The sequence below is a fragment of the Alteribacter salitolerans genome, from assembly GCF_016901055.1.
Taxonomy (GTDB): Bacteria; Bacillota; Bacilli; order Bacillales; family Salisediminibacteriaceae; genus Alteribacter; species Alteribacter keqinensis.
The window spans coordinates 1-115,343 of sequence record NZ_JAFEUX010000001.1 but is presented as its reverse complement, the minus strand read 5'-3'; the positions used below and the strand labels follow the sequence as shown (position 1 = coordinate 115,343).

Annotated in this window: 116 protein-coding genes and 1 riboswitch (1 of these 117 running past the window's edge); of the genes, 2 read left to right on the top strand and 114 right to left on the bottom strand. The window is 45.5% G+C overall.

Annotated features, from left to right (window positions below):
• The 93 genes from JSY36_RS00580 to smc form a co-directional block, all read right to left on the bottom strand.
• A protein-coding gene (locus JSY36_RS00580; protein ID WP_205164818.1) for a YlzJ-like family protein crosses the window boundary here: on the bottom strand, window positions 1-106 show its 5' portion. The gene continues 140 nt to the left of window position 1, outside the view; 106 of the gene's 246 nt are visible here — the first part of the coding sequence; the start codon lies at window positions 104-106; its stop codon lies beyond the left edge, outside the window.
• On the bottom strand, window positions 103-855 hold the full coding sequence (locus JSY36_RS00575; protein ID WP_122897052.1) for a ClpP family protease: 753 nt from the start codon (window positions 853-855) through the stop codon (window positions 103-105). Before JSY36_RS00575 ends, JSY36_RS00580 begins: the two co-directional genes overlap by 4 nt.
• Window positions 856-1,554: 699 nt before the next feature.
• Window positions 1,555-3,219, bottom strand: a complete 1,665-nt coding sequence (locus JSY36_RS00570) for a ribonuclease J (RefSeq protein WP_122897053.1) — start codon at window positions 3,217-3,219, stop codon at window positions 1,555-1,557.
• A gap of 200 nt (window positions 3,220-3,419) precedes the next feature.
• Complete coding sequence (gene dapA, locus JSY36_RS00565; protein ID WP_205164817.1) at window positions 3,420-4,289, bottom strand: 4-hydroxy-tetrahydrodipicolinate synthase; 870 nt, start codon at window positions 4,287-4,289, stop codon at window positions 3,420-3,422.
• A 25-nt stretch (window positions 4,290-4,314) separates the two neighbouring features.
• Window positions 4,315-5,532: an aspartate kinase gene (gene dapG, locus JSY36_RS00560; protein WP_205164816.1), complete on the bottom strand. Its 1,218-nt coding sequence runs from the start codon at window positions 5,530-5,532 to the stop codon at window positions 4,315-4,317.
• Between the two features lie 15 nt (window positions 5,533-5,547).
• A complete protein-coding gene (gene asd, locus JSY36_RS00555; protein ID WP_205164815.1) occupies window positions 5,548-6,597 on the bottom strand; it encodes an aspartate-semialdehyde dehydrogenase in 1,050 nt (349 codons plus the stop codon).
• A 225-nt stretch (window positions 6,598-6,822) separates the two neighbouring features.
• On the bottom strand, window positions 6,823-7,416 hold the full coding sequence (dpaB, locus tag JSY36_RS00550; RefSeq protein ID WP_205164814.1) for a dipicolinate synthase subunit B: 594 nt from the start codon (window positions 7,414-7,416) through the stop codon (window positions 6,823-6,825).
• Complete coding sequence (gene dpaA / locus JSY36_RS00545) at window positions 7,416-8,318, bottom strand: dipicolinic acid synthetase subunit A (RefSeq protein WP_122897058.1); 903 nt, start codon at window positions 8,316-8,318, stop codon at window positions 7,416-7,418. The genes dpaB and dpaA overlap by 1 nt, the downstream gene beginning before the upstream one ends.
• Window positions 8,319-8,886: 568 nt before the next feature.
• A complete protein-coding gene (locus tag JSY36_RS00540) occupies window positions 8,887-9,123 on the bottom strand; it encodes a YlmC/YmxH family sporulation protein (RefSeq protein ID WP_110517759.1) in 237 nt (78 codons plus the stop codon).
• A gap of 64 nt (window positions 9,124-9,187) precedes the next feature.
• On the bottom strand, window positions 9,188-10,426 hold the full coding sequence (locus tag JSY36_RS00535; protein ID WP_122897060.1) for a M16 family metallopeptidase: 1,239 nt from the start codon (window positions 10,424-10,426) through the stop codon (window positions 9,188-9,190).
• Between the two features lie 11 nt (window positions 10,427-10,437).
• Window positions 10,438-11,424: a polysaccharide deacetylase family protein gene (locus JSY36_RS00530; RefSeq protein ID WP_205164813.1), complete on the bottom strand. Its 987-nt coding sequence runs from the start codon at window positions 11,422-11,424 to the stop codon at window positions 10,438-10,440.
• 356 nt (window positions 11,425-11,780) lie between these two features.
• Window positions 11,781-13,877: a polyribonucleotide nucleotidyltransferase gene (gene pnp, locus JSY36_RS00525; protein ID WP_122897062.1), complete on the bottom strand. Its 2,097-nt coding sequence runs from the start codon at window positions 13,875-13,877 to the stop codon at window positions 11,781-11,783.
• 225 nt (window positions 13,878-14,102) lie between these two features.
• A complete protein-coding gene (gene rpsO / locus JSY36_RS00520) occupies window positions 14,103-14,372 on the bottom strand; it encodes a 30S ribosomal protein S15 (RefSeq protein ID WP_026689855.1) in 270 nt (89 codons plus the stop codon).
• A 121-nt stretch (window positions 14,373-14,493) separates the two neighbouring features.
• Entirely contained in the window at window positions 14,494-15,444 is a 951-nt protein-coding gene (ribF, locus tag JSY36_RS00515) for a bifunctional riboflavin kinase/FAD synthetase (protein ID WP_122897063.1), read from the bottom strand.
• Between the two features lie 43 nt (window positions 15,445-15,487).
• Window positions 15,488-16,399: a tRNA pseudouridine(55) synthase TruB gene (gene truB, locus JSY36_RS00510; RefSeq protein WP_205164812.1), complete on the bottom strand. Its 912-nt coding sequence runs from the start codon at window positions 16,397-16,399 to the stop codon at window positions 15,488-15,490.
• 677 nt (window positions 16,400-17,076) lie between these two features.
• On the bottom strand, window positions 17,077-17,421 hold the full coding sequence (gene rbfA, locus JSY36_RS00505) for a 30S ribosome-binding factor RbfA (RefSeq protein ID WP_122897065.1): 345 nt from the start codon (window positions 17,419-17,421) through the stop codon (window positions 17,077-17,079).
• A gap of 139 nt (window positions 17,422-17,560) precedes the next feature.
• Complete coding sequence (locus JSY36_RS00500) at window positions 17,561-17,839, bottom strand: DUF503 domain-containing protein (protein ID WP_122897066.1); 279 nt, start codon at window positions 17,837-17,839, stop codon at window positions 17,561-17,563.
• Window positions 17,839-19,968 carry a translation initiation factor IF-2 gene (gene infB, locus JSY36_RS00495; RefSeq protein WP_205164811.1) on the bottom strand — a complete coding sequence of 710 codons (2,130 nt, stop codon included), beginning with the start codon at window positions 19,966-19,968 and terminating at the stop codon, window positions 17,839-17,841. Before infB ends, JSY36_RS00500 begins: the two co-directional genes overlap by 1 nt.
• Window positions 19,969-20,034: 66 nt before the next feature.
• Complete coding sequence (locus tag JSY36_RS00490; RefSeq protein WP_205164810.1) at window positions 20,035-20,334, bottom strand: YlxQ family RNA-binding protein; 300 nt, start codon at window positions 20,332-20,334, stop codon at window positions 20,035-20,037.
• Window positions 20,331-20,606: an RNase P modulator RnpM gene (gene rnpM, locus JSY36_RS00485; RefSeq protein WP_205164809.1), complete on the bottom strand. Its 276-nt coding sequence runs from the start codon at window positions 20,604-20,606 to the stop codon at window positions 20,331-20,333. Before rnpM ends, JSY36_RS00490 begins: the two co-directional genes overlap by 4 nt.
• A gap of 12 nt (window positions 20,607-20,618) precedes the next feature.
• Complete coding sequence (nusA, locus tag JSY36_RS00480; RefSeq protein WP_122897070.1) at window positions 20,619-21,782, bottom strand: transcription termination factor NusA; 1,164 nt, start codon at window positions 21,780-21,782, stop codon at window positions 20,619-20,621.
• Window positions 21,783-21,870: 88 nt separating this feature from the next.
• A complete protein-coding gene (rimP, locus tag JSY36_RS00475; RefSeq protein WP_205164808.1) occupies window positions 21,871-22,341 on the bottom strand; it encodes a ribosome maturation factor RimP in 471 nt (156 codons plus the stop codon).
• Between the two features lie 288 nt (window positions 22,342-22,629).
• A complete protein-coding gene (locus JSY36_RS00470) occupies window positions 22,630-26,931 on the bottom strand; it encodes a PolC-type DNA polymerase III (RefSeq protein WP_205164807.1) in 4,302 nt (1,433 codons plus the stop codon).
• Between the two features lie 145 nt (window positions 26,932-27,076).
• Window positions 27,077-28,777 (bottom strand): proline--tRNA ligase, encoded by a 1,701-nt coding sequence (locus JSY36_RS00465; protein WP_205164806.1) that lies wholly within the window; start codon window positions 28,775-28,777, stop codon window positions 27,077-27,079.
• A 334-nt stretch (window positions 28,778-29,111) separates the two neighbouring features.
• Window positions 29,112-30,371, bottom strand: coding sequence for an RIP metalloprotease RseP (gene rseP, locus JSY36_RS00460; protein WP_205164805.1), 1,260 nt, complete (start codon window positions 30,369-30,371; stop codon window positions 29,112-29,114).
• A 14-nt stretch (window positions 30,372-30,385) separates the two neighbouring features.
• Entirely contained in the window at window positions 30,386-31,534 is a 1,149-nt protein-coding gene (locus JSY36_RS00455) for a 1-deoxy-D-xylulose-5-phosphate reductoisomerase (protein ID WP_205164804.1), read from the bottom strand.
• A 45-nt stretch (window positions 31,535-31,579) separates the two neighbouring features.
• Entirely contained in the window at window positions 31,580-32,374 is a 795-nt protein-coding gene (locus JSY36_RS00450; RefSeq protein WP_122897076.1) for a phosphatidate cytidylyltransferase, read from the bottom strand.
• 14 nt (window positions 32,375-32,388) lie between these two features.
• Window positions 32,389-33,156: an isoprenyl transferase gene (locus JSY36_RS00445; protein WP_205164803.1), complete on the bottom strand. Its 768-nt coding sequence runs from the start codon at window positions 33,154-33,156 to the stop codon at window positions 32,389-32,391.
• A gap of 150 nt (window positions 33,157-33,306) precedes the next feature.
• Window positions 33,307-33,864 (bottom strand): ribosome recycling factor, encoded by a 558-nt coding sequence (gene frr / locus JSY36_RS00440; protein ID WP_122897078.1) that lies wholly within the window; start codon window positions 33,862-33,864, stop codon window positions 33,307-33,309.
• 2 nt (window positions 33,865-33,866) lie between these two features.
• Window positions 33,867-34,592: a UMP kinase gene (gene pyrH / locus JSY36_RS00435; protein WP_122897079.1), complete on the bottom strand. Its 726-nt coding sequence runs from the start codon at window positions 34,590-34,592 to the stop codon at window positions 33,867-33,869.
• Between the two features lie 111 nt (window positions 34,593-34,703).
• Complete coding sequence (gene tsf, locus JSY36_RS00430) at window positions 34,704-35,582, bottom strand: translation elongation factor Ts (protein WP_205164802.1); 879 nt, start codon at window positions 35,580-35,582, stop codon at window positions 34,704-34,706.
• 141 nt (window positions 35,583-35,723) lie between these two features.
• A complete protein-coding gene (gene rpsB, locus JSY36_RS00425) occupies window positions 35,724-36,446 on the bottom strand; it encodes a 30S ribosomal protein S2 (RefSeq protein WP_122897081.1) in 723 nt (240 codons plus the stop codon).
• A gap of 374 nt (window positions 36,447-36,820) precedes the next feature.
• The gene (locus tag JSY36_RS00420; RefSeq protein WP_205164801.1) at window positions 36,821-37,288 is read right to left on the bottom strand and encodes a DUF6115 domain-containing protein; all 468 of its coding nucleotides are present in this window, start codon (window positions 37,286-37,288) and stop codon (window positions 36,821-36,823) included.
• 8 nt (window positions 37,289-37,296) lie between these two features.
• Window positions 37,297-37,578 carry a hypothetical protein gene (locus tag JSY36_RS00415; RefSeq protein WP_122897084.1) on the bottom strand — a complete coding sequence of 94 codons (282 nt, stop codon included), beginning with the start codon at window positions 37,576-37,578 and terminating at the stop codon, window positions 37,297-37,299.
• 266 nt (window positions 37,579-37,844) lie between these two features.
• Window positions 37,845-39,218: a DUF342 domain-containing protein gene (locus JSY36_RS00410; protein ID WP_205164800.1), complete on the bottom strand. Its 1,374-nt coding sequence runs from the start codon at window positions 39,216-39,218 to the stop codon at window positions 37,845-37,847.
• Between the two features lie 44 nt (window positions 39,219-39,262).
• Entirely contained in the window at window positions 39,263-40,030 is a 768-nt protein-coding gene (locus tag JSY36_RS00405; protein ID WP_205164799.1) for a FliA/WhiG family RNA polymerase sigma factor, read from the bottom strand.
• Entirely contained in the window at window positions 40,030-40,293 is a 264-nt protein-coding gene (locus tag JSY36_RS00400) for a hypothetical protein (RefSeq protein WP_205164798.1), read from the bottom strand. Before JSY36_RS00400 ends, JSY36_RS00405 begins: the two co-directional genes overlap by 1 nt.
• Window positions 40,290-40,778 carry a chemotaxis protein CheD gene (locus tag JSY36_RS00395; protein ID WP_122897088.1) on the bottom strand — a complete coding sequence of 163 codons (489 nt, stop codon included), beginning with the start codon at window positions 40,776-40,778 and terminating at the stop codon, window positions 40,290-40,292. Before JSY36_RS00395 ends, JSY36_RS00400 begins: the two co-directional genes overlap by 4 nt.
• Window positions 40,771-41,409, bottom strand: coding sequence for a chemotaxis protein CheC (locus tag JSY36_RS00390; protein WP_122897089.1), 639 nt, complete (start codon window positions 41,407-41,409; stop codon window positions 40,771-40,773). The genes JSY36_RS00395 and JSY36_RS00390 overlap by 8 nt, the downstream gene beginning before the upstream one ends.
• Window positions 41,409-41,882, bottom strand: coding sequence for a chemotaxis protein CheW (locus JSY36_RS00385; RefSeq protein ID WP_205164797.1), 474 nt, complete (start codon window positions 41,880-41,882; stop codon window positions 41,409-41,411). Before JSY36_RS00385 ends, JSY36_RS00390 begins: the two co-directional genes overlap by 1 nt.
• Window positions 41,883-41,907: 25 nt before the next feature.
• The gene (locus JSY36_RS00380) at window positions 41,908-43,896 is read right to left on the bottom strand and encodes a chemotaxis protein CheA (RefSeq protein WP_205164796.1); all 1,989 of its coding nucleotides are present in this window, start codon (window positions 43,894-43,896) and stop codon (window positions 41,908-41,910) included.
• 20 nt (window positions 43,897-43,916) lie between these two features.
• The gene (locus JSY36_RS00375) at window positions 43,917-44,972 is read right to left on the bottom strand and encodes a protein-glutamate methylesterase/protein-glutamine glutaminase (RefSeq protein WP_205164795.1); all 1,056 of its coding nucleotides are present in this window, start codon (window positions 44,970-44,972) and stop codon (window positions 43,917-43,919) included.
• Window positions 44,969-45,853, bottom strand: a complete 885-nt coding sequence (locus tag JSY36_RS00370) for a MinD/ParA family protein (protein WP_205164794.1) — start codon at window positions 45,851-45,853, stop codon at window positions 44,969-44,971. The genes JSY36_RS00375 and JSY36_RS00370 overlap by 4 nt, the downstream gene beginning before the upstream one ends.
• The gene (gene flhF / locus JSY36_RS00365; protein ID WP_205164793.1) at window positions 45,843-46,934 is read right to left on the bottom strand and encodes a flagellar biosynthesis GTPase FlhF; all 1,092 of its coding nucleotides are present in this window, start codon (window positions 46,932-46,934) and stop codon (window positions 45,843-45,845) included. The genes JSY36_RS00370 and flhF overlap by 11 nt, the downstream gene beginning before the upstream one ends.
• Complete coding sequence (gene flhA, locus JSY36_RS00360; protein ID WP_205164792.1) at window positions 46,931-48,973, bottom strand: flagellar biosynthesis protein FlhA; 2,043 nt, start codon at window positions 48,971-48,973, stop codon at window positions 46,931-46,933. Before flhA ends, flhF begins: the two co-directional genes overlap by 4 nt.
• A 23-nt stretch (window positions 48,974-48,996) precedes the next feature.
• A complete protein-coding gene (flhB, locus tag JSY36_RS00355; protein ID WP_205164791.1) occupies window positions 48,997-50,082 on the bottom strand; it encodes a flagellar biosynthesis protein FlhB in 1,086 nt (361 codons plus the stop codon).
• The gene (gene fliR, locus JSY36_RS00350) at window positions 50,083-50,862 is read right to left on the bottom strand and encodes a flagellar biosynthetic protein FliR (protein WP_122897097.1); all 780 of its coding nucleotides are present in this window, start codon (window positions 50,860-50,862) and stop codon (window positions 50,083-50,085) included.
• A gap of 5 nt (window positions 50,863-50,867) precedes the next feature.
• The gene (gene fliQ, locus JSY36_RS00345) at window positions 50,868-51,137 is read right to left on the bottom strand and encodes a flagellar biosynthesis protein FliQ (protein WP_122897098.1); all 270 of its coding nucleotides are present in this window, start codon (window positions 51,135-51,137) and stop codon (window positions 50,868-50,870) included.
• Between the two features lie 12 nt (window positions 51,138-51,149).
• A complete protein-coding gene (fliP, locus tag JSY36_RS00340) occupies window positions 51,150-51,818 on the bottom strand; it encodes a flagellar type III secretion system pore protein FliP (RefSeq protein ID WP_122897099.1) in 669 nt (222 codons plus the stop codon).
• Window positions 51,818-52,501, bottom strand: coding sequence for a flagellar biosynthetic protein FliO (gene fliO / locus JSY36_RS00335; protein WP_205164790.1), 684 nt, complete (start codon window positions 52,499-52,501; stop codon window positions 51,818-51,820). Before fliO ends, fliP begins: the two co-directional genes overlap by 1 nt.
• The gene (locus JSY36_RS00330) at window positions 52,501-52,863 is read right to left on the bottom strand and encodes a response regulator (RefSeq protein ID WP_122897101.1); all 363 of its coding nucleotides are present in this window, start codon (window positions 52,861-52,863) and stop codon (window positions 52,501-52,503) included. The genes fliO and JSY36_RS00330 overlap by 1 nt, the downstream gene beginning before the upstream one ends.
• 22 nt (window positions 52,864-52,885) lie before the next feature.
• Window positions 52,886-54,088 carry a flagellar motor switch phosphatase FliY gene (gene fliY, locus JSY36_RS00325; protein ID WP_236784342.1) on the bottom strand — a complete coding sequence of 401 codons (1,203 nt, stop codon included), beginning with the start codon at window positions 54,086-54,088 and terminating at the stop codon, window positions 52,886-52,888.
• A complete protein-coding gene (gene fliM / locus JSY36_RS00320; protein ID WP_205164789.1) occupies window positions 54,081-55,073 on the bottom strand; it encodes a flagellar motor switch protein FliM in 993 nt (330 codons plus the stop codon). Before fliM ends, fliY begins: the two co-directional genes overlap by 8 nt.
• A 34-nt stretch (window positions 55,074-55,107) precedes the next feature.
• Window positions 55,108-55,539, bottom strand: a complete 432-nt coding sequence (gene fliL, locus JSY36_RS00315) for a flagellar basal body-associated protein FliL (RefSeq protein ID WP_205164788.1) — start codon at window positions 55,537-55,539, stop codon at window positions 55,108-55,110.
• Between the two features lie 5 nt (window positions 55,540-55,544).
• On the bottom strand, window positions 55,545-55,772 hold the full coding sequence (locus JSY36_RS00310; protein WP_205164787.1) for a flagellar FlbD family protein: 228 nt from the start codon (window positions 55,770-55,772) through the stop codon (window positions 55,545-55,547).
• A gap of 68 nt (window positions 55,773-55,840) precedes the next feature.
• Complete coding sequence (locus JSY36_RS00305) at window positions 55,841-57,028, bottom strand: flagellar hook protein FlgE (protein WP_205164786.1); 1,188 nt, start codon at window positions 57,026-57,028, stop codon at window positions 55,841-55,843.
• A gap of 74 nt (window positions 57,029-57,102) precedes the next feature.
• Window positions 57,103-57,471 carry a TIGR02530 family flagellar biosynthesis protein gene (locus JSY36_RS00300; RefSeq protein ID WP_205164785.1) on the bottom strand — a complete coding sequence of 123 codons (369 nt, stop codon included), beginning with the start codon at window positions 57,469-57,471 and terminating at the stop codon, window positions 57,103-57,105.
• A 26-nt stretch (window positions 57,472-57,497) separates the two neighbouring features.
• Window positions 57,498-57,947, bottom strand: a complete 450-nt coding sequence (flgD, locus tag JSY36_RS00295) for a flagellar hook assembly protein FlgD (protein ID WP_205164784.1) — start codon at window positions 57,945-57,947, stop codon at window positions 57,498-57,500.
• Window positions 57,948-57,956: 9 nt separating this feature from the next.
• A complete protein-coding gene (locus JSY36_RS00290; protein WP_205164783.1) occupies window positions 57,957-59,156 on the bottom strand; it encodes a flagellar hook-length control protein FliK in 1,200 nt (399 codons plus the stop codon).
• Window positions 59,157-59,184: 28 nt separating this feature from the next.
• A complete protein-coding gene (locus JSY36_RS00285; RefSeq protein ID WP_205164782.1) occupies window positions 59,185-59,742 on the bottom strand; it encodes a MotE family protein in 558 nt (185 codons plus the stop codon).
• Between the two features lie 15 nt (window positions 59,743-59,757).
• Window positions 59,758-60,195 (bottom strand): flagellar export protein FliJ, encoded by a 438-nt coding sequence (fliJ, locus tag JSY36_RS00280; RefSeq protein WP_122897110.1) that lies wholly within the window; start codon window positions 60,193-60,195, stop codon window positions 59,758-59,760.
• Window positions 60,196-60,199: 4 nt separating this feature from the next.
• The gene (gene fliI, locus JSY36_RS00275) at window positions 60,200-61,513 is read right to left on the bottom strand and encodes a flagellar protein export ATPase FliI (protein WP_205164781.1); all 1,314 of its coding nucleotides are present in this window, start codon (window positions 61,511-61,513) and stop codon (window positions 60,200-60,202) included.
• Window positions 61,491-62,282, bottom strand: a complete 792-nt coding sequence (gene fliH / locus JSY36_RS00270; RefSeq protein ID WP_205164780.1) for a flagellar assembly protein FliH — start codon at window positions 62,280-62,282, stop codon at window positions 61,491-61,493. The genes fliI and fliH overlap by 23 nt, the downstream gene beginning before the upstream one ends.
• A complete protein-coding gene (gene fliG, locus JSY36_RS00265; protein WP_122897113.1) occupies window positions 62,275-63,285 on the bottom strand; it encodes a flagellar motor switch protein FliG in 1,011 nt (336 codons plus the stop codon). The genes fliH and fliG overlap by 8 nt, the downstream gene beginning before the upstream one ends.
• Window positions 63,286-63,296: 11 nt before the next feature.
• Window positions 63,297-64,886 (bottom strand): flagellar basal-body MS-ring/collar protein FliF, encoded by a 1,590-nt coding sequence (fliF, locus tag JSY36_RS00260; RefSeq protein ID WP_205164779.1) that lies wholly within the window; start codon window positions 64,884-64,886, stop codon window positions 63,297-63,299.
• Between the two features lie 150 nt (window positions 64,887-65,036).
• The gene (fliE, locus tag JSY36_RS00255; protein WP_205164778.1) at window positions 65,037-65,339 is read right to left on the bottom strand and encodes a flagellar hook-basal body complex protein FliE; all 303 of its coding nucleotides are present in this window, start codon (window positions 65,337-65,339) and stop codon (window positions 65,037-65,039) included.
• A 23-nt stretch (window positions 65,340-65,362) separates the two neighbouring features.
• Window positions 65,363-65,800: a flagellar basal body rod protein FlgC gene (gene flgC / locus JSY36_RS00250; RefSeq protein WP_205164777.1), complete on the bottom strand. Its 438-nt coding sequence runs from the start codon at window positions 65,798-65,800 to the stop codon at window positions 65,363-65,365.
• Window positions 65,801-65,805: 5 nt separating this feature from the next.
• A complete protein-coding gene (gene flgB, locus JSY36_RS00245) occupies window positions 65,806-66,210 on the bottom strand; it encodes a flagellar basal body rod protein FlgB (protein WP_336511413.1) in 405 nt (134 codons plus the stop codon).
• Window positions 66,211-66,791: 581 nt separating this feature from the next.
• Window positions 66,792-67,571, bottom strand: a complete 780-nt coding sequence (gene codY, locus JSY36_RS00240; protein WP_122897118.1) for a GTP-sensing pleiotropic transcriptional regulator CodY — start codon at window positions 67,569-67,571, stop codon at window positions 66,792-66,794.
• Window positions 67,572-67,589: 18 nt separating this feature from the next.
• Complete coding sequence (gene hslU / locus JSY36_RS00235; RefSeq protein WP_205164776.1) at window positions 67,590-68,990, bottom strand: ATP-dependent protease ATPase subunit HslU; 1,401 nt, start codon at window positions 68,988-68,990, stop codon at window positions 67,590-67,592.
• Between the two features lie 24 nt (window positions 68,991-69,014).
• Window positions 69,015-69,563: an ATP-dependent protease subunit HslV gene (gene hslV, locus JSY36_RS00230; protein WP_122897120.1), complete on the bottom strand. Its 549-nt coding sequence runs from the start codon at window positions 69,561-69,563 to the stop codon at window positions 69,015-69,017.
• A gap of 30 nt (window positions 69,564-69,593) precedes the next feature.
• A complete protein-coding gene (gene xerC / locus JSY36_RS00225) occupies window positions 69,594-70,487 on the bottom strand; it encodes a tyrosine recombinase XerC (RefSeq protein WP_205164775.1) in 894 nt (297 codons plus the stop codon).
• 201 nt (window positions 70,488-70,688) lie between these two features.
• Complete coding sequence (gene trmFO, locus JSY36_RS00220) at window positions 70,689-71,999, bottom strand: FADH(2)-oxidizing methylenetetrahydrofolate--tRNA-(uracil(54)-C(5))-methyltransferase TrmFO (RefSeq protein ID WP_183163836.1); 1,311 nt, start codon at window positions 71,997-71,999, stop codon at window positions 70,689-70,691.
• A gap of 487 nt (window positions 72,000-72,486) precedes the next feature.
• Complete coding sequence (topA, locus tag JSY36_RS00215; RefSeq protein ID WP_205164774.1) at window positions 72,487-74,559, bottom strand: type I DNA topoisomerase; 2,073 nt, start codon at window positions 74,557-74,559, stop codon at window positions 72,487-72,489.
• A gap of 231 nt (window positions 74,560-74,790) precedes the next feature.
• Complete coding sequence (gene dprA / locus JSY36_RS00210) at window positions 74,791-75,660, bottom strand: DNA-processing protein DprA (protein WP_205164773.1); 870 nt, start codon at window positions 75,658-75,660, stop codon at window positions 74,791-74,793.
• Window positions 75,661-75,767: 107 nt separating this feature from the next.
• Window positions 75,768-76,673, bottom strand: coding sequence for a succinate--CoA ligase subunit alpha (sucD, locus tag JSY36_RS00205; RefSeq protein WP_122897125.1), 906 nt, complete (start codon window positions 76,671-76,673; stop codon window positions 75,768-75,770).
• A 17-nt stretch (window positions 76,674-76,690) separates the two neighbouring features.
• Window positions 76,691-77,854 (bottom strand): ADP-forming succinate--CoA ligase subunit beta, encoded by a 1,164-nt coding sequence (gene sucC, locus JSY36_RS00200; RefSeq protein ID WP_122897126.1) that lies wholly within the window; start codon window positions 77,852-77,854, stop codon window positions 76,691-76,693.
• 1,092 nt (window positions 77,855-78,946) lie between these two features.
• Entirely contained in the window at window positions 78,947-79,129 is a 183-nt protein-coding gene (locus tag JSY36_RS00195; protein WP_205164772.1) for a hypothetical protein, read from the bottom strand.
• Window positions 79,104-79,487, bottom strand: coding sequence for an EscU/YscU/HrcU family type III secretion system export apparatus switch protein (locus JSY36_RS00190; RefSeq protein ID WP_205164771.1), 384 nt, complete (start codon window positions 79,485-79,487; stop codon window positions 79,104-79,106). Before JSY36_RS00190 ends, JSY36_RS00195 begins: the two co-directional genes overlap by 26 nt.
• Window positions 79,484-80,746, bottom strand: a complete 1,263-nt coding sequence (locus JSY36_RS00185) for a hypothetical protein (protein WP_205164770.1) — start codon at window positions 80,744-80,746, stop codon at window positions 79,484-79,486. Before JSY36_RS00185 ends, JSY36_RS00190 begins: the two co-directional genes overlap by 4 nt.
• 22 nt (window positions 80,747-80,768) lie before the next feature.
• Window positions 80,769-81,539, bottom strand: a complete 771-nt coding sequence (locus tag JSY36_RS00180) for a ribonuclease HII (protein WP_236784340.1) — start codon at window positions 81,537-81,539, stop codon at window positions 80,769-80,771.
• Window positions 81,540-82,239: 700 nt separating this feature from the next.
• On the bottom strand, window positions 82,240-83,082 hold the full coding sequence (gene ylqF, locus JSY36_RS00175; RefSeq protein ID WP_205164769.1) for a ribosome biogenesis GTPase YlqF: 843 nt from the start codon (window positions 83,080-83,082) through the stop codon (window positions 82,240-82,242).
• 12 nt (window positions 83,083-83,094) lie between these two features.
• Window positions 83,095-83,640 carry a signal peptidase I gene (gene lepB, locus JSY36_RS00170; RefSeq protein ID WP_205164768.1) on the bottom strand — a complete coding sequence of 182 codons (546 nt, stop codon included), beginning with the start codon at window positions 83,638-83,640 and terminating at the stop codon, window positions 83,095-83,097.
• Between the two features lie 209 nt (window positions 83,641-83,849).
• A complete protein-coding gene (rplS, locus tag JSY36_RS00165) occupies window positions 83,850-84,191 on the bottom strand; it encodes a 50S ribosomal protein L19 (protein ID WP_122897133.1) in 342 nt (113 codons plus the stop codon).
• A gap of 125 nt (window positions 84,192-84,316) precedes the next feature.
• Entirely contained in the window at window positions 84,317-85,051 is a 735-nt protein-coding gene (trmD, locus tag JSY36_RS00160; protein ID WP_122897134.1) for a tRNA (guanosine(37)-N1)-methyltransferase TrmD, read from the bottom strand.
• Window positions 85,048-85,572 carry a ribosome maturation factor RimM gene (rimM, locus tag JSY36_RS00155; RefSeq protein ID WP_205164767.1) on the bottom strand — a complete coding sequence of 175 codons (525 nt, stop codon included), beginning with the start codon at window positions 85,570-85,572 and terminating at the stop codon, window positions 85,048-85,050. Before rimM ends, trmD begins: the two co-directional genes overlap by 4 nt.
• Complete coding sequence (locus JSY36_RS00150) at window positions 85,562-85,981, bottom strand: YlqD family protein (protein WP_122897136.1); 420 nt, start codon at window positions 85,979-85,981, stop codon at window positions 85,562-85,564. The genes rimM and JSY36_RS00150 overlap by 11 nt, the downstream gene beginning before the upstream one ends.
• Before the next feature lie 69 nt (window positions 85,982-86,050).
• Window positions 86,051-86,278 (bottom strand): KH domain-containing protein, encoded by a 228-nt coding sequence (locus tag JSY36_RS00145; protein WP_122897137.1) that lies wholly within the window; start codon window positions 86,276-86,278, stop codon window positions 86,051-86,053.
• 82 nt (window positions 86,279-86,360) lie between these two features.
• Entirely contained in the window at window positions 86,361-86,633 is a 273-nt protein-coding gene (gene rpsP, locus JSY36_RS00140) for a 30S ribosomal protein S16 (protein WP_026689927.1), read from the bottom strand.
• Between the two features lie 135 nt (window positions 86,634-86,768).
• Window positions 86,769-88,127 carry a signal recognition particle protein gene (gene ffh, locus JSY36_RS00135; protein WP_205164766.1) on the bottom strand — a complete coding sequence of 453 codons (1,359 nt, stop codon included), beginning with the start codon at window positions 88,125-88,127 and terminating at the stop codon, window positions 86,769-86,771.
• 11 nt (window positions 88,128-88,138) lie between these two features.
• Window positions 88,139-88,468, bottom strand: coding sequence for a putative DNA-binding protein (locus JSY36_RS00130; RefSeq protein ID WP_122897139.1), 330 nt, complete (start codon window positions 88,466-88,468; stop codon window positions 88,139-88,141).
• Window positions 88,469-88,559: 91 nt separating this feature from the next.
• Window positions 88,560-89,558, bottom strand: coding sequence for a signal recognition particle-docking protein FtsY (gene ftsY, locus JSY36_RS00125; RefSeq protein ID WP_205164765.1), 999 nt, complete (start codon window positions 89,556-89,558; stop codon window positions 88,560-88,562).
• A gap of 15 nt (window positions 89,559-89,573) precedes the next feature.
• Entirely contained in the window at window positions 89,574-93,143 is a 3,570-nt protein-coding gene (smc, locus tag JSY36_RS00120; RefSeq protein ID WP_205164764.1) for a chromosome segregation protein SMC, read from the bottom strand.
• A gap of 150 nt (window positions 93,144-93,293) precedes the next feature.
• Between smc and JSY36_RS00115 the strand changes: the two genes are divergently transcribed.
• Complete coding sequence (locus JSY36_RS00115) at window positions 93,294-93,539, top strand: DUF1128 domain-containing protein (protein WP_336511412.1); 246 nt, start codon at window positions 93,294-93,296, stop codon at window positions 93,537-93,539.
• A 593-nt stretch (window positions 93,540-94,132) separates the two neighbouring features.
• Here the strand turns inward: JSY36_RS00115 and rnc are convergent.
• The 12 genes from rnc to JSY36_RS00055 all read right to left on the bottom strand — a co-directional run bounded on the left by rnc (window position 94,133) and on the right by JSY36_RS00055 (window position 105,385).
• Window positions 94,133-94,903, bottom strand: a complete 771-nt coding sequence (gene rnc / locus JSY36_RS00110; protein WP_122897142.1) for a ribonuclease III — start codon at window positions 94,901-94,903, stop codon at window positions 94,133-94,135.
• Window positions 94,904-94,996: 93 nt separating this feature from the next.
• The gene (acpP, locus tag JSY36_RS00105) at window positions 94,997-95,230 is read right to left on the bottom strand and encodes an acyl carrier protein (RefSeq protein ID WP_122897143.1); all 234 of its coding nucleotides are present in this window, start codon (window positions 95,228-95,230) and stop codon (window positions 94,997-94,999) included.
• Window positions 95,231-95,289: 59 nt separating this feature from the next.
• Window positions 95,290-96,033, bottom strand: a complete 744-nt coding sequence (gene fabG / locus JSY36_RS00100; protein WP_122897144.1) for a 3-oxoacyl-[acyl-carrier-protein] reductase — start codon at window positions 96,031-96,033, stop codon at window positions 95,290-95,292.
• Window positions 96,034-96,978, bottom strand: a complete 945-nt coding sequence (fabD, locus tag JSY36_RS00095) for an ACP S-malonyltransferase (RefSeq protein ID WP_205164763.1) — start codon at window positions 96,976-96,978, stop codon at window positions 96,034-96,036.
• Between the two features lie 11 nt (window positions 96,979-96,989).
• Entirely contained in the window at window positions 96,990-97,979 is a 990-nt protein-coding gene (gene plsX / locus JSY36_RS00090; RefSeq protein ID WP_205164762.1) for a phosphate acyltransferase PlsX, read from the bottom strand.
• A 4-nt stretch (window positions 97,980-97,983) separates the two neighbouring features.
• Entirely contained in the window at window positions 97,984-98,556 is a 573-nt protein-coding gene (fapR, locus tag JSY36_RS00085) for a transcription factor FapR (protein WP_122897147.1), read from the bottom strand.
• A gap of 81 nt (window positions 98,557-98,637) precedes the next feature.
• Complete coding sequence (gene recG, locus JSY36_RS00080) at window positions 98,638-100,677, bottom strand: ATP-dependent DNA helicase RecG (protein ID WP_236784416.1); 2,040 nt, start codon at window positions 100,675-100,677, stop codon at window positions 98,638-98,640.
• Between the two features lie 4 nt (window positions 100,678-100,681).
• Window positions 100,682-101,563 (bottom strand): L-serine ammonia-lyase, iron-sulfur-dependent, subunit alpha, encoded by an 882-nt coding sequence (gene sdaAA, locus JSY36_RS00075; protein ID WP_236784338.1) that lies wholly within the window; start codon window positions 101,561-101,563, stop codon window positions 100,682-100,684.
• Between the two features lie 15 nt (window positions 101,564-101,578).
• Window positions 101,579-102,241, bottom strand: coding sequence for an L-serine ammonia-lyase, iron-sulfur-dependent subunit beta (gene sdaAB, locus JSY36_RS00070; RefSeq protein WP_205164760.1), 663 nt, complete (start codon window positions 102,239-102,241; stop codon window positions 101,579-101,581).
• Window positions 102,242-102,421: 180 nt separating this feature from the next.
• Entirely contained in the window at window positions 102,422-103,279 is an 858-nt protein-coding gene (locus JSY36_RS00065; protein WP_205164759.1) for a DegV family protein, read from the bottom strand.
• Between the two features lie 26 nt (window positions 103,280-103,305).
• Window positions 103,306-104,997: a DAK2 domain-containing protein gene (locus tag JSY36_RS00060; RefSeq protein ID WP_205164758.1), complete on the bottom strand. Its 1,692-nt coding sequence runs from the start codon at window positions 104,995-104,997 to the stop codon at window positions 103,306-103,308.
• 25 nt (window positions 104,998-105,022) lie between these two features.
• Complete coding sequence (locus JSY36_RS00055; RefSeq protein ID WP_122897152.1) at window positions 105,023-105,385, bottom strand: Asp23/Gls24 family envelope stress response protein; 363 nt, start codon at window positions 105,383-105,385, stop codon at window positions 105,023-105,025.
• A 508-nt stretch (window positions 105,386-105,893) separates the two neighbouring features.
• On the opposite strand from JSY36_RS00055, the gene rpmB reads away from it, so the two are divergent.
• Window positions 105,894-106,082, top strand: coding sequence for a 50S ribosomal protein L28 (rpmB, locus tag JSY36_RS00050; protein WP_122897154.1), 189 nt, complete (start codon window positions 105,894-105,896; stop codon window positions 106,080-106,082).
• 166 nt (window positions 106,083-106,248) lie between these two features.
• Here rpmB and spoVM read toward each other — a convergent pair whose 3' ends face one another.
• The 9 genes from spoVM to fmt all read right to left on the bottom strand — a co-directional run bounded on the left by spoVM (window position 106,249) and on the right by fmt (window position 114,699).
• Complete coding sequence (gene spoVM, locus JSY36_RS00045; protein ID WP_110517588.1) at window positions 106,249-106,329, bottom strand: stage V sporulation protein SpoVM; 81 nt, start codon at window positions 106,327-106,329, stop codon at window positions 106,249-106,251.
• Between the two features lie 111 nt (window positions 106,330-106,440).
• Entirely contained in the window at window positions 106,441-107,091 is a 651-nt protein-coding gene (locus JSY36_RS00040; protein WP_205164757.1) for a thiamine diphosphokinase, read from the bottom strand.
• A gap of 15 nt (window positions 107,092-107,106) precedes the next feature.
• On the bottom strand, window positions 107,107-107,661 hold the full coding sequence (thiT, locus tag JSY36_RS00035; protein ID WP_122897156.1) for an energy-coupled thiamine transporter ThiT: 555 nt from the start codon (window positions 107,659-107,661) through the stop codon (window positions 107,107-107,109).
• A gap of 72 nt (window positions 107,662-107,733) precedes the next feature.
• Window positions 107,734-107,838, bottom strand: a riboswitch (TPP riboswitch).
• Between the two features lie 30 nt (window positions 107,839-107,868).
• On the bottom strand, window positions 107,869-108,516 hold the full coding sequence (gene rpe / locus JSY36_RS00030; protein WP_205164756.1) for a ribulose-phosphate 3-epimerase: 648 nt from the start codon (window positions 108,514-108,516) through the stop codon (window positions 107,869-107,871).
• A gap of 5 nt (window positions 108,517-108,521) precedes the next feature.
• Complete coding sequence (gene rsgA / locus JSY36_RS00025) at window positions 108,522-109,403, bottom strand: ribosome small subunit-dependent GTPase A (RefSeq protein ID WP_205164755.1); 882 nt, start codon at window positions 109,401-109,403, stop codon at window positions 108,522-108,524.
• Window positions 109,404-109,427: 24 nt separating this feature from the next.
• A complete protein-coding gene (gene pknB, locus JSY36_RS00020; protein ID WP_205164754.1) occupies window positions 109,428-111,479 on the bottom strand; it encodes a Stk1 family PASTA domain-containing Ser/Thr kinase in 2,052 nt (683 codons plus the stop codon).
• Window positions 111,476-112,234 (bottom strand): Stp1/IreP family PP2C-type Ser/Thr phosphatase, encoded by a 759-nt coding sequence (locus JSY36_RS00015; RefSeq protein WP_205165171.1) that lies wholly within the window; start codon window positions 112,232-112,234, stop codon window positions 111,476-111,478. The genes pknB and JSY36_RS00015 overlap by 4 nt, the downstream gene beginning before the upstream one ends.
• Window positions 112,235-112,406: 172 nt before the next feature.
• Window positions 112,407-113,753 carry a 16S rRNA (cytosine(967)-C(5))-methyltransferase RsmB gene (gene rsmB / locus JSY36_RS00010; protein WP_205164753.1) on the bottom strand — a complete coding sequence of 449 codons (1,347 nt, stop codon included), beginning with the start codon at window positions 113,751-113,753 and terminating at the stop codon, window positions 112,407-112,409.
• A complete protein-coding gene (gene fmt, locus JSY36_RS00005; RefSeq protein WP_205165170.1) occupies window positions 113,746-114,699 on the bottom strand; it encodes a methionyl-tRNA formyltransferase in 954 nt (317 codons plus the stop codon). Before fmt ends, rsmB begins: the two co-directional genes overlap by 8 nt.
• Window positions 114,700-115,343: the final 644 nt, after the last annotated feature.

Below are 115,343 nucleotides of genomic sequence, written 5' to 3'. Positions count from 1 at the left end.
CTACGACTAGAGAGCCGCCTGCTACAGGAATCGTCTGTTGCTTGGTGAACTCATCTTCACTTGCCGGGAAGATGAGGTTCTGTGCCTGGTACGTATACAGAATCATTGTACGACATCCCCTTCTGTCTGGGGTTTTGCATCATCAATGAGCTCATTAAGTTTTTTGATCGCCATCCCGATCCCGCCCACTTCATTAATCATTCCATATCGGACGGCATCTTCACCGATAACGTTTGTTCCGATATCACGGGTGAGGTTGCCTTTTGAAAGCATAAGGTCTTTGAATTTTTCTTCAGAAATCTCCGAGTTCCGGGTTACAAAGCTGATGACTCTGTCCTGCATTTTATCAAGGTATTCAAACGTTTGAGGCACACCGATCACCAGCCCTGTGAGCCTAACGGGGTGAATGGTCATGGTGGCGGTTTCTGCAATAAAGCTGTAGTCAGCTGCTACTGCAATCGGGACGCCGATGGAATGCCCTCCCCCGAGTACAAGGGTAACGGTTGGCTTGGAAAGAGAAGAGATCATTTCAGCAAGGGCAAGCCCCGCTTCTACATCTCCCCCGACCGTATTCAGGATAACGAGCAGTCCTTCAATCTTTTTATTTTGTTCTGCGGCCACAAGTTGTGGAATAACGTGTTCATACTTCGTTGTTTTATTCTGGGGCGGCAGCTGCATATGCCCTTCAATCTGACCCACAATGGTGAGGACGTGAATATTGGATTCTTCCATTTTAGGGACGTTCGTCGTTCCAAGCTGCTGTATTTTATCCAGAATCCCGTCCTTCCCTTTACCGCCCTCCTGAGGCTGGTTTGGGGCAGGGTTTGGCTGATCGTTCTGATAATAGTGGTTCATCGGCAGTTTCCTCCTCAATAAGACTCTACACGTAGTATGGAGAGATCCTTCCTGTTTCATTCCGGGATATAAAAAGAAAAAGAGGCTGTGACAGACGTGTTTTGGTCAACGAGAATTCGTACGAATAAAATGCGGTGCAAATAAATTGCTTCTGAAATATACTTCGCTTTCCGCGGGATACTGGTGAACTCGTGCTACGCAAAACCACTGAAAAAGTCCATTTTCTTTTAAAACAGGCTCTGTTAAAGGTAGATGTTGATTTTCGCTCCTTTGCCTCCCTTTCCGCAGCGGCGCCGGTGAGACTTCAGGAGGTTTATGCCTTGCTTCTTCCTCTACCGGTAACGCTACGCAGATATATGCGTCGAAGCAACCCGCAGCTTATTCGTGGTGTAACTGCTCGTTGCTCTTGCAGGAGCCAAATCGCTGCAATCAACGACTTTTTAAATCAACAATGACACATCATAATAAACTTAGCCTCCTACCCACTGTGGGGTCTTACCTTTGCTTTTCATCCCACAGGAGTCTGCGTATATTTCATCCGCTTTGTTATGGCATTGTTCGGATGCTCAGCTAAATGTTCCAATCACTTTCTTAAGCAACGACGAGGAAAGCCGCTGGCCTGCACGAGTGGGTTTCTCGTGCAGGGCCAGCGGCGGGATCCATTGCCAAACCACTTATAAACTTTTGAGACAACTTCTTTTACTTTGAATCCATGATGATCGGCATCACCATCGGACGTCTCTTCGTTTTATCAAAAAGGAACTTCCCTAAAGCATCACGTATACTGCTCTTAATCTGAGACCATTCCATAATCCGCTGCTCGCTGCAATGGGCAATGGTTTTCGTCACAAGGGACTCGGCTTCCTTGATCAAGTCTTCAGACTCCCGTACATAGACAAATCCCCGGGAGATAATATTAGGTCCTGCAATACACTCGTTGGATTTATTCAACGTTATCACGACTACGAGAATACCGTCTTTGGAGAGGAGGCGCCGGTCTCTCAGAACGATGTTTCCAACATCACCGACTCCTAGTCCGTCAATCAGTACATTACCGGCAGGGATTTTTCCGGACTTCTTTCCCTGGCGTTTTTCAAATTCGACACACTCCCCTTTTTCAAGAAGAAAGATGTTTTCCTGTTCAACCTTACAGCTTTTCGCGAGCATCCCGTGGGCATACTGCATCCTGAACTCACCGTGAACCGGGATAAAATGACGGGGTTTTATCAGGTTAAGCATAAGCTTGAGTTCTTCTTGATACCCATGTCCGCTTGCATGGACAGAATCTTTTCCATACACCACATCAGCCCCTGAACGGTGTAGAAGATCAATTGTCCTGGAGATGGATTTTTCATTTCCGGGAGAAGGTGCTGCGGAAATAATGACACGGTCTGAATCCTTTATTTTTATCTGCTTGTGCGTTTTTTGTGCCATCTGGGACAAAGCACTTAAAGGCTCGCTTTTACTTCCTGTTGTAAGGATAACAAGTTTATCGTCCGCATAGTTTCCAGCATCATCAGGATCAATAATCAAATCCGGCGGAAAAGTCAGGTAGTCCTCTTTTGAAGCAACATCAATAACCTGTTTCATTGTGCTTCCCACCGGCACGACTTTCCGGCCGGTACGGTCTGCTGCATCAAGTGCCTGCTGAATTCGGTCTATGTTTGTGGAAAATGCAGCTATAATCATTCTTCCCGGCGCTTCGTAAAAGGCGTCGTTTAAGCGCTGGCTCACTTTTGTTTCACTCAAGCTCACACCAGGTTTTTCAGCATTCATACTGTCTGACATCAGACAGAGAACCCCTTTTTCCCCGAGGGCTGCCAGTTTGCCAATCTCTGTTTCACGTCCATCGACCGGTGTCGGATCGAGTTTGAAATCACCAGTGTAGACAATCGGCCCCTGTGACGTATGAATACAGATGCCCAGGGCACCCGGGATACTGTGTGTGACGTGGAAAAAAGTGAGCGGCGTATTGCCCACTCTGATTTTCGATTCAGCATGAATTTCTTTGGTGTCTGGTTCGGGACAGCCTTTTAAATCTTTGCAGAGCTGTTTTACAAATGCGAGAGTCAGTCTCGTTCCATATACGGGCACATTCAATTCTTTTACGAGATAAGGAATGGCCCCGATGTGATCTTCATGGCCATGGGATAGAACAATTCCTTTCACACGGTCTTTGTTTTCAGTCAGAAATGAAAAATCAGGAATCACAAGATCGACTCCGAGCATATCATCTTCAGGAAACATCAGTCCTCCGTCAATAACGATTATTTCCTCATCGAGTTCCACTACATACATATTTTTTCCGATTTCTCCAATGCCACCGAGGGCAGCTATACGAATCTTTTCTGTTTGTTTCGACAATGTCGGTATCCTCCTATATTTATTTGGCACGTCCCGGTTACTGTCTGTAGTATAACGCACTTCGTTTTTCCATGACAAGAAGGGCAGGGAAAAAGAGGGAAATTATACATGTCAAACGAAAACCCCCGGGCCGATGTTCACGGAGTCCCGGGGGTTTTCGTACTGTTTTTCAGCTTTCTTCGATCATCAGCCTTATTTCATTAAATCGTATTAAGCACGTCGCTTAATTTGTGACGCTCATCGGATGTTAATGGAATCAGGGGCAGTCGTACGCCTCCTGTATCCAGTCCTTTTAGCTGAAGAGCTGTTTTTACCGGTACGGGATTTGGTGCTGCAAACAATCCGTTCATTACCGGCAGAAGCTTTTGATGAAGCTTGCTTGCCTCTTTGTGCTTACCGTTCAGGTGAGCGTTAATCATCTCCTGCATTTCATTTCCAAGTACATGAGAAGCAACACTTACTACCCCGTCGCCTCCAATGCTCATGATTGGGAGAGTCAGTCCGTCATCACCGGAGTATACAGTAAAATCTTCCGGCGTTTTGTAAATGATGTCCGTAATCTGATCCAGATCTCCGCTTGCTTCTTTTACACTGACGATGTTGTCTATTTTTGAGAGCTCAACGACCGTATCTGTATGCATACTCGTCCCGGTTCGTCCAGGTACGTTGTACAGCATAACCGGAAGTTTGGTTTTCTCGGCAATTGTTTTAAAGTGCTCAAACATTCCCTGTTGTGAAGGCTTATTGTAGTAAGGAGTGACGAGCATCACTGCGTCCACACCAGTCTGTTCCGCTCTTTTTGTAAATTCAACTGTCTGAAACGTATTGTTCGATCCGGTTCCGGCAATGATTTTCACACGGCCGCCGGCTACTTTAACGGCGTGCTCAAACAAGGCAAGCTTCTCTTCCTGGGACAACGTAGGAGATTCTCCTGTAGTGCCTGCGACAACAAGTCCATCAGACCCGTTGGCAATCAGGTGCTCAATAACCTTGGTTGTTTTATTAAAATCAATGTTCCCCTTTGAGTCAAACGGGGTGACCATTGCTGTCACAATGTGTCCGAAATTCATGTTGGCTCAACTCCTATTGATGATCTTAAACGTGTCCTAAAAATATTTCGTGCAGTGCGTTGACTGCAGCTGTCATGTCTTCTTCTTTTACCAGCACCCATATTGTAGTATGAGAGTCAGCTGATTGCAAAATCTGAATGTTCTTCATGGATAACGCTTCTACAATTTTGGATGTTACACCAGGCACTCCTGTCATACCGGCTCCGACAGCACTTACTTTCGCACAGTTTCTTTGTGCTTCCGGTTTGAAGCCGAGTTCTGTCAGGACGTGAATGGCCCGGTCGGCCACTTCATCCTTTACTGTATAAGCGACACCCATCGGCTGAATGCTGATAAAATCCACGCTGATATTTTCATTTGCCATTGCTTTAAATACTTTTGCCTGAAGGTCGTATTCCCCTTCCCGGGCCGCTACTTTTATCTGTGTTACGTTGTTTACATGGGCGATGCCTGTAATCGTCCGCTCTTCCACGTCCTGGCCGAGAGCTTTTGCAGTAGAAGTGGTAATCAGTGTTCCTTCTCCGTCCGAAAAGGTAGACCGGATACGAATCGGTACTTTCGCCTGCATGGCAATTTCCACTGCACGGGGGTGAATCACCTTCGCACCCTGATAGGCCATATTGCAGATTTCGTTATACGTTACAACACCGAGAGGCTTGGCTTTATCCACTACCCGCGGATCCGCTGTCATGACCCCTTCTACATCTGTAAAGATATCAACCACTTCTGCTTTCAGGGCTGCACCAAGAGCCGTAGCAGACGTATCTGAACCTCCACGGCCGAGGGTGGCTGTTGTCCCTTTCGGCGTGAGCCCTTGGAAACCGGTAACCACAACGACGTCAGCCTCATCGAGTGCAGCTGTCAGCTCTTCCGTTTTCATCTCTGTGATTTTGCCGTTCGTATAGTCTTCTGTTACGCGAAAGCCTGCCTGGGCACCTGTAAGGGCCAGTGCCTTAACCCCTTTTTCATTTAGGAACTGAGAGAAGACAACGGCTGATATTACCTCGCCGCAGGAGGCCAGAAGATCAAGCTCTCTTTTAGAAACGTTGGCATTTACACTTCCCCCGACGAGATTTAACAGTGTATCTGTCGCATAGGGATCGCCTGAGCGTCCCATAGCGGAAACAACGACTACAATCTTGCCTCCAGGCTTGAGTGCTTTTATAACATGATTTGCAGCCATTTCTCTCATTTCAGCTGTCTTAAGAGAAGAACCGCCGAATTTCTGTACAATAATGTTCATTGCCCACCTCGATCTTTACTTGAGTAATCCTTTTTTAACAAGCGCCTGGGCTATTTGAACACTGTTCAGTGCAGCCCCTTTGAGAAGGTTGTCAGAAACAATCCAGCAATGGAAACCTTTATCGTTATCAAGGTCTTTACGGATCCGGCCGACAAACACATCATCTTTTCCTGCAGCATCGACTGCCATCGGATACAGCTGCTCTTTCGGGTCGTCCATAAGTGTGACACCTTCAGCTTTATCCAAAACAGAAAAGATATCTTCTGTTGAAATACCTTCTTTACTTATTTCAAAGAACACACTTTCGCTGTGTCCTGTTTCGATTGGAAGACGTACACATGTGGCAGCCACATGAAGGCTGTTATCTCCTGTGATTTTCTTCGTTTCATTGATCATCTTCATTTCTTCAAACGTATATCCGTTGTCCTGGAATAAGTCAATTTGCGGAATGGCATTATAAGCGATCTGATAATGCTTTTTATCACCTGAAACCGGCAGAAGGCTGGCTTCTGTCTGTTTACCTTCAATCACATCTTTTGACTGGGAATACATTTCATCAATCGCATCTGCACCTGCACCGCTTACAGCCTGGTAGGTGCTTACGATGATCTTTTCAAGCCCGAATGCTTCTCTGATCGGCTCCAGGGCCGCTACCATTTGGATGGTCGAACAGTTCGGGTTGCTGATAATGCCGTTATGATCATCAAGGTGGTGAGGGTTTACTTCAGGTACGACGAGAGGGACCTCAGGATCCATACGGAACGCACTTGTATTATCTACTACGATAGCTCCCCGCTTCACTGCTTCCGGTGCGAGGCTCCTGGAAACCGAACCGCCTGCGCTGAAAAGAGCCAGATCAATGCCCTCAAAGGATTCGGGGGTCGCTTCCTTCACTTCAACTTCCTCACCTCGAAAGACCACTTTCGTTCCGGCAGAGCGTTTAGAGGACAGGGGAAGGATTGATTTCACCGGAAAATTAAGACGCTCAAGCGTCTTTAACATTTCTTTTCCTACAGCTCCTGTTGCACCGACTACTGCTACATTAAAATTATTTTTGTTTACCATTTTCATTTCTCCTCTCTCTATATCAATCAAATTTACTTGCCTGTTTACTCAAGGTTTATGGCTATGTATTATTACATACCCTCACCTTCGTTTTCAACACAGAGTAATTACAGATAAAAATAACATAACGTAGTTAAGGGCAGGCCCTAACTACGTTTATATTGTACTTAGCAGGAGCATGACCCTGCACTTATTCTATTTTAGCAATTGTTGAGGAATTTTTCATCATTGATTATATCTTTGTACTAAAACCGGCTGAATCTGCTCCCCGGAAATGGCTGCTTCGACAGTATCTGCCAGTCTTGTCATATCCGCTACAAGAGAGTTTGGCTTTTTGTAAGGATGATCCTGCCCAAACGGGATGAAGTAAATGTTCTTTGTTGCCATAAGACGCATGATGTTAACCCCGTTCAGCCCGAGCGCATCATTTGTTGAAATACCTAAAACCACCGGCTTTCCGTTTCGAAGCGTGGCCTTTGCCCCCATCAGTACCGGCGAATCGGTCAGGGCGTTGGCAAATTTACTCGTCGAATTCCCCGTAATCGGTGCAATGACCATACAATCAAGAGGTGTTGCTGGCCCGAATGGTTCCGCAAGAGGAATGGTGTTTACAATCGGTTCATCTGTAATGCTTTTAATCCGCTCAATCCAGTCCTCACTTTTACCGAACTTAGTATCAGTGCTTTGTACCGTATGTGTCACAAACGGTGTTACCTTTGCCCCCAGACTAACCAGCTTTTCCATTTCCGGCATGACTTCTTCATACGTACAATGCGACCCGGTTAATCCAAAGCCGATATGCTTCCCTTTTAAGGACATTAAGAAGTGCCTCCCCTCATTTTTTCCCACTGTTCCGCCAGTAGCAGCGACAAAACATTGGCTAAAATTCTTCCTGCAGTCTTCGGTGCTACAATACCGGGCAGCCCCGGAGCCAGTAACGCCTTTATGCCCCTCTTTTCCGCATAGCGAAAGTCGGTGCCTCCCGGCTTGCTTGCCAGGTCCACAATTAAAGCGTGTGCCGGCATTTTAGAAATTACATCTGCTTTTAACACTTCTGCAGGAATGGTATTAATAATGACATCCGCACTCTCCACATGAGCCCGCAGATCTGAAAGTGCAATGGGTTCAAGACCCTGTTCAAACGCTCTTGCAAGAAGCTCTGTTTCCTGTGCTGCCACTTTTACCTTTGCCCCCAGCTGCCTGAATGTTCTTGCAACCGTCATACCGACACGGCCGAAACCGAGTACGACCATTTCTGATGAATGAATGGTCGTGTCTGTATGCTGAATGACCATCATCACAGTCCCTTCAGCAGTCGGAACGGAGTTATAAATCGCCACATCATCACGGTTAAATACCTCGACAAACGGACGCTTGCAGATGTTAAGCAGAGCTTTTATTGATTCCGTTGAAATCCCTGAGTAGATCGTCGTCGTCTTCTTCGTACCACTTAACCATTTTGCATCTATCATAATCGGCTCTCCGGAGAAGATCGTCTCCACTTCACCTTTTGCATTCATTCCGCTTACCGGCAGGATGATCGCATCCACCCCTGCCGGGTCGAGTGTACTTATAAATTGTTTGTTTGCACCGGCGAAACCGTCATCCAACTGATCAAATCCGACTAACGACAACTTAGCATCCATCTGTGATAGTTTACGAATAATTTCCAGCTGCCTAGCATCTCCGCCGATGATTGCTATATGCATATCTGTTAACACTCGTTTTTTCTCCCCTTTCTCCCATATGTCTTTTTAAAGGGGACCCTCATTTGCGATGTTCTTCATCCACATACTATGTATTCCTGTAAATGAACGTGCGGGAGTAAGCGCAGTGTTCTCAGAAAAAATGCAGGCTTCCGCAAAAATAAAATTATTGGATACCCCCCCTCAACGAAGCATCTATGTACGGAAGGAGCTCCCTATTACAGGCCTGTTGCCGAGCATTCCACTGCTTTACCAACTGCATTGAAAAAGTCATCATTTTAAAAAGTTGGCTCTGTTAAAATCAATGCTCTTTATCAAGCCAAAAAGGTATATGCTGATTTCGCTTATTGCATTTTATCCCGGCAGTTGAAGAACCTCCTCAGCATTTCTTATTGCCAAAACACCCCGGCTCCTTGGAGTGATAAATAGGACCGTCATTTTAAAAGGTCTCTGTGGTCGGCTTGATCTGAAGACAGCAAAAAGAGGGCGACTCATAAGGTAGCAATTATACCTTGTGAGTCGCCCTCCAGAGCAATAATAAGAGCCATTGCCAACCTACAATTGGACTTTTGAAACAGCCTCTTTAAGGCTGAACTTCGATTATGATCATGTCTGTTCCTATTTTCTTAATCTGGTGCCAGTAGACAGTCACTTCTTTATCCCGTTTTCCGAGACCGAACCATTTTAATGTTGGAATAACAAATGCCTGGATCTGTCCCGTTCGTTCATCGATAACCAGGTCTGTCTGACCGAGAACACCAAGTCGTTCCCCTTTGTGAAAGTCAATGATTTCTTTATTGCTTATTTCACTCAGGCGCATGGAACCCCTCCTTTATAACCCTCTATATCCGAGTTTATGAATAAAAGGAGGCAGTCATGACATGTTAAGCTAGGGAACTTGGGAGTTTGCCGTCGGGACTTACAAGTGTCATGGCAAAATCCTTTGAAAATACATCGTGACTTATTGTTTTGACGTCTGATAACGATACTTTTTCTATTTCTGCAACAATTTCATCGAGCGTCCGGTGTCTTCCGAGAAGCAGCTCGTTCTTCCCGTTTCTGCTCATTCTGCTGTTTGTACTTTCAAGGCCCAGCATGAGACTGCCTTTAAGCTGTTCTTTTGCATTCTTCAACTCACGCTCTGTTATTCCATTTTCTTTAACTCCGCTCACAACTGAAGACAGGCATTCATACATGTTGTCCAGGTGTTTAACGGCTGTACCTGCATACAGTGTGACCATCCCTGTATCGTGAAAAGAGGAATGATAGGAAAAAACAGAGTATGCCAGACCCCGGTTTTCACGGATTTCCTGAAACAGTCTGCTGCTCATAGACCCGCCCAGAACGTTATTTAAAAGAATCAGGCTGTATATATCTTTATGGCCGATCGGAAGTCCTTCATACCCAAGGCAGAGGTGGGCCTGTTCGGTTTCTTTCTTCCGTGCCATTTTATTATGTTTAAATGTCGGACTCTGAAGGGATTTATCCGATTCAAACTGCCGCATTCCGTTAAATGTATCCTGAATAAATTCAACGAAAGATTCATCCACATTTCCGCATACGGAAATGACAACATTATCTGCATTGTAAAACTGATCCATATAGGATACGAGGGAATCCGTTGAGAACGTCTGCAGTGTCTCCTCTGTCCCGAGTATCGGATAGCCGAGGGGATGGTCTCCAAAGCCAGCCTGGCTTAACAGGTCATGGACAATATCGTCAGGAGTGTCTTCGTACATTTTTATTTCCTCAAGGACAACTCCTTTCTCCTTGACCATTTCCTTCTGATCGAAAGTAGAGTTAAAATACATGTCTGCCAGTACTTCCAACGCATGTCTTGCATGTTCATCGAGCACTTTTGCATAATAGCACGTATATTCCTTGGAGGTAAAAGCATTAACCTGTCCCCCGATGGAATCAAAGGACTCGGCGATCTGCTGGGCATTCCGTGATTTTGTACCTTTAAAAAACATGTGTTCAAGAAAATGGGACACCCCGTTCTGCATTTTTGTTTCAAACCTGGACCCTGTTCCAATCCATACTCCGATGGAAACTGACCTTACTGTATTGTTCGGTTCAAATACAATTCTCAACCCATTATCACACGTTACTCTTTTAATCAAATTACATCCCCCTAGTACCACGTCTGTTGTTGTTTTCCAGTGATGCGCTCTTCACTCAATGTCTCCGACACGGTGCCGAGATGCAACCCTTTTTCCTTCAGTCCGACTATCATCTGCTCCAGCCCCTCTTCTGCCGAGGCGGTCGGATGCATCAGAACGAGTGAACCTGCTTCTGATTTTTCGATGATTTTTAAAGCCATCTGGTCCGCCGGCGGGTTTCGCCAGTCAATCGTATCGACGGTCCACATGACAGTATGCATGGCTAACTCACTGGCAATGTCTACTGCATCCTGTCGGAAGCTTCCGCTCGGCGGTGCAAACCAGTGTGGTTTAATTCCGAGGGTCGCATCTATAATATCATTCGTTTTTACAAGCTCTTCACGTATCCGATCATTGGAGAGTTGTTTCATGTCAGGGTGAGAATAGGCGTGGTTTCCTATCTCATGACCTTCTTCTACAATCATTTTAGCAAGTTTTGGGTTTTTTTTCACCCATGAACCGTCTAAAAAAAACGTTGACTTCACATCATGTTCCTTTAATGTCTTCAACATCCCGGGTAGAAATTCATTTCCCCATGCCACATTGATCATGAGGGATACCATTGGCTTTTCCGGATTTCCCTTGAATATCGGGCTTGGAGGAAGATCATCAAGACTCACTTTTGGCCTGGTCTGAACGTATACAAGTTTTTTCGGATCAAAAACCCCGCCCGGCTTCATTTTCTCATACGAGGCTGTTTCATCAACTTCGAGTCCGTTAAGTCCCGGAATGGCCTTCCATACTTTATCAACTACCGCATCTGCAGCTGCTACTTCAAACTCAGTTTTCCTGTCTGAAATCTCCTGGTATAAAGGGTTTTTGCTTGAAAGCGCTTCTACGGAAGCCTCACTTTTCAATTCATATATATAACTCGAAGTTATTGGATTCTGGGTACTGATTAACGTCAGAAGAAGTATGAATAAAAATGTCGACCACTGCAGCAGAAATCGCTTAACCATAGGCTGTCCCTCCTTATTATCACACTATGCACAGGAAGGACAAGGTAGAACGGGGTTTCATCATTGCAGAGCTTTTAATAAAAGGCTGTGTTATCCTCGGGTGTTAATTTACGCTCATAGCACTTTCCCCAGGCGGTTCGTTAGCCTCATACACTCGCTGCTTCTTCCTCTGCCAGCTATGCTTTGAAGTTGGTCGGCGTCTAAGCAACTCGCAGCTTACTCATGAAGCAGCGCTCGTGTCTGCGGGGTCTCCCCGGAACTCACTTTTCCCAAGGGAGCCTCACTTGAAAACAGCGCCTGAGAGATGTAGCAAAACCCACAAAAAAAAAGCCGGTCTCCCGGCCTTTTTTATGAGCTTATTTCTTTGTTTCTTCCGTTAGAAGAATTTTACGGGAAAGGTTTACGCGTCCCTGGTTGTCAATCTCGGTTACTTTAACCATGATTTCGTCGCCGAGGGAAACTACGTCTTCCACTTTGCCTACACGCTCTTTTGCAAGCTGGGAAATGTGTACAAGCCCGTCTTTTCCTTTGAACAACTCTACAAATGCCCCGAATTTTTCAATCCGTTTAACTTTGCCGAGGTATGTCTCGCCAACCTCAACTTCACGGACGATGTCTTCGATGATGCCTTTTGCTTTGTTGTTCATCTCGGATTCGGTTGAAGAAATATATACTTTACCGTCCTGCTCAATGTCAATCTTAACACCTGTATCTTCAATGATCTGGTTAATCACTTTTCCGCTCGGGCCGATAACGTCGCGGATCTTATCAGGGTTAATGTTCATTGTAAGGATCTTAGGTGCATAGTCGGAAAGCTCTGTTCTTGGCTCTGCAATGGCGCTCAGCATGTTATCAAGAATCTTCATGCGGCCTGTCTGTGCCTGGGAAAGAGCCTGTTCAAGGATTTCACGGTTAATCCCATCAATTTTAATGTCCATTTGAAGAGCAGTGATGCCTTTTTTCGTTCCTGCTACTTTAAAGTCCATGTCTCCGAGGAAGTCTTCCATTCCCTGAATGTCAGTAAGAACAGAGACGTCATCTTCATCTTTAACCAGACCCATTGCAATTCCGGCTACAGGTGCTTTAAGGGGAACACCGGCTGCCATCATGGCAAGTGTAGATGCACAGATACTCGCCTGGGATGTCGATCCGTTTGACTCGAGTACTTCAGATACGAGACGAATGGTGTATGGGAAGTCTGCTTCTGAAGGAATAACTTGTTCAAGTGCACGTTCACCAAGAGCACCGTGTCCGATTTCACGTCGTCCCGGGCCACGGATCGGGCCTGTCTCCCCGACACTGAAGCTTGGGAAGTTGTAGTGGTGCATGAAACGTTTTGTTTCCTCGATTCCAAGTCCGTCAAGAATTTGAACATCACCTAATGCTCCCAGTGTACAGATGCTCAAAGCCTGAGTCTGTCCGCGTGTGAACAGCCCGGATCCGTGTACACGGGCCAGAATATCAACCTGGGAGTCAAGAGGGCGGATTTCATCAATCTGACGGCCATCCGGACGTACTTTGTCTTTTGTAATCAGACGGCGGACGATCCCTTTAAGAATTTTGTCAAGGATGGACTTCGCTTCTCCGCTTCGGTCTTCTTCCTCTGTTGCATATTCGGCTGAAATGCGGTCAATCACTTCTTTGATTGCCGTTTCGCGGGCATGCTTTTCAAAAACAGTCGCTGCTTCTTTAAGGTCAGCTTCTGATTTTTCACGAAGCTCAGCTTCGAGTTCAGGATCACCTGTCGCAAGCTTCACTTCCATCTTTTCTTTGCCGATTTTAGAGACGATGTCCTCCTGGAACGTAACGATCCGCTTAATCTCTTCATGACCGAACATAATCGCTTCGAGCATCACGTCTTCTGGAACTTCTTCTGCCCCAGCTTCAACCATGTTGATCGCATCTTTCGTACCTGCTACTACAAGGTGGATGTCACTTTTCTCCAACTGTTCTGTTGTCGGGTTGATGACAAATTCATTGTTAACACGTCCGACGATCACACCTGCAATAGGTCCGTCGAAAGGAATATCTGAGATAGACAGGGCAAGAGAAGACCCGACCATCGCTGCCATTTCAGGTGAACAGTTCTGGTCGTTGCTCATAACGATACTGATTACCTGGAGGTCGTTTCGGAAACCATCCGGGAACAGCGGACGGATCGGGCGGTCAATCAGACGGCTGGTTAATACCGCATTTTCACTCGGACGTCCTTCTCGTTTAATAAACCCACCAGGGATCTTCCCTGCTGCGTATAGTCGTTCTTCGTAATTACATGTCAGAGGGAAGAAAGGTAAATCCTTCGGCTCTTTTGAAGCAGTTGCTGTACAAAGTACTGCAGTATCGCCATATCGTACCATAACCGCACCGTTTGCCTGATTGGCAAACTTTCCGGTTTCAAATGTCATTGTACGACCGGCAAAATCCAATGAAAATAATTGTTTTTCTTGTTCCATAAGTACAAGTACTCCTCTCATTCACATTTCCTGTGAATCATACTACTCATTATTTTTGACTTAAATTTATGTAGTAAACATGTCTGACAAAAATCTTTAGCCTTTTTTATCATATCAGATGGCCAGTCGCCGGGCAACGTTCATTTGGCAGCTGTCACAAATGTAAAAATTTCCCTTTAACTATAACAAAAAAGCGGGATGAATCCCGCTTTTCCAAAAGTGTTCTTATCGACGAAGACCAAGTTTGTCAACAAGTTGACGATAACGAGCAACATCTTTGTTACGAAGGTAAGTCAACAAGTTACGGCGCTGACCAACCATCTTTAGAAGTCCACGACGAGAGTGGTGATCCTTCTTGTGCGTGCGCAAGTGATCGTTTAAAGTCGTGATTTGCTTCGTTAGGATAGCAACCTGCACTTCAGGAGAACCAGTATCGTTCTCGTGAGTTTTGAATTCGTTAATGATTTCATTTTTGTGCTCTTGTGATAAAGCCATCCAATCCACCTCCTTAATATATATCCCCAGTCGCCTAGCGGACGTCGGTGACTCGTTCCGCCAAGTGATGGTTAACATTGATCATGATACTAGTTTTGCCCGGAAAACACAAGGGCAGACGCTATATTTCTTTTATTTTCGCAAAAAAATCACGAACACAGCCCTCATCTGCCTTTAGCTGGGCGATGAGCTCGTCCACGCCGGAAAAGGCTTTTTCTGAACGAATCCGCTCATGCCAGCGGATCAGTACTTTCTTTCCGTACAGATCGCCGGTAAAGTCAAACAAATGAATTTCAACTGCCGGTTTATCCGGTGCTTTTTCGTTAAATGTCGGTTTAAAACCGATGTTGCACATTCCTTTGAGCCATTGGCCGTCTGAGCCCAGTTCAACGGCGTATACCCCCGGTTTCGGAATGAGATAAGCTTGGTCTTTATCTACATTGGCAGTTGGAAAACCGATTGTCCGTCCCCGTTTTTCACCGTGTACCACGGTTCCTGAAGTCTCGTAATTCCTTCCGAGGAGTTTTTTTGTTTCATAGAGTTCTCCTGACCGGATCGTTTCACGAATGCGTGTGGAACTGATCTTTTCATCGGCCTCGTCCACTTTCCCTACAACCGTATGGCTGAAGGCGCCACGGGAGTGGAATTCGATCGTTTCCATCGTACCTTTACCAAGCCGGCCGTAGGAGTAATCAAAACCAGCTACAACATGCTTTACGTTTAATCCAATTAAATAGTCATCACAAAAGTTCTGTGGTGTAAGCTCTGCAAATTCAGGTGTAAAATGGACCACAAAAAGGAAGTCCGGTCCGATTTTACCGATTTCCGACTCTTTTTTTGACAAAGGAGTAAGATAGTCAATGGCTGCTCCCTTTCGCAGCACTTCCTTGGGATGAGGATCAAAAGTCATGACTCCACTCTTTTCCCCACGCCTGTCTGCTTCTTCCATAGCTGTCTGAATGACTTTTTTATGCCCGCGGTGGACACCGTCAAAAAAACCGAGTGCAAGAACGAGAGGAGGAAAATCAGATTTAACAAAAGAATGAGGATGATTTATATGAATTGTCTGCACAGTTCCACCTCGAATACCGGCATGTCCTGAAAAGAGAAAGTTTCTACAGAATCTTAAGCATTTTCTCCGGTTTCATCATACCTTCTTTGTTTGGGTGCTTTTTATAAATGGCTAAGCATTCCCCCTGTTGATTATACAAAGTGAAACGGGATTCGTCCATTGTTTTTGGTAATGGAATGACAGCTCCGTTCATTACTTTTGCTTCTGTTTCTTTATCTACAGTGAGTTTCGGCCAGTCTTTGAGGGCATGTTCAAAAGGATAAAGTGACTCCTCCAGCCGGTTCAGTTGCTTCAATTCAGCAAGCTGTTCTTCTGTCAGGCACTGGTCGGAAGTAAAAGCTCCTGAAGCTGTCCTCACGAGATCGGACATGTGGGCAGGGTATCCGAGAAGTTCTCCCATGGTCACAGCCAGGGTTCTTACATAGGTACCCTTGCTGCATTTTACACGGAAACGAAAGGTTACAAGGCCGTCTCTTTGGACCACGGGTGATGTTCGTTCCAGTTTGTAGATTGTTACTTCACGGGACGGACGCTCTACTTCAATCCCCTGTCTGGCGTACTCATAGAGCCTTTTTCCTTTTACCTTTACTGCAGAGTACATTGGAGGTGTCTGTTCGATTCTCCCATTCAGCCTTTCCAGGACTTCATCCACATCGGTTTCAATTAAAGTTTCGGATACGTCTTTTTGTTCCACTTTTTCACCTGAACTGTCTTCAGTTGTTGTAGAGAAGCCTATTGTTGCTTCTCCTTCATATTCCTTGGATTCCGCAGTCATGTACTCCACAAGCTTTGTCGCCCGTCCGATACAGATAGGAAGAACACCTTCCACGTCGGGGTCCAGGGTGCCTGTATGTCCGACTTTTTTGGTGCCGTAAAGTCTTTGCATATCCCTGACACAGTCAAAGGATGTTTTTCCCCTTTTTTTCCATAATGGTACGATTCCCTCTGGATTCATTTTCTGCACCTCATTTATGCGCGTTCGTTTATGTAATTCATTTGTTTAGATTGTGGATATTATTTATTACTTCCCGACAGGGTAGATAGAGATGAAGCCTGCTTGGTTTTCACCTTCCGCGGCGGTGCAGGCAAGCCTCTGAAGACTCCATTTTCTGTTAAGGTTAGATGTTGATTTGCGCTCCCTTTCCGCGGGCGGTTCGGGAGCCTCCTCGACACACTGCTTCTTTCTCTTACAGCCAGGCTTCGAAGCCAATGCGTCGAAGCAACTCGAAGATTATTCATGAAGAACGCTTTTCCCGCAGAAGTGTCGCGCATTCGCTCCAATCAACTGTTTTTAAAGGAAGAAGTCTCATCGATTTCTTTTGCGACAACAGACACCTTTTCTCATCTATCCACACCATTGCGTATGGAAATAGGCATGCGGTCTATTTTCATGTAAATTTACTCAACACACTGTGCGTAGTTGAATGGGAATATGCGAGTCTGCGGATAGGGAGCGTATTCCGTTCAACGAAGCTGAATGTCAATGAAGGGTATTAAAACCCTTCCTAACTCTCTTTTTAAGGACAGCTTTTCAAAAAGAGCAGAATGCTTTCTGTACTAGAGAGCCTTATACATAAGAAAAAGGATGGCCCGGAGGACGTATGCCGACCTTCTGAGCCACCCTTAACAGTATTAGCGGTCGTTGAGTTTTCGTAAAAGCTCCTCAATACGGTTACCACGCTCGATACTTTCATCAAATTTGAAATACAGTTCAGGTGTTTTGCGGATTTGAATTCGTTTGCCGATTTCGGAACGGATGAATCCGGTGGCTTTTGAAAGACCATTTAACGTTTGTTCTTTCTGCTCATCTTCACCATAAACCGTGATGTATGCTGTGGCTTGCTGGAGGTCCCCTGTTACATCAACAGCAGTGACTGTTACAAAGCCCACTCTTGGATCTTTAATTTCACGCTGAATAATATCAGTCAGTTCTTTTTTGATCTGTTCTCCGATGCGATTTGCACGAACATTACTCATAGTGCGCACCTCCAAATTAGTTGCTGGAGCGGTTCTGCAAAAAAGAGATTCGCTCCCTTTTTTTACGATGTTAATCGTGACTCTATGTGCTTCGCTTTCCACACGGTGCAGGGAGAGCCGCCGCAGGATCTGCGAAACATTAGAACCATTCCCACTGTACCGAAGCCGTTTCAATCTCAGGAACGCTGTCAATGAAATGGAGTGCCCTGTTTAATTCCTGTTCCACCCGTGTACGGTCGGAACTGACAGAGGCTATGGTGATCTCTGTTCGCTGCCAGACATTCTGATGACCAGTCTCCGATACTGAAATATTAAGGCGGTCACGAAGGCGGGTAATGACGCTCTTTAGTACCCCGCGCTTCTCTTTTAAAGACTGAGCGTCATAGATAATCGCTTCAATCGTAAGGACGCCGATCATTAGCGCTTGATTTCTTCCATTACATAAGCTTCAATGACGTCGCCTTCCTTAACATCGTTGTAGTTTTCAAGTGTAATACCGCACTCATAGTTTTTCGCGACTTCTTTAGCATCATCCTTAAAACGCTTCAAGTCACGGATGGTGCCTTCGTGAAGAACAACTCCGTCACGGATAAGGCGGACACTGGAATCTCTTGTAATTTTACCTTCTGTAACATAGGATCCTGCGATCATGCCGATTTTTGAAACTTTAAATGTCTGACGGACTTCAGCCTGACCGATTACTTTTTCTTCATACTCAGGATCAAGCATTCCTTTCATTGCCTGCTCCACTTCTTCAATAGCGTTATAAATAACGCGGTGAAGACGGATATCTACGCCTTCCTGATCTGCTGTACGCTTGGCGTTAACATCCGGACGTACGTTAAATCCGATAATTATGGCGTTTGAAGCACTTGCCAGGATAACATCAGACTCTGCAATCGCACCTGCACCGGTATGAATGATGTTGACTTTAACACCTTCAACCTCGATCTTCTCAAGAGAGCCTTTCATAGCCTCTACAGAACCCTGTACATCGGCTTTGATAATAATGTTGATATCTTTAATATCCCCTTGCTGGATCTGGTTAAACAAATCATCCAGACTTACTCGGGAAGATTCACGGCGCTGTTCAACTTTTTGTTTCACGGCACGGGCTTCACCGATCTGACGGGCTTTTTTCTCGTCTTCAAAGACCATAAACTGATCTCCTGCCTGAGGCACGTTGTTAAGACCCGTAATTTCAACAGGTGTGGAAGGTCCGGCTTCTTTAACACGGCGGCCAAGATCGTTAACCATAGCACGTACACGGCCGAATGTGTTTCCGACTACAATCGGATCACCGACACGAAGTGTACCTGATTGAACGAGCAGTGTAGCAACAGCTCCGCGCCCGCGGTCAAGTTCCGCTTCGACGACTGATCCCCGTGCACGTTTATCCGGATTTGCTTTGAATTCTTCAACTTCAGAAACAAGAAGGATCATTTCAAGGATTTCATCAATTCCTTCGCCCTTGATCGCACTCACGTTGACGAAAATCGTATCTCCTCCCCATGCTTCTGATACAAGACCGTGCTCAGTAAGTTCCTGCATGACACGATCCGGGTTTGCTCCTTCTTTATCCATTTTATTCACGGCTACGATGATTGGTACTTCCGCTGCTTTCGCGTGGTTAATCGCTTCTACCGTCTGCGGCATAACGCCGTCATCCGCTGCAACAACGAGAATTGTAATATCCGTTACCTTTGCTCCCCGCGCGCGCATTGTTGTAAAGGCTGCGTGACCCGGAGTATCAAGGAAGGTAATTTTTCTGCCTTTTTCTTCTACTTGGTAGGCACCAATATGCTGGGTAATTCCCCCTGCTTCACCGGCCGTTACTTTTGTGTGTCGGATGCTGTCAAGGAGCGTTGTTTTACCGTGGTCAACGTGACCCATGATTGTCACAACTGCCGGACGCTCTCTCAAATCTTCCGGTGCATCCTCTTCTTCAATCGTTTCAAATTCAGCTTCATTAATGACGATTTCCTCTTCCACTTTCACTCCGAAATCTTCACCAAGAAGTTCAATTGTATCATTGTCAAGTTCCTGGTTAATGGTAGCCATTACACCAAGACCCATTAGTTTTTTGATGATTTCAGATGGTTCTTTGTTCAGCTTGTCGGCAAATTCCCCGACTGTTATCGGAAGGGTGTACGTAATTTCCGTCGGCATTGGCTTAGGAGCCGGACGGCTTGGCTGACGGTCATTTCTCTGATTGTTGTTTCGCTGGTTACGGTTTTTGTTATTATTTCTGTTATTGTTCTTTTTGCCCTGCTGATTGTTCGGCTTATTTGAACGGTTTGTTTGTTTTTTATCATTCATAGGTGACTGATCACGTCCTTCATTACTTTGACGCTTTTTCGCGTCATTTTTTTTCGGTTCATTCTTCCCCTTTGTCTCACTACCTGATTCGAGCTTCTTTTTTGCCTCATCAGTTAATACACTCATATGGTTTGAAACTTCCACATTAAGTGTTTTGAGACGTTCAATCACTGCTTTACTTGTCGTATTCTTTTCTTTGGCATATTCGTAGATTCGCATCTTTTTCATCTGTTTACCTCCTGAGATCATGGCACTCCTGCCCTGTGTTTTACAAGAGGTTTGAGCCATGAATCTTTATTCCAGTAACGACTGAAGCTTTTTTGCAAAGCCGCTTTCTTCTACTCCCAATACTACTCTTTCATTTTTTCCAATCGCATGTCCAAGGGTCTCACGGTCTCCTGTAATCACAAGAGGAACGTTATAGTAGGTACTTTTGTCTGCGATCTTCTTTTTCGTATTGTCAGATGCGTCTTCTGAGAGGATGACAAGATGCAGTTTTTTCTTGCGCATCGACTGTAATACAATTTCTTCACCAGTAACGACAGCTCTGGCCCGGTATGCAAGACCAAGCAGGTTAAGGGCTTTATCTTTCATTTTGACTTCCCTTCTGCCACTTCCGTTACGAGATAATCATAGAAATCATCGTTCACTTTCGTCTTTAAGTGACGTGAGAGAATATCTTTTTGTCTGGCTTGTTCAAATACTTCCTTCGATGCTGTTAAATACGCCCCTCTGCCTGATTTCTTGCTTGTAGGATCATAGATAACATCGCCTTCAGGTGTACGGACGATCCGCACCAGTTCCTTTTTCGGCTTCATCTCGTTAGTGACAACACACTTGCGTAAAGGAGTTTTCCTTGCTTTCATAGTCAGCACTCCTTATTTCTCAAAGTCCTCTTCTTCATATGAGGCTGCTTCTGTATAATTCTCTTCCTGATCGCCAAATCCTTCTTGGTCATGAAGGTCAGTGTCTTCCTTTAATGGTGCATTCGGATCATATAGGCCCAGCTCTTCAGCATCGGATTCACTCTTAATATCAATCTTCCAGCCTGTAAGCTTTGCAGCCAGACGGGCGTTTTGGCCACGTTTCCCGATTGCCAGTGAAAGCTGGTAGTCAGGAACGACAACCTGAGTCATCTTCTCTTCTTCATTTACTGTTACCTGAAGGACTTTGGAAGGGCTCAGGGCGTTGGCCACGTATTCCTTAGGGTCTTCTGACCAGCGGACGATATCGATCTTCTCGCCTTTAAGTTCGTTTACGATCATCTGGACTCGCTGACCGCGCTGACCGACACAGGAACCTACAGGATCCACTTCCGCATCTTCTGCGTGAACCGCAATTTTTGAGCGGTCTCCGGCCTCACGGGAAACAGACTTGATTTCCACTGTTCCGTCATAAATTTCAGGTACTTCAAGCTCAAAAAGACGCTTTAGAAGGCCTGGATGAGTGCGTGAAATCATGATCTGAGGACCTTTGGTCGTCTTCTCCACTTTTGTAATGAAGGCTTTTATGCGGTCATTATGCTTATACGACTCGTTAGGCATCTGTTCGTTTAAAGGCATGATCGCCTCAACTTTACCAAGATCCACATAAATAAAACGGTGGTCCTGTCGTTGAACAATCCCAGTCATTATATCTTCTTCACGGTCGATGAAGTCAGAATAAATAATCCCTCTTTCCGCTTCACGTACACGCTGGGTAACTACCTGTTTCGCTGTCTGGGCAGCGATTCTTCCGAAGTCTTTCGGCGTTACTTCAATTTCAACAATGTCATCAACCTGATACTGCGGGCTGATGGACTTGGCTGCATCTTCGGAAATTTCCAGCCTTGCATCAAACACTTCCTCCACAACCACTTTCTGAGCGAATACACGGATTTCACCGTGCTCCCGGTCAATGTTGACGCGTACGTTCTGCGCCTGGTTAAAATTACGTTTATAACCTGTAATTAAAGCTTGTTCAATGGCTTCCAGAATGATTTCCTTGTCGATGCCCTTGTTCTTCTCAATGCTCGTTAAAGCATCCATAAAATCACTATTCATGAGTGGTGGTTCCCCCTTTAAAAACAATTCCAGACACGTCTAATCACCCGCCGCAGAACGACCGGGACAGGACGGACTTTTAATTTCCCTACATGATGACTGCAAGTCTTGCCTTGGCTACTTTTTCGTACGGAACCTCAACAGAACGGGTTCGCGTTTTTACAACCATCTGAATGGTAAGCCTCTCACCATCAAAGTCGAGAAGCTTCCCCTCGAATACCTTTTCACCGTCTATAGGTGCGTAGGTCGTTACATTTACATTTTTGCCTATTGCTTTTTTTACATCTTCTGCTTTTTTGAGCGGACGCTCAGCCCCTGGTGAAGAAACCTCCAGATAGTATGCTTCCTCAATCGGGTCTTCCTTATCGAGGGCTTCACTCAGTTTTTCGCTCACTGCTGAACAGTCATCAAGGTCAACGCCTTTATCAGAATCAATGTAGACTCGGAGAAAGTAGTTTTTGCCTTCTTTGACGAACTCTGCTTCTACCAGTTCGAGTCCCATTTGTTCCACAATTGGTTGTGCCATTGTTTCAATTGTTGTTTTAATATTACCTGCCATATGTTTCGCCTCCTTGCTTTGAACGGGCTGGACTTTTGTTTTGGATGTTTGTTCAAAATCAAGGCAAACGTTAAGAAGATCGTTGGTCTGTAAGAACCTTTTACGCTGGTCTCCTTATTTTGAACGCTGTAAATCCGGTTCAGCAAAATGAGGGATAAGCCCGGAAAACCGGACTTATATCCAAAAGAAAGAGTGGGATGCTCCCACTCTTTCGGCTGCCGTTATTCTAAGTATTGCCATCTAACTATAACATAAACCTTTTTGCCGTGCAAACCAACGTGTGGCTTATCAGAACAGCGACAGCTGGTTTGAATCAGGAAGTCCTTCGAGGCATCCGTGATCGTCAAGGTTCTGAAGAACGGTTTTTGTAATCTTACTCCGCTTCTGCAGGTCTTCTTTAGAGAGGAACTCGCCGCCTTCTTTTGCCTTTTCAATGTTGATTGCCGCATTTGTTCCAACACCTGTAAGAGCATTAAACGGCGGGATCAGGCTGTCCCCGTCAACAACAAACTCAGTTGCCTTGGAACGGTAGAGATCGACCTTCTGAAAAGAGAAACCACGCTCACACATTTCGAGAGCCAGTTCCAGGACGGTTACCAGACTCTTTTCCTTTGGCGCTGCATCCAGGCCTTTCTGATAAATTTCTTCCATACGCTTTCGTATGCTTGCAGAACCTCTGTGCATGGTATCCAGATCAAAGTCATCGGCACGGACAGTGAAATACGCAGCATAGAACAGGATCGGATGGTGGACCTTAAAGTACGCAATACGTACTGCCATTAAAACATAGGCCGAAGCGTGGGCTTTCGGGAACATGTACTTGATTTTAAGGCACGAACCGATATACCAGTCCGGCACACCGTGTTTTTTCATCTCTTCAATCCATTCTTCCTGGAGCCCTTTTCCTTTACGTACAAATTCCATGATTTTAAAGGCAAGGCTGTCTTCGAGCCCTTTGTACTGAAGATACACCATAATGTCGTCACGGCATCCGATAACGTCTTTTAATACACACGTCCCATCGGCAATTAAGTCGGCAGCATTATTCAGCCATACATCCGTTCCGTGGGAAAGACCGGAAATCTGAACGAGTTCGCTGAACGTGCTCGGCTTTGTATCTTCAAGCATCTGTCTTACAAAACGGGTGCCAAATTCGGGAATTCCATAAGTTCCGGTCTTACACATGATTTGGTCTTCCGTTACCCCGAGTGACTCTGTACCGCTGAACAGTTTAAACACTTCCGGGTCGTCAACAGGGATATCCTGCGGGTCCATCCCTGATAAGTCCTGGAGCATCCTGATTACCGTCGGATCATCGTGTCCGAGGATATCAAGCTTCAAAAGATTATCGTGGATCGAATGGAAGTCAAAGTGCGTTGTCTTCCATTCTGATTCCCGGTCATCTGCAGGAAACTGAATGGGTGAAAAGTCATAGATGTCCAGGTGATCCGGTACGACAATGATCCCCCCGGGGTGCTGTCCGGTGGTCCGCTTGACTCCGGTACAGCCGGAGACAAGACGGTCAATCTCAGCTCCCCTCAGACGGAGCTGGTTGTCATCTTCATAACCCTTTACGAATCCGTATGCCGTTTTTTCCGCTACTGTACCGATCGTTCCGGCACGGTAGACATAATCAACACCGAACAATTCTTTTGTATAGTTATGGGCAACAGGCTGATAGTCACCTGAGAAGTTTAAGTCGATATCAGGTACTTTGTCTCCTTTAAATCCAAGGAAGGTTTCAAAGGGGATGTCCTGCCCGTCTTTTGTATATTCTGCTCCGCACTTTTCACAGTTTTTATCGGGAAGGTCAAACCCGGATCCGACTGAGCCGTCATCAAAGAATATACTGTGCTTGCAATCAGGACACACATAGTGCGGCGGCAGAGGATTCACCTCTGTAATTTCCGTCATGGTAGCTACAAAGCTCGACCCTACTGACCCCCGTGAACCAACAAGATATCCGTCATCAAGAGATTTTTTTACGAGTTTTTGAGAGATAAGATAAATAACGGAGAACCCGTTGCTGATAATGGACTTGAGTTCTTTTTCAATACGCGCTTCCACAATTTCAGGAAGATCATCCCCGTAAATGCTTTTTGCCATGGAATAAGTCATATCACGCATTTCATCATCTGCCCCTTCAAGATTGGGGGTGTAGAGGTCATCAGGTATGGGCTTAATCTCATCGATATCATCTGCGATCATATTAGGGTTCGTAACCACAACCTCTTTTCTCTTATCCTCAGAAAGGAAGGAGAAACACTCGAGCATCTCATCTGTTGTCCTGAAGTGGACATCGGGCAGAGAATGACGGTTCAGGGGGTTGGCGCCGCCCTGACTTGCTATTAGAATCTTTCGGTAGATTTTATCTTCCTGGTGCAGGTAGTGGACGTTTCCGGTTGCCACTACCGGTTTATCAAGCTTCTCACCGAGTTCAACAATGTTTTTTAATATCTCTTTTAAAGCCAGTTCATCCCGGACGATTTCTTTTTCAATAAGTTTATAATAATTGGCAGGAGGCTGGACTTCCAGGTAATCATAAAATTTTGCGATTTCCTCTACTTCCTCCGGTGCTTTCTGCATCATCGCATCGAACACTTCACCGTTGTCACATCCGGAGCCGACGATAATCCCTTCCCGGTTTTTAGCAAGCACCGACCTTGGAATTCTCGGGACTCTATGGAAATAATCAATATGGGCTTTTGAAACGAGACGGTAGATATTACGAAGACCGTCCTGGTTCTTTGCCAGAAGAATACAGTGATTAGGCCGTTGTTTTTTATATTCATCACCGGTGGACTGGTAATTCAACTGGTTATGGTTTGTAATTCCTTGCTCTCCGGCGTCCTTGACCATTTTCCAGAGAAGATGGCCGGTAGCTTCCGCATCATAGATGGCACGGTGATGGGAGACCAGCTCAATGTTAAATTTCTTACAGAGCGTATTTAACCGGTAGTTACGGTAGTTCGGGTAAAGAAGCCGGGCAAGCTCCAGTGTATCAATGACCGGATTTGCTGTTTTATCATAACCGATCCTTTTAAACCCGGCATCGAGAAAGCCCATATCAAAGCTTGCATTATGGGCTACAAGGACAGCATCCCCCATCCAATTGTGGAAATCTTTCAGGACATCTCCGACTTCAGGTGCCCCTTCAACCATGTCGTCCGTAATTCCCGTAAGATCGATAATGGTAGGACTGAGCTTTTCATGGGGATTGGCAAACGATTCAAAGCGGTCGATGATCTCTCCTTCTTTCACTTTTACAGCAGCAAGCTCGATGATCGTATTGTAAACAGCAGACAGTCCTGTCGTCTCGACGTCAAAGACGACGTACGTATCATCAGAGAGATTTCGGTCGGCTTCGTTATAGGCAATCGGCACACCATCATCCACCAGGTTGGCTTCGAGACCGTAAAGGATTTTAACCCCTTCTTTCTTGCCTGCTCCATAGGCTTCGGGATAGGCCTGGACAACACCATGATCAGTTACGGCAATGGCTTTATGTCCCCACTTTTTTGCCTGCTGGATGTATTTAGAGACACTTGTTACGGCATCCATCTGACTCATTGGTGTATGAAGGTGAAGCTCAACACGTTTCTCATCCTCAGGAGCAAGATCCTGTTTTTCAACAGGCCGTACTTCCTGGATGTCACGCGCCATCATCGTCAGGTCCCGGACAAACGTATCGTGCTGGATCATACCTTTTACTTTCAGCCACATACCCTTTTTGATTGCTTCAAGCGCAGGAACATCCTCTTTATCTTTTGAAAACATCTTAATCAGGAACGAATCGGTATAGTCGGTCATTTTAAAGGTCAGAAGGGTTCGGCCGCTTCTTAGTTCCCTTGTTTCTGCATCAAATACGTAACCTTGAAATACAATATTGTTTTCTTCTTCCTGTACTTCTTCCATTCGTTTAGGCTCGTCTTTAATCGGTTTACCGATGGCAACTGCCGACTGACTGCCAAGTTCTTTCGCTTTCTTTTCTATTTTCTGTTTCTCCATCATCGCTTCGACAACTTTGGAGTGATCTTCTTCTTGTTTTTTCTCTACAAACTTCTCGTAAGCTTCCTTCGATTCTTTCACAGTTGCATCGATCTGCATGGAAGGAAATCCTGTCTGAACAAGAAGGGCTTTCAGCGGTTCAGATACTTTTCGCTTCATCATTTCCGCTTCAGCATCATTTATAGCAGCAAGAAACAGTTTGTTCTGTTCAACTGAAGGGACCTGCTCTTTCAGACGGCGGATGAGGCCGTTTGTCGTTTTTTTCAGACACTCTGTAAAATAAGGCCAGTAGCTCTCAATATGACTCTTTGGATCGACAGGTTCCTCGTAACGGAGAGAGAGTTCAACCTTTGCGATATGCTTTAAGCCTTCTATAATCGTAGTCCGGAATACCTCAAATGCCGGAAATGGAAGAACAGCCGGCAGACAAAAAGCAAAGTGCCAGCGTTTTTCATTTTTATAGACTTCCAGCTTTTCTATGTATCCGCCTTTAACATGGTTATCGGTAATTGCACCTGGCATCGCTACTTGTTCTAACAGAAGCTCAAACCGTTCACGGCGGATTTGAAGCTCATCTTTCATGAAACGTTCCCCCTCTTTCTATCCTCTGGTCAAACATGTTCCTATTTACGCCTCCAAAAGGGGCTTCACGTTTTAAGGGTGCCCCGTCAGGCTGGAAACCGCCTTTTTTCGGGACACCCTCAAGTAATATCTTAAATCAGATTGATTACAGTTTCAAATGGCGTGAAATGGTATCCATCAGTTTATCTTTATGGACTTCCATTTTTTCTTCTTCATTACGAAGCTTCACTTCGAGAATACCTTCATCTGCTTTTTTCCCTACCGTTACACGGACAGGCATCCCAAACAGGTCGGCATCTTTAAACTTAACCCCCGGACGCTCTGCCCGGTCGTCAAACAGAACATCATAGCGGGAACTGAGGCTTTCGTATAGCTCTTCCGCAAGTTCCCTCTGGGCCTCCTGCTTCATATTTACAGGAATAAGGTGAACGTGGAATGGTGCAACGCTGTGAGGCCATACAATTCCGTTTTCATCATGGTGCTGCTCAATAATAGCGGCTACCGTTCTGGAAACGCCGATCCCGTAGCTTCCCATTACCATCGGCTGGGATTTACCATTCTCGTCAAGGAATGTTCCCTTCATCGATTCACTGTAGCGGGTTCCGAGTTTGAATACGTGTCCAACCTCAATTCCTTCCTTAAACTGAATCGTTCCTTTGCCATCCGGTGAAGGATCTCCTTCCTGAATTAAACGAAGATCACTGTATTCAAGATCAGAGAGGTCCCTTTCCGGATTTACATTCACATAGTGGGTGTCTGTTTCATTTGCTCCGCAAACGCCGTTAACAACTGATTTTACGGCATGGTCTGCAATGATCTTTAAGTCTTTTGCTGCACCTACCGGACCGATAAACCCTGTAATGCTGCCTATGTGCTGTTTCGTCTGTTCATCGTTTGCAAGTTCCACGATCTGTGCATCAAGGACATGCTTGATTTTGATGTCATTTACTTCATGGTCTCCCCGTACAAGAACAAGAACAGGCTCGCCATCTACGATAAACAGCATGCTCTTGATCAGGTCTGCAGGGTTTTTCTCCAGAAAATCAGCGACATCGGTAATGGACTTCTTACCTGGCGTATCTATTTTTTCAAGCTCTTTTAGAGGCTCGTCCCGCTTTTCATACGAAACATTAACCGGAGCGATTTCAATGTTCGCTGCAAAGGACGATTCATTTGAATAAGCGATTGTATCCTCACCGATATCACTGAGAACCATAAATTCGTGTGTGTCCTTTCCTCCCATCGCACCGGAATCGGCAACGACGGCACGGAAATCGAGTCCGCAGCGGGTAAAGACATTCGTATAGGCGTCATACATTTTACGGTAGCTTTCATCGAGACCTTCGAAGTCTTTGTCAAAGGAGTATGCGTCTTTCATAAGGAATTCACGTGATCTTAAGATTCCAAAACGGGGGCGTCTTTCATCACGGAATTTTGTCTGAATCTGATAGAGTGTCATAGGAAGACGCTTATAGGAATTCACATCATCACGGACAAGAGCTGTGATAACTTCCTCATGGGTAGGACCTAAAGCAAATTCTCTCTGGTGACGGTCTTTTACACGCATAAGTTCCGGACCGTACATCTCCCAGCGCCCGCTCTCCTGCCACAGTTCCGCATTTTGAATTGCCGGCATGAGCATTTCCTGGGCTCCCGACTTGTCCATTTCCTCACGGATAATTGTTTCCACTTTTTTCAGTGCTTTTAACCCTAATGGCAGAAACGAATAAACACCTGCAGAGCTCTGGCGGATTAATCCTGCCCGCAGCATAAGCTGATGGCTTTTAACCTCCGCATCACTTGGGGCTTCTCTTAATGTTGGCGATAAAAATGTGCTTTGTTTCATATGTATACCACCTCGTATTCAATTTGAATAAGCGATGAGGCCGGGACATAATGAAAGTGTTTAGGTGAGAACCTGACAAAGTACTGACTTAGCGGATGAAATATACGAAGACTCCTGCGGGATGAAAAGCAAAGGTGAGACCCCGGAGCGCGAAAGCGCGAGGAGGCTGCTTCCCGCGGAAAGCGAAGTATATTTCAGGAGCGGTTTATCAGCGCCGCTACGATTTGTTCGGATTCCCGTTGACTAAAACACTTCTGTGCCAGCCTCATGCTTTAAACTTTATTGGTTTGTTTTTTGTTTCTGATACTGCCTGCCTGCGCTCATTTATTGTTTTTTACAGGAAAAACTTATTGATGTCGTTCCATGTTACCACGAGCATCAGGAGCATGAGCAGGGCAAACCCGATGAAGTGTACCATACCTTCTTTTTGCGGATCAATCGGCTTGCCTCTAACAGCCTCAAGTCCGATAAACATCAGTCGTCCGCCATCCAGGGCAGGGAGCGGGAGAAGGTTGATAATCCCCAGGTTTACACTCAAAATGGCTGCCCACTGCATGAGTACCAGGATACCCATTGCTGCGACTTCGCCGGTATAGCTGTATATCCCTACAGGACCCGCAAGATGATCAAGGCTGAACTGCCCTGTTACAAGCATTCCGAGAGCTTCAACAATCAGGACAGTATACTCGTAGGTCGTGGTAAACCCAAAGAGAATGGAACCAAAAATATTAAACTCTGTGGGCGGGTAAATACCGACAACACCCTGAACCTGTTCTTCAGGACCGATTCTTTCATCAGGTACCATTTCGACCTGGAACGTCTCAGATCCTCTCTCTACTTGGAATAAAAGAGATTCGTTGGCACTTCCCTGAATAATGGTAGTCATCTCTTCCCAAGTGGAGACATTTTCGCCGTCAATTGAAAGGATCCGGTCACCCTGTTCAAGACCCGCTTCAATTGCTACTCCGTCGTCTGTTACATCACCTACAAGGGCTTCGTCAACGGGAAGTCCGGCAATCAGTGCATAGGCAGTAAGAATAACTGCCGCCAGGGCAAAGTTCATCATCGGGCCTGCAAAAATGGCCATCGCCCGCTGCGGAATCGTTTTTGATGGGAACTGGCGGTCATAAGGAGCAATCTGTGTTGCTTCCTCATCGTGGATAAAGTTCGCCTTTTCGTGTACAGGATACGTAACCAGACCTTCTTCATCTGCTACATAACCTTGTACAAAAAGCTTATGTTCAAGATCAATTTTTTCTACCTGAATCACTTTGCAGTCCGGATGTTTTGATTTATTGTTTACAACAATATCGGTCACCCGGTCCTGTTCATCGAATTTAAGGCCGATCTCATAGCCCGGCTTGATCTGTATCATTTCCGGGTCTTCTCCGGCCATCCTTACAAACCCGCCTAAAGGAAGGAGACGGATCGTGTAGGTTGTCTCATTCTTTTTGAAAGAAAAGATCTTCGGACCGAAACCGATGGCAAATTCACGGCATAAAATTCCTGCCCGCTTTGCAAAAATCAAATGTCCCCATTCATGAATGAAAACCAAAAGACCAAAAATTATCACAATAGCTATAAACGTATTCACGTTATCACAACCTTTTACTTCATATCGGTTTGAACAAAACGGCGGGTCATACGGTCTACTTCAAAGATTGTATCAAGATCCGGGTTTTGAATCACTGAATGGGACTCAAGCGCCTGTTCGATGATCGTTTCGATCTGAAGGAACTGGATTTTCCCATTGAGGAAAGCATCCACTGCCTCTTCATTTGCTGCATTAAGAACAGTTGGAGCTGTTCCTCCGATCCGCCCCGCTTCGTATGCCATCTTCAAACAGCGAAAACGTTCAAAATCCGGCTTTGAAAAATGAAGCGTTCCGATTTCCCACAAGTTTAACCTTTTCTTATCAGGCATTGCAAGACGGTCCGGGAGTGACAAAGCATATTGAATCGGCACTTTCATATCCGGCATACCGAGGTGGGCCAGTACGCTACCATCAATATATTCTACCATGGAGTGGATCATGCTTTCTTTATGAAGGATCACATCAATCATCTCGTAAGGCATATCAAACAGCCAGCGGGCCTCTATCACTTCAAGCCCTTTGTTCATCATCGTTGCCGAATCGATAGTAATTTTTGCTCCCATACTCCAGTTCGGGTGGTTCAGGGCATCCTCCACTGTCACACCTTCGAGCTCTGCTCTCGTTTTATCACGGAAACTGCCTCCCGATGCCGTAAGAATTAATCTCTCCACTTCCTTTTCGGAATTCCCTTCAAGGCACTGGTAAATGGCAGAGTGCTCGCTGTCTATCGGAATCAGCTTTACGTTATTCTCTTTTGCAGCACGGGTTACGATGTGACCCGCTGTCACGAGCGTCTCCTTGTTGGCAAGAGCTACATCTTTCTTGGCCTTCATCCCTCTGAGTGTAGGCTCCAGTCCGACACTGCCCATAAGAGCATTGACAATCGTGTCCCCCTCCGCCTGTTCCACGGCTTCAAGAAGGCCTTCTCTGCCATAGCCGGTTTTGACTGAACCAGGGATCATCGTTTTCAATTTTTCTTCGTCTTCTTTTCGTTGAACACATACAAATTCCGGTTTGAATTCCCGGATTTGTTGAGCTGCAAGTTCAATGTTTCTTCCGCACGTTAAAGCGTGGAGTCTGAACTGTTCCGGATGGGCTCTGATGACGTCCAGAGTCTGGACACCAATGGAGCCGGTCGAACCTAGTAAAATGATCGTCTTCATCGCTTTGACGCCCCTTTTATGTCTGTAGCCGCATACAAAGCGAAACTACTGAATGAATGATAGTAAATATAAAATCGGCATGACAAAGATTAAACTGTCAAACCTGTCAAGAATACCTCCGTGTCCCGGGAGAACCTGTCCTGAATCTTTCACAGAATAATGCCTTTTCAAGGCTGATTCCACAAGGTCCCCAAGCTGGCCCGAAACACTCACCACAAGGATAAACAAAAGCGTTATGAGCATAGAGTCGTATACCGGGAAGAAAAACGAATAAATAAATCCGAACAGGATCGCAAAGGCGATTCCCCCAAGAGAGCCTTCAATCGTTTTTTTCGGGCTGATATGGGGCCATAGTTTATGTTTACCGAGAAACCTGCCGCAGAAATATGCGCCGGAATCCGTTACCCACACAAGAATCAGGACAAAGAACAAAAAGATAAGTCCGTCTTCAAGAAAACGGGCAGCTAAAAAATAATGAAAACCAAAACCTATGTATACTGAAGACAGAATAATAAAACCTGCTTCATCAAATGTAAACGCATTTTTGGAGATGACCGTCAAAGCCAGAAGAACAATGATCATCAGCAGGAACGTCTCTGTTCTCTCAAGGTGTATGAGGTCAAAGTTTAATATGTTCTCAGGTAAAAGAAGGAGCCACATAAAAATAAATCCGATCGCCCCGCGATAGGAGAAAGGAGACATCCCTTTCATTTTAAGTATCTCAGCCATTGCAATGGTCGCTAGCAAAAAGATAAGGAAGGTGAATGGCAGCCCTCCAACGAGTATTACAGCTAAAAATCCGGCACCGGCAACGACACCGGTAATAATTCGTTGTTTCATTGTCCATCCACCTCCTATACGCCGCCGAAACGACGTGTTCTCTTTTGATAAACGGCAATCGCCTCTTTAAAGTGTTTTTCAGTAAAATCAGGCCACAGAACTTCTGTAAACCAGAATTCCGAATACGCGAGCTGCCAGAGCATAAAGTTACTGAGCCTGATCTCACCGCTCGTTCTGATCAGAAGATCCGGGTCTTTAAGTCCCCCGGTCATGAGATGGCTTCCTATGATATCTTCAGTGACGTCTTCAATAGCCAGTCTGCCACGTTCGATTTCTTTATAAACATCCTTCATGGCTTCAACCATTTCGTGTCTGCTTCCATAATTCAGGGCAAAATTCAGGATCAGTCCGTCATTACCGGAAGTATCTTCAATCGCTTTGTTGACGGCATCCCTGGTATGGCCGGGCAGGGCCTCTTTGGAACCTGTGATGCGCACCTGTACATTCTCTTCGATTAACTGAGGGAGTTCTGCTTTTAAGAACCGTTCCGGCAGCCTCATCAGAAAGTCTACTTCAGGCTTGGGACGCTTCCAGTTTTCCGTTGAGAAAGCATAAAGCGTCAATGTTTTTACGCCTAGTTTATTGGACGTTTTTACAATCTTTTTAATTACATTCATTCCCTCGCGGTGACCGGCAACCCGGGGTAGGCCCCTTTTTTTTGCCCAGCGGCCGTTTCCATCCATAATAATGGCCACATGCTCAGGAATATTCTGAGGATCGAGACTGGCTTCTTCTGAAGTATTGTTCTCTTCCTCTTTTCGGTTCGTCCATTTTTTTAACATCGTAAATCCCCCAACATATAAAAAACAAAAGTGACTGACCAGTCAGAATGTTACTGAATCTTTCACTTTATGAATCATCATTATTTAAGTGTAAAAAAACCCCCTTAATATAGAGGGTCTTTTACTCTGTTTATTTTACACGGTTTTCGGTTACACTTCCATGATTTCTTTTTCTTTGTTGTCGGCGATGCCGTCAATGGTCGTAACATAGCTGTCTGTTACCTTCTGGACATCATCCTGGCTGCGGCGGAGCTCATCTTCTGTCAGCTCACCGTCTTTTTGGAGCTTCTTAAGTTCATCATTACTGTCACGGCGGATGTTGCGGATAGCGACTTTCGCATCCTCTGAATAACGGCGGACAAGCTTAACAAGTTCTGCACGGCGCTCTTCTGTCAATGCCGGAATGGTAATGCGGATGATGTTTCCGTCATTTGATGGAGACAGACCGAGATCCGCTTTTTGAATCGCACGTTCGATATCTGCAAGTGAAGATTTATCAAACGGCTGGATTGTCAGCATGCGTGCTTCAGGAACTGAAATGGTAGCAAGCTGGTTCAGCGGTGTCATCATTCCGTAGTATTCCACCTGTACTTTGTCAAGGATGGAAGGGTTCGCACGGCCGGCACGGAGTGTTGCCAGTTCCTTGCGTAAAGATTCGATTGATTTATCCATTCTTTCTTTTGCCTGATTAATGGTTTCCTGACTCATGATTAATTCGTCCCCCTTATTACTGTTCCGATTTCTTCACCAATTACGGCGCGTTTAATGTTACCTTCCTCCATGAGAGAGAAGACAATCAATGGAATGTCGTTATCCATACATAGTGAGGAAGCTGTTGAATCCATCACTGCAAGACCGTCTTTTAACAGGTCAAGGTAAGTGAGGGACTCGTATTTCTTTGCAGTTGCATCCTTGGAAGGATCTGCCGAGTAAACACCATCAACGTTGTTTTTGGCCATAAGAATCACGTCGGCTTCAATTTCAGCCGCACGAAGCGCTGCTGTCGTGTCGGTTGAGAAGTATGGATTCCCTGTACCTGCTGCAAAAATGACTACGCGCTTTTTCTCAAGGTGTCTGATAGCACGTCTGCGTATGTAAGGTTCTGCAACCTGTCTCATTTCAATAGACGTCTGTACACGAGTCTGGACGCCGATGTTCTCGAGGCTGTCCTGAAGAGCAAGGGAATTCATAACTGTTGCAAGCATCCCCATGTAGTCTGCCGTAGCTCTGTCCATTCCTTTTGCGCTTCCAGCCATACCGCGCCAAATGTTCCCGCCACCGACAATAATCGCAACTTCTACATCAAGCTCTACGATTTCTCTGATCTGCTCCCCGATGGACTGAATGACAGAAGGATCAATTCCATATCCCTGGTTTCCGGCAAGCGCTTCTCCACTCAACTTCAATACAATACGTTTATATTTAGGATTCTCCATGTTACCCTCCAGAATTAGTCTCAAACAAAGGTGTGATAAAGCTATGGGATTGGTTAAAAAAGTTCGTTTACTTGGGAAAAAAGGGACACAATGTGCCCCTCTTGACTTGCCTTACTTCTTTACTTGTGACATAACTTCTTCTGCAAAGTTGTCTTCACGTTTTTCCATACCTTCGCCCACTTCAAAGCGTACGAAAGATACTACTTTTCCACCTTTGGACTCAACGTATTTTCCAACTCTTTGGTCAGAGTCTTTTACGAAAGACTGCTCATTTAAGCAGATATCTTCGAAGAATTTAACAAGACGGCCTTCAACCATTTTTTCAACGATCTTTTCAGGCTTTCCTTCGTTAAGAGCCTGCTGCTTAAGAACTTCGCGCTCACGCTCTACTTCTTCTGCAGATACTGCATCGCGTCCTACATATTTAGGGTTGATCGCTGCAACGTGCATAGCGATGTCTTTCGCAGTTTCTTCGTCAGTACCTTCAAGGACTGTAAGTACTCCGATACGTCCGCCCATGTGAAGGTAAGCACCGTAGTTCTGGCTGTCTGTTTTTTCGACAATAGCAAAACGGCGAAGGGAGAGTTTTTCTCCGATTTTTACGATCTGGTTGTTCATGTAGCTTTGAAGCGTGTCTTCGCCTTCAAAAATCTGCCCCAGAGCTTCTTCTGCATCTGCAGGTTTGTTAGTAAGAATGTGTTCTGCAACAGCTGCAACAAGGTTTTGGAAGTTTTCGTTTTTAGCAACAAAGTCTGTCTCGGAGTTTACCTCAACGATAACAGCAGTGTTTCCGTCAGTTTTAACTGCAGTAAGACCTTCAGCTGCTACGCGGTCAGCTTTTTTCGCAGCTTTTGCGATTCCTTTTTCACGAAGAAAATCAACGGCTTTGTCCATGTCACCGTCTGTTTCTGTGAGTGCTTTCTTGCAGTCCATCATTCCTGCGCCAGTCTTTTCGCGCAATTCTTTTACCAATTTAGCTGAAATTGCCATGGTTATTATTCCTCCTTGAGAATTCGGTTAAGTATTCTTTTATCATCTTTTCTTATAGGAGCGCTTGTTAAACGAGCGTTTCCTTTAAAAAAGGGTGATAAAGGGTCCGGCCCTCTATCACCCTTGTAGGACGTGCATATATTAAGCAGTTGTTTCTTCTTCTTGTTGAACTTCTTCTTCCTGACCTTGGTTAGCTTCAATGATAGCATCAGCCATTTTAGAAGTAAGAAGACGTACCGCACGGATCGCGTCGTCGTTACCTGGGATAACAACATCAATTTCGTCCGGATCACAGTTTGTATCAACAATTGCGATAACCGGGATGTGAAGTTTGCGGGCTTCCGCAATCGCAATCCGCTCTTTACGAGGATCGATTACGAATAGTGCATCCGGAAGTGTGTTCATGTCTTTGATTCCGCCTAGGAACTTTTCAAGTCGGTCCATTTCTTTTTTAAGAAGGACAACCTCTTTCTTAGGAAGTACTTCGAACGTGCCGTCTTCCTGCATACGCTCGATGTTTTTAAGACGCTGAATACGCTTTTGGATTGTTTCAAAGTTTGTTAGTGTACCACCAAGCCAGCGCTGGTTGATGAAGTACTGGCCAGCACGCTCTGCTTCTTCTTTAACAGAGTCCTGTGCCTGCTTTTTCGTACCGACGAAAAGAACTTTCCCTCCGTCAGCCGCGATGTTACGTACGTAGTTGTACGCTTCATCTACTTTCTTGACCGTCTTTTGAAGGTCGATAATGTAAATTCCGTTTCTTTCTGTGAAGATGTAGCGATCCATTTTAGGGTTCCAGCGACGAGTCTGGTGACCGAAGTGTACCCCTGCTTCTAATAGTTGTTTCATGGAGATAACTGCCACATCAAACACCTCCTTTGGTTTTTTTATCCTCCGCATGTATCGTCTTTATGCAAAACTGCGCTGTGCAGCACCATTGCATAAATCCACATGCGTGTGTGATTAACACCGAGAATTACTATACCACATGAGTGAGTGTTATAGCAAGGAATTGTCCTTTTTTATTTTGCTTTTTGCTGATACCTGTCTTGTTGTATTTAGGATATTTTTTCTGTGGTTAATGTGAGATGAAGCAGAAGGGCCCTTCGCTTTCCGCGGAGGTGCCGATGAGCCTTCTCGGCGCTTTGCTTCTTCTTCAATACTTATATAGCTCAGCTTTCCAATCACGACAGTCAGCAGGCGCCCTGCCCACAACGTGAAAAATACAATAAAGCAGCTTATTTATAAAACTTCAAAAAGAGTTCCACTTCCCCTTTACCCATGTTCAATTTCCTTGCGATGTCCTCGATACTGAACCCCTGATTGGATAAGGAAAGAACTTGTGCGGTCTGGGAGGTTTCGATCTTTTCCTGAGGCTCGCGAGCAACGGCAGGAGGCTTGTAGTCAGATTCACCGGATACTTGTTTTTCAGAAATCGTATCAGCGGGCTTTGGGTTGCTGATTTCTTTTCGAGCCGGCCGGGGAGATTCTGTTGAAACGTTTCTGCTCTTGTCTTGCAATTCCTTTACAAGGGCTTCGTTATTTTCTTTCATTTCAGTTGTATAGGCTAAGAGGAGATCCTCAATATCCCTGGCTGCAGTCTGCCCGCTGGTCTCTCCTTTGAGCTTCTGCCGCTGAAACAGAAGGATAATAAGGTAAAAACTCAGGAGGTGCAGCATAATGCTGATCATCAATATGTATTCCATTCGTTCCCTCACTTAAATAAATCGATTTGATTTCCTTTATAAGGATGTTCGCCTGATTCCTTCTGTTTCTCTTTGCTGCCGGAACCGGAGTCGTCCTTATGGATACGTTTGTGGCTTGTTTTTTCTGTTTTTGCTATATTTTTGCGTTTTACTTCATCTGTCCGGAGACGGTCCTTCGCAAGATAAGCCTGGGCATTGTTTCCCCGCTGCTGGAGCTGATCCTGAATCTTTCCGGCTGTCTGGGTTCTCGGCAGGGCAACCTGGAGCTCAATTGATTTAAGTCCGCTCATCTTTTCCGCCCTCTTTCTTATAAAATACCGGTCACGTGCCAGTGATTTCTGCCATGAACGGTTCCTGTCTGTTCTTATTTATCGGCTCTGTTAAACTCTGGTGCTGAATTACTGCGGAAGTACGAGACAGACGAGACCCCGCATGGGCAAAGCCCGGAGGAGGCTCGGCGCGAGTCCGCGGAAAGGGAGTGTATTTTTGTTCAACGCAGCTGAATTTCAATGGAGGGTTATAACACCCTGCCTGATTTCTTTTCTAGGTGGCTTATTTATAATGAAGTGAGAGTAATTTCACTATTATTCAAGGTTAACGTAACACGCTCGTGCCTGGCTACTATTTTTCTTCTGTACTTGCCAAAGTAAGCACTTACATTTGGGTGCAGATGCCTGTTGATTAAAAATGCCGCTTCCTCAGGGTGTTCCATGATTGATTTTGCTTTTTCATAATCATCTTTCGCTTTCTGATACGTCTCATTGACAGTAAGAATGTTATTCTGAACTTTTAGCATCATCAGCCTGTCTTTTGCACCGAGAGTAGATGTCAGCTTCTTTTGCTCCAGAACGCGGTACAGTTTGGACAGCTTGAGCATGGACTCTTTTGATTGTTCATACAGAGTTCTGGCTTCTTTTTCTTTTATCATTACATTTTCGTTTACACCTAAATAAAAAAGAGTCGGAGTATTCATCTGGTTGCCTGCTTCATTCACGTCAATTCCCTGGCCCGAAGAAATACTGCCTCCGACAACATTTCCCCTCTGCTCCTTACAGACCACTTTCCCGAGCGCTTCAATTTTGCTGTGGAGGATGGACTGGGATACAAACACATGGTTTCCTGCGTAAATAGTGGCCTGATTCGCAAAAGAGGTGTGTACATCCCGGTTTGCCTTTATATACCCTTTACCCTGGGAGACAATGCCTTCACAGACATAGACAGACCCTCCGCTTTCAAGCTCAGCTCCTTCTACTGAACCAAAGACCGTAATATCACCTCCGGCCTTTATCTTAAACCCGGAAGGTACGCTGCCCCGGATTTTAACGGTCCCGGTAAAATCGATATTCCCGGTCTTCATCGTCACATCCCCCGGCACCTCGTAAACAGGTTGAACATGAATCATTTTTTCGTCCGCACTCATGAGACCGTTGCAGGTGGCTATGATTTTCTCACCATCTTTATCGATGCGCGTATTTTTTCCGGGCCTTAATGTAAAATCTTTTCCGGGCTTTGCCTGGATCACTTCCCCAAATACATTCATGCCGTTAATGCCCCGGCCTGGACTTATTTTTTTTCCTACAACCATTCCGGATGTGACGTTCTCCAAATTGAGTACATCCCTGAGTTCTATCCGGCCGCCGGATTGCCCTTCCTCCTTACCGGTTGTGAAAATCGCAGGGGATAGCTTTGCAGGCGTTCCGTGCTCAACCGCTTTTCCCGACGCAATTACCAAGGGGGCGGAAATACGGCCGTTATCAGCCAGAAGTATAGCTATACTCTTCTTATTAATTCCGAAGATGATACCCTCTTCCTTTAAAAAATCGATAACTTCCTCTTCAGTAAAGTCTTCTTCTGGAATTTTATGTGCAATGAGTTTTGCTGTCAGTTTTTTATCATCTATAAGGACCTCAAAATAATCTTCAATCGGCATCGTCTGCCCTCCTGTGCCGGTGGCCTGATTTATGAATTACAGTATCAAACTTCAGATTTAAAGGCACGCTGCAACTTAAACAATGCTTTAGAATGAATTTGTGAAATGCGTGATGTCGACAGGGACAAAATGGATCCAATTTCAGTAAGTGTCAGTTCATCAAAATAAAACAGACTGAGGACCAACTGTTCATTTTTTGTCAGGTCTTTCATCTTTATAGCAAGCTCTTCATATTTATCCTGCGTCAGTATGTGTTCTTCAGGTGATTTCATCTGTTCATCTACAATGGTTGTAACAAACGTTTCATCAGACTGGCCGTCACCCGTCTTCTCATCAATCGAAAGCAGGTGGGAAGTGAGACTTTCATGCATGACATTCAGTACTTCTTTTTCCGGGAGAGAGCACTCATCGGCCACTTCACCAGCCTCAGGCATCCTCCCAAGCTGCTGCTCAAGGGCGTTCTGCGCTGCCTCGATCCGCTTGGCCTTTTCTCTAAGGGACCTTGGCATCCAGTCTTCCTGCCTCAGGCCGTCAATGATTGCCCCTCTGATTCTGAACGAGGCATATGTATCAAACTTGAGTTCACGTTTATGATCAAATTTGGCAAGTGCATCATACAGGCCCATGAGCCCGTGACTCTTCAAATCGTCATGACGGACATTTTTTGGCAGTCCGGCTGCTATTCGCTGTACATGAAAATCCACGAGGTGCATATACCTTTGAATCAGGTGATCACAGGCTTCCTTATCCTCAAACGCTGTCCAACGGTCCCAGTAAAGATCCGCCTTGTGTGCTTCTGCTTGTTTTGACATTATTCAGCCTCCCCACTGCCGCTGCTCATTTCTGAATCATTGCTTTTTTGAATCGTTTCCCTGCTTTCCTCCCGTTCGGGCTCCCCTTTTAAAGCCATTGGGAAAAGCAGGATAAGCAAGGTACCCGCTGCGCCTCCAATGACTCCGCCAGCAACGGCTCTGTATAATGAAACCGGCCAGTCATTCTTCATTAAAGACGAAACGAATACGATGATCATCGATAGGAGTATGGACGTAATCATGACAACAGACGTCACTCTCAAATCGTTTTCACCTCTTTGTTAACGGTCCTGACTTCCAGGAGACACGTTTTTGGATCAAATTCAATCGTCCGCCCGTTGCCCCCGCCCACATCTTCACTGATTAACGGAATATTTCTTGTTTTCAATTCCGTTCTTACAGCCTCGATATTCCGCGGCCCGATTCTCATGGCTTCGCTGGAGGAGGCAAAGGTAAACATCTGGGCCCCTCCGGCCATTTTGGCTTTCAGGCGGAAAAGCGGTGCCTGCTTTTTCTTCAGGTTAAGCAGGAGGTCCTCGATAGCTGTATCAGCATATTTCGCCCGGTTTAAAGTACCCTGCTTACTCAGCTTTGAAGAAGGAAGCATGATGTGGGCCATTCCGCATAAGTGGGACTTTTCATCATAGAGGATAATTCCAACGCAGGAACCAAGCCCCATTGTCCTGATTTTATTTGGAGGCTCGGCCATCTTAAGATCGGCCATGGTCACTTTTACAATGTTATCCATCCAACTGAACTCCTAATGAGTGAAGTAAAGGCTTGAACGATTCGGGATTTGGAAGAAAGAAGAAATGACCATTGATTCCTTTTATCGGAACATGACTTTTTTCACTTATTTTTGTATCGATCACAAGCGCATAATCACTGTGTTCAGAATGTGCGATTAATCCATGGCTCACAATGGCCATTGCAAGGTCTACCGCTGTCTGGGGTGGAGAAGGATACAGTTTTAAGTCTGTAAACGCTGTGAGAGCTGACAGATAAGACCCTGCCAGGATGTTTCCGACTTCATTAAAGGCGGATACTGCCATGTCAGAATAGGGAGGTGTATGCAGCGTGTCTTCTTCGTTTAAGGTGAGCTCCTGGACAAGCGTCGTTGCATCTTCTGCAGGGAGTATGAAGAATAAGCTCCCGGGTGCATCACCATTAACGTGGAGGAACGCAGCCGCTACAACCGCCTCCTCCTCTCCCAGGCGATCATTCATTTCTTCAAACGGAACAAATTCAACTGAAGGCACATTCATATCCATCGGCTTGTTCAATAACTGCGACAACGCCGTGGCTGCATGGCCGGCACCAATATTCGCGATTTCTTTCAGGACGTCGAGGTGCTTTTCACTGAATCCGCTCTCTTTCATCAGGAGCCTTCCTCGATCGTTTTAAGCTCCTCAAGCTCTTTTCTGCTCAGAACTTTATTCAGGTTAAGCAGGATCAAGAGTCGCTTCTCAAGCTTCGCTACACCGTGGAGGTAGTCGGCTTCGATTCCCCCGACAACTTCCGGCGGCGGCTCAATATTGTCCATCTCAATATCCATCACATCGTTTGCTGCATCAACGATCAGGCCGACTTCCATATCTTCAACAGATACGATGATCACCCGTGTATGGTTGTCGTGCTCTTTTTCTTCAATATTAAACCTCATACGAAGGTCAATGATTGGTGTAACGACCCCTCTAAGGTTAATTACGCCTTTTACAAATCCAGGCGTATTCGGCACACGTGTGATTGGTTGAATTCTTTCAATTGACTTTACCTGATCAACACTGACACCGTATTCTTCTTCTCCTAATTGAAAAACAATAACTTTTTGACTTTGAAGTACGCTGGTCATTTAAATCCCTCCTGGTTTCTTGTGCTTATCTAATAATTGTATTGCAGTCAATGATCAGGGCTACCTGGCCGTCTCCGAGGATCGTTGCGCCGGAAACCGCAAACACCTGGTTGAGGTAATGCCCGAGGGCCTTCAAGACGATTTCCTGCTGTCCGATAAATGTATCAACGATTAACGCCGCCATTTTGTCCCCTTTTCTCACAACAACAATGGAATAGTGCTCATCGGCCTGTCCTGGTTCTTTGGGAACGTTAAAAATCTTCTTCAAGTCAATCAGAGGAACAACGCGTCCTCTGAAATCGATGACTTCCTGGTTATGGGCTCTTAAAATATCAGACTTCTTAATAATAGCGGTTTCAATAATAGAGGAGAGCGGAATCGCATACTTTTCCTTTTCCACTTCCACCAGCATTACTGAAATGATTGAAAGAGTCAGAGGAAGCTGAACCGAGAATGCAGTTCCTTCATCTTTTTTCGAGGAGATTGTTACATTGCCTCCGAGGGACTCGATTTTGCTTTTAACAACATCAAGACCTACACCTCTGCCCGAAATGTCTGATATTTCATCTCTTGTACTGAGCCCGCTTGAAAACAGGAGGTTATATACTTCGCTGTCGGAAAGGTTCTCTTTACCTTTTTCCGGGACTGCCCCTTTGCTGACCGCCTTGGCAAGGACTTTATCCCGGTCGATTCCGGCTCCGTCATCAGCGACTTCAATAAACACATGATTTCCGCTGTGATAAGCCTTTAAATGTATGGTGCCTTGTTCCGGTTTACCTTTCTTAATACGCTCTGAAGGTGTTTCAACACCATGGTCGATCGAGTTTCTCAGTAAATGAACAAGAGGATCTCCGATCTCATCAATAACCGTCCGGTCAAGTTCTGTTTCCGCACCTGAGACTTCCAGGTGTACGTGTTTATTTAACTCTTTTGCAAGCCCCCGTACCATTCTGGGAAAACGGTTAAATACCTGCTCAACCGGTACCATACGCATGGTGAGTATGATGTTTTGCAAATCACCTGAAATTCTGCTCATATGCTCGACAGTATCTGTTAGTTCATGATTGTTCAGGTCAGCCGAGATCTGCTCGAGACGCCCTTTATCAATCACAAGCTCTTCAAACAAATTCATAAGAGCATCAAGGCGGTCAATGTTCACGCGGATCGTTTTATTAGCTGAGGCTTGCTTCTTCGTGTCTTGTTCCTGAGGTAATTCTTTTGCCGTTTCCTTTACCTCTTCATTTCCATCGTCTAAAGCAGGTTCAGGTTTATCAATCACAACCTCATCCACAGACACAGCCTCTACTTCACTCACTTTAAAGATGTGGGCTTTTACTTCCTCAGCGGATTCCTTCGATAGAAAGGTGAGCGTAAACTGACTGTCAAACGCTTCTTCTTCCAGCTTTTCAACCGGTGGGGTGCTTTTAATGACTTCTCCGATTTGTTCTAGTACATCGAAGATCATCACAACACGGGCAGCTTTTAAAATGCAGTCCTCCCGTAAGATAACCTTTACTGTATAAGGAACGTAGCCTTGTTCCATAGATTGAGAGAGGACCGTAAGTTCAAAGTCATCAAATGTGGACTCTTCTGATCTCGGCTTTTCCATTACAGCGGCAACTTCACTTTGTGCACCGTTGTTTTCAAGATCAAAGAGTTTACTCAGTACATCCTTTACATCTGCCTTCCCTGTTCCGCCTGATGCAATATCTTCTACCATTCTCTCAATGTGATCGACAGCCTCAAATACAACATCAATTAATGTGGTTCCGGCTTCGTATGTACCATTACGAATACCATCGAGGATGTTTTCCATCTGATGGGTAAGGTTGGTGATCTCTTCATATCCCATCGTTGCTGCCATCCCTTTTAATGTATGGGCTGACCGGAAAATTTCACCGATAATTTCCTTTTGACCGGGATTGGTTTCAAGATGGAGCAGATGATCGTTGATGGCTTGAAGATGCTCGCGGCTTTCTTCAATAAACATGTCCAGATACTGATTTTTTTCCATAATGACTTTCCCTCTTTTCGTTAATGCTGACCGAGTTCATTTGTAATGTGATCAAGATTTGTGACAGCGTCAGACAGTCCTGATTCAACGACTGCTCTTGGCATTCCGTAAACGACTGCCGTTTCTTCGGACTCTGTTATGACATAGACGTCACTGTTTCTTTTTAGCGATTTTATTCCCTCAGTTCCATCACTCCCCATGCCTGTCAGGATGACCGAGATCACCCTTGTTTTAGGAAGGGTGGCAAGTGAGGTAAGCATCACATCCACTGACGGACGGTGTCCGTTAACCGTATCACTCTCATCATCCAAATGAACTACGACTGAAGACCCTAATTTCTTCACCTTTAAATGGTAGCCTCCCGGGGCAATATACGCAATCCCTCTTTTTATGATTTCTCCATGTTCTGCTTCTTTCACCTTAATCTGAGCTTGTCCGTCCAGCCGTTCGCTAAGGGATTTTGTAAATCCCGGAGGCATATGCTGGACAACGAGTATCGGATAAGGGAAGTCTCTTGGAATATTGCCGAGGACCGTCTGAAGGGCTCTCGGGCCCCCGGTGGATGTACCGATTGCGACAATCTTGGTTCTTACCAAAGTCACAGGAGGCTGTCTTTTCCGGATAACCGGGTGTCTTTGATTTTCATGGGACCTTACCTGTACCGGCCGAACATTGGAAGCTGCTGTGACCTTTTCGATCAGTTCGTTCTGAACTTTATGTATGTCCAGTGAGATAGCCCCGCTAGGTTTCGTAATAAAATCAAACGCCCCGAGGCTCATCGCTTCCAGGGTATTATCGGCACCTTTTTTTGTTGTACTCGATACCATAATGACTGGCAGAGGGGTTTCCTTCATAATCTTTCTTAACGCGTCCAGCCCATTCATGACCGGCATTTCAACATCGAGCGTCACCACATCAGGCTTATATTTCTTTATCTTTTCGATCCCGTCTCTCCCATTGCGTGCTTTTTCAACAACCCGGATTCTCTTGTCTCTCTCCAGGAGGTCTGCGATCATTTTTCTCATGAATGCAGAGTCATCAATGATCAGAACGCTGATTTTGTTATCCGCACTCATCGTTTTTTTAACCACCCTTTAAGTTTCTTAACAAATGAATTCTCATTCGTTCCAGAAGGCTCACCGCAGAAACGGCCGGCTATCTCTTTCATTGCTTTACTGACCTTGCACTGTGGAGCTGCACTCATAAAAGGCTTTTGGGCACAGACCGCATTCCAGACAGCTTCATCTTTTGGCAGGAAGCCGAAAAATTCAATCTTCTTTCCCAAAAAAGAATCACACACCTGAGTGAGGTTCGCGGCTAAATGTGCAGCATGTTCTTTGTTTTTACACTGGTTAACCAGGAGGTGAACAGGTAAAGACGGGTTTTGTTTATGAATGTACTTAATCATGCCGTATCCATCTGTCATCGCAGTCGGCTCGGGAGTCGTCACAACGATCACATCGTGAGCAGCCATTACCATCTGGGTTCCGCCTCTGTTTATCCCGGCACCAAGATCAAGAATGATTACATCATATTCATTTTCCAGTCCTTCTAACTGACGGAGAAAAAAATCCAGATCATTTTCATTGAGCTCATAAATCTCCGACAAAGCCGTCCCCCCTGCAATGTAGGAAAGCCCTTCTTCTGTTGTCTCAATAATATCCCCGGCACGCATGCGCTGCTCAATCATATCAATCATCGAATACCGGGAAGCTTTCCCAAGGAGGATATCAATATTAGCCATACCAAGGTCAAGATCAATAATCAGGACTTTTTTATGCTGTTCAATCAGGCTCAGACTGAAATTGACTGTAAAGTTGGACTTCCCCACCCCGCCTTTTCCGCTTACAACAGCAAGAACCCGGGCGGTATTCCTCTTCATTTTTTCTCTTATGGGAAACGTTGAGGCTTGTTTTTTCATTGATTTTCTCAGTTGTGCTGCCTGGTCACTGTACATGGCATTTATTCACCATCTCTTCGATGATGCCCGTTTTATCTGCTTTTTTAATGTCATCCGGTACATCCTGACCTGTTGTTATATAGGATACTTTCATGTTGTGACTGCTGAGAACATTGAGGACGGCCCCATGGGATTTTGTTTCGTCCCATTTTGTGAAAAGGGCGTATTCAGGACCGATTGCCTTAAACTGATCGATAATTTCTTTCATATCTTCATATTTACTCGTTAACGAAAGGACAAGATGAGTTTCAAACTGTGAAGAAAAATCAAGAGTGCTCTTTAATTGTTTGATATATTCACTGTCCTGATAATTCCGTCCTGCCGTATCAATAAAAACAACGTCTTTATCTGCCAGTTTTTCGCACGCTTTTTTAAAATCCTCCAGTGAGTAGGCCACCTCGACAGTAACGTTAAGAATTCTGGCGTAGGTTTTCAGCTGTTCTACCGCTGCAATCCGGTACGTGTCCGTTGTAATAAAGCCAATCGTCTTTTTTTCATGAAGCAGAGCATGGGAAGCCATCTTTGCAAGGGTGGTCGTTTTTCCGACACCCGTGGGCCCGACCAGATTGATATATTTCTTCCGGTCTGCCACGGATAGAAAAGGCTCATCGGGAATTTCGGCTTCAAGGATTTGTTGCATCCACAGGCGAAGATCGGGCTGCCTCGGTGAGTCTTCTTTGTACCACCGTTTTACTGCACTGTTCATGCACGTATCTGTAAGTTCCCATGAGAGCCCCGCTCCGCACATGACCTCATACAGCGGCTGAAGCGGCTGAGGGTACTGTGTTTTTAAATTCATTCCAGTAACCGAGTTTCTAAGAGCAGCCACTTCCATTTTCAGATCCCCCGTCTCTTCTTTCACTGCCGACGGGGCAGTGTTAAGCGGTTTTTTCACCGGTTTAACCGGCTCAGGGTCTGCAGCTGCAATGACCTCGAGCTTTTTCTTTGTGAAAAAACCGAGGAACCCGCCTGTTTCAATTGTTTTGGAGTGAAGAATCACAGCGTCTTTTCCAAGTTCCTGCTTTATTTTAATCATGGCTTCAGGCATATCATCAGCCTGATATTTTTTTACTTTCAAATCCCTTTCACCACCCCTACACTCTGTACTTCTACACTAGGTTCGAGCTCGTTGTAGCTGAGAACCGGTACTTGCGGCATATAGCGCTCTATCAGGTGACGCACATACATCCTTACGGCAGGTGAGCATAGAATGACCGGCATGTAGCCCATCTCCTGCATTCTTTCAATTTCAGCCATCATCTGTTCGATCAATTGCTGGGAAGACTGAGGATCCAGAGCAAGATAGCTTCCATGCTCAGTCTGCTGAACGGCATCAGAGATCATTTTCTCTACAGCTCCGCTGACCGTTACTACGTGCAGGGCTTCTTTGTCCTGGACGAACTGCTTTGAAATTTGGCGGCTGAGACTCTGACGGACATACTCCGTAAGCATATCCGTATCTTTCGTCATCTGACCGTAGTCCGCAAGGGTTTCAAAAATAATAGGCAGATTCCGGATCGAAACCTTTTCTTTCAGTAAACGGCTCAGAACCTTTTGTATTTCTCCAATGGAAAGGGGAGAAGGGGTCACGTCTTCTACAAGAGTGCTGTAGGATTCACTCAGATGATCAACGAGCTGTTTCGTTTCACCGCGGCCGAGAAGCTCATCAGAGTGGTTTTTTATGACCTCAGTAAGATGAGTCGATACAACTGACGGCGGATCAACGACTGTATAGCCTGACAGCTCAGCCTGCTCTTTAGTATCCTCCGAGATCCATATCGCCGGCAGTCCGAATGCCGGTTCAACCGTCTCAATTCCTGTAACTGCTTCATCATCGACACCGGGACTCATGGCCATATAATGATCGAGGAGAAGTTCTCCTCTGGCTACTTCGTTTCCTTTAATTTTGATCGAATATTCATTCGGCTGGAGCTGGATATTATCCCGGATCCGAATAACCGGAACGATCATTCCCATTTCAATGGCCAGCTGCCTCCGGATCATAACGACACGGTCCAGAAGATCTCCCCCCTGATTTGTATCAGCCAGAGGAATGAGACCGTATCCGAACTCAAATTCGATAGGATCCACCTGTAGAAGACTTACGACACTCTCAGGTGAAGTCATATCCTCTTCCTGATCGCCCGGGTCATCGTCTCCTGCCTCTTCTATCTTTTGTGCTGCCTCTTCCTTACTCATAAAGAAGCCTCCTGCACCAAGCATCAGAGCTACCAGTGTAGGAATCGGCCAGGCAATTGGCGTTGCAACCCCCAGCAGAAAGATCGTAATTCCTGCAACATACATCATTTTTGGATAGGCAAACAACTGCTTTGTCACATCATGACCGAGGTTCCCTTCTGATGCAGCACGGGTGACAATAATACCTGTAGCTGTAGAAACGAGAAGTGCAGGGATCTGACTCACAAGACCGTCCCCGACAGTAAGGAGAGTATATTTGTCCGCCGCCGCAGCCAAAGGCATTCCTTCCTGAATCATGCCGATTACAAGACCGAAAATGATATTGATAATGACGATAACAATACCGGCAATTGCATCCCCTTTAACGAATTTGCTGGCTCCGTCCATAGACCCGTAAAAATCAGCTTCCTGTTCGATTTTCTTTCTTCTTTCCTTTGCCTCAATATCGGAAATCATCCCCGCATTGAGGTCTGCATCGATACTCATCTGCTTGCCGGGCATGGCATCGAGAGTAAAGCGGGCCCCTACTTCTGATACACGCTCCGCCCCTTTTGTAATGACGATAAACTGGATCACGACCAGAATAATGAAGATAACAAACCCTACCAGGGCATTACCTCCCACAACAAAGGATCCAAACGTTTCGATGACATTTCCTGCATCCCCGTGATTACCAAGAATGGCCCTTGTTGTGGATACATTCAGGCCGAGACGAAACAGGGTTACCAGTAAGAGCAGTGTCGGAAATATGGAAAACTGCAATGCTTCCTTTGTATTCATCGCTACTAAGATGATCAGAAGCGCAAGGGATATATTAATAATGATTAAAAAATCAATAATGCCAGTAGGCAGGGGAATAATAAGCATAATTACGATGGTTACTACCCCAAGTAAAACGGTTAAATCTCTCGGTGCCATTGCACTTCTCCTTTACTCCGTACTTACTGCTTTGCTTTTTGATTCAGACGGTAAACATAGGCGAGCACTTCTGCCACCGCTTTAAAAAGCTCCTCCGGTACTTCGTCACCAATCTCTGCCTGTGCGTAAAGTGCTCTCGCCAGCGTTCGGTTTTCCACAGTGACTACCTGGTTGTGCTTTGCGATACCAATGAGCTTAAGGGCTACATAATCAACCCCTTTTGCTGTTACTTTCGGTGCTGCCATATCTCCCTCATCATACTTAAGGGCTACAGCATAGTGAGTCGGGTTGGTGATGACAACGTCAGCTTTCGGAACTTCCTGCATCATCCTGCTTGTTGCCATCTGACGCTGTTTTTCTTTAATACGTGATTTAATGAGGGGATCACCCTCACTTTTTTTATGCTCATCTTTTACATCCTGCTTTGACATACGGATGTTTTTTTCGTGATCGTATTTCTGATAAAGATAATCAAGAATCCCCAGAAAGATAAGAAGCAAGGCAACTGCCAGCCCCATCATAACCGTGAGCGTTCCAATCATCGCAGCACTGTCGCCGACGGAGTACAACGACATTGTAAGAATATCGTCCATATAAACCCAGATAATCGTGAAGGTAACAATACCTACGAGGCTGATTTTAAGCATGCTCTTTAAAAATTCAACGAGAGCCCGGACAGAATAAATCCGTTTAAAACCCTGAATCGGATCAACCTTGCTGAGCTTCATTTTTATTGCTTCCGGTGCAAACAGAAAGCCAACCTGCATATAGTTGCTCACCACCGCCCCGAGCATGGCAATCAGCATGATGGGACCAGCTATCCAGATTACCTGGGCGGTCAGATCCAGAAACAACGCCTGAACGTTTCCGCTCGTAAGCTCCAGAGTAAGGAGGTTCTCGAAAGTGTAGGCACTCATGGTAAAGAGTCTTTCAGATGCAAAGCTGCCGATTAACCATAGAAATAAAAAAACAAATAATAGAATAATAGCGGTATTCACATCGGAGCTTTTGGCAACCTGTCCCTTTTTCCGTGAATCCTGTTTCTTTTTCGGTGTGGCTTTTTCCGTTTTTTCCTGAGAAAAAAATGTTAAATCAATTTTTTTGTACATTTAACCCAGACCTCCATAGAGCTCCAGAAGCGTTCTCATCGTCACCGTCATCGATTCGACCAGATATCCGACAACCACGAAAAACGGTCCCATGACAAGAAACAGCATGATAAACCCTGCAATGATCTTAAGGGGCAGCCCTACAACGAATACATTGACCTGCGGGACAGTTCTGGACACCATTCCCAGAGCCACATCAACTAAAAATAAGGATCCGACTATTGGCATGGCCATTTGAAAAGCAATCATAAACATCGTGTTCATGCTTGTAATCACATGCATAACGACGGCTTCTTCACCAAATGGGAGGAAAAGCTGGTCCAGAGGTACAAACTGATAGCTGTAAAATACGCCATCGATGAGGAGGTGATGAGCATTGGTCGCAAGTAAAAACAACAATGCAAATGTATACAGATATCCCCCCGTCATCGGGCTTTGGGCTCCGGTCTGAGGATCGATAACGTTCGCGATCATAAAGCCCATCTTGATATCGATAAAACCGCCGGCTACCTGGATAGCATACAGAATTAAAGAGGCAGCAAATCCGACTGTAAGACCTACCATCGCTTCTTTTAAGATAAGCAGAAAATACGTATGATCTATTTCAAGTACGGGCCATTCGTATGCAAAAAAGATAATCCAGGCCATAAAGAAGGAAAAACCTACTTTATAAAGTGCCGGGACATTCTGATAGGAAAATAAGGGCAATGTGATTACAAAGGCTGACATTCTGACAAGAACGAGGAGGAATGCCGGGAACCACTCAAGCAAATCAATCATTTACGCTACCCTATGTACAGGTGCAGGTTGGAGAAAATCTCTTCTGTGAAAGACAAAACCACATCGAGCATCCACGGCCCGAAAACAACGAGTCCGATCAGCACCCCGACAATCTTCGGAATAAACGCAAGGGTCTGTTCCTGGATTTGTGTGGTTGCCTGAAACACACTTACCAGGAGTCCTATTCCCAGTGCCAGAATCAACAGTGGCCCAGCTACTAAAATTACGGTAAAAACGCCTCGTTCCGCTAATGAAATGACCATCTCTGAACTCATCATTTACTCCCCTTAAAAACTTAATAATAATGACCTGATAACAAGGTGCCACCCGTCAACCATGACAAACAGCAGTATTTTAAACGGCAGGGCAATCATGACAGGAGGAAGCATCATCATCCCCATTGACATGAGAACACTTGCCACGACCATATCAATAATTAAAAACGGGACAAAAATCATAAACCCGATCTGAAAAGCTGTTTTTAATTCGCTGATGGCAAAAGCCGGGACAAGTGCAGTCAGAGGAATATCCTCCAGTGTCTCGGGTCTTTCCAGCCCCTGATACCCCATAAACAATGCCAGGTCCTTTTCCCTTGTATGCTGGGCCATGAATTCCTTAATGGGTCCGGCTGCAGCTTCAAAGGCTTCTTCCTGAGTGTACTCCCCATCAAACAACGGCTGAAGGGCTTCTTCATTAATCTCCTGAAATACAGGCGCCATCACAAAGAAAGTAATAAACAGTGCCAGTCCGATTAACACCTGGTTAGGCGGCATCTGCTGTGTTGCAAGACCTGTCCGGACAAAGCTTAAAACGATGACAACACGTGTAAAGCACGTCATCAAAATCAGGATACTCGGAGCAAGTGCCAGCACCGTCAATAGTAATAACAGCTGTATGGTTGATGTTAAATTTTGAGGATCGTCGCTGAATATATCCAATGCTGGTATTTCCGGCATTACTCTTTCTCCTTCAATTTGGCGTGGAGGTTTGTCTGTGATGACCTAACCTCTTTTAAGTTATCTTCAAGCAGGGAAGAAAAGGATGTAGGTTTCTTTCTCCCGGAAGAGACCGTTTCTTTCAGCCACCTGCCCGCTTTGTTCAATGGAATATCATAGGCATCCTGCGGACGGTGTTCTTCGAGCATTTTTTCAACTTCCTCTGGGTCTGTCACTTCCTTTAGCAGCTGTATATTTTCACCCACACCTACAACGAGAAGCTTGTCCCCTACTTTTATAAGCTGCACCGAACGGTTCGGACCCAGGTTTACGCCGCCGACGCTTGAAATGACGGAGTGGCTTTGAAACGTCTGATTCCTTTTATTAAACAGTTTCAGCAGGCCGTAAATCAGGGCAATGATAAAAGCAAGAGCGAGAAACATCTGAAAAAGAAGACCGATATAACTCTGCTCCCCCTGGGAAACCGGCAGTTCTTCTGCCGGGTCTCCGGAATTCAGCACAGCAGGGCTTTCGTCAGCTTCATCCGTCCCGTTACCTGACAAACCGTCTGAAACGGAACGGCTGCTTTCTCCGTAGTCAGTACTTTCAGCTGAAACCGGTTGTACAGGAAAGAAAAGAAAACTCATTACAATAATACAAATTAACGCGAGTTTAACAGCAGTAAAATTCCATGCAACCATCATTACCCCAGAGTTTTACCAATGGCTTCAAGCACTCGTTCAGCCTGAAAGGGTTTAACGATAAAATCTTTTGCACCTGCCTGAATCGCATCAATGACCATGGCCTGCTGGCCCATCGCAGAGCACATAATGACCTTTGCATCTCCGTCAAAACCTTTAATCTCTTTTAGAGCCGTAATGCCGTCCATCTCCGGCATTGTAATATCCATTGTTACAAGGTCCGGCTTGTGCTCCTTATAAAGTTCCACTGCCTGCTGGCCGTCCTGAGCCTCTGCAACAACCTCATAATTGTTTTTTGACAGGATGTCCTTGATCATCATCCGCATAAATGCGGCATCGTCTACGATTAATACTCTTGCTCCCATTTTTGTTTCCCCCAATGTGAATTTATTTCAGTTTATTGATCCGGTCATGCTGACTTACGATATCGGTTACTCTTACACCGAAGTTTTCATCAATGACAACGACTTCCCCTTTGGCAATAAGCTTCTGGTTGACGAGAACATCCACTGGTTCTCCGGCGAGCTTATCCAGTTCAATGATCGAGCCCTGGGACAATTCAAGGATGTCTTTAATCGATCTCCTTGTCCTTCCAAGTTCAACGGTGACTTCCAAAGGAATATCCAGAAGCATATCGAGGTTTTTCACTTCTGTTACTAGTCCTCTTCTTTCTTCCGTTTCAAAATCGGAAAAAGCAGCAGGTGCTACATTTGCCGACCTTTCATTGACATTGCCTGAACTGAAGTGAGGAAGTTCTTCTTCTATTTGATTGTATGAATCATACACATTCTGTGTCACCGGTTCCGTCGTTTCTTTAACAGGCTCGCGGTGTTTATCACCACTGCCCTTCTGTTCATTCAACTTTGTATCATCTTCACGGGCAGCAGCCACTTCTCCCCCGCTCTCTCCGGGGTTCATAAGTTCTTCGACCATTTCCTTTGCAAACGTGATGCTCACCAGCTGCATAAGCCTTGAATCGATCAGATCTCCGACTTTCAGGTCAAATGATATTTTTGCAAGGGCATCACCGTCAGGGAGTTTATGTATCCCTTTGTTTTCACTTACATCCAGAAGATCAATGCCAGGTGGTGAGATGTCCACCTTCTTGTTAAAAATCGTAGACATGGATGTGGAAGCTGAACCCATCATTTGATTCATCGCTTCCTGAACCGCACTGATATGCATTTCGGAAAGGTTCTCATCTGGATTCCTGCCGTCTCCTCCGAGCATAAGGTCTGCGATGATTGCCGCATCGGTTGTCTTAATCACCATCAGGTTTACCCCTTCAAAGCCGGTCGTATATTTAACATGAATGGCTACATGAGGATGAGGAAACTCCTGATCCAATTCTTCTTTTCTGACAATCGATACCTTCGGCGTTGTAATATCTACTTTTTCATCCAGGAGTGTTGAAAGGGCTGTTGCTGCACTGCCAAAGGAAATGTTGCCGATCTCACCGAGAGCATCCTGCTCAATGCCTGACAGGTAGTCTTCCGTGTAAAGCGCTTTGCTTTTGCTCTCATCATCAGGCTCATTCATTCCGTTTAACAAAGCATTAATTTCTTCCTGGCTTAACATTTCATCAGTCAATGTCTTCTCCCTCCTTTATCTCATCGGTAATTTGAACTGCCAGGTTCTTCTTCAGCTTCCCTGGCTGGGCCAGATACTTTGGTTCACTGCCAACTTTCACAAGGAGTGGTGTATCTGTTTTCTGATCGAGCTCAATGACATCCATCTTGTCGAGCTGCAGAAATTCCTGGATCGTGATCGACGAGCGTCCCAGCTCTACACTGATTGGCAGCACTGCTTTTTTTACATTCTTTTTAAGTGATGCCTCTTCGAAAGGAAGGCGTTCTTTTTGTTTTTCCTGCATCCATAAGTGGACACTGAGTTTTGGAAGCAGGTGTTCAATTACGACGTGGGGCAGACAGAAATTGATCATGCCTGAAGCTTCACCAATGGATGTTTCCAACGAAATGACCACGACAGTCTCGTTTGGAGACACCAGCTGAAGGAATTGAGGATTTTCCTCTAACTCCTCCATTACCGGGTCAAAATCACCCACTGAACTCCACGCTTCCTGATACGTATACAATGTTCTTTGGAACAGCTGGGTGATAATCTTTGTCTCAATCTCTGTCAGACCCTCACTCTTACTGAGCGCCTCCCCCTTGCCGCCGAGCAGACGGTCGAGCATGGCATAAGCAACGTTCGGGTTAACTTCCATAAGGAGACGACCGTCCATTGGAGCAGGCTCAAAAACCGTCAAAATCGTCCTTTTGGGCACGGAACGGATAAACTCCTCATAAGGAAGCTGGTCGACGGAGGCTACATGGATCTGAACGTACGTTCTCAGCTGCGCGCTCATCTGGGTGGTTAACAGCCGTGAGAAGTTTTCGTGCAGCCTGGTCAGCCCTCTGACCTGGTCTTTTGAAAAACGCAGGGCCCGCTTAAAATCATAAGTGCGGACTTTTCTTTCCGCTTCTTCTCTTTTCAGTTCATCGGCATCCATCTCACCTGTTGAAATAGCCGAGAGAAGAGCATCGATCTCTCCTTGTGATAATACATCTGCCAAAAATATTCACCTGCCTTTGCCTGCGGGGCTCCTTTTATTGGATAATCCGCTCCCGCAGATACACACTCTCCACGGAACCGGATACAAGCAGATCATTGAAAAGCCCTGCCAGTTCTTCTTCCAGTTCTACTATTGATTCGGATCCTTTAAAGTCACTGGCACTTCTGTCGGATAGTACACGGATGATAATATTCTCAACCTGGAAATCCCGCTTTTCAAATTCTTCTTTCGTCTTTTTACTGTCAAGCTGAATCACAAACTTCGTACGGATAACATTATTGGATAATAAGTTCGTTGTAATCTCATCAGTTTCCACACTCCACTGAATCATTTCATCGATTGTCGGTTCCGAGTCAGCGCTTGTTGGATTAACAAACTGGGTGACGATAACCAGTGTAATCGCCCCGATTAGTGTGAGCGTTGTTAGAATAATGACCATAATTCTGACTAGACGGTTTTTAAACACCTGCTCTATTCACTTCCTCTCCGGCCGTTACTTTCTTTTACTGTTGCGGGAGCCAGACCCACCTGTCTGTAAAAATCTGTGATTCTCTCTTTCACAGTTGCTTCTGCTTCTTTTACAACGATTGTTTTCCCGTTTACGAGTGTAATCGTCGTATCGGGAAATGACTGGACCTGTTCAACATACAGGGCATTTAATGTGAACACCTGATTGTTGAGGCGTGTAAGCTCTACCATAATAAAAGGCCAACCCCCTCCTGTTTGCTGCCGCCCTGAGCCTTATAAGCCCTGAGCGGCACAAGCCATTATCGTTTCAGGTTAACCAGTTCCTGTAAAAGTTCATCAGACGTTGTTATCATTCTCGTGTTTGCCTGAAACCCGCGCTGACTCACAATCATTTCTGCAAATTCCTGTGAAAGATCCACATTGGACATCTCAAGACCTGCCACCATCAGTTCACCTCTGCCCCCGTTACCGGGAACGCCAACCTGAGGATTACCTGAGTTGTTTGAAACCTGAAACATATTGGAACCCGCTTTTGTAAGTCCCGCCGGGTTATTAAAGTTAGCTGTAGCAATCTGTCCTAAAAGCCTCACATCGCCGTTGGAGAAGACACCGTTGATTTCACCGGAGCTGGAAATGCTGTAGCTTTCAAGAACACCTTCCTGATTGCCGTCCACTTCATCAATTTCCACGTTGGACGGGGAAGCATACTGGGTAAGCTGGGAGAAATCCAGCTGAAATTCTATATCTGCAGCGTCACCTAAAGGAAGCTGAACCTCCATAGTTGCATCATCACCGAGCTGACCGCTTGCAAAGTTCAGCTGCGTTGTTGCTTGGTTAACTGTCACACTCCAGCTGTTATCCCCTGTTTTTACGAATTCCACCGGAACCGAATGGGTCCGGCCGAGTTCATCATAGACCAGAAACTGCATGGGACGTGCAGCGCCGATGTCGCCTTCTGCGTTCAGGTTCCCCCGGAGTGTTGCGTTCTCCGTTGCCTGCGGTGCTGTTCCTGCACCTGACTGGATAAGAAGGTTTCCTAATTGTGTATCGTCAATGACCCCGTCGCCATCAGCCGGATAGCCTTGGATTCTCATCCCTTCTGAGTTCACGAGATTTCCCTGCTGATCAAGATAAAAGTTACCTGCTCTTGTGTAATAGTTTTGGTTACCATCGGCAGCAATAAAAAAGCCGTCCCCGGATATGCCAAGGTCCAGATCTCGCCCTGTTGACTGGATGGATCCCTGGGTCTGTACGGAATCAATGGAAGAGAGCGTTGTGCCGAGACCTACCTGCTGGGGGTTTCTGCCCCCCCGGTTATCCCCTGCCGTACTTGCACCGGATAACTGCTGACTTACAAGGTCCTGGAATGTTGCCCGCCCGCTTTTAAAGCCATGCGTGTTTACATTGGATATGTTATTTCCGATTACGTCCAGCTTCGTCTGGAAGTTCTTCATACCGCCGATTCCGGCGTACATTGATCTGATCATTCTCTTATCTCTCCTTTTTATTCTGCCGCATCAGTCAGTCCGCGACAGCCGGCTTCCTCTTAAGGTCCAGCCGGTTAATCTATAATGATCACTCCGTTTATACCGGTAAAAAGTTGTGACGATGCTTCTTTGCGCTTCATTGCTGTAATCACGGTTTCGTTTTTTGCGCTGATCACAAGGGCCGCTTCAGTTGTAAGCACGAGACTTTCATTGACCCCTTTTTGTTTTGCCTCTTCCAGTTTGCTTTCAATTTTTGACCAGGTTGTCTCACTCAGGAGAATGTTCCGGTCATTCATTCTTTTCTCAGCATGTTTGCTTACTTTAATCGACCCGGACAGAGTTTCATGTAAGTACGATTGAAACGCTTTACCTGACAATGGGTTGTTTTGCTTTACTGATGGTATCCTCAGCGGATTCAACAGATGATGCGTTGTGATTTCCACTTTTTCTCCCTCCTTTTGAGTGTGAGTTAAGGTAAGGAGATACTCAGAACATCTTTTGGTGACAGATGATGTTCACCGTCAACAATGAAGGACGTGTTTCCATCTTTAAAAGAGACTGTTGTCACCAGACCGGCCGTACGTTCCAGCTTTGTTGTTCCATCTTCATTTTTACCTTCTTTCTCCCATTCAATCTTCTTACCGATCATATCTCCGTAACTTGCAAATGGCTGGCTTTGGGAAGAATTGGCGATCTTTTCCAGAGTGGAATGGATATTCGTCATTTGCTCAAGGGAAGAGAACTGTGCCATCTGGGCGATAAATTCTTTATCTTCCATTGGGTTCATCGGATCCTGATTCTGAAGCTGGGTAATAAGAATCTTCAGGAAGGCATCTTTGTCCAGGTCTGTTGTTCCCCGGCTTGACTGCTGCTTTTTATAATCTTCGAGATAGAGACTATCAGTAACGGATGTCACCATAAGATCACCTTACACTTTCTCGTTAATCGAATCGTTGAGTAATTCTTTAAAATCGGCTTCCTGTTTCTCTTCATCACGTTCTTCGCGAGGTCCAGTATCCCGGCCATTGTCTTCTTGTTCCTGCTTTTCCTTAAAACCTTGCTGCTGAGTAACCTCAATTCGGTCCACAGGGAGCTGCTGGGAATTAAACGCCTGCCTCAGATGCTGAAGCTGAGACTCAATCAGGTCCCTGGCTGCTGTAGTGGAAGCCATAATGGTTGCCGTCATCACGGACTTTGACCTTGTAAGTGTGACATCAAGACGCCCCAGGTGTTCAGGATACAGCTTAATCGAAAGCTGCTGTACTCCCTGTCCTGTCTGCTTAAACGCACGGCTTGCCAGAATGTTTTCAAATTGTTTTATAAAATCATGAAGCTGCTGTGACCCTTGACGTTGCTCGCCCGTATGAATGACATGCTGTTGCACCGCATTGAAGGGCTGATTAAGCTGGTCCATCGTAACGATCTGCTGCGGGGTCTGAGGCAGCGGATTGAACTGTCTTGTAAAAGCACCTTCTGCTATTTCTCTTTGGTTGAAACTCTGTACGTTTGCAGGTTTGGCCGGTGCATTCTCAACAAAATCCTTTACTTTAGTAAGGAGCACTCTCCAGAAACCTGAGTTCCTTACATGTTCATCCCCGTTTCCTTGAACCGCCTGTGCCGTAATGGTTAATATGACCGGGGATTGTGAGATAAACTGGATAAGTTTTTTTGCAGCATTCTCATGGTTACCCTCATGCGCTGCAGCTATGACGCTTTCATCCTCAGGCTCGTTGATGAGAGCTCCGTGGGCACTGAGCAGCGCAAGCTTGATTTCTTCTGGCCAGCCTTCCTCCAAAACCTGGGAGACTGAGATCCCTTCCTGTATGGCATGAATGATGTGTTCAGATTCATAAAGGTGGGATAACAGGGATAACAGTTCATCATTATCAAGAATGTCCTCTGAAATGGTTTCTTCAGGATTCAGTAATTTGCCCGCTGAGTGAAGTAATTCAATAATTAAATCCACTTCTTCCTCCGGCATACCTGTTTCTTCTGAAGGAACCGAGACATCACCATCAGCAATCATGGCTTCCAAAAGGTGGCCGAACGTGTTTTTTCCAGATGGTGAGCCTGTTTTCTGCTCCATGACGGCTCCAGGAGCAGTAACAGATAAAACGTTCATGTTCATATGTTCACCTCCTTTAAGAACCCAAAGTTTAGTTTTTCATTAAGCTCATGAGCACGGCTGCCTTTTCAGGATCCATCCGCTGAAGAATCTGGGACCGGTTTGACGTACGCATCAGGTTCAGATAAAGAACCGCATCACTTTCATCTGTATTGGCTAAAATAGCAGCCGCTTTGGAGGCTGTCATATTTTCAAGGGTACGGACTATCTCCTCCAGATCAGAACCGGTGATTTCTTCTTCATCAGCCTCAACCGGATCATTATCCGGTCCTTGTTCTTCCATTTCTGAGATGATCCTCTCCAGGTCCGCTATTTCATTTTCCAGAGATCCAACCGCATTTGAATATGAGGCATTTTCTCTTTCAAGCTCTGCAATCCGGTCTTCAAGTGCATCCCTTGCGATCTCTTCTTCTGTTTCTATTAAGGACCCTACGACGGGCCAGGAACCTGCCGATTCAAGAACAGCCCCTTTCATATCATCATGAAGGATTGAAAGAATGACAAACCCGAAAATCACAATAAAGATGACGGGGATCAGGATAAGCATGAATACTGCCTGCAACTTGTTCGTTCGTTCTTTTGTTTCCATCTCATTCACCCTGCTTTACTTCCATGAAAACTGCTGCACGGCAATTTCATCCATTGCTTTTTGGTCATCAGCTTTTCTTTTTTCGTCATAATCGTGCTTTCTTTTTTCTTTTACTTTTTCGTATTTTTTTACATCCAGTGCTCTGCTTGTGAGTCTTTGCTCGCTTGTCTGCATTTTAAGCCTGGCTTTGTGTGTATCCTTCTGGCCAAGGTAGATGAGCTTGTCCATACTCTGAAGATTTGTTTCGTAAAGCCGCAGCCGGGATATGGAAGTGCCTGTTTCGAGTGCCTGGTGATACTCTTCCTGAAGCGTTTCTTTTTTCTTCATTAAGTGATAAAGGCTCGTTGCCACTTCCTCGAATTCCCTGGTTGCCTGTGTACAGGCTTCATCCGCTATTTTCTTATCGTATTCTTTTAGTTCAAGAACCTTCTGAAGAGAAAATGCAAAAGTCATTCGCTCACACCTTTCCAACTGTCTTTAAAAGCTGCCCGACTGATTCTTCAAACGTAACCAGGTCCTTATTGCCCTGCTTTAGAAAGTCAATAATGACCGGGTGCAGGGTAATTGCCTCATCCACACTATTGCTGGATCCTTTTTTGTACGCTCCGATGGTGATCAGATCTTCTGATTCTTCATACACACTGATCAGGTTTCTCATTTTATCGGCTGCATGTGAATGATTTTCCTTCACAATGTCCTTCATCACCCGGCTGACACTTTTAAGTACGTTCACCGCGGGAAACTGTCCCTTGTTGGCAAGCTTCCGGTCGAGGACGAGGTGTCCGTCCAAAATCCCCCGTACCGCATCGGCAATGGGCTCAGATAAGTCGTCACCGTCAACAAGAACCGTGTAAAATGCGGTAATTGTTCCGTGTTCATTTGTTCCGCTTCGCTCGAGAAGGCGGGGCAGAACGGCAAAAACGCTTGGGGTATACCCTTTTGTGGTGGGGGGTTCTCCTACTGCAAGACCAACTTCCCTCTGAGCCATTGCCACACGGGTGACACTGTCCATCATGAGCGTTACATTCATCCCAAGGTCCCGGAAGTATTCTGCAATTGCAGTAGCTGTCATCGCTCCTTTTATCCTCATAAGAGCCGGCTGATCGGAGGTGGCAACGACTACGATTGTCTTCTTCAGTCCCTCGGCACCAAGATCCCGTTCAATGAACTCCTTCACTTCCCGTCCCCGCTCGCCGATAAGGGCAATTACGTTCACATCTGCATCAGAGTTTTTCGCAATCATGGCCATCATCGTACTTTTACCAACACCGCTTCCGGCGAAAATTCCCATCCTCTGTCCTTTTCCCACTGTAAACAGGCTGTCCACTGCTCTTATGCCGAGGCTCAGGGGAGCGGAAATCCGAGGTCTTTCCATGGGGTTTGGCGGCGGATTATCCGTTGGGTAAGGTTTGCAGCCTTGAATGTCTTGCCCTCCCTGAAGGGGTCTTCCAATTCCATCTATTACCTTCCCGATGAGGGCTGTGCCGATATTGATTCTGAGTGGATTGCGGGTTGATTCAACGAGACTGCCCGGCGCGATGTCCTGTATGGCGTCAAATGGCATAAGAAGGACTTTTTCGTCTTTAAAACCGACGACTTCAGCCATGATTTTTCTTGACGGATGTTTTCCGGCGGTTATATAACACAGCTCTCCAATGGAAGCCTGAGGCCCTCTGGCTTCGATCATCAGTCCTGCAACCTGCGATACTTTTCCGTACCATTTAAAAGAACTGAGTTGTTCAATTTCATTAATGATTCGACTTGCCTTCATCGGTCTCATCCTGTCTCTGAATCTCTTTTAGCTGATGCTTTAATTCATGAAGCTGGCTGCCTAGGCCCGCTTCCATCTTTCCGAATGGCGTTTCAATTGTACATCCGGATAATGGAAGGTTTCTGTCAGGGTAAATATAGATATGTTTGGCAGAAAGAACGATCTGCTCAAGCTCCGGCTTATGTCTGAGCGTCTCTTCGTAGCGGTCGGGATGTATGTAGACAGCAATCTCCTGCTGATCCTTGACTTCTTCAACAGCCCGGGACACGAATTCTGCCCACATGGCTTCTTCAGTGAGCGTTGTGCCCAGGATTTTTTCTGCAGCAGCAAGGGCGATACTGAGAATATCAGGACTCGCTTTTTCCAGGGTATCGAGATAATCCTGTCTCGACCGTTTGACCGTTTCTCTTGCTCCTGCCAGCTCTTCTTCGCAGGCCTTGAGGCCTGCTTCATGTCCGTCACTGTACCCTTTTTCCCAGCCCTCTTTTTTTCTCATTTCATACAGAGACACGGCTTCTTCTTTTGCCCGCTCCCTTTGGGAGGCGAGTTCACTTTTCACCTGTTCCTTATAGGCATTGGCTTCCTCTATTAATCTGAATGCTTCTTCCTTTGCCCTTTCGAGTTGAACTGTTACGTCTTCGGCTTCCTCCTGTTCGAATAATAGATCATCAGACATTTTTGGTTCCGGTTCGGAATTAAGGGATTTGATCTGGATAATCGATGTTACGTTCGTTTTTTTTGCCATGGATGACTTAATGAATTTAGACAATCACATCATCTCCTCCACCACGGGCGATCACGATTTCACCTGTTTCTTCAAGGCGGCGGATGACGGATACAATTCGTGACTGGGCTTCTTCAACATCCTTCAGACGGACAGGACCCATAAACTCCATTTCTTCTTTAAATGTTTCTGCCATGCGCTGGGACATGTTACCGAACAGCATATTCTTCACTTCTTCTGAAGCTACCTTCAAAGCCAGCTGAAGGTCTTCATTTTCAACATCCCGTATGACACGCTGTATTGACCGGTTATCAAGAGTGACGATATCTTCAAACACAAACATCCGCTTCTTAATTTCCTCCGCCAACTCCGGATCACGTGTTTCCAGACTGTCCAGTATCGTTCGTTCAGTTGCCCGGTCTACACTGTTTAACACTTCAACAACCGATTCTATACCGCCCGCCTGTGTATAATCCTGAGTGACAGTAGCAGAAAGTTTCTTTTCAAGAATCGTCTCCACCTCGCTGATAATCTCAGGTGTCGTTCCTTCCATCGTAGCAATCCGTCTTGCCACATCAGCCTGGACATCCTGCGGGAGAGAAGAAAGAATCTGACCCGACTGTTCACTGTCAAGGTAGGAAAGAATGAGTGCAATTGTTTGGGGATGCTCTCCCTGGATAAAATTCAGAATCTGGGATGCATCGGCTTTTCTCGCAAAGTCAAATGGTCTGACCTGAAGATTGGAGGTGAGCCTGTTAATGATGGACATGGCTTCTTCCTCGCCAAGAGCCTTTTCAAGGACATCCTTCGCGTAGCTGATACCGCCTTGTGATATGTAATCCTGAGCCATCGCAAGCTGGTGAAACTGACTGAGTACTTCCTCTTTTGTTTCGGTATTTACTCTTCTTACACCGGCAATTTCAAGTGTAAGTTTTTCAATCTCTTCTTCTGTAAGGTGCTTATATACCTGTGCAGATACATCAGGACCAAGAGAGATCAGCAGTACTGCGGCTTTCTCTTTCCCTGATAATGTCTTTCGCTTGACCACACTTTACCCTCCTAATCCTCTGAGAGCCACGTTCTTACAAGCTTTGAAAATTCTTCAGGCTTTTCTCTAGCCATCTTTTCAAGCTGGCGGCGACGGGCTTTTTCTTCTGAATCGCGTTCTGTATTTACATCCGGAATATCAAAAACGGCTGTTTCCTGCTGAATTTCCCGTTCTTCTTCTTCAGTTTCACGTTTAGGTTTGCGAAGTAAAAGGAATAGAAGTACAAGAACTACAAATCCAAGTCCTCCTGCCAGTACATAACCTAAGTTTGAGGATTGTGCCGTGTCGTCTGCAAAGGTTTGTTTGCCGTTAAAAGGCTGAGCTGATACAAAGACCCGTTCATTGATATCCGTATCATCCCACCCGGCAAGTACGTCATTAGATATGGAAGTACGCACGACTTGTGTAAGGACCTGCTGAATATCATCCATTCGTTCCTGTGGCAGTGAGGCCATGTCTTCCGGATCGGGCGGTTCAACCATAACCTGGATACCGATATCCATTACCTGATAAGGACTCTCAACGATTTCCCGAGTGATGCGGTTAACATCATTGTTAATCCGTTCCTCAATGAGTTCGTAGTCTCCGCTGCCGGAGCCCGCTACAGCAGGGAACCCCGGTATATCTTCTTCCCCGGTACCCGCAATCCCGCCTTCTTCAGCGTTATCTCCTGTATAGGTTTCCGTAATTCGTTCCACGCTTACGGCAATACCTTCCATATTTTCTTCATCCACCGGCGTTACGAGGTGCTCTTCTCTGTTCTCTTTAGTGAAATCTATGTCAGTCGAAACCGTTACAAGTACTTTATCCGCCCCCATCATTGTTCCAAGCATCTGCTGAAGCTGGCGCTGAATATCCCGCTCGATATCCCGTTGAATGGAACGGTGCTGCTCATAAACTGAAAGTGTCGTATCAATGGTGGACTGATCCTGATATTCAAAATGGTTAAACATCTGATCCATAATCACAATATTTTCCACAGGGAGGTTCGGTATACTTTTGGATACCAGATGATAGAGTGATTTCACTTTATTCTGGTCCATGGAAGACCCTGGTGCCAGACTCATCACAATGGATGCGGAAGCCGTCCCCTGTTCATCTGCAAGCCAGATTGATTCCTCGGGGAGTGTAATCATCACCTGGGCCCCCTGAACCCCGTCTACACTCCGGATTAATTTTTCAAGTTCTGTCTGCATTAAACCCCGCTCAAGAACGTTAAATTCCTTATCCGTTGTTCCAAATCCCATGTTTTCCTGGAAGGAGCTGTAGTCAATACTCCCGCTTCTCGGCAGTCCTTCAGCTGCCAGTTCAACCTTGAGGTCATCGACAACACTTTCCGGAACCCGGATCGTTGAGCCGTCCTGTCCGACTTCAGAGTCAATTCCCCTGGCATCAAGTGTTGCTTTTATTTCTCCAGTTTCCTGAGCTGTGAGGTTTGTATAAAGAGGAACATAATACGTTCTCGATCCAAACCAGACCAATAGGAGAATCATGAGTATGACAAAAATAACGGAACCTACAAGTAACCCCTTCTGCCTGGATGTCCTTGATTGCCATAGCTCGACTGTCTTTTGTTTGTAGGTGGTTAATGTTTCGTTCATGGCTCCTCCTGTAACGCTTCGTGTTGATCTCTACGCAGCTTCGTTTATTGGTAAATGTTTTTTTTAAGAAAAAGTATTAAGTCCAGGATATTTTTGACGATATATAGATCATAGACACCCATAAGCAGATTGTTAAAGACGAAAGCTATATTAAACTTGCATTCTCATGATCTCCTGATAGGCTTCAATCGCCTTGTTACGCACTTCTACAGTCGTCTGCAGTGCTACACTTGCTTTTTGTGAAGCAATCATCACATCATGAAGATCAATGTTTTCTCCTCTGGCCATTTTTTCAGTGGCCGCTGTTGAAGCAATTTGTTTATCATTCACATCCTGTACAGCTTGATTCAGCCAGCCTGCAAATGCCTGCTGGGCTTCAAAACCGGGTCTTGCACTCATCTTTCCTGCTGCCGGTTTCATCATGCTGTTTTGTATGGATTGTACTGGGTCCATAATATTCACTCCTGTATTATCATTTAACGTCCAATTTCAAGGGCCTTTAAAAGCATATTTTTATGAGCGTCCAGGGCAGTTACATTTGCCTCATAGGATCTTGTTGCACTCATCATATCTACGACTTCTTTCAGTGGGTCCACATTCGGGAGCTGAACGAATCCCGCTTCATCAGCATCAGGATGCTCCGGCTGGAATACCTGTTTAAACGGTGTCTGGTCTTCCACTATTCTGCTCACTTTCACACCACTTCCCGCATTCTCATTCCTCGCGCGGTCCAGATGATTCTTAAACGTATTATTCGGCTCCATGACGACCATCTTTCTTCGGTATGGCTGCCATTCCCCATCCACCAATCTTCCTCTCGTTGAATCGGCATTTGCCATATTTGAAGATACCACATCCATCCGCAGCCTCTGGGATGTGAGGGCTGATGCTGACGTATTAATCCCATTAAACATCTATTCTACCTCCCTTGCCCGATCACAGTCTGAATTGAATTAAACCTGCCGTTCATTCTATCAATTAATGTATTATAGTAAATCTGGTTTTTAGCCATTTCCGTCATTTCAAGATCGATATCTACATTGTTGCCATTGTGGTTATATGCCGTATTTGTTCTTTTCTGAATCTCAACACCCGAGCTTCCCGCCTCTCTGAATGAAAGATGGCGGCTGTCGGTTCTGTGAGCGTCAAAATCCGGTTTATTCATGGCACTTTTCAGTTCATGGGAAAACACCGTTTTCTTAGCTTTATAGCTCGGTGTATCCACATTTGCAATATTGTTGGATATCGTGTTCTGGCGTGTCATCGAAGCATTTAATGCTGAATGGAGTAACTGATTTGTCGAATTATTGAATAGATTCATCATTTTACTCTCCCTAAAAGTGTTAAAATCTCAAAATACAGTGAAAAAATTCCTCTATCTAGTCGTATTTTATATAATTATGGTGGGATTGTCTAACTTTGAAGAAAATTGGTACTATGTCAATCAAAAAGACCTAATTCACTGTTTTGAGGTACTTGTCGTCCAATCTTCCTGTGAGCCTTGTCACACGTCCCTTTCTATTAAAAGTCACATTCGCCTCCTAATCTTTATTCATGTGACTTTTGTCCCAACACCATTCGGGACAGTTTTCAGAATCACATCAACTTGCTTACTGTTTTTTGTGAGCCATATACGCCTTCCATAATGTCTCACCTTTGTGTCTTTGCATGCCGGAGGTCCTCCACCGGTCGCACTGTATTAGCTGACATATATACTCAGAACCAGAATGGTATAAATGGCATAGGAGCGTGCTCCGGTTCCTCCTTCAGCGGAGCACGCATTCCCACACAGGAGTTACGGGACCGCTCGTCACCCTCTCAGGGATACCTCTTATACCGCCGGGTATTAAATATCGCAAAACAAAAAACGCATGGATTTCCATGCGTTTTTTATAGTGGTTCAATTTAGCTGTTCTTAAGTTTATCAAGCTCGATGAGGAACTTATCGTTAAGGACTTTAATATACGTCCCTTTCATTCCGAGTGAGCGGGATTCAATAACACCGGCACTCTCAAGTTTTCTTAAGGCGTTTACGATAACTGAGCGGGTGATCCCTACGCGGTCTGCAATTTTACTTGCGACAAGAAGACCTTCGTGACCCTCAAGCTCTTCAAAGATGTGCTCAACTGCCTCAAGCTCACTGTAGGATAAGGAGCTGATCGCCATTTGAACAACCGCTTTGGAACGGGCTTCCTGCTCAATTTCCTCTGTTTTTTCGTGAAGGATCTCCATACCTACTACAGTAGCACCATACTCAGCAAGGAGCAGGTCATCATTGTCAAATGAATCTGAAAGACGGGCAAGAATCAATGTGCCCAGACGCTGTCCTCCACCCTGGATAGGAACAACAGTTGTAAGACCGTTCTCGAAAAGGTCTTTGTTCTCTACCGGGAAAGCAGTGAATTCACTGTTGATGTCAAGGTTGGAAGACGTTTCTTCCACCTTAAACAGCCCGCTCGTATATTCTTCAGGGAACTGGCGGTCCTCAAGCATTTGCTTCATACGCTCATTTTCAATTTCCTGTTTAATAGCGTAGCCCAGAAGCTTACCCCGGCGGCTTACAATAAACGTGTTTGCTTCAATGACGTCTCGCAGTGTAACAGCAACATCTTTAAAATTTACTTGCTGTCCTCCTGTTTTTTGCAGTAATTCATTAATCTTTCTTGTTTTTGATAGTAAATCCATTACGAATCCTCCCGTGAATTATAAAATATATTGGCTCAAGTCGCGGTTTTCTACGACATTCTGCAATTTTTCTTCCACATATTTTGGTGTGATGACCACTTCTTCCAGATTGATGTCTGATGCTTCGAATGAGAGGTCCTCAAGAAGTCTTTCCAAAATCGTATGCAAACGACGGGCACCGATGTTTTCAGTCTCTTCATTTACACGTGTGGCAATTGTTGCAATCTTATAAACAGTTTCGTCAGAAAATTTCAAGTGTATACCTTCTGTTTCCATTAAGGCCTGATACTGTTTTAATAGAGCATTATCCGGCTCTACAAGGATACGGACAAAATCGTCAACAGTCAAGCTTGACAACTCGACGCGGATCGGAAAACGCCCCTGAAGTTCGGGAATAAGGTCAGACGGCTTTGAAAAATGAAACGCTCCGGCTGCTACAAACAGCATATGATCCGTTTTAACAGGACCATATTTCGTAACCACTGTCGATCCTTCCACGATTGGAAGAATATCGCGCTGGACACCTTCCCGGGATACATCTGCAGTCTGTCCTGAGTTTTTCCCCGCCACTTTATCAATTTCGTCTATGAAAATGATTCCCAGCTGTTCAGCCCGTGTGACTGCCTCCTGGGTGACTTCATCCATATCGATGAGTTTTTGGGCCTCATCTTCTGTGAGAACTTTCCGTGCGTCCTTCACCGTAAGCTTACGCTTCTTCTTTTTCTTCGGCATCATGTTTCCGAGCATTTCCTGCATATTCATACCCATCTGCTCCATGCCTGCCCCCTGGAACATATCCATAAAGTTCCCTTGCTGCTCTTCAACCTCAACGGTTACAACATGATCTTCAAGTTCTCCCATGGCAAGCTGGCGGGCGGAACGCTTCCTTTTATCCCGGATCGTTTCCTCTTCTTTTTGATCCTGGTTCGGTTGCTGCTGGTTTTCCTGATTGCCTCCGAAAATCATTTCAAAAGGGTTTTTATAATTGTTCTCTTTCTTTTTGGATGGAACGAGAAGTTCCACCAGCCTCATATTGGCGCTTTGTTCCGCTTCGCCTTTTACTTCAGCCATTTTCTGCTCTTTTTCAATTCTGATCGACGTTTCCACAAGATCACGAACCATGGATTCCACGTCACGGCCTACATAACCGACTTCAGTAAATTTAGTCGCTTCCACTTTGACAAAAGGTGCTCCAACAATTTTAGCGAGCCGGCGTGCGATTTCTGTTTTACCTACTCCGGTAGGACCGATCATGAGAATATTTTTAGGTGTAATTTCATCCCGCAGTCCTTCATTAAGCTTCGAACGCCGGTACCGGTTTCGAAGGGCGACTGCTACGGAACGCTTCGCCTGGGACTGCCCTACAATATACTGGTCAAGCTTTTCAACAATCTGTCTTGGTGTAAATGCTTCACTCATCGGGTTTTTCCCCCTTTTATATAATCAGGACTCTTTCAGTTCTTCTACAATAATTTCCCGGTTGGTATACACACAGATGTCGGCGGCTACCTCAAGAGCTGATTCAGCCAGCTCCCTGGCGCTCAGTCCTTCCCCGTGCTTTTTCAAGGCGCGGCCTGCAGCCAGTGCATAATTACCGCCGGAGCCGATGGCAATGATTCCGTCATCAGGTTCAATAACTTCACCTGTACCCGCAATAAGATAAAGGTTGGCGCTGTCCATCACAATTAGCATCGCCTCGAGTTTCCTTAAAACCCGGTCACTCCGCCACTCTTTTGCAAGTTCCACGGCTGCTCTTTGAAGATTTCCGCTGTATTCTTCCAGTTTGTTCTCAAACTTTTCATAAAGGGTAAAGGCATCCGCAACGCTGCCTGCAAAACCGGCAACAACTTTACCACGATAAAGGCGGCGGACCTTTTTAGCCGTATGCTTCATCACAACCGCATTCCCAAACGTTACCTGGCCATCTCCGGCCATGGCCAGGGACCCGTTGTGCTTAACAGCAAATATCGTTGTACCTCTGATTTGTTCCATGTGAACGCTCCTTTAAAGAAATCATCGTATCTATGCTCTCGGGTGTGACCGTTGATACATCTCTTTCAGCCGGTCTTTCGTAACATGCGTGTAAACCTGGGTAGAGCTTAACTGACTGTGGCCGAGAAGTTCCTGGACGGTCCGAAGATCAGCTCCTGCATTGAGCATGTGCGTTGCAAACGTGTGTCTGAACACGTGGGGACTGATCCTTGCATTCATGGAAGCATCATCAACAATCTTTTTCAGCATTGTCCGGATGCTTTTCGGAGTCAGCCTGCCGCTTCTGTAGTTCAGAAAGAGCGCTTCAGGATTTTCTTTACCGTCAATAATCTGTTTACGTCCGTCATTCAAATAAGTCTCAATGGCATCCATAGCAAAGCTGCCGACCGGTACATACCGCTCTTTCTTCCCCTTGCCTCTCACAAGAAGGGTTGCCATGTCACGGTCCAGGTCTGATACGTTCACACCTGCACATTCACTCACCCGGATGCCTGTAGCGTAAAGAAGTTCAATGATGGCCTTGTTTCGCTGGCCGAGGCTTCCGGTGGCGTCTATGTAGTTGAACAGAGTGTTCATTTCTTCCTCATACAGAAAAGTAGGCAGCCGCTCCCCGCTTTTAGGTATCGATGCCAGTATAAACGGGTTGTCCTTTACTGCTTCTTCCCTTAATAAGAATCTGTAAAACGAGCGAAGTGCCGAGATTTTTCTGGAGACTGTTTTCCGGGCATACTCCCGTTTATGGAGGACAGAAAGATATTCCCGTACTTCAGGATACGAAACTCCCGTCAAATCACTGATTCCATGGTTCTTCATGAATTCAAGGAAATCTGTTATATCTTTTCGGTAGTTTTCGATCGTATGAACCGAAGCATTCTTCTCTATTTGCAAGTATCGTATAAACGTTGTCGTCCAATCCTCAGTCATTTATACATTCACCCGGACTTTCGTTTTGTAGAAACACTCTGTTAATTTTCAATGCTGATTTCCGCTCCGGTCAACATTTTTTTCAATCACCAACCACCTGTCATAATGCTGGCAGAAAAGCCTCTGTAACAGGTGCTTTGGTGGTTTAATCACAAAGAGCTACTAAATCGTATCACAATTTAGCAGCTCTTTCAATAAACTTTACACTTTTTTCACAAAATTCTGAATTGTTGCCAATGCACGCTCACCGTGGGCTTCATAGCGCTCTTTTTTGTTTTTAATGCGCTTTTCAAATGGCGGAAGAAGACCCATGTTTGCATTGATCGGCTGGAAGTTATCCGGGTTTGCCGTCGTAATGTAGTTGACCATCGCGCCTGTCATTGTCTCCGCAGGAAAGACTGCCAGTTCTTCTCCTGCAACAAGCTTCGCAGCGTTAATACCGGAGACAAGTCCTGCTGCGGCGCTTTCCACGTACCCCTCTACACCTGTCATCTGACCGGCAAAAAACAAGTCGTCCCTGTCTTTATACTGATAGGTGGGGCGAAGAAGGTTCGGTGAGTTAACAAATGTGTTTCTATGCATCACGCCGTAACGGACAATTTCTGCATTCTCCAGTCCCGGGATTAATGAAAAGACTTCCTTTTGCGGACCCCATTTCATATGTGTCTGAAAACCGACAATATTGTAAAGGGTTCCTGAACTGTTGTCCTGTCTGAGCTGAACAACAGCATAAGGACGTTTACCTGTCTTCGGATCTTCCAGACCCACAGGCTTCATCGGTCCGAACAAGAGTGTTTTCTTTCCCCGGCGCGCCATCACTTCAATCGGCATACACCCTTCAAAGAACATCTCTTTTTCAAAGTCTTTAACCGGCACTGTTTCTGCATTGATCAGTGCGTCATAGAAGCGGTCAAATTCCTCTTCAGTCATCGGGCAGTTCAGATAAGCTGCTTCCCCTTTATCATAACGGGACTTGAGGTAGACTTTATCCATATCAACCGAGTCCGTTTCAAGGATCGGTGCTGCCGCATCATAGAAATAAAGATGCTCTTCTCCTGTAAGGGCCTTAAGTTCATTCGAAAGGCTCTCAGAGGTAAGGGGGCCTGTAGCAATAATCGTCGGGCCATCCGGAATCTTCGTAATTTCTTCAGAAAAAACCGTTACATTTTCATGGCCTTTTACACGGTCGGTAACAAGCTGGGCAAACTCATGACGGTCTACTGCAAGTGCTCCCCCTGCAGGAACGGAACAATCATCAGCAGACCTGATAATGACAGAATCCAGGTGCCGCATTTCTTCTTTCAATATACCGACGGCATTTGCCAGTCCGTTGGCTCTCAGGGAGTTGCTGCATACCAGCTCTGCGAATTTATCTGTATGGTGGGCAGGTGTCTGCTTTTTTGGACGCATTTCGTACAAGTGTACCTTTACGCCGCGCTTTGCAAGCTGCCATGCAGCTTCACTTCCCGCAAGACCTGCTCCTATTACATTTACGTGTTGTGTCATATTAATCCTCCTCAATAACAGTACAGTTATCCGGACAACAGGGATCACTCGACTGTTATTTGTTCACGAATCAGTTCTTACTACGCCTGCTAATATACCTTATCAAATAAAGAAATGCAAGAACAACAGGGCATACATGTATACACAGGAAAGAAGGGCTGCCCCCTGGAGCGGTTTTAAGGATTGTTTATTAAACGATCCCCTGTAAAAGAAATTATGGAAGGGGGTTATAACCCTTTATTGACATTCAGATGCGTTGTAATAATCAGGGGAACAGGATAACTCAGCTGAATAAGACCGCATACCTATTTTCATGTACAATATTGTGAATAAATCAGCATGGTTGTCTGTTTTATTCCCTCTTCCTTTAGCTTACAGAATTTAAGATTAAGCCAGCCCTTCTCTTTTCACGTGGAGGTGGTGCCGGTGACTCCTCGTCCGATTCAAAAAACCAAAAAGAAAAGAGCCCTTTATGGGCCCTTTACCTAATATGTTAGTTTTGTTCCTCTTTGTAATCACATTCGGAACATTGTACGTGGATGCCTTTTTTGGTCTTTTTCTCGACAAGCATTTTTGAACATTTCGGGCACGTACGGTTAATCGGTTTATCCCAGGAAATGAACTCACATTCCGGATAACGGTCACATCCGTAAAAAATGCGTTTCTTTTTACTTTTACGTTCCACAATATTTCCTTCGTTACAAGTCGGGCACTTCACACCGATATCTTTTACGATCGGTTTTGTGTTGCGGCATTCAGGAAAGTTGGAACAGGCCATAAATTTACCATAACGTCCCATCTTAAAGACCATTTCATGCCCGCATTTTTCACAATCCTCGCCTGCCGGTTCGTCTTTGATCTCTACTTCTCTCATCTCTTCTTCTGCTGTTTTCAGGCGTTTTTCGAAATCTTTGTAAAAATGATCAATGACCTGAACCCAGTTTTCCTTACCGTCCTCAATTGAGTCAAGGTCCGTTTCCATCTTTGCCGTAAACTCCACATTCAGGATTTCCGGGAAGAATTCAATGATAAGATCGAGAACGATGGTACCAAGCTCTGTAGGTACAAAACGTTTATCTTCAAGTGCAACATACCCTCTACGCTGAATCGTATCCAGCGTAGGTGCATAAGTTGACGGTCGCCCGATACCGAGCTCCTCCATCGTCTTTACGAGACGCGCCTCAGTATAACGCGGCGGCGGCTGGGTAAAGTGCTGGTTCGGATCAATCGTTTCCACAACGACCTCCTCCCCCTGTTCAAGTTCAGGCAGCCAGCGGTCTTCTTCTTTCTTACCATCATCTGTGCCTTCAATATACACTTTCATAAAACCGGGGAACTTCAGCTTCGATCCGTTCGCTCTGAAAATCACACCGTTGTTTGAGAGATCCACACTCAGGGTGTCCATCACCGCAGGAGCCATAAGGCTTGCTACAAGGCGATCCCAGATCAGTTTATACAGACGGTACTGGTCTCTGGAAAGATATGACTTGACGTTTTTCGGATCTTTCATCACAGAAGTCGGCCGGATCGCTTCGTGAGCATCCTGTGAATTGGCACTTTGTTTCGATTTTTTTTGTTCGGTATTAATGTATTCCTTACCGTAATTGGCTTCGATGTAGTCTTTTGTTTCATTTTGTGCCGTTTCTGAAACCCGTGTTGAGTCGGTACGCATATACGTGATTAAACCGACGGTACCTTCTTTTCCTACATCAATACCTTCGTAAAGCTGCTGAGCGAGCATCATCGTTTTCTTTGCTCTGAAATTCAGTTTACGGGCAGCTTCCTGCTGGAGTGATGAAGTGGTAAATGGTACGACCGGGTTGCGTTTGCGTTCCCTTTTCGTAACTTTATCCACGGTGAACGTATCACCTGACAGCTTGTTGAGAACAAGGTCTACATCTTCTTTCGTTTTTAATTCCGTCTTTTTCCCGTCGACTCCATAAAACTTCGCTTCAAATGATTCGTCATTTTTATTCAGTTCCGCCTGTATTGACCAGTACTCTTCGGGCTCGAAAGCTTCGATTTCCTTTTCCCGGTCAATAATCATTTTGACAGCTACACTCTGCACACGACCTGCACTCAGACCCTTCTTAACTTTCTTCCATAATAACGGGCTGATATTGTAACCGACAAGACGATCAAGAACTCGCCGTGCCTGCTGGGCATCCACTAAATCCATATTAATGGTTCTTGGTGTTTTAAACGAATCTTTAATAGCTTGTTTGGTAATCTCATTAAAAACAACTCGGCATTTTGATTTATCGTCAATATTCAGGCTGTGGGCAAGGTGCCATGCAATGGCTTCCCCTTCTCTGTCGGGGTCAGCTGCAAGATAAATCTTTTTTGCTTTTTTCGCTGCTGTCTTAAGTTCCTTAAGAACAGGGCCCTTTCCACGGATGGTGATGTATTTAGGGGTAAAGTTGTCTTCCACATCTACACCCATCTGACTTTTCGGCAAGTCAATAACATGTCCCATCGATGCTTTTACTGCATATTTCTTTCCTAAATATTTACCGATTGTTTTCGCTTTAGCCGGGGATTCGACGATCACTAAGTAATCGGACATAATGTTGTTCCTCCCCTTCAGAGGTAAAATCGTTCAAATATAGTAAAATCAAATCTCCACTATTATTAACTACACATTTATGGTTTGTCAAACATGAAAACGGAAAAAAACGGTTATTACTCCTTTCAAAACCACTTAAAGCCTTGTTGTATCTTCTTTTTTGAATTTTCAGGCTACACGTGTACTTGTTTGATATTTATTCACTTTTTTCCGGATTCCATACCTTCTTTTTTAAATTTCTTCTATTATATCTTCTGCAGACATAACCGTTTTTGCTCCTTCCTGGATGAGTCTCAGGCAGCCTGCGGCCTGCTTTTTTAAAGGTGAACCGGGAACGGCAAGAACCTCCCTGCCCTGTTCAAGTGCACAGCTGGCTGTAATCATCGAACCGCTTTTTTCATTGGCTTCGACAATGAGAACAGCTTTGCTGATTCCGGAGATGAGTCTGTTTCGCTGTGGAAAATGCCATCGTTGAGGTTTTGTTTCAGGCGGGTATTCACTGAGGATGAGGTTTTCTTTCTTGATTGATCTGGCTAAGGGTGTATGAGATGGAGGATAAATGTGGGTAAAGCCTGAGCCGAGGATTGCCATTGTCGCTACGTTGTTTTTCAAAGCCCATTTATGGGCAAATCCATCAACCCCTTCTGCAAGACCTGAGACGATCAGAAGCTCATCAGCGGGGATCGGGTTCAGCAGCTCTTCTATAATCGGCACAGCTTCAGGAGAGGGTCTCCTTGAACCAATTACAGCGAGGGGAGACGTTTTTTTAAGTATGCTCAAATTTCCTTGATAAAACAGTACAGCAGGAGGATCGTATATCATCTGGAGACGGACTGGGTAATGGGGGTCATTCCGGGTCAGGAAGCCTATGCCCTGCTTTTCCAGCTCCAAATGGAGGTTGCGGTGCCTAAGTTGCTGAATGTTTTTGTATATTCGTTCTGCCCGGTCCAGGCGCAGATTTAAGGCTGCCATAAGAGAGGCGGCCGACATTTGAAAAGGGGCTTTCAATTCAGGGTCGAGTGCGTACATACGTTCTGTTATAAGGGCATCAGCATGTGTCGCATAATGGAGGATCAGCATGCGCTCATTTAAATAATTCATTTGTTTACCTGCCTTCGTAATAGAATGGGGAATAACATAATGGGGCGCTCAGGAGGAATGAAAAAGAGGCTCCCCCGGAAGCCGGGGGAGGACTCAGTTAATACGTGTTATTTATGAGTAACACACTTTTCGTAAATACCGTTGTCTTTCAGGGAGCTGATAAGCGTTTCTCCCATAACTGCAGGAGTTTGTGCCACTTTCACACCGCATGCTTCAAGTGTTTTGATCTTCTCGGCAGCAGTTCCTTTACCACCGGAAATAATTGCACCGGCATGGCCCATACGTTTTCCTGGAGGTGCAGTCTGACCGCCGATAAATCCTACTACCGGCTTAGTCATGTTCGCTTTGATCCACTCGGCCGCTTCTTCTTCAGCTGTACCGCCGATTTCACCGATCATGATGACTGCATAGGTGTCATCGTCTTCATTGAATTGCTTCAATACATCGATGAAGTCCGTACCGTTAACAGGGTCTCCCCCGATTCCGACAGCTGTAGACTGGCCGATACCTTCAGTGGAAAGCTGGTGTACCGCTTCGTACGTTAATGTACCAGAGCGGGAAACGACACCAACGTGCCCTTTTTTGTGAATGTATCCGGGCATAATACCGATTTTACACTCGTCAGGAGTAATAACTCCTGGACAGTTCGGTCCGATCAGGCGTGTTTCTTTGCCTTCAAGGTAACGTTTTACTTTAATCATATCAGTTACAGGAATACCTTCTGTAATTGTAATAACAAGATCAATGCCGGCGTCTGCCGCTTCCATGATTGCGTCTGCTGCAAATGCAGGGGGAACGTAAACGACTGAAGCATTTGCTCCTGTTTTTTCAACAGCATCACTTACTGTATCAAATACTGGAATACCTTCTACTTCTGTGCCGCCTTTACCCGGTGTAACGCCACCTACAACATTCGTTCCGTATTCAACGGCCTGTTTTGTGTGGAACAGCCCGGTAGCCCCGGTAATACCTTGTACAATTAGTTTTGTGTCTTTATTAATAAGGATACTCATCTGCTACCCGTCCTTTCTTACTCTTTAACAAGAGAAACGATTTTTTCTGCACCATCAGCCATTGAGTCAGCTGCTGTAATGTTCAATCCTGATTCTTCAAGAATTTTCTTTCCAAGATCTACGTTTGTTCCTTCAAGACGCACGACAAGAGGAAGCTCAAGTCCCATCTCTTTCGTTGCTGCAACGACACCTTCGGCAATGATGTCACACTTCATGATTCCGCCGAAAATGTTTACGTAGATTCCTTTTACGCTTTTATCGGAAAGAATGATTTTGAACGCTTCAGTAACCTTCTCTTTTGTTGCTCCGCCACCTACGTCAAGGAAGTTTGCCGGGTCACCGCTGTAATGCTTGATGATGTCCATTGTGGCCATGGCAAGTCCTGCACCGTTAACCATGCATCCGATGTTCCCGTCAAGAGCAATGTAGCTGAGATCATGTTTGGATGCTTCAATTTCCTTTTCATCTTCTTCTTCAAGATCGCGAAGTTCAACAATGTCTTTTTGACGGTAAAGAGCGTTGGAATCGAAATTAAGCTTCGCATCCAGTGCCATGACTTTTCCGTCCCCTGTTGTAACAAGCGGGTTGATTTCTGCAATAGAGCAGTCTTTTTCTTCAAATGCTTTATAAAGTCCCATCATGAACTTCACCGCGTCGCGGACAAGCTCTTTTGGAATGTTAATATTAAATGCAAGCCGGCGTGCCTGGTACGGCATAAGACCTACAACAGGATCAACAACCTCTTTAAAGATTTTTTCAGGTGTTTTTTCGGCAACTTCTTCAATCTCTGTGCCGCCTTCTTCTGAAGCCATCATTACAATACGGGACGTATCGCGGTCTACAACGAGTCCTACGTAATACTCGCTTTTAATATCACAGCCCTCTTCGATGAGTAAGCGCTTAACTTCTTTACCCTCAGGACCAGTCTGATGCGTGACTAATGTTTTACCGAGAATCTCTTCGGCATATGTACGAACGTCGTCAAGATTTTTCGCCACTTTAACGCCGCCGGCTTTTCCGCGGCCACCTGCGTGGATTTGTGCTTTGACAACGGTTACATCAGTGCCTAGCGATTTTGCTGCTTCGACAGCTTCTTCTACTGTGTAAGCCACTTTTCCGTTAGGAACTGCGACACCATAATTTCTTAAAACTTCTTTGCCTTGATACTCATGGATATTCATTGCCATCCTCCTAACTTAATTGTCCCTGCATCTTCTTTTCCCTCTCGTTCAGAGAGTTCGCTAATCGTTCACAAACCCTTTTGGGAAAATAAAAAATTACAAAATATTTCGTGCGGGAAACGAAGAAATTTGTATATGCTTCGTTGCACAAGTTTTATTTTACTATACTTTTGTCAATTTTGTGAATCGATTGCTCAATTTTTTTCAGGAAATTTTGGAACCAGGTTGTAACAAGGGGTAAAAAAGGGCGTTATTTACTTTTTTGTCAGCTTTATAGAACAAGAAAAATGATTTTCGTTCCTGATCAATCAACACTTATATTGTCATTTATCAACTCTTGTTTAAAAAGACATAATGCAGCCGGGATGCCTGAGACTCTGGCGGTTGTGGGGGCTAGGGTGAGACCCCGCAATGCGGAGGAGTCCACTGAAAAAGTCAAAGTCCGATAATAACATCACCACTTTAGGGCTCTAATTGCAACATAAAAATTGGTTTTGATTTTTTATTGTGAAAAAGGTCATTTTCGTTTTTTAAAAAGTGTTGATTGGAGCGAATGCGCGACACTCCTGCGGGAGAAGCGAGTTCCGGGGAGACCAAGCAGACACGAGCGCTGCTTCATGGGTAAACTGCGAGTTGCTTCGACGCAGACCACTTCAGAGTATAGCTGGCAGAGGAAGAAGCAGTATGTCGAGGAGGCTCCCGAACCGCCCCCGGAAAGTGCAATGAGAGGAAATCAACACCTTCCTTTATTAAAGAAAGTGGACTTTTTCAGTGCCTCGGCGGAGCATGAGGAGACTTACCGGCACCTCCCTCAGAAAGCGAAGGGCATGAAGGCTGCATCAACCTTTTTTATAAACTTAGAAAATAACCCGATTACTGAAAGTCTTTTGTAACAAAAAAGAGATCACCCATACCTGGACGATCACTCTTTATAGCTGCGCTCCTGCATAACGCGGGCGTCAGTCTGTCTTTTTGTACCGGGGAACGGACTTTCAGGATTGATGGGGCTGCCTGATTTTACGTTTAAAGAATAACTGCTGCTCTCTTTGTTTACCTTCTTTTTTTCCGATTCGGTTTTTTTATTCCGGGATTTCATTTTTTATCATTTTTTAGTTTCTCGATTACACTTCGGGTTGCATTTTGTGTAATCTGATCCGATTCACCTACAGAGCGGTAAACGCCAAACTCCTCTGCAATTTCAGCACGGTAGCTGTTCATGTATTCCTCAACACCGTCGACAAGCAGGCCGTTACGAAAGTTTTGATTCTTTTCCATTATGTGTTCCTCCTTCAGGGCATTTATTCTTTTCTAACATGTCCTTTTCTAACGGATCTACACATGAAAATGTTTCCTGCTTCTTTTTCCTGTATTCTTTATCGAGATTGTATACGAATGCAAACACTTCCGCTACGGCATGGTACAAATCCTCAGGAACCTCCTCATTGATTTCAAGCTTACTGAGCAGTTGCACCAGTGATTCGTCCTCCAAAACAGGGAGATCGGCTTTTATTGCCTGTCTGATAATGTTGTGAGCCACATACCCCCGGCCTTTTGCCTTTACAACAGGAGCACTCTCCCGGTCATACCTCAGGGCAATGGCGCGCTTTCTTTTTATGTATTCATTCTCATTCATACTCTGATATCAATCCCTTTGTGAAAACCCTTCTTTTGTGGGATCGTTCTCTTGGTTTCTCTATTATGATCATCAGGCTGCTTCCAATGTACCGAGGACAGTCTGTAATCCCCTTTTAGGAGAGCAGCTTCAAGGAGCGGTTTGAATTTTTCCAGAGCAGTTACCGGTTCCGGAAATTGATTAAAAAGTGTCAGTGTTACAATACGCTGCTGGATATGAACATCAGCAATTGTTTCCTTTAAGCCCTCCAGCTCAAGATAAAAAAGGATTCGGCAGTGGTTACTGTCCCAGCCCCCCTCCTCATTTTTCCGTCCCTCCCACTGGATAGTAACGTCCTGTGTGAGGCCGCCAAACTTTACAGGAATATAGAAGAGATGGTGGTGAAGGGAGTGGTTTTTGTCTATATTCAAAAGCTGCATACCCGTCAGGCGGTGCACGAGTGAACGGGCAAGGCCTCTTTGTTCTTCAGTGATTCCCTTTTCTCCGAGAAACTGCAGCAGGCGCGCTTTCAGATTTTCAGCAGTTTCCCCGCCCGCTCCTTTTTGTTGAAGATTACGTTCATATAATAAGCCCATGCTGCTCAGAAACGTATGTAATGGTGGCGGGAAGATAGGACGGCCATTTGACTCGGACATTCCTGTAAAAGCTTTTTCAAGGCTTTGAACCAGGGAAGCTTGTTCAGGCTGGCCTTTAAGAGCTGTAAGGAGCTGCTCCAACGAACGTCCGGTACTTCCTCCCCCATCAAGGACTGCCAGGCTCATAAACGTCTCCTTTGTAAATGGAAGCTGATTCTGGGCCATATGGGACAAGGTATGAACAGTCGTTTTCTCAGGATACGGGCTGTTATGAAACAAAGATGCCCCCTCAATGATATGGCTCCTTGAGAAGGGAACTCCGGAAGCAGTAAACATTCGGAGCAATTTATCCTCCACACCGCTTTTTTGGAGTCTCCACTCGTTTACTAGAGCCTCAGGGGAACCGGGAAGGGCCTGCGAAGTGGCTGACTGGCTGCTATTCAGGACCTTGAGTTTCGGAATGCCTCCGGTGGAAGCAACCTCAAACCAATAAGTACGATCTCTTACCAGTCCCACTTCAAGTCTGGCATTTACAGGAATGCTGCCATACTGAATGGTGGCAAGGTTGTTCGGATAAAGCTGTTTGACTGTTCCCTGGAGAATTTGGCCTTTCCCAAGACGGAGACCGCTTTTTTCTATTCTCACCATACTTTCAAACGTCTGTTGTACCGAAGCAGCGTTCATCTTGAACCCACCTTTAACATTTTCACATGAGATCTTTTACAGGTGCAAATGACTTTCTGTGTTCTTTTGTAATTCCTGCCGTTCTTAATGCCGTAAGATGGTCTTTCGTTCCGTAACCCATATGCTTATCAAAGCCATACTCAGGAAGCGTGCCGGCCAGTCTGGTCATATACTGATCCCGCTCGACCTTTGCCACGACAGAAGCGGCTGCAATGCTTACACTTTTTGAATCTCCTTTGATCAAAGACATCTGTTCTGTCGTAACGGGCAGTGTCATCGCATCGAGAAGAAGGTAATCCGCTTCTTTTTTCATATCGAGTATGGCTCTCTGCATGGCAATTTTAGTGGCTTCGTAAATATTGTAATGGTCAATCTCCTTTGCCGTTGCCACACCGATGCCCACGGCTTCTGCTGTTTTCTTAATGATGCTTGCAAACTGCTCCCGCTTATCTTTGGATAACTTTTTTGAATCCGTAAGACCCGGAAGGTAAAAATCATCAGGGAGAATGACGCTTGCTGCAATAACCGGCCCGGCCAAAGGTCCTCTGCCCACTTCATCAATACCGGCAATGGCTTTAAATCCGTTATGTTTCAGGTTATCTTCATATGTATTCATGGTTGCAAATTGTTTGGCTAAAACTTTTTCTTCTGCAATGCGCTTATAATAGGACCGCAGGGCAACCTGCACGCCTTTGCGTGTGTCGTCCTCAAGAGCTCTTATAAATTCCGGATCTGCTGTATCGTGTAATTCCTCTTTAATTTTACTGATACTCATTTTTTTTATTTCGATCATGGTATCCTCTCCTTTAAATATCGGTACATTCTCTTTTTATGTTAAGCTCTGTATGGGTTAAAACATAATACTGTATTAGACATTGGTGGTGATTTACACCCCAATTGCTCCGATCAGTATCTGACACATCACCAATGGCCTGCAGACAAAAACAAAGAGGCTGGGACATAAAGAAAGCGTTTAGCTGAGAATCCGAACAATGCGCGAACATAGCGGATGAAATATACGCAGACTCCCTCGGGATTAAAAGAAAGCCACTGAAAAAGTACAAAACAACTTTTTCAGTGCCTTTTATTTGAGTGGCAATGGCTTCAGCGGTTGCGCGACTGTTACGAGAAACCCACTCATACCAGTCTTTTAAAAAATGCAACCGTTACGCTCATTGCTTAGAAGGCACTGGAAAAGTTAAGGATCGAACTTTTACAGTGCCTTCTGAAAAGCAAAGGTGAGACCCCGCAGTGACGAGCGTTTACTTCATGAAAATGCGACGAGTTGCTTCGACGCAGACAGTTGCAAAGGTTAGCTGGCAGAGGAAGAAGCAGGTGTGCTGGAGGAGGCTAACCCGCTTCCAGCGGAAAGCGAAGTATATTTCAGGAGCGATTTATTAGCGCCGCTTTGGTTTGTTCGGATTCTCGTTGACTAAAACTCTTACGTCCCAGCCCCAAAACAAAGGCACGCCATAGGCGTGCCTTTTCACAGTTTAAGGCTGTTCTAAAGTCAGGCGGCCGAGCTTTCCGGAACGAAAGTCACGGAATACAAGCTCCGCTGTACGGTCGTAATCCACACGCCCGCCGCTTACAAGGCATCCTCGTTTCTTTCCGATTTCATCAAAAAGCTCGACAATGTCATCAGGCACTTCAGTAAGATTATAACGGTCTTTCAGAATTTCAGGATACGCTTCTTTTACATACTTCAGAAAGAACACTGCAGTTTCCTGAAAGTCAAAGATCTCCTCTTTAATTGCACCTGTCAGAGCAAGGCGGAATCCAACAGCCTCGTCATCGAACTTCGGCCATAGAATCCCGGGAGTATCGAGAAGCTCCATTTCCTTGCCGACTTTAATCCACTGCTGACTTTTCGTCACGCCGGGACGGTCACCGATCTTTGCAATCTTCTTGTTTGCAAGACGGTTGATAAGTGTGGATTTACCAACGTTTGGAATACCGAGAATCAATGCACGAACCGCTCTTGGCTTCATCCCTTTACGGATCATTTTTTCGATCATAGCGGATGCCTGTTCTTTTACAGCCGGGGGAATGCCTTTAATGCCTTTCCCCTTTTGGGCGTCCACTTCAATAACGACATGACCTTTGTCTTCAAAGTGTTTGCGCCACACCTTGTTCATGTTCGGATCTGCCAGATCGGATTTATTCAGGATAATCATTCTCGGCTTACCCTGGGTAATCTCATCGATAACCGGATTTCTTGATGAGAGGGGAATGCGTGCATCTACAAGCTCAATGACCACGTCTATCAGCTTCATTTTTTCCTTAGCTTCCCTCTTTGCCTTGGCCATATGGCCGGGGAACCACTGTATGGACATATGTGACAACTCCTAGTTTACAATTCTGAACTCGTTAAACGGCCAGAACACAAAATTTGCTTTGCCGACCACTTCGTCATATGGAATCGTTCCTATATGGCGGCTGTCTTTACTGTGCTGGCGATTATCCCCGAGCACAAATACATGGCCTTCAGGGACCGTTGATTCCCCTGTAAGCCCTTCGAGTGTAAAGTCCCCAGTAAAGGGTTTGTTATGAGCGTTTTCCTTATAATCATCAAGGTAGGCTTCTTCCACAGATTCGCCATTAATGTAAAGCACATCGTTTTCATAGGCTACATGATCTCCTGGAAGGCCGATAACCCTTTTAATATAGTCTTTACTTTGTGTAGCATGAAAAACAACAATATCAAACCGGTCAGGCTCTGAAATGCTGTACCCGATTTTGTTTACGATCATACGGTCATTATGCTCTAATGTAGGCATCATCGATTCACCATCCACCACAATCGGCGCGAAAAAGAAATAACGGATGACAACGGCTAATAATAATGCAACAGCAACAGCTTTCAGCCATTCCCAGGATTCTGACTTCGCCATATGTACTTGCCTCCAGACAGATGTATACTTTCATTCTTTATTATTGTAATCGATAAACCTGCTGTTTTCCATATAAAATCCCCGTCTTGAAAGGAAGTGGGTCATTCACACTATGTGAAGGCACTGAAAAAGTTGTTTTGTACTTGGCCTCCTATGTAAAAAGGAGCCTCGGACAAAAGCCCAGGCTCCTCTTCTTTGTTCGTTTAAGCTTAGCGTTCTTTGATTCGAGCTGCTTTTCCGCGAAGTGCACGCAGATAGTATAGCTTCGCACGACGTACTTTACCTTTACGAGTCACTTCGATCTTGTCCAGACGAGGTGAGTGTACTGGGAATGTACGTTCTACTCCAACACCGTTGGATACTTTACGAACAGTGAACGTTTCGCTGATTCCAGTTCCGCGGCGTTTGATAACGACACCTTGGTAAACCTGGATACGCTCGCGAGTTCCCTCCACAACTTTCACGTGTACACGAAGAGTATCTCCGGCACGGAATTCTGGGAGGTCACCTTTTAATTGTTCTTTTGTAATATCGCGAATAATCTGTTCCATTTGCTGTTCGCCTCCTTCCCTCCAGATGTTCTTGTCATAGTGCGACAGCGGAGCATCTTGATAACTGCAGCTTTTTAGCCACAAGGTATATAATAGCACAGCAGAGCTGTGACTACAACTTTTTTTTACTCTTCTTCTGCACGAAGTCTGGCAATAAATGCGAGGTCTTCTTTAGTAAGTTCCATTTTGTCTAAAAGGTCAGGTCTTCTTGTAAACGTCCTTCTGAGAGACTCTTCCCTGCGCCACTGTTCAATACGCTCGTGGTGACCGCTTAACAGGACATCGGGAACGTCCATTCCGCGAAACGTTTTCGGCCTCGTGTAATGTGGATGCTCAAGAAGCCCTGTGCTGTGGGAGTCGGTTACGGCGCTCATTTTATTGCCCAGAGCACCTGGCAAAAGACGTGTGACACTGTCAGCCACAACCATCGCTCCCAGTTCTCCGCCAGTAAGTACGAAATCACCGATAGAGATCTCATCTGTGACAAGATGTTTCCGGATACGCTCATCATAGCCTTCGTAATGACCGCATAAAAAGATCAGATGTTCTTCTTTCGCAAGTTCTTCTGCTTTTTTCTGATCATAACGCGCCCCCTGGGGACACATGAGAATCACTCTCGGCTTTTCCCCTTCTTTACTATGGAGTTCAACCGCATCAAAAAGAGGCTGCGGTGTCAGGACCATTCCCCCGCCGCCGCCGTATGGATAATCATCCACCCGGTTATGGCGGTCTGTGGTGAAGTCCCTGAAGTTTACAACGTCAAAGGAAACGACTCCTTTTTTCTGAGCCTGCCCGAGAATGGAAGTATCAAATACCCCTGCAAACATTTCAGGAAACAGGGTGAGCACAGTCATCTTCATTCGTCGATCAAGCCTTCCATCAGTTCGATTGTAACCGTTTTTCCCGTAATATCCACGCGCTTCACAACGCTTTCAATATAAGGAATGAGGACGTCTTTCGCACCGCGCCGGGAGACAACCCAGACGTCATTGGCGCCGGGAGAGAGAATCTCTTTAATATCCCCGATCTGTTCCCCGTCTGTGGTTTGAACGGAACAGCCGATAATGTCGGAGTAAAGAAACTCTCCTTCTTCAAGTTCCGGGGTTTCATCTTTTGACACCTGCAGCAGGGAGCCTTTAAATGATTCTACATCATTCACATTGTCAAGGCCTTCAAACGTGAGCAGTTCAAACTGCTTATGTTTTCTGTGACTTTTTATCACAACGGGTTCCCGCTTGTTTGTTGTTTCGTTTTTAACGAAAAGCTCTGTTCCCGGTTTATATCGTTCCTCAGGAAAGTCCGTGCGGGAAATCACCCGGACTTCACCGCGAATGCCGTGAGTATTCACAATCTTACCCACGTTTAACCAATCAGTCGTCATCTTGCATGCCGCCTTTACGAATTTCATGTACCATGCCGTTTTTTACGACAATCTCGGTACCTTTCATAATTTCTTCCCAGTTATCGCCTTCTTCAACCTCTTCAATCATTTGAATAGAGCCTTCACGGACTTCTGATCCGAGCTCCAGTTCATCAAGCTGACTGAGTTTCATTTCAAGCTGGCGGATGCGCTCTTTACGACGCTGCATTTCCCTCTGGAAACTCTGCTTGAGGGAGTTCTGATAATTGGCGTTCGCTTTATTATCCTTCAGTTTTTTATGAAGAACAAATTCAAGCTGCTGAAGCTCTTTGTTCAGCTGGTACTGTTTTGAAAGAAACTGCTCTTTCAGACGGGTCTTACTCGTTTCTGTCAAGATCTGTTTGACAACCACCTTTTTTAAAATCTGCACGTTGTCACCTCCAACTATCCATAATGAACGCTTTGCATACATAAAAAGGGAGAGGAAATTCCCCACCCTTTAACCAATTTCCAAGTTAATACGCTTGTTCTGGCTTACTCCTGCTGCATAGACAACAGAACGAATTGCTTTTGCAATACGGCCTTGTTTTCCGATCACTTTTCCCATGTCGTCTGCGTGAACGGAAAGCTTAAGTGTGAGTGAACGGCCTTCATCGTTTTCAGTGACATGGACATCTTCAGGATGATCTACAAGGGCTTTAGCAATAGATTCTACTAATTCTTTCATAGTCACTCACCTCATTTATAGCAGAGGTTCAAAGATGCGGGTCACGCTGTCTTTGAACCTGGCTGCCTGTTAGACGAAAAACTTATTTTGCGTTTTTCGCGTTATGAAACTTTTCCATCAAACCAACGTTTGAGAAAAGGTTGCGAACAGTGTCAGAAGGTTTAGCTCCCTCTGTCATCCATTTCAACGCTTTTTCTTCGTTTACGTCAAATTTAACTGGGTTTGTTAACGGGTTATATGTTCCAATCTCCTCGATAAAGCGACCGTCACGTGGAGAACGAGAGTCCGCTACTACGACACGATAAAAAGGAGATTTTTTAGCTCCCATACGCTTAAGACGAATTTTAACTGCCATGTGTTTCACCTCCAAATCGAATTAACACAATTAAAGATATTATCATAGTTTGTGCGAGTTCACAACCCCCGTAAAGGAAAAAACCTTAACACAGGTAAAAAAATCTGTGAACCCTTATAAAAAAGGAGTTTCAGCTTACATAAAGGGGAATTTCATGTTGCCTAAGCCGCCTTTTTTCTTCTTGCCCTTCTGCTGCATTCCTGACATCTGCTTCATCATCTTCTTCATCTCACCGAACTGCTTGATAAGCCGGTTCACATCCTGAATGGATGTACCGCTCCCTTTTGCAATCCGGCGTCTGCGACTTGCATTCAGAATCGACGGGTCTTCTTTCTCTGCTTTGGTCATGGAACGGACAATCGCTTCAATCTGACCGATCTGTTTATCATCGACCTGCACATTTTTTAAGCCCTTCATCTTGCCTGCGCCGGGCATCATGTTAAGCAGTTCATCGAGAGGTCCCATGTTACGGACCTGTCCCAATTGCTCAAGGAAGTCATCGAATGTAAGCTCATTGGTGCGCATTTTACGCTCGAGCTCTTTGGCCCGGGCTTCATCTACGTTCGTCTGAGCCTTCTCAATCAGGGTAAGAACGTCTCCCATACCGAGAATACGGGATGCCATACGGTCCGGGTGAAACGGTTCGAGCTGGTCGACCTTCTCTCCCATACCGGCAAACTTAATCGGCGTATCCGTAACAGCTTTAACGCTCAGTGCCGCCCCGCCTCGTGTATCACCATCAAGCTTTGTAAGAACCACCCCGGTAATACCGAGCCGTTCATTAAAGCTTTCAGCTACGTTTACTGCATCTTGACCGGTCATAGCATCCACAACGAGGAGAATCTCGTCGGGATTGGCCAGTTCTTTTATCTCATCAAGCTCACCCATCAGATCTTCATCAACGTGAAGACGGCCGGCTGTATCAATGAGAACATAATCATTGTGATCTTCTTTTGCTTTCGCAAGAGCTTCCCTGGCAATTTCAACAGGGCTTACCTGATCTCCCATGGAGAAGACAGGCATATTAAGCTGTTTCCCCAACGTTTCCAGCTGCTTAATAGCTGCCGGACGGTAAATATCTGCTGCAACCATTAACGGATTGCGGTTGTGCTTTTTCCGCAGATGGTTTGCGAGCTTTCCTGTTGTCGTTGTCTTACCTGCACCTTGAAGTCCGACCATCATAACAACGGTAGGTGACTTCGGGGCTACGGCGATCTTGCTCTGTTCGCCGCCCATAAGTGCAGTCAGCTCTTCATTAACAATTTTAATAACCTGCTGTCCGGGTGTGAGGCTTTCAAATACATCTGCCCCGACTGCCCGTTCTTTTACACGAGCGATAAAATCCTTTACAACTTTAAAGTTAACATCCGCTTCCAAAAGGGCAAGCCTGACCTCACGCATCATTTCTTTAACGTCTTGTTCAGATACTTTCCCTTTACCGCGGATTTTATTTAAAGTTCCTTGGAGCCGCTCCGCTAAACCTTCAAAAGCCATTCGGTTTCCCCCTATTCAAGTTTGTCCAGGGTGTGGAGGACACGAAGGATCTCTTCTTTATCTCTCTTTGCTTCAATAAGCGTGCGAAGCTCTTTTAATGCTTCATTACGCTTTTGGTACCGCGTAAACAGCGAGAGTTTCTCTTCGTATTCTTCCAACAAAGCCTCTGTGCGTCGTATATTATCATACACTGCCTGCCGGCTCACTTCAAAGTGTTCCGATATTTCCCCGAGGGACCAGTCATCCAGATAATACATTCTCATGTAATTGTTCTGTTTGTCAGTTAACAGGGACTGATAAAAATCGTACAGGTAATTAATTCGGATTGTTTTTTCAATCACCGGACGCACCGCCTTGTTAAGTGAATATCCTTTACATACTATATCTTACAAGGTGCAGGCAGGGCTGTCAAGAAAAAATCTTGACGCTCCTTTAATCCTCTTCTGCAAGCTCTTCAGCCTGCTCCAGCACATCGGCAAAAAGACCGTGAACATACTGATCGGCTTCAAACTCCTGAAGATCTTCCATTCCTTCTCCCAGACCGACAAATTTAACTGGGATATCAAGCTCATTGCGGATGGCGAGAACGATCCCTCCCTTTGCAGTTCCGTCGAGTTTCGTAAGTACAATCCCCGATACGTCAGTTGACTTTGAAAACGTTTTAGCCTGGCTCATGGCGTTTTGCCCCGTCGTGGCATCGAGGACGAGGAGAACTTCATGAGGGGCATCAGGAATCTCTCTTGAGATGACCCGCTTTACCTTCTCTAGTTCGTTCATCAGGTTCACTTTGTTTTGAAGGCGGCCGGCTGTATCACAGAGAAGGACGTCCGCCTTACGTGACTTTGCTGCCTGGATCGCGTCAAACATAACCGCCGCCGGGTCACTGCCGGCCTGCTGTTTAATCACGTCAACGCCGACCCGCTCTCCCCAGACTTCGAGCTGTTCAATAGCCCCTGCACGGAAGGTATCCCCGGCAGCCATAACGACATTTTTCCCTTCCTGTTTAAAACGGTGTGCAAGCTTTCCGATTGTAGTCGTCTTCCCGACACCGTTTACTCCGACGAAAAGGATAACTGTCATTGTATCCTGCATATTCAGCTCTGTTTCATTCTCGGACTTCTGAAGCATTTCTGCGAGCTTTTCGGAAATGACCGGCTGAATGTCTTTTGCATCTTTAATGTTCCGGCGTCTAGCTTCGTCTTTGAGCTCATCGATTAGGTCCATAACGGTATGGACCCCCACATCAGCTGAAATGAGGATGTCTTCGAGTTCTTCAAAGAACTCTTCATCCACAGTCCGGTAGTTTTTCACGAGTTCATTCATCTGACCGACAAAGGAATCTCTCGTTTTCGTAAGGCCGTCCTTAAACTTATTCGTTACACTGTCTGTCTGTGTTGTAATTTTTTCTTTTAATTTTTTAAAAAAGCTCATTTCTTATCCTCCGTCCTAGTCGGAGCCGACTAAGGCTTCCGTTTCTTCCAGTCTGACACTTACCAGATTTGAAACTCCCGATTCCTGCATCGTAACCCCGTACAGAACATCTGCTTCTTCCATCGTTCCTTTACGGTGGGTAACGACAATAAACTGGGTGTCCCTGCTGAATTCCTTAAGGTATTGGGCAAAACGGGCCACATTGGCGTCATCGAGAGCGGCTTCCACCTCATCAAGAACACAGAACGGAACCGGTCTTGTTTTTAAAATACCAAACAAGAGAGCGATCGCGGTAAGTGCCCTTTCCCCTCCTGACAGAAGGCCGAGGTTTTGAAGCTTCTTCCCAGGGGGCTGGGCAACAATATCAACTCCGGTGGCAAGAAGATCGTCGGGGTTTGTCAGGACAAGATCTGCCCTTCCTCCGCCGAACAGCTGGACAAAAACATCTCTGAAATGCTCCTGAATCTGGTAAAACGTTTCTTTAAACCTGCGGATCATTTCACTGTCCATTTCTTCTATTACCTGAAGAAGAGTGGCTTTACCATGCTCCAAATCCTCTTTTTGTTCCTTCAGAAAATCGTGCCGTTCTTTAACTCTGTCATACTCCTCGATCGCTCCGACATTTACACTTCCGAGCTCTTCGATCGCAAGTTTAATGAGCTTAACTTTTGTCCGGGTTTCTTCAATCGACAGTGTGGAGTTGTCTTTTGCCTTTGCTGCTTCAAACGTGAGTTCATATTCACCTTCCAGCTTAGCCAGACGATTGTCCAGTTCCACGTCTGTGCGGTTTACGAGCACTTCTGTTTCATGAACAGCATCTGACATCTGTTTCAGCTGACGCTTATATTCCCTTAGAACCACTTCTGTATCATCGTGATCCTGCTGCAGGCCTAACCGGTCGGATTTCCGTTTGGATATCAGCCTGATCGTCTGCTCTTTTTCCTGCTTTCGTTTGGCGATGATTTCTTCAAGTGTTTCCCCGTCATCCGCCTGCGAATCAATTTCCCGCCTGAGCTGGTCATACTCCTCTGTCCGGTAGGAAAGATCTTTTTTTACATCGTTGAAGGACTCGGTCAGTGAAGTTAATGACTGCTCAAGATAGTGAAGCTGTTCCTGCTCTTTCGTTTCCATGATCCTCAGGTTTGTGAGTTCTTTTGAAAGGCTTTCTTTTGATACAGCCTGTTCCGCCTGTTTCTTGGATACTCTTTGAATCTCTTTATTTAATGCTTCGGTCTTTTCTACTGCGGCAGTAATTGCCTCATCGAGTTCTTTCAGGCGGGATTCCTTTTCTTTTCGTTCCCGCTCAAACTCTTCTTTTTCCTGATCATATATTCGAAGGCGGTCATTTAAACTGTTGATCGCCAGTTCCAGCTCTTTGGACTTCCCTTTTTCATCCTGCTCCTGATCTCTTGTTGCTTCGCCTCTTTTCCTTGCAAGGTCTGCTTCCTGCTGGAGGGCTGACAGCCTTGCTTTACGATTCTTTACATCCGCCTCGGCTTTTTGAACATCCTGCTCGAGTCGGGTAAGCTTAGCCGTCATCCTTTCCAGTTCCTGCTGCCTTCCAAGGAGCTGGCTTTTCTTTTTAACCATGCTTCCGCCGGTCATTCCGCCACCGGGATTAATCACATCCCCTTCAAGAGTGACAATTCTGAAACGGTAACGGACGAGCCTTGCGATTTCATTGGCCCCTTTCAGGTCCTGTGCGACAATCACATTGCCAAGAAGCTGCCCGATGACATTTTCATAGCGTTCGTCAAAGGAAACAAGATCTTTAGCCACTCCTGCAAAAGCAGGGTGATTGGAAACCGCCGTCAGGTCTCCGGATGGAAGTGTCCGGGGCTTCATAACATCCATAGGAAGAAAAGTTGCCCTTCCCAGGCTGCGTTGCTTTAAGAAACCAATTGCTTTGCGGCCTGTGGCTTCATTTTGTACAACTACGTGCTGCTGGGCTGCACCCAGGGCAATATCAAGAGCGGTTTCATGCTCTTTTTTTACATCGATAAGCTCTGCGACTGCTCCCTCAATACCCGAAGACTTCCGGTCCCGCTCTTTCAGGATTTCTTTTACACCCTGGAAGAAGCCCGAGTAGTCATTCTGCATGTCTTCCATAAACTCTTTTTTCGAGCGAAGCTGCTCTGCATGACGGTAAGCCTCATAGAGAAGAGTTTCTTTCTTCCGGTATTCCTGTTCCTCATGTTCAAGCTTTGCCTGAAGGTTACGGAACAAGGTGACAGACTGATCGATCTCTTCTTTTATCCGGGCATAGTATTCATCCTGCTTCTCTTTATCACGCGTGTAATGCTCCCGTTTTACAAGAAGGTCCTTGTTTTCCTGTTCAAGGCGTTCTTCTTTAAAGGACTGTTTTTCGAGCTGTTCGGTGAGATACCGCTTTTCGTTCTTTAGAGAAGCTGCTTCATTTAGATACTCTATGTACTCACCTTTAAGGCTCTCAATTTTTTCTTCTGTATCCTCCGAAAGCTTTTCGTACAGTGCCTCTTGTTTTTTTCGTTCCTTTTCTGTTCTCTTCAGCTGCTTCTTGGCGGCTTCTGCCTTTTCGGACTGAACGTAACATTCACGGGCGAGCTTCTCTTTTTGTTCCTTAAGCTTTTCCAGCTCTTCTTGAAACTGTTCCCGGTTTTTTGCGAAGTTTTTTTTCCGCTCTTTCCAGACCTGCTTCTGGCCTTCCTGCTTTTCGAGTTCTTCACTCGTGTTCAAAAGAACGTCCTGAAGCTTCTGAATGGAGTCCTCAATGTCCTGGATGTCGCTTCTGAATGCTTCTACCGCATCCTCTTTTTCTTTCACAGCACGGGTAAGGTTCTCTTCTTTTTCACGAAAAGAAACGAGTTTTTCTTTTTCCGCAGTCCATTTTTCGTGGAGATGTTCAATTTCCTTTACAAAAAGGCCGATTTCAAACTTTTCAAGTTCTGCTTTTTTCTCTAAATATTCTTTCGCAACTGATGCCTGCTCACGAAGTGGTTCAACCTGACCGTGAAGTTCGTGGAGAATATCATCTACACGGTTTAAGTTGTCCTGCGTATCTGCAAGTTTCTTTTCTGATTTCAGCTTTCGCGTTTTATATTTGAGTACCCCTGCAGCTTCTTCAAAGATTTTACGGCGTTCTTCAGGTTTACTGCTCAGGATTTCTTCAATTTTCCCCTGGCCGATATTAGAGAAGGATTCTCTGCCGAGTCCTGAATCCATAAACAGGTCTACGATATCACGGAGCCTGCACGGCTGTTTGTTGATCAAATATTCACTTTCACCTGACCGGTACACCCGGCGCGTTACACTTACTTCACTGTAATCAATAGCCAAATGCTGCTCTTCGTTATTTAACGTAAGCGTGATTTCTGCCATGTTAAGGGGCTTTCTTAAATCCGTACCGGAGAAGATAATGTCTTCCATTTTTCCGCCCCGGAGATTTTTTGCTGACTGTTCGCCGAGTACCCAGCGAATACCGTCTGATATATTACTTTTACCACTTCCGTTCGGACCGACTACAGCCGTCACCCCGGAAACAAAGTCGATCGACAGTCGGTCGGCAAACGATTTAAAGCCGACCAGATCGAGACGTTTTAGGAACAATGCCATCCACCTCATTTAACTTATTGCATCGACGAGGGGTTTTTCGTCTTAACTCGTCTATTTTACCATAATTAAATTTGATTTTGGAACGGGCTTGGGAGAAAGGCTTTTCAAATATGGGAACCATGTTAAAATGGGAGAGAAGTTAATGTGAATTTTGAAAGGGTGACACGGATGAATTTAGACCAGAAAACAGAGGAAAATATTAACATTATGCTCGATGAAATTAAACAGAAGCTTCAAATTGTAAACGCAGGGGCCATTAAAGCGGAGGCTTTTGACTTGAATAAATATGACGACCTGAAAGACATCCATGCTTATGTGATGAGCAAGGACAATTTCAGTGTGAATGAGATGGATGGGATTGTAAGTGAATTGGGGCAGATGAGGAAGTAACCATTTTGGATTAAACTGTTGTTCATGATCAGAATTATTTACATTAACTCTTCAACATTGGAAATTTAATGATGAAGCCTGCGTACCTTTCCATTTCCGCGGGAGTGGCGGTGAGCCTCCTCGCGGAAATGGATAATCCACAAAATTTTATATTTTTATAAACTCTTTTCAAATCAGGTGTTGATTTCCCCTCATTGCGCTCCAATCAACGCCTTTTTAAAAACAATGAACTTTAACACATCGGTGAAAAAGGCGCTTAGCCATTCCTTTCTAACGAATGGCAGTAATCCAACTCTTTAATACAGTTTAAGGGAAAATACTTATTTTTAAAAAAGCGTAAGGCGGCGACTCTGGCGGGAACAGCAACAGCTACGAGCATAACAGCATGAATTAGCTGCGAGTTGCTTCGACGCATATACATCGAAGACTACGCTGGCTAGTAGAGGAAGAAGCAGAAGGCAACTCCCCGGGGAGGCTGAGGCGGTCCCGCAAAAAGCGTCCTCCTGGAGCATTTTTTATCTCGGAAATGCGTTTTAACTAAAACATAAAAATCCCGGCAGTAAGTGATGCATTTAACTTACTGCCGGGATTTTTTATTTTTCTTCCTTTGCCAGCTTTTCCAGCGCCTTTTGTGCTGCGTGTTGCTCTGCCTCTTTTTTCGAACGTCCTGTGCCGTTGCCGAGGTTTTCTTCCTCGAGCCACACTTCGCTTACAAATTCCCGGCAGTGGGCCGGTCCCTTCTCCTGAACGATCCTGTACTGAACCTGTCCGTGACCTTCCCGCTGAATGTATTCCTGAAGCTGACTCTTAAAGTCCATCATATGGGAGAATGCACCTTGTTTAACTTTTGGATAGACATTCTCTTCCAGAAAGCGGTACACAGCATCAAGACCCTGGTCGAGGTATAGGGCCCCGATAAACGATTCAAACACATCTGCCAGAAGGGCAGGACGTGTACGCCCGCCAGTCATCTCTTCTCCTTTACCAAGCAAAACATGCTCTCCGAAGTCGAGTTCGCCTGCAAACTTGGCTAATGAAGGCTCACATACGATGGCAGCTCTGAGTTTGGTCATCTCACCTTCGCTCATGGAGTCAAAAGTTTTAAATAAAAACTGAGAGATGGCCAATTCCAAAACCGCATCGCCTAAAAATTCGAGACGTTCATTGTCGTCGTGGGGACGAATACGATGTTCATTTACATAAGATGAGTGCGTAAAAGCCTGTATAAACAAATCCTCATTTTCAAACTCAAACCCTAGTGAGTGCAGGAATTGCTTGTAGTCTTCTTTTTGTTCTTTGGTTATCTGTATTTTCTTTTGTTGTCGTCTTAACCCTTTTCTGCGGACTTTTCGCGACTGTTGCATGAGTACCCCCATCTATCTTTTCCCTATTCATTTACGAAAGCCCGAGTCCGCCGGCTCAATAAAGAGCACGGGGCAGACTCAGGCTTTTATTTACTATTGCTGATTGTCTATGTAAGTGATCACATCACCAACAGTAGCGATTTTTTCAGCGTCTTCATCGGAAATTTCCAAGTCGAATTCGTCTTCAAGTTCCATAACGAGTTCCACTACATCCAAGGAGTCTGCACCTAAGTCTTCTTTAAACGTAGCCTCAGGCTTCACTTCTGATTCGTCTACTCCAAGACGCTCAGAAACGATTTTGGCGATTCGGTCAATTGTAGCTGCCATGTCTTTCACCTCCCCTCAAGTCATTATAGGATAACTTTGTTAAAAAGACTAGTATGGATTTACATCACCATGCCGCCGTCAACATGAAGCGTCTGGCCTGTCATGTAGCGGGCTGCATCACTTGCAAGGAATGTAACGACCTGGGCTACATCTGATGCGGAACCGAGTTTTCCGAGCGGAATCTGGCCAAGCATCGCTTCTTTCACATCTTCGCTTAAAGCATCTGTCATATCTGTTTCAATAAAGCCGGGAGCCACAGCATTTACATGAATATTCCGGTTTGCAAGCTCACGGGCAAGGGACTTGGTAAGGCCGATTACACCTGCTTTACTTGCTACGTAGTTTGCCTGTCCGGCATTTCCTAATACACCGACGACCGAACTAATGTTAATGATACGGCCGTAGCGCTGCTTCATCATATGGCGCGTTACCGCTTTTGAGCAGTTAAACACACCTTTCAGGTTAATATCAATAACAGCATCAAAATCCTCTTCTTTCATGCGCATCACAAGACCGTCTTTTGTAATACCGGCGTTGTTCACAAGAATTTCAAGAGATCCGAATTCTGCCAGAACGACTTTAATCATATCCTGTACATCTTTTCCGTCCGCAACATTTGCCTGAACGGTAATGGCCTTTACTCCATAGGATTCGCACTCCCGGGCTGTATTAAGAGCACGCTCTTCGCTGCCTGCGTAGTTAATGGCCACGTTGGCTCCGTTTTTCGCAAGGTGAATCGCAATTTCACGGCCGATCCCACGGGATGCCCCCGTTACAAGGGCTGATTGTCCTTCAAATAACATTTACTTTCCCTCCTTCAGTGCTGCGACTGCTTTTTCCAGTGTTTCTTCGTCATAAACGGGAAGCACTTTCGCCCGGCGGTTTACCTTTTTCACAAGTCCGCTGAGTACTTTGCCGGGACCTGCTTCAATAAAGGTATCTACACCTTCGTCAACGAGCCTGCGTACTGTGTCTTCCCAGAGAACAGGAGAATAGATCTGTTCGTAAAGAAGCCGCGAGACCTCATTTTTGCTTTTTACTGATTCTGCAGTGACGTTGGCAATCACGTTCATCACAGGATCGCCAATGCGGAGATTCTCAAGGGTTTCCTTCATCTTCTCTGCTGCCGGCTGCATCAGGCTTGAATGAAAGGGGCCGCTTACATTAAGTGGGAGAACCCTCTTTGCTCCTGCCTCTTTAAGGGCTTCAGACGCTTTTGCAACCCCTTCCGCGGAGCCTGAGATTACGATCTGACCCGGACAGTTGTAGTTAGCCGGCTGAACAGCACCTGCGGTTTCAGATACTTCTGCTGTGATACGGTCAACTTCCTCACGCTCCATGCCGAGTACGGCAGCCATGGACCCCTGTCCGCTTGGGACGGCTTCTTCCATAAGTTGTCCCCGACGGCGTACGGCTTTCACCGCTTCTGAAAAAGGGAGGGCTTCTGCGGCAACAAGTGCCGAGTATTCCCCAAGACTGTGTCCTGCTGCAAAGTCAGCTGTGACACCCTTCTCCTTTAGCACTTCCCAGATTGCTGTACTGGTTGTCAGGAGGGCGGGCTGGGTATTTTCCGTACGCTTTAATTCTTCTTCTGTGCCATTAAATACGAGTTCCTTTAAAGAAAAGCCGAGGGCGTCGTCTGCTTCATTAAATATACGGTCTGCGACTTCATACTTTGCTGCAAGTTCTTTTCCCATGCCGATGGTCTGTGATCCCTGGCCCGGAAAAAGGAGTGCTGTTTTTATCATCTGCAACTCTCCTATTCTTCATTTGATTTAATTTCTTTTGTAATTAATGCGACTACATTTTCATCATGCATCGTACGTGCCTGGCGGATGGCACTGAAAATGCCCTGGGCATCAGAAGAACCGTGGGCTTTAATAACCGGTGCTCTCAATCCGAATAATCCGGCTCCACCATATTCAGAGTAATCCAGCTTCTGTTTGATCTGCTTAAACGACGGCTTTAACACACCTGCAGCAAGCTTATTTTTAAGCGAGGAAGTAAGCTCTGCTTTTAACAGGGCAAACATAGACATGGCAGTACCCTCGATCGATTTTAATACGAGGTTGCCTGAGAATCCGTCACAGATTACAACATCTGCAGCTCCGCTCAGCAGATCCCGGGCTTCTACGTTTCCGATAAAATTAACCGGAAGTTCCTGCAGCTGGGCATATACCTGCTTTGTAAGGTCATTGCCTTTTCCTGCTTCGCTGCCTACGTTTAAAAGGCCGATACGCGGTTCCTCAATCCCTCTTACCTTCTGCATGTAAATACTTCCCATCGTTGCGTACTGAGCAAGGTGGGCTGGTTTTGCGTCCATATTCGCCCCAACATCAAGGAGGAGGAATCCTTCTCCTCCAAGGGTTGGGAGCATCGGGGATAACGCGGGTCTTTCAATTCCTTTAATACGGCCGACAACAAGAAGTCCTGCCGTCATGTATGCCCCGGTATTACCTGCAGAAATACAGGCATCTGCCTCTTTGTCCTTAACAGCCTGTACCGCACGGACCATGGAAGAATTCTTTTTTCTTCTTACAGCACGCACCGGTGAGTCGTCGCTTGAGATCACTTCATCTGTGTGATGTACGGTAACTCTATTGTTTTCTTTCAGGGTTTTATTAATTTCTTTTTCATCTCCGTAGAGAATCACTTCCAAGTCTTTATATTCGAGCAAGGCTTTTTCAACGCCTTGTATGACAGCCTTCGGGGCATGATCGCCTCCCATGGCATCAATTGCAAGTTTCATTTTTTCACCCTTCTTTCTCCTCTGCATGTTCTTGTCTGAACATTGTGAACTCCCCTGTGAAGACCACTTCCCGGTCTACAAAACTGTTTACCATAACGGTCGTTCTGTCTAGATTAATTAATGTTACTGAGGCTTTGGCAACGACCCGTTCTCCGCTTTTCACCTGACGTTTAAAGGAGACATCGGCAGTGACAGTAAGGGCAAGTTCATCATCGATAATGGCTGTTGCCAGTGAATTGGCCTGGGCAAAAAGATGATGCCCGCGGGCAATCCGTGTGCGGGAAAAAACATGTTCTTCTCTAATATCCAATATGGAAATGGCATGTTTATCAAGCTCCAGGTCGACAACTTCCCCGATTACTTCTTCGAGCTGGAGGGCTTTGACAGTATCGTACTGTTGTTTGGCCACATCTTTAATTCTCTCACGTACTTCCGGGATATTCATTTCAAGACGGTCCAGCCGGACCGTCTGAACACTCACCCCAAAAGCCTCTGCGAGTGCTTCATCAGTTGTAAACGGATTTTCTTCGATCTGCTGCTTCAGCTTCGGCTGGCGCTGCTTTTTTGAGAGTTTCATTCCATCACTTCCACACTTCTATGACTAGGTACTAATAGTAGTATATAATTGCACATCTTACTTTTCAAGGAAAAGTCGTGATCAGTCCAGACGGTCAAGATCAAGAACCCCTTCTTCAAGGAGCCAGGTTCTGAGCTGAACATAGTCTTTTGAATGCCAGAAGGCTTCAGAATTCACCAGTTTTGCGGCGTCCTGCCTTGCCACTTCAAGAACACGGTAATCATGAACCAGGTCTGCTACTTTAAATTCCGGAAGACCGCTTTGTTTATGACCAAAGAAGTCTCCTGGACCTCTCAGCTCCAGATCTTTTTCGGAAAGCTCAAATCCGTCATTTGTTTCTGTCATGATTTTCATTCTTTCTTTCCCGTTATCTGATTTAGGGTCGGCAAGAAGGATACAATAAGATTGTTCACTGCCTCGCCCGACACGGCCTCTGAGCTGGTGAAGCTGGGAAAGACCGAAACGTTCCGCATCATAAATAACCATAACAGTGGCATTCGGAACATTTACACCAACCTCCACGACCGTTGTGGACACCAGAACCTGCGTTTCGTTTCTGGAAAAAGCATTCATGGCATCTTCTTTTTCCTCCTGAGACAACCTGCCGTGCATCAGCCCAACCTTCCAGTCCGACAGTCCGGAACCGAGCATGGCATGCACATCGATGGCGTTTTGGACATCCAGCTTTTCAGACTCCTCGATTAGAGGGCAGATCACATACGCCTGCCTTCCTTTATGAATCTCCTTTTCCATAAATGAAAGAACACGGTCAAACATAGACGGCTTTGCCCAGTATGTTTCAATGGGCTTCCTGCCTTTTGGCATTTCATCAATGACCGATACATCCATATCTCCAAACACCGATATGGCAAGAGTCCTTGGTATTGGTGTGGCAGTCATAAACAGGACATCGGGGTGAAGCCCTTTTTCTCTTAATACTCTTCGCTGGTTAACTCCAAAACGGTGCTGTTCGTCTGTAATAACAAGGCCGAGGTCTTTAAAGTCCACCCCTTCCTGTATAAGGGCATGGGTTCCTACAAGAATATTTACTTCTCCTGTTTTTAAGCCTTCAATCACTTCTCTCCGCTCTTTTGCTTTCGCACTCCCTGATAAAAGCCGGACGGTAATGCCTTCCGGTTTTAAAAGCTCTGACAGTGATGCCATATGCTGCTCGGCAAGAATTTCAGTTGGAACCATAAGGGCTCCCTGATAGCCTGCTCTTACGACAGCATATAAAGCAATAGCGGCAATAACGGTTTTACCCGATCCAACATCCCCCTGCAGAAGTCTGTTCATCCTGAATTCCGACTTAAGATCATTGAGGATTTCCTGTTTCACCCGGTTCTGTGCTCCTGTCAGCGGGAATGGCAGCCTTTGAACAAACGCCTCAACATTTTTAACGGGCAGATGCTTTTTGTCACCTTTTTGCTGCTCCCGCTCCTGCTTTCTGTACGTCTGCATTTTCAGCTGAAAAAGAAGCAGTTCTTCATATGTCATCCTCCGCTTCGCCTGGCTCAACGAATCCTGCGACTTGGGAAAATGAAGGTGACGGATCGCTTCCTTGCGATCCATGAGGCGGTAGGTATTTACGAGCTGCTCCGGAAGTTTCTCTTCAATGAGATCACCATAACTCGTCATGGCTTCATGAATAAATTTACGGAGAGAAGCCATTTTCATATCCCCCTTCAGGGAATAAACCGGCTCGAGACCTTCTTCATTCGTTTGTTTTTTCGTCGTCATCACTGCCGGGGAAAGACTGGCCCGGTGCTGGTCCCACTTACCTGTTATGACAACTTCCTGTCCTATCACAAATTTATTTTTTAAATAATGCTGGTTAAAGAAGATTGCTTGAATAAGAAGACCGTCCACGAGGACGCGAACGGTTAATCTGGATTTTTTCTTACCGTAAAAGCGGACAGCAGGTTCACTTTGTACCTGTCCGCGGATAGTCACCCGCTCCTCGTGCTGGACTTCTGCAAGAGGGCGTACGGCATAATCCTCATGCCGGAAAGGATAATATTCCAGCAGGTCTTTGACTGTATGTATACCAAGAGAGGAGAGCTGCTCTTGGGAGTGCTCTCCTACACCTTTAATTTCTGTTACGGGAAGGTACAGGCTCATGGGATCAGCGCGGAGACGAACCGAAGATTTCCTGCTGCAGTCGTCTTCCGGTCGGCGTCGCCGCAAGCCCCCCTTCTGCAGTTTCTCGTAGAGCAGAAGGCATTGTCTGACCGATTTTGTACATGGCATCAATCACTTCATCAGCCGGTATTCTGCTCTCAATCCCTGCCAGTGCCATGTCTGCAGCTACAATCGCATTGGATGCCCCGAAGGCATTACGCTTTACACAAGGGACTTCAACAAGCCCTGCAACCGGGTCACAAACAAGACCGAGCATATTCTTAAGAGCGATTGCCATTGCCTCTGCGGACTGCTTCGGTGTTCCTCCAGCCATTTCCACAACTGCAGCTGCAGCCATACCGGTAGCAGAACCTACTTCGGCCTGGCACCCTCCGGCAGCTCCGGAGATAGATGCATTATTGGCAACTACGAATCCGAACGCACCGCTCGTAAATAAAAAGCGGATCATTTCTTCGCGGCTCGGATTCAGCTTGTTCTTTACAGAAAACAACGCCCCTGGTACCACACCGGCAGAACCTGCCGTCGGCGTAGCACAAATGGTTCCCATAGCAGCATTGACCTCATTTGTGGCCATCGCTTTAGCCACGGCATCAAGGAGAAGGTTTCCTGCAAGGGTGTCGTTATTCTGCATATATTCATAAAGCTTTTTACCGGCACCGCCAGTGAGGCCGGATACGCTTTTGACTTCTTCTTCAATCCCTCTTTTAACTGCCTGTTCCATGACAGTCAGGTTCCGGTCCATCTGTTCGATAATCTCTTCTCGTGACCGGCTGTGAATCTCCATTTCCTGCAAAATCATGGCTTCGGAAATGGAGATATTACGTTCTTCTGTCAGCTTGATCAGCTGTTCAACGTTTTGAAACATCGTAGTCACTCCTCTCTAGTCATGGATTTTCGTTACTTTATCAACAGAAGCAAGTGCTCCGACTTCAGTAAGAAGCTCGTTACTTACATTTTGGTCTACTTCAATCACCATCAGTGCTTCTTTTCCTTTATCCTTTCGGGATACTTCCATATGACCGATGTTGATTTCGTTTTTGGCAAGCACGGCTGAAACGGATGCAATCGCCCCGTACCGGTCGTTATGAACAACGAGAATCGCCGGATGATTACCGCTGAGGCGAAGCTTAAAGCCGTTTAATTCCTTGACTTCAACTTTTCCGCCGCCAATTGAGATCCCTACAAGCTCCATCGTATCCTGTCCTTTACCAAGACGGATCTTAACTGTGTTTGGGTGATCGTGTTCATCAGGTTCTTCAATAAACCTTACTTTTATGTTTTTCTTTTCGGCCAATTTTAATGAGTCGGGAATTCTGGAATCGTACGTATCGAATCCGAGCAGTCCTCCCACAAGCGCCACATCGGTACCGTGACCCTGATACGTTTTGGCAAAAGAACCGTAAAGGTGGATATCCGCCCACTCCGGTTCTGTCTGAAAAAGATGCCTTGCAACCAGTCCGATCCTTGCAGCTCCGGCAGTATGTGAACTCGATGGCCCGACCATAACCGGACCGATAATATCAAAGACACTGCGAAATTTCATGTGTCTAACCTCCTCTGTTAACAAGCGCGCTGAGATAGATAACTCCTCTCCTATCGTAACAAATCAAAGGTGAAAGGGCTATCATTGGTTTCTGGTAATTTCCCATATAAAAAACCTCCTCGTGAAGAGAAGGTTTTTTAGTACAGGTCTGACCCTTTTAAGCAATGTTATCCATAAGGGTTATTCTGCTTTGGTTACGCTGATGGAGAGGGTGCCGGGACCGACGTGGGCCCCGATAACAGGTCCGATTGATGTGATTACCGATGAGGCTGTAGTCATGCGCTTTTCAATCTCCTCAATAATGATGTTCGCTTCGTCCTCTGCCTGTGCATGAGAGATACCAACATGAACAGAACTTGATCCGTATCTGGTTTCAATTTCCTTATAAATCCTGGCAAGGGCCTTTTTGTTTCCTCTTGCTTTTTCGAAAGGATACACTTCCCCTTCGTCGTTTAAAGAAAGGATCGGCTTTATTTTAAGGAGAGAACCGAGTACCGCAGATGCTTTACCGATACGTCCGTTCTTTTCAAGATACTCAAGGGTATCGACCATAAAAAAGACAGAAGTATCACTCAGAAGCTCCGTAAGACGCTGCTCACACGTTCGCTTGTCAGCACCTTCCTTAGCAAGGCGTGCGATTTCCGTAACCATAATTCCGATGGCATAGGACGCTTTTTTTGAATCTACAACGGTAATATCGATGTCGCCTTCAAGTTCCTGAGAAGCGATATGGGCCGACTGATATGTCCCGCTCAGCCTGGAGCTGAGGTGTATGGAAAGAATCTGAGCTCCATTTGTTTCCTGGGCCAGTTTTTTGTATACTTCTTCAAACTGGTGCGGGGTTGGTTGTGACGTACTCGGCATCAGGTTATTCTGGTGAAGCTTATCATAAAACTGTTCCGGGGTCAGATCTACTCCGTCCTCATACATATCCTCACCAAAATGAACTTTAAGCGGCACGACAGTTATATCCAGCTCTTCAACAAGTTCCTTAGGTATATCTGCAGTTGAATCTGTGACAACTTTAACGATACTCACTTGTGCAACCCCCCTCGTAAAATTACTTACTCAACACTGATAATGTAGGAATACAGCGGCTGGTTTCCGTTATGAACTTCCACTTCCACATCTTTATAACGCTCTTCAAGGTAGGACACGAGTGCTTCTGCTTCTTCTTCAGAGCGGTCCACACCATGAATAATGGTTATGATTTCACTGTCTTCGTCAACCATTGTGTCAAGAAGATCCTTGGCTACTTCCTGGACCTCGGGGCCGGTCGTAATGATCTTCTTCCCTTCAATTCCCATAAAGTCGCCTTTTTTAATTTCAACACCGTTCAGGCTTGTGTCACGGACAGCATAGGTTACTTCTCCGGTTTTCACATCAGTCATGGCGTCTGTCATTGTTTCTTTATTATCCTCAAGGTCTGTTGTCGGGTTAAAAGCAAGAAGGGATGCAAGGCCCTGCGGTACTGATTTTGAAGGTACCACAACAACTTCTTCATCCACCACACTGTTCGCCTGTTCAGCAGCCATAATGATGTTTGAGTTATTTGGCAGAAGGATGATCTTTTTGGCATTTGCCTCTTCAATCGCCTTTACAAAGTCCTCTGTAGACGGGTTCATTGTCTGGCCGCCCTGTATGACTCCGGTAGCGCCGAGTCCTTTAAACAAAGAAGCAATACCTTCACCCATGGCAACTGTAATAATGGCATATTCCTGCTTTTCTTTCTCAGCCTCTTCTTTATGTACGGACGTTCCAAGCTCCTGCTTCATTTCATTTTCGAGAATCGTTGTATGCTGCTCACGCATATTCTCGATTTTCACGTGTGTGAGAGCACCGAACTTCTGTGCTTCTGAAATGACGTTGCCCGGAAACTCTGCATGGATGTGAATTTTCAAGAGGTCTTCGTCGGAAACGACAAGAAGGGAATCTCCGTATTCACTCAGCTTGTTTCGGAATGCGTCTTCGTCGTAAGCGTTTTCATTCGTTTTTTCTGTTTCAAACTTAACCATCACTTCTGTACAATAGCCGAACTCAATGTCTTCTGTAGACATATGACTCTGGGCAGACTGATGATGTTCAACCTTAACCAGCTCGTCCATGGACGGTGTCTGCGGTACCGTAGTAGAGACTTTTTCGCCCTTTAAAACAGCGAGGAAGCCCTCATAAATGGTTACGAGACCCTGTCCTCCTGAATCGACTACGCCTACTTCTTTTAAAACAGGCAGAAGGTCCGGTGTCCGTTTAAGTGACTCTTTCGCCTCTTTAAGTACTTCTTCCATAACCGCAATCACGTCATCGGAATCCTTGGCGAACTCCACACCTCTTCTTGCCGCATCCTTGGCTACAGTAAGGATTGTTCCTTCCACAGGTTTCATGACTGCTTTGTAAGCCATTTCCACACCGTAATCAAAAGCACTGCTCAAATCTTTGGCAGTGAGGGTTTCTTTCCCTTCTGCTGACTTGGAGAAGCCTCTGAACAGCTGGGATAAAATAACCCCTGAGTTGCCCCGTGCTCCCATCAGCAGCCCTTTAGCAAACGCTCCTGCTACTTTACCGGCGTGAGCGTCGTTCATTTGTCTTACTTCTTTCACCCCGGACGTAATCGTCAGGTTCATGTTCGTACCTGTATCCCCGTCTGGAACAGGAAACACGTTTAATGCGTCAATTGCCTTAGAGTTGCTCGAAAGGTTGTCTGCTCCTTCGAGGAGCATTTGAGCAAACTTTTTTCCTTCAATGTTCTTGATAGTCACTGATGTTCCTCCTTACTCAATATCCCTATGGATTAGTCACTCGTACACCTTGTACAAAAATGTTAACCGAGTCAACGACCAGTCCGAGCATCTGCTCAAGCTGATACTTCACTTTTGATTGTACGTTGTGTGCGACTTCAGAAATCTTAGTACCGTAGCTGACAATGATATACATGTCAATCTGAATTTCGTCGTTTTCTTCACGAATGACAACACCGCGGCTTAAGTTCTCTTTACCCAAAAGGTCGGTAATGCCGTCTTTCAGCTGTTTTTGTGAAGCCATTCCTACAATACCATAACAGTCAATGGCTGCTCCGCCGGCGATCACGGCAACAACTTCTTTCGATACATCAATTTTTCCATAGTTCGTTTTCATTTCAATCGTCATGCCAAAAGCCTCCTTTTGGTTTTGCCTTCTTTGGCTAACGTCATTTTACTATAATCTCCTTTAATTTAAAAGAAAACCTTTGATATTTGGCTTTATAATAGGGAAATTATCGAAAAAAGAGGTTTTTCGTCCATGGATTGCTGCGGAGGATGACTTAATAAAGAAATACTGCTAAAGGTCAATGCGAGTACCTAACCTGATTAAAGAGGCGGTAAACCTGTTTAATGAGACGCTGAACCTGTTTAAACACTCCCGAAACCTGTTTAATCTTCCCCCGCGCCGCTCCGGCTCTCCCCACTATAGCAGCAACATAGAATTTCTGCTGTTTGATTATGATTACTGCAACGATTATCCGGCCTTTAAAAAGGTGTCAAGAATTTTTCCTTGATAAACACATCATATCCTCTTGAAATATGAAAAGGGCTATGCTAAGATTACTTAGTATTTTATTGCAACCTATGATGATTGTTTTTGCAATGTTCGTTTTTAATGAAGGAGGGAAATAGTCATGGCACGAAAATGTGTAGTAACTGGTCGCGGACCTAGCTCCGGTAACAAACGTTCTCACGCATTGAACGCAACAAAGCGCCGCTGGGGTGCTAACGTTCAAAAAGTACGTATCCTCGTTAATGGTAAGCCAAAGCGCGTTTATGTATCAGCACGAGCGTTAAAATCAGGTAAAGTTCAGCGCGTATAATAGTGACAGCGGTCACTACTCAACATAACAGATAAACGCTTATGAACACGAAAAAACGGCGCCCTCGGGACGCCGTTTTTTGTCATATGTTTAGAGAAAGTGCGGGTTCAAAAAGGAGGAAACGGGGGGTCTCCCTTGTCCTCCGTCCTTTCTGAACTGATGAGTTTTACCCCTTCTTGAACGTCCCCAGCATCGCCCGGATGACACCGCCTAAAAACTTGGGCAATTTGATCGTATAAAACTTCATGTTTCCCCCTCCTTGAGTGAGCTCCCGCCTATTCCTAATGTAAAATGGAAGTAAAATAACGTGCTTCGTTATTAACAAGTATATTCACGAGACAAAAAATAGTACCACTTTTTAATCGTCCCACGTCTCCATAAACAAAAGAAACCCTTCCTCAAACGTTACCATTCCTGTATCTTTTATAATTTCATTACTTACACAGAGCGTCGTCCCTTGAATCAGAGTATGCCTGTCAAGCTCATACTTAAACCCCGTCATGGAGAGAGCTTCCACTTTTGAGGATATGGGAATAAACGAAAAATATGTTTCCTCACGCCTTTGCAATTCGTACGTACCCGGCCCTTTCAGCTCAAGACGGTTCTGACGGTCAATCAGGGTAACCGGCACATTTTCTTTCAGACCCTTAAACAGGAGCTGTACGTTGGCAAACAGATGATCCAGGCGTCCTCCCGTAGCACCGTAAATATAAATGTGATCCGGCTGTTCAAGAAGCGCCCGGTTCAGAGCAATCTCCAGATCGGTTTCATCTTTTTCTTCCGGGTAGACTTCAAGTGGGAAGGCCTTATCTTTTATCCATTGCCTTTCTTCTTCAGTTACCGAGTCAAAATCCCCAAATGCTGCCTGGGGCGTCACACCGTTTTTCAGCAGAGTATATACGCCCCTGTCCACGCCGATCCACACGGCATTCTGGTGCTTTCTTCTGAGAAGGTCAACTGGAGGGACTCGTTCTGCGGGCCCTCCTGCCATAATCACAATCGCTGTCATATGAACCTCCTTTTGTTATGCATTGGCATGAACAATTTTTTTGTTTGCCTTAACCAGAAACAGCATGACCAGAAGACAAATGACAAATGACGGTGCGAGGTACGTAATGTTATACACAAATGAATATATATACGCATTCGCTGTATCAGGGGCAAACACATCGATCCAGATCACTCCGGATAGAAAATGGGCAGTAAACCGGAGAAGCGAACCAAAAAACACCCCAAGCACAATGAACATCATTTTTTTTCCTGCACCAGCCTCCTCAGAGAACGCAAACAGACCTGCAAAGCCGGCCACAAGAAAAGCTACTGGATAATCAAGAATCGCCTGGGCGGGGTGGACGATGAAGGGGTTGAATGACAAGTTAAGCAAACCTACGATAAGTCCTGTAGCAAGTCCTGCTTTTAATCCTCTTCGAAAAGCCATAATAAATATAGGCAGCATCATCAGTGAAATGGATCCTCCCTGAAGCCAGGCAAAACCAAAGCTCAGGAAATCCAGCAGAAATCCGATTGCCCCCATCAATGCTACTTCCGCCATTACAGTTACTTTTGAACGATTATTCATCTCTCTCTCCTTTTTATTTATACCCACACACTTAAAAAAGCAACTGCACGGTATGCAGCTGCTTCGAATCGCAAGGAAAGCAGACCACATCCCTGCGTAAGTGTGAACTTACAGGTTCAAAGGGTCGAAGCGACCAGCTTCCTCTCAGCCTTTCTGAAGACTCCCCTCGTGGGCTAAACATGTAATCTTTCTGTTTCCAGTATATCTTTAACCGCGGATTTGTTCAATGGCCTGTGCGCGGTCTTCCTGGTTGTAGACCGCCGAACCTGCCACGAGCACATTTGCTCCTGCATCTACACAAAGTCGGGCCGTTTCAGGATTGACTCCTCCGTCAATTTCAATATCCATATCTGTCCGGCCTGCACGGTCACACATTTCCTTTACCTGACGGATTTTCGGAATCACGCTTTTAATAAATGACTGACCCCCAAAGCCAGGATTTACCGTCATGAGAAGGATAAGGTCCACATCATCGATCACATGCTGAACCGCATCAACAGGTGTGGCAGGATTGATGACGACACCTGCTTTTACCCCCTGATCCTTTATCAGCTGAACCGTTCTGTGAAGGTGCGGGCACGCTTCTGCGTGGACAGAAATAATATCCGCCCCTGCCTTGGCAAACTGGGGAATATACTGATCCGGATTTTCGATCATAAGGTGAACATCCAGGGGAAGGTCTGTCACCGGGCGGATCGCGTCTACAATAAGAGGACCGATCGTAATGTTCGGAACAAAATGACCGTCCATCACATCTACGTGGATGTAGTCGGCGCCTCCTCTTTCTACATCTTTAATCTCTTCACCAAGTTTCGAAAAATCTGCAGATAATATCGATGGTGCAATTTTAGTCATGGTGATTAGTACCTCCGTTTTTGATTTTTTATTTCTTCTGCGAATTGAAGGTAATGAGTATACCTGCTTTTTGCAACGGTACCTGCTTCAACTGCCTCTTTCACCGCACATTTTGGTTCATTAATGTGTGTGCATCCCCTGAATTTACAGTCGTTCATACGCTTACGCATCTCCGGGAAACAATACGTCAGCCCTTCTACATCCATCCCTTCAAAATCAAGGGAACTAAAGCCTGGTGTGTCAGCAACATAACCGCCATCCACCGGGATCAGCTCCACGTGGCGTGTCGTATGCTTTCCCCTGCCGAGACTTTTTGAGATCTGGTTGGTTGCAAGGTTGAGTTCCGGCTTCAGCGCGTTTAATAAAGAGCTCTTCCCCACACCTGACTGGCCTGCAAATACAGATACACGACCGCTTAAGTAGGGTCTCAGCATTTCAATCGTTTCATCAACAAAGATCGATGTACTGATTACGGTGTATCCAAGACTCTGATAAAGGGCTTCCGCCTCATTCATCGCTTCTTCTTTTTGCTCATTCAAAAGATCAATCTTTGATAAGCAGATAACAGGCTCAATTTCATTCGCTTCAACATGTACAAGAAATTTGTCCAGTAAAAGAGGGCTGAAATCCGGTTCCTGGGTTGAAAAAACAAGCACAGCCTGTTCAACATTTGCGATAGGGGGACGTACAAGCTGGTTCTCCCGCTCATAAACATCAAGCACATAGCCATCCGTCTTATTTGCTGCTTCGAAAGCCACACGGTCTCCTACAAGGGGCGTGATTTTTCTTTTACGGAAATTACCCCGCCCCCGGCACTGAAAGATGCCATCTTCATTTTCTACATAATAAAAGCCACTGAGCGCTTTAACAATTCGTCCTTCTGCCATGCAATCCTCCTTCATGGTGAACGGTTATCCGTTATTTTCTTCTTTACTCTTTACATAGTCATACGTAAATTCGAAAGGACTTTCTGCGTTTTCTTCATCGTCCTGATAAAGGTAAATGTAACCGATATCGTTTTCGTCCTCAAGGGTCATGGCAATTTCAAACACTTCAGAATCAGAAATTTCTTTATCCACCACAACGACAGGATCATCTGTCGTTGAGTCGGCAACTGCAATACGGATATGGTGAACCTGACCATTGTTATCCTCAGGTACGTTCACCGTAAACGGCACATTTGCAACGGCAGGCGGGGAGTCTTCTTCCTCTTCAGCAGAATCAAGTTCGGTCTCGGAAGCGGCTTCCGGTTCCGTTTCAGGCTCCGGCTCAGGCCCTAATGAAAACACAACTCTAACAGTTGTAATCTCATCCACTTCCGTTCCCCAGTCCGGCTCCTGTGAAATAACCGTTCCTTCCTGGACATTATCGCTGTATTCTTCTTCAAAGTCTCCTCTCAGAAGACTTTCTTCAGCAATATAGCCCAGCACGTCCTGCCTTGTCAGGCCTCTCAGATTCCGCATCGTCATTGCCGGCTGCTCACTGACAATCAGACGCACTGTCGTTTCCCCCGGGATTACAGGATCGAGGGGATCTGGCGATTGTTCAAGCACGGTTTCGTCATCCACGCTGTCATCCACCCGGGTCTGTACTTCTATACTATCAAATTCCGCAAGAGCGTTTTCTGCTTCTTGCAGACTCATTCCGGTAACATCTTCCATAGGGACCTGTTCTGCACCCAGGCTCACCCTTAATGTCACCAGTGTATCTACTTTCACCGTTGTCCCTTCACGGGGAGTATGACTGATCACCGTTCCTTCAGGTGCTTCTTCATCGTTGAATTCTTCTATTTCGACGCGAAGAGCAAGGTCAGTCAGTTCCTGGGAAGCTTCCTCATATTCCATTCCGACCAGGTTATCCGGAATGAGGACTTCATCAACATGAAGCCACTGAGGCAGCCAAGTAAAAGCAATATAAATGGAGCCGAACAGGAGAGCCAGAACAATAATTGAGGCTGTCAGCCACTTTTTCCATCCAGCCTTTTTAGGTGGGGCAGCATCATTCGATGCTTTGGCATTCACAAGAGGCGTCCCCGCAATCATCGTTTCTTCTTCTGGTTCTTCTTTTTCCTCAGAGACAACAGGCACTGCTTGCGTATGTCCGTCACTCAGCTGGTCGACCAGATATTTACTCTCATTCACTCTAGACGGGCTCAAAACCGTACTCAGATCTTCTGACATGTCCAGTGCTGTAGCATAACGGTAAAAAGGATCTTTTGCTGTAGCCTTAATAATCGCATTTTCCACACTCTGTGGAATGTGGGGCTTGTTTTCCCTGATCGATGGAAGGGGAGCCTGCAGGTGCTTAATTGCAATTGATACTGCGGTATCACCATTAAACGGCACTTCCCCTGCCAGCATTTCATACAGCACGATCCCAAGAGAATAAATATCGGATTTATACGTTACATGTCCGCCGCGTGCCTGTTCAGGTGACAGGTAGTGCACCGAACCCAGTATGGAGTTCGTGTGCGTAATCGTGGCTTCACTTATCGCTCTTGCAATGCCAAAGTCCGTAATTTTAGGCGTCCCGTCTGGACCGATAAGAATATTATGAGGTTTGATATCCCTGTGTATGATTCTGTTTTCATGGGCGTGGGCAATAGCGGATGACAAGCTTGCCATGATGGAAACCGCTATATCAACCTTCAACCCATCCTGCTCCTGTATATATTGTTTAAGTGTCGGTCCTTCTACATACTCCATTACAATATAGTAGAGCCTGTCCTCTTCACCCACGTCATATATATTAACAACATTCGGGTGGGCAAGGCTTGAGGCGGATTCTGCCTCTCTTCTGAAACGGCGGATAAAGTCATGGTCCTGTGAAAACTGGTCTTTGAGGACTTTAACAGCCACATCACGGTCCAGAATAATATCGTGGGCCAGGTATACGTCAGCCATCCCGCCGCCACCGATGAGTTTCAGGATTTTGTAACGATCATTCAGACGCTTTCCAATCATGATGGGGCCCCGCCCTCTGCAGGGGGAACAAGCTGAACAATCGCAATTGTCACATTATCCTCTCCGCCCCGTTCGTTGGCTAGTCGGATTAATTCGTCTGCAGTTTCGTGCAGGGATAAACCTGCATTCATATGATGTTCAATTTCATTGCTCTGAACTTTATCAGTTAAGCCGTCAGTACACAAAAGCAGTGAACTGCCGTTGTCCCATTCCACCGTTTCAAGATCGATCTTCACTTCAGTCTCTGTTCCCAGAGCGCGAAGAACAACATTCCTTCTCGGATGGAACATCGCTTCATCTTCTGAAATCTGACCGGATTTTACAAGCTCACCGACGAGTGAATGATCGTCTGTAAGCTGACGGAAAAAATCCCCGTTTTTAAGATAAATCCTTGAATCCCCCACATGGCCGACTGTGACAAATTCCTCCGTGCAGACCGCGGCAACAATGGTCGTGCCCATTCCCTGGCAGTCTGAATGATTCTGCGAATGGTCATAGAGCTCTTTGTTTATCCCTCTGATACTCTCGCCGAGCCATGCTTCTGCATCAACCGGCTTTTCAAATGCCGCTGCATCGAGCCACTTTTTTAAGAGCAGCTCTTTCGTCATCTGACTGGCTACATCACCTGCCTGGTGTCCGCCCATCCCATCAGCAACCAATACAAGCATCTGCCCCTTTTCATTTACAGCAAAGGCCCCATCGTCTTCATTGTGGGCCCTTACCCGGCCTACATCTGTCTTAAAGACAGCTTCCATCATTGATCCCCTCTTTTCTTCTTTAACAATCCCATAAACCCACTCGCCTGCACGTTCTCTATTTATTACCATGCCGGTCGTTACAACCCTGACTTTTATTCTTCACTGTCAACGTGTATTAGTTCGATAAAAACCATGTTTTCTCCTTTTGGAAAAAGGAAATTGTATTATGTTAACCTTTCGTAATGGCACTGATAAAAAAGCCGTCTGTATCAAAATCCCCCGGGAAAATCTGAACTTTATCCTTTTCAGTCATTTGCTTTTGGACATTCTCCGGCAGTCGGGAATAGAGGTTGTGATCGCCATTGGCAGAAGACTCCCCTTTCAGGAAATCTTCTATGACGTTGTCATTTTCTTCACGATCGATGGTACAGGTACTGTAAACAAGCGTGCCTCCCTGCTTTAACAATGGCCAGACATTTCTTAGAATATCAGCCTGAATGGAAGCAAGTCTCTTCACATCTTCCTGTGTTTTCGTCCACTTTAAATCCGGTTTTCGTTTAATGACACCCAGACCGGAACACGGTGCATCCACCAGAATACGGTCAAAACTCTCATGTTCAAAATGGTCTTTTGCCTCTCTGGCATCCATCACTCTTGCTTTGATGTTGTTAAGATCCAGACGTCCTGCCTGTTCTTCAATGAGAGATACTTTATGTTTGTGAATGTCGAGACTTTCCACTTCCCCTTTGCCGTTCATCGTTTCGGCAATGTGAGTACTTTTGCCTCCGGGGGCAGCACAGGCATCTAAAACCCTTTCCCCTTCCACAGCTCCCAGCGCATGAGCCACAAGCATGGAACTTTCATCCTGTATCGCAATATAACCTTCTTTGAAAGCACGGGTTTTTGATAAAACCCCTTTAACAGCTGTAAATGCTTCCGGGACGACAGTGCTTTTTTCCGCCTCAACACCGTCTTCTTCCAGCATTTTAAATACCTCTTCAACCGTTGCTTTCGTACCGTTGACTCTCGCCGTCTGTTTCGGATGTATGAGGTTTGCCTCACAAATATCCTTCGTCTTTTCAAATCCATACTGATCTGTCCAGCGCTCGACAAGCCATTCTGGGTGGCTCGTCTCTACAGACAGGCGAACAATCGGGTCCTTGATTTCTTCAGGATCAGGAATCCCTTCCCGCTGCATCGATCTGAGCACCCCGTTTACCATACCGGAGATGCCTTTATGACCGCGCTTTTTTGCAATCTGTACAGCTTCAAAAAAAGCCGCACGCTCAGGAATACGGTCTAGAAAGACAGTCTGGTAGACGGTAAGCTCAAGGAGGATTCTCACCCAGTCATCAAGCTTTGAGAGCGGTTTTTTCACAAACGGACTTATGTAGAAATCAAGCGTCTTTTTATGCTGTATCGTTCCATAAACGAGCTCCGTAAAAAGCCCTGTATCCTTAGGACTGAGCTGGTTTTTATTAATTGTGTCATTTAGCAGGAGGTGGCTGTATGCCTGGTTCTTTTCCACCTTTAAAAGCACGTCGAGAGCTGCTTCCCTTACATTTCCTTTACTCATGGTTTCCTCCTAAAACAATCCCTGTCTCAAGTTTGTTTCCTGCACCGTGGTAGAACGTTTTTGCGTCCATACGCTTTTTGCCGGAAGGCTGAAGATCAGTCAGTTTAACACCTTTTTGATCTCCTGCCACAACGGTTACACCAGACTCGTCCAGATGAACGATCGTACCGGGCTTCTCATCAAACACCTTATCCAAAAGCTCGGTCCACCATACTTTCAAACGGCTGCCTTCCAGCGTCGTATAGGCAACCGGCCACGGATGCAACCCTCTAACAAGGTTATAAATGTTCTCGGCAGGTGCTTCCCAGTCGATGCGCTCCATTTCCTTTGTAATATTGGGAGCGTACGTTACAAACGCCTCATCCTGTGGCTGAGCCTGAATGGATCCTTTCTCGATTTCAGGAAGGGTTTCTTTCAGAAGCGCTGCACCAAGAGTGCTCAGCTTCTCAAACATTGACCCTGTATGGTCATCTTTTTCAATTGGAATCGCCCGCCGGGAGAGAACATCGCCGGCGTCGAGGGCTTCTACCATGTACATAATTGATATGCCGGTTTCCTTTTCACCGTCGATGATGGCCTGATGAATCGGGGCGCCTCCTCTGTATTTAGGAAGAAGGGAGGCATGAACATTCACACAGCCCATAGGCGGCACATCAAGAAGCCCCTGAGGCAGAATCTGGCCGAATGCAGCTGTGACAATCAGATCAGGTGCCAGGTCGTTGATTTTATTCCATTCTTCTTCAACTCTTATTTTTTCAGGCTGAATGACTGGAAGGCCGTGCTTTATCGCTTCTGTTTTAACAGGAGGAGGTGTAAGTTCCCGCTTTCTCCCTTTTGGACGGTCGGGCTGAGTAACAACTGCTGCTACGTCATACCCTTCTTCTATTAACATTTGAAGAACCGGAACAGAGAAGTCCGGTGTACCCATAAATACGATTTTCATTATGTATGTCGCTCCTTTTCTTTAAGACTGTTCCCGTACACAGTTAACGCAGATGAAGCCTGCAAAACCTTCACTTTCCAAGGGGGGCAGGTGTACTTCCTCACGCTCCGCGTTTTTGGTCTCAATTTCGCTTCACTTCCGCAGGAGTTTTCATGTATTCCGGCTTCCTGATCCTAATAAAGAAACGCTTTTTTCGTAAAGATTGTTCTCTTACAATGGTAAATACCGCTACAGATTGACGCTTTGTGCGGGCATCACTTCAGCAGATGATATTCCCGCCGGAGCCACTGCCCTTCGCTCCATTATAATGTTGAAATGCAACAATTTATCCTAAAATCTATAATAATAAAATTCGCACCATTGCTCATGAAAATAGGTATTGCATTTTTTTGTCTGAGTTATATTTCTCCTCTGATTTTCACAATGCATAGTGCGCAGTTGAACGGAATACGCGAGACTCCCTCGGGAAAAGTTGATGTACCAGGGGTTAAGATCCCTTCTAGTTCTTTTAAAAAAATTATTTATTGAGGTGGTGATCCAATACTCTTCTTACCTTTTCTAATTTTAGAAAAGAAAGGGAGTGAGATTGACGCGTCGCGGTAGGAGATTGGAAATCATCTCCTTATTCCGATATAGGCACATAGGAT

What these genes read in the sequence shown, in the direction of transcription:
- rpsO (WP_026689855.1), bottom strand. Translation starts at nt 14,372, where the DNA reads ATGGCTTTATCACAAGAGCACAAAAATGAAATCATTAACGAATTCAAA.
- JSY36_RS00415 (WP_122897084.1), bottom strand. Translation starts at nt 37,578, where the DNA reads ATGAGCGGACTTAAATCAATTGAGCTCCAGGTTGCCCTGCCGAGAACC.
- JSY36_RS00185 (WP_205164770.1), bottom strand. Translation starts at nt 80,746, where the DNA reads ATGAACGCTGCTTCGGTACAACAGACGTTTGAAAGTATGGTGAGAATA.
- fliJ (WP_122897110.1), bottom strand. Translation starts at nt 60,195, where the DNA reads ATGACTTTTGCATTTTCTCTTCAGAAGGTTCTTGAACTAAAAGAATAC.
- plsX (WP_205164762.1), bottom strand. Translation starts at nt 97,979, where the DNA reads ATGAAACTTGCAATTGATGCCATGGGAGGCGATCATGCCCCGAAGGCT.
- JSY36_RS00450 (WP_122897076.1), bottom strand. Translation starts at nt 32,374, where the DNA reads ATGAAACAACGAATTATTACCGGTGTCGTTGCCGGTGCCGGATTTTTA.
- rimM (WP_205164767.1), bottom strand. Translation starts at nt 85,572, where the DNA reads ATGACGACTGATTGGTTAAACGTGGGTAAGATTGTGAATACTCACGGC.
- rplS (WP_122897133.1), bottom strand. Translation starts at nt 84,191, where the DNA reads ATGGAACAGATTATTCGCGATATTACAAAAGAACAATTAAAAGGTGAC.
- trmD (WP_122897134.1), bottom strand. Translation starts at nt 85,051, where the DNA reads ATGAAGATGACTGTGCTCACCCTGTTTCCTGAAATGTTTGCAGGGGTA.
- JSY36_RS00395 (WP_122897088.1), bottom strand. Translation starts at nt 40,778, where the DNA reads ATGGATAACATTGTAAAAGTGACCATGGCCGATCTTAAGATGGCCGAG.
- hslV (WP_122897120.1), bottom strand. Translation starts at nt 69,563, where the DNA reads ATGGAACAAATCAGAGGTACAACGATATTTGCTGTTAAGCACAACGGG.
- fabD (WP_205164763.1), bottom strand. Translation starts at nt 96,978, where the DNA reads ATGATAAAAACAGCACTCCTTTTTCCGGGCCAGGGATCACAGACCATC.
- fapR (WP_122897147.1), bottom strand. Translation starts at nt 98,556, where the DNA reads ATGAAACTCTCAAAAAAGCAGCGCCAGCCGAAGCTGAAGCAGCAGATC.
- fabG (WP_122897144.1), bottom strand. Translation starts at nt 96,033, where the DNA reads ATGTTATTTGAAGGACAATCAGCCCTTGTAACGGGGGCATCCCGTGGG.
- JSY36_RS00385 (WP_205164797.1), bottom strand. Translation starts at nt 41,882, where the DNA reads ATGACCAGCGTACTTCAAAGTCAAAAAGTTATTGTTTTTCAATTAGGA.
- JSY36_RS00445 (WP_205164803.1), bottom strand. Translation starts at nt 33,156, where the DNA reads ATGTTAAAAAAATGGACGAACCGAAAAGAGGAAGAGAACAATACTTCA.
- JSY36_RS00465 (WP_205164806.1), bottom strand. Translation starts at nt 28,777, where the DNA reads ATGAAACAAAGCACATTTTTATCGCCAACATTAAGAGAAGCCCCAAGT.
- JSY36_RS00380 (WP_205164796.1), bottom strand. Translation starts at nt 43,896, where the DNA reads ATGGAAAAAAATCAGTATCTGGACATGTTTATTGAAGAAAGCCGCGAG.
- flgC (WP_205164777.1), bottom strand. Translation starts at nt 65,800, where the DNA reads ATGTTTAATGGGATTAATACGTCAGCATCAGCCCTCACATCCCAGAGG.
- sucD (WP_122897125.1), bottom strand. Translation starts at nt 76,673, where the DNA reads ATGAGTATCCTTATTAATAAAGACACAAAACTAATTGTACAAGGTATT.
- rpsP (WP_026689927.1), bottom strand. Translation starts at nt 86,633, where the DNA reads ATGGCAGTTAAAATTCGTCTTAAGCGTATGGGAGCTAAAAAATCTCCT.
- xerC (WP_205164775.1), bottom strand. Translation starts at nt 70,487, where the DNA reads ATGACTGAGGATTGGACGACAACGTTTATACGATACTTGCAAATAGAG.
- lepB (WP_205164768.1), bottom strand. Translation starts at nt 83,640, where the DNA reads ATGGCGAAGTCAGAATCCTGGGAATGGCTGAAAGCTGTTGCTGTTGCA.
- JSY36_RS00195 (WP_205164772.1), bottom strand. Translation starts at nt 79,129, where the DNA reads ATGGAAAAGAATCAAAACTTTCGTAACGGCCTGCTTGTCGACGGTGTT.
- JSY36_RS00410 (WP_205164800.1), bottom strand. Translation starts at nt 39,218, where the DNA reads ATGCCGATTGAAGATTATTTTGAGGTCCTTATAGATGATAAAAAACTG.
- JSY36_RS00575 (WP_122897052.1), bottom strand. Translation starts at nt 855, where the DNA reads ATGAACCACTATTATCAGAACGATCAGCCAAACCCTGCCCCAAACCAG.
- JSY36_RS00420 (WP_205164801.1), bottom strand. Translation starts at nt 37,288, where the DNA reads ATGGAATACATATTGATGATCAGCATTATGCTGCACCTCCTGAGTTTT.
- JSY36_RS00015 (WP_205165171.1), bottom strand. Translation starts at nt 112,234, where the DNA reads ATGGAAGCTGTCTTTAAGACAGATGTAGGCCGGGTAAGGGCCCACAAT.
- hslU (WP_205164776.1), bottom strand. Translation starts at nt 68,990, where the DNA reads ATGAGTGAAGCATTTACACCAAGACAGATTGTTGAAAAGCTTGACCAG.
- fliO (WP_205164790.1), bottom strand. Translation starts at nt 52,501, where the DNA reads ATGATGGTTGCATGGAATTTTACTGCTGTTAAACTCGCGTTAATTTGT.
- dpaB (WP_205164814.1), bottom strand. Translation starts at nt 7,416, where the DNA reads ATGTCCTTAAAAGGGAAGCATATCGGCTTTGGATTAACCGGGTCGCAT.
- dapA (WP_205164817.1), bottom strand. Translation starts at nt 4,289, where the DNA reads ATGAATTTCGGACACATTGTGACAGCAATGGTCACCCCGTTTGACTCA.
- JSY36_RS00190 (WP_205164771.1), bottom strand. Translation starts at nt 79,487, where the DNA reads ATGAATGAGAATGAATACATAAAAAGAAAGCGCGCCATTGCCCTGAGG.
- JSY36_RS00145 (WP_122897137.1), bottom strand. Translation starts at nt 86,278, where the DNA reads ATGAAAGAATTAGTAGAATCTATTGCTAAAGCCCTTGTAGATCATCCT.
- fliI (WP_205164781.1), bottom strand. Translation starts at nt 61,513, where the DNA reads ATGAAGGCAAGTCGAATCATTAATGAAATTGAACAACTCAGTTCTTTT.
- thiT (WP_122897156.1), bottom strand. Translation starts at nt 107,661, where the DNA reads ATGAATAATCGTTCAAAAGTAACTGTAATGGCGGAAGTAGCATTGATG.
- rpmB (WP_122897154.1), top strand. Translation starts at nt 105,894, where the DNA reads ATGGCACGAAAATGTGTAGTAACTGGTCGCGGACCTAGCTCCGGTAAC.
- JSY36_RS00405 (WP_205164799.1), bottom strand. Translation starts at nt 40,030, where the DNA reads ATGTCAAAACAAGCAGAAGCACACAAGGCGGATCTTTACTGGGACCGT.
- JSY36_RS00370 (WP_205164794.1), bottom strand. Translation starts at nt 45,853, where the DNA reads ATGTACAGTGACCAGGCAGCACAACTGAGAAAATCAATGAAAAAACAA.
- ftsY (WP_205164765.1), bottom strand. Translation starts at nt 89,558, where the DNA reads ATGAGCTTTTTTAAAAAATTAAAAGAAAAAATTACAACACAGACAGAC.
- pknB (WP_205164754.1), bottom strand. Translation starts at nt 111,479, where the DNA reads ATGATTGGAAAGCGTCTGAATGATCGTTACAAAATCCTGAAACTCATC.
- JSY36_RS00530 (WP_205164813.1), bottom strand. Translation starts at nt 11,424, where the DNA reads ATGGTTAAGCGATTTCTGCTGCAGTGGTCGACATTTTTATTCATACTT.
- fliR (WP_122897097.1), bottom strand. Translation starts at nt 50,862, where the DNA reads ATGATTGATTTGCTTGAGTGGTTCCCGGCATTCCTCCTCGTTCTTGTC.
- JSY36_RS00470 (WP_205164807.1), bottom strand. Translation starts at nt 26,931, where the DNA reads ATGAAAGATGAGCTTCAAATCCGCCGTGAACGGTTTGAGCTTCTGTTA.
- flhA (WP_205164792.1), bottom strand. Translation starts at nt 48,973, where the DNA reads ATGGCACCGAGAGATTTAACCGTTTTACTTGGGGTAGTAACCATCGTA.
- JSY36_RS00310 (WP_205164787.1), bottom strand. Translation starts at nt 55,772, where the DNA reads ATGGTAGAGCTTACACGCCTCAACAATCAGGTGTTCACATTAAATGCC.
- sdaAB (WP_205164760.1), bottom strand. Translation starts at nt 102,241, where the DNA reads ATGAAATTTCGCAGTGTCTTTGATATTATCGGTCCGGTTATGGTCGGG.
- rnc (WP_122897142.1), bottom strand. Translation starts at nt 94,903, where the DNA reads ATGCAACAGTCGCGAAAAGTCCGCAGAAAAGGGTTAAGACGACAACAA.
- JSY36_RS00455 (WP_205164804.1), bottom strand. Translation starts at nt 31,534, where the DNA reads ATGAAGACGATCATTTTACTAGGTTCGACCGGCTCCATTGGTGTCCAG.
- tsf (WP_205164802.1), bottom strand. Translation starts at nt 35,582, where the DNA reads ATGGCAATTTCAGCTAAATTGGTAAAAGAATTGCGCGAAAAGACTGGC.
- frr (WP_122897078.1), bottom strand. Translation starts at nt 33,864, where the DNA reads ATGAGTCAGGAAACCATTAATCAGGCAAAAGAAAGAATGGATAAATCA.
- flgD (WP_205164784.1), bottom strand. Translation starts at nt 57,947, where the DNA reads ATGGTGACATCCGTTACTGATAGTCTCTATCTCGAAGATTATAAAAAG.
- JSY36_RS00330 (WP_122897101.1), bottom strand. Translation starts at nt 52,863, where the DNA reads ATGGGAGCAAGAGTATTAATCGTAGACGATGCCGCATTTATGCGGATG.
- codY (WP_122897118.1), bottom strand. Translation starts at nt 67,571, where the DNA reads ATGGATTTACTATCAAAAACAAGAAAGATTAATGAATTACTGCAAAAA.
- JSY36_RS00540 (WP_110517759.1), bottom strand. Translation starts at nt 9,123, where the DNA reads ATGCGCCTGAGTGAAATAAGCAATAAAGAAATCATTGACTTTCACAAA.
- pnp (WP_122897062.1), bottom strand. Translation starts at nt 13,877, where the DNA reads ATGGAACAAGAAAAACAATTATTTTCATTGGATTTTGCCGGTCGTACA.
- JSY36_RS00285 (WP_205164782.1), bottom strand. Translation starts at nt 59,742, where the DNA reads ATGGAAACAAAAGAACGAACGAACAAGTTGCAGGCAGTATTCATGCTT.
- JSY36_RS00180 (WP_236784340.1), bottom strand. Translation starts at nt 81,539, where the DNA reads ATGATCGAAATAAAAAAAATGAGTATCAGTAAAATTAAAGAGGAATTA.
- rbfA (WP_122897065.1), bottom strand. Translation starts at nt 17,421, where the DNA reads ATGAGTAATGTTCGTGCAAATCGCATCGGAGAACAGATCAAAAAAGAA.
- ylqF (WP_205164769.1), bottom strand. Translation starts at nt 83,082, where the DNA reads ATGTCCATACAGTGGTTCCCCGGCCATATGGCCAAGGCAAAGAGGGAA.
- JSY36_RS00375 (WP_205164795.1), bottom strand. Translation starts at nt 44,972, where the DNA reads ATGAGTGCGGATAACAAAATCAGCGTTCTGATCATTGATGACTCTGCA.
- flhB (WP_205164791.1), bottom strand. Translation starts at nt 50,082, where the DNA reads ATGTACAAAAAAATTGATTTAACATTTTTTTCTCAGGAAAAAACGGAA.
- fliQ (WP_122897098.1), bottom strand. Translation starts at nt 51,137, where the DNA reads ATGAGTTCAGAGATGGTCATTTCATTAGCGGAACGAGGCGTTTTTACC.
- JSY36_RS00490 (WP_205164810.1), bottom strand. Translation starts at nt 20,334, where the DNA reads ATGAAAGATAAAGCCCTTAACCTGCTTGGTCTTGCATACCGGGCCAGA.
- fliF (WP_205164779.1), bottom strand. Translation starts at nt 64,886, where the DNA reads ATGAACGAAACATTAACCACCTACAAACAAAAGACAGTCGAGCTATGG.
- rsmB (WP_205164753.1), bottom strand. Translation starts at nt 113,753, where the DNA reads ATGAGTAAAGGAAATGTAAGGGAAGCAGCTCTCGACGTGCTTTTAAAG.
- rpe (WP_205164756.1), bottom strand. Translation starts at nt 108,516, where the DNA reads ATGACTAAAATTGCACCATCGATATTATCTGCAGATTTTTCGAAACTT.
- JSY36_RS00290 (WP_205164783.1), bottom strand. Translation starts at nt 59,156, where the DNA reads ATGAACATGAACGTTTTATCTGTTACTGCTCCTGGAGCCGTCATGGAG.
- JSY36_RS00055 (WP_122897152.1), bottom strand. Translation starts at nt 105,385, where the DNA reads ATGACGATTGAAATGAAAACGAACTATGGAAAAATTGATGTATCGAAA.
- fliE (WP_205164778.1), bottom strand. Translation starts at nt 65,339, where the DNA reads ATGGACCCAGTACAATCCATACAAAACAGCATGATGAAACCGGCAGCA.
- sucC (WP_122897126.1), bottom strand. Translation starts at nt 77,854, where the DNA reads ATGAATATCCATGAGTATCAAGGCAAAGAAGTTTTAAGAAATTATGGT.
- topA (WP_205164774.1), bottom strand. Translation starts at nt 74,559, where the DNA reads ATGTCCGATTACTTAGTGATCGTCGAATCCCCGGCTAAAGCGAAAACA.
- JSY36_RS00390 (WP_122897089.1), bottom strand. Translation starts at nt 41,409, where the DNA reads ATGAAAGAGAGCGGATTCAGTGAAAAGCACCTCGACGTCCTGAAAGAA.
- dprA (WP_205164773.1), bottom strand. Translation starts at nt 75,660, where the DNA reads ATGAATTATTTAAATGAGCGCATGCTGATCCTCCATTATGCGACACAT.
- rimP (WP_205164808.1), bottom strand. Translation starts at nt 22,341, where the DNA reads ATGGCAGGTAATATTAAAACAACAATTGAAACAATGGCACAACCAATT.
- truB (WP_205164812.1), bottom strand. Translation starts at nt 16,399, where the DNA reads ATGAATCCAGAGGGAATCGTACCATTATGGAAAAAAAGGGGAAAAACA.
- sdaAA (WP_236784338.1), bottom strand. Translation starts at nt 101,563, where the DNA reads ATGTTTCAAAACGTTGAACAGCTGATCAAGCTGACAGAAGAACGTAAT.
- pyrH (WP_122897079.1), bottom strand. Translation starts at nt 34,592, where the DNA reads ATGGAGAATCCTAAATATAAACGTATTGTATTGAAGTTGAGTGGAGAA.
- ffh (WP_205164766.1), bottom strand. Translation starts at nt 88,127, where the DNA reads ATGGCTTTTGAAGGTTTAGCGGAGCGGCTCCAAGGAACTTTAAATAAA.
- JSY36_RS00040 (WP_205164757.1), bottom strand. Translation starts at nt 107,091, where the DNA reads ATGACAGCGATTGTGATTATGGCAGGAGGGCCCGCAGAACGAGTCCCT.
- asd (WP_205164815.1), bottom strand. Translation starts at nt 6,597, where the DNA reads ATGGTAAACAAAAATAATTTTAATGTAGCAGTAGTCGGTGCAACAGGA.
- dapG (WP_205164816.1), bottom strand. Translation starts at nt 5,532, where the DNA reads ATGAACATTATTGTACAGAAATTCGGCGGTTCTTCTCTTAAGACAGCT.
- fliP (WP_122897099.1), bottom strand. Translation starts at nt 51,818, where the DNA reads ATGCCGGAAATACCAGCATTGGATATATTCAGCGACGATCCTCAAAAT.
- spoVM (WP_110517588.1), bottom strand. Translation starts at nt 106,329, where the DNA reads ATGAAGTTTTATACGATCAAATTGCCCAAGTTTTTAGGCGGTGTCATC.
- JSY36_RS00305 (WP_205164786.1), bottom strand. Translation starts at nt 57,028, where the DNA reads ATGATCAGATCAATGTACGCCGGAATCGGCGGTATGAAGAACTTCCAG.
- flgB (WP_336511413.1), bottom strand. Translation starts at nt 66,210, where the DNA reads ATGATGAATCTATTCAATAATTCGACAAATCAGTTACTCCATTCAGCA.
- nusA (WP_122897070.1), bottom strand. Translation starts at nt 21,782, where the DNA reads ATGAATAGTGATTTTATGGATGCTTTAACGAGCATTGAGAAGAACAAG.
- recG (WP_236784416.1), bottom strand. Translation starts at nt 100,677, where the DNA reads ATGAGCCTGTACCTTCCCGTAACAGAAATTAAAGGTGTAGGAGAGCAC.
- acpP (WP_122897143.1), bottom strand. Translation starts at nt 95,230, where the DNA reads ATGGCAGCTACAATTGACCGAATCGCCAAAATCGTTTCTGAGCGTCTT.
- JSY36_RS00500 (WP_122897066.1), bottom strand. Translation starts at nt 17,839, where the DNA reads ATGATCGGCGTCCTTACGATTGAAGCGATTATCTATGACGCTCAGTCT.
- rnpM (WP_205164809.1), bottom strand. Translation starts at nt 20,606, where the DNA reads ATGAAAGCAAGGAAAACTCCTTTACGCAAGTGTGTTGTCACTAACGAG.
- rsgA (WP_205164755.1), bottom strand. Translation starts at nt 109,403, where the DNA reads ATGGCAGAAGGACGAATTGTTAAAGCGCTCAGTGGCTTTTATTATGTA.
- infB (WP_205164811.1), bottom strand. Translation starts at nt 19,968, where the DNA reads ATGAAAAAGATGCGAATCTACGAATATGCCAAAGAAAAGAATACGACA.